The organism is Embleya sp. AB8 (assembly GCF_049739465.1).
Classification (GTDB): domain Bacteria; phylum Actinomycetota; class Actinomycetes; order Streptomycetales; family Streptomycetaceae; genus Embleya.
Genome location: NZ_JBMHHY010000011.1, coordinates 57672 through 172161, shown reverse-complemented (window position 1 = coordinate 172161; position 114490 = coordinate 57672). Strand labels below are relative to the sequence as shown.

99 protein-coding genes and 3 pseudogenes (2 of these 102 only partly in view) are annotated in these 114490 nt (G+C 71.5%); 55 read left to right on the top strand and 47 right to left on the bottom strand.

All coding sequences use genetic code 11. The annotated features are described in order from the left end of the window. The 3 genes from ABIA38_RS17710 to ABIA38_RS17700 form a co-directional block, all read right to left on the bottom strand. A protein-coding gene (locus ABIA38_RS17710; RefSeq protein WP_424639624.1) for an SDR family NAD(P)-dependent oxidoreductase crosses the window boundary here: on the bottom strand, nucleotides 1–352 show its beginning. It extends 512 nt beyond the left edge of the window; only the first 352 of its 864 coding nucleotides appear in the window; it begins with the start codon at nucleotides 350–352; its stop codon lies beyond the left edge, outside the window. A 125-nt stretch (nucleotides 353–477) separates the two neighbouring features. Then, complete coding sequence (locus ABIA38_RS17705; protein ID WP_424639623.1) at nucleotides 478–2631, bottom strand: DUF2264 domain-containing protein; 2154 nt, start codon at nucleotides 2629–2631, stop codon at nucleotides 478–480. Between the two features lie 266 nt (nucleotides 2632–2897). Then, the gene (locus ABIA38_RS17700; RefSeq protein ID WP_424639622.1) at nucleotides 2898–3518 is read right to left on the bottom strand and encodes a hypothetical protein; all 621 of its coding nucleotides are present in this window, start codon (nucleotides 3516–3518) and stop codon (nucleotides 2898–2900) included. A gap of 214 nt (nucleotides 3519–3732) precedes the next feature. On the opposite strand from ABIA38_RS17700, the gene ABIA38_RS17695 reads away from it, so the two are divergent. Continuing rightward, a complete protein-coding gene (locus ABIA38_RS17695) occupies nucleotides 3733–4971 on the top strand; it encodes a trypsin-like serine peptidase (protein ID WP_424639621.1) in 1239 nt (412 codons plus the stop codon). A gap of 341 nt (nucleotides 4972–5312) precedes the next feature. After that, the gene (locus ABIA38_RS17690; RefSeq protein ID WP_424639754.1) at nucleotides 5313–7622 is read left to right on the top strand and encodes an FdhF/YdeP family oxidoreductase; all 2310 of its coding nucleotides are present in this window, start codon (nucleotides 5313–5315) and stop codon (nucleotides 7620–7622) included. A gap of 130 nt (nucleotides 7623–7752) precedes the next feature. Here ABIA38_RS17690 and ABIA38_RS17685 read toward each other — a convergent pair whose 3' ends face one another. Next, the gene (locus ABIA38_RS17685; protein ID WP_424639620.1) at nucleotides 7753–8229 is read right to left on the bottom strand and encodes a hypothetical protein; all 477 of its coding nucleotides are present in this window, start codon (nucleotides 8227–8229) and stop codon (nucleotides 7753–7755) included. A gap of 182 nt (nucleotides 8230–8411) precedes the next feature. On the opposite strand from ABIA38_RS17685, the gene ABIA38_RS17680 reads away from it, so the two are divergent. Further along, nucleotides 8412–9686, top strand: coding sequence for an alpha/beta hydrolase family protein (locus ABIA38_RS17680; protein ID WP_424639619.1), 1275 nt, complete (start codon nucleotides 8412–8414; stop codon nucleotides 9684–9686). A 350-nt stretch (nucleotides 9687–10036) separates the two neighbouring features. Further along, entirely contained in the window at nucleotides 10037–11881 is a 1845-nt protein-coding gene (gene uppS, locus ABIA38_RS17675) for a polyprenyl diphosphate synthase (protein ID WP_424639618.1), read from the top strand. Between the two features lie 113 nt (nucleotides 11882–11994). Here uppS and ABIA38_RS17670 read toward each other — a convergent pair whose 3' ends face one another. Further along, nucleotides 11995–12249 (bottom strand): hypothetical protein, encoded by a 255-nt coding sequence (locus tag ABIA38_RS17670; protein WP_424639617.1) that lies wholly within the window; start codon nucleotides 12247–12249, stop codon nucleotides 11995–11997. 251 nt (nucleotides 12250–12500) lie between these two features. Between ABIA38_RS17670 and ABIA38_RS17665 the strand changes: the two genes are divergently transcribed. Continuing rightward, nucleotides 12501–14063 (top strand): phytoene desaturase family protein, encoded by a 1563-nt coding sequence (locus tag ABIA38_RS17665; protein ID WP_424639616.1) that lies wholly within the window; start codon nucleotides 12501–12503, stop codon nucleotides 14061–14063. A gap of 142 nt (nucleotides 14064–14205) precedes the next feature. Here ABIA38_RS17665 and ABIA38_RS17660 read toward each other — a convergent pair whose 3' ends face one another. Continuing rightward, a complete protein-coding gene (locus ABIA38_RS17660) occupies nucleotides 14206–14511 on the bottom strand; it encodes a hypothetical protein (protein ID WP_424639615.1) in 306 nt (101 codons plus the stop codon). A gap of 185 nt (nucleotides 14512–14696) precedes the next feature. Further along, nucleotides 14697–15490 (bottom strand): IS5 family transposase gene (locus ABIA38_RS17655; protein WP_424639753.1). Its coding sequence is split into 2 segments (ribosomal slippage): nucleotides 14697–15158 and nucleotides 15161–15490, totalling 792 coding nucleotides; the frame shifts between segments, so codons are not numbered across the junction. Nucleotides 15491–15793: 303 nt separating this feature from the next. Here ABIA38_RS17655 and ABIA38_RS17650 point away from each other — a divergent pair. Further along, a complete protein-coding gene (locus tag ABIA38_RS17650) occupies nucleotides 15794–17161 on the top strand; it encodes a S10 family serine carboxypeptidase-like protein (RefSeq protein WP_424639614.1) in 1368 nt (455 codons plus the stop codon). Here ABIA38_RS17650 and ABIA38_RS17645 read toward each other — a convergent pair. Beyond that, the gene (locus ABIA38_RS17645) at nucleotides 17137–17586 is read right to left on the bottom strand and encodes a hypothetical protein (RefSeq protein ID WP_424639758.1); all 450 of its coding nucleotides are present in this window, start codon (nucleotides 17584–17586) and stop codon (nucleotides 17137–17139) included. The genes ABIA38_RS17650 and ABIA38_RS17645 overlap by 25 nt on opposite strands. A 169-nt stretch (nucleotides 17587–17755) precedes the next feature. Continuing rightward, nucleotides 17756–18361, bottom strand: a pseudogene (locus ABIA38_RS17640) (AlkA N-terminal domain-containing protein); the annotation flags it as partial. On the opposite strand from ABIA38_RS17640, the gene ABIA38_RS17635 reads away from it, so the two are divergent. Further along, nucleotides 18350–19180, top strand: coding sequence for an MFS transporter (locus tag ABIA38_RS17635; RefSeq protein WP_424639613.1), 831 nt, complete (start codon nucleotides 18350–18352; stop codon nucleotides 19178–19180). The pseudogene ABIA38_RS17640 and the gene ABIA38_RS17635 overlap by 12 nt on opposite strands. A gap of 30 nt (nucleotides 19181–19210) precedes the next feature. On the opposite strand, the gene ABIA38_RS17630 is transcribed toward ABIA38_RS17635, so the two are convergent. The 4 genes from ABIA38_RS17630 to ABIA38_RS17615 form a co-directional block, all read right to left on the bottom strand. Next, on the bottom strand, nucleotides 19211–19759 hold the full coding sequence (locus tag ABIA38_RS17630; RefSeq protein WP_424639612.1) for a GNAT family N-acetyltransferase: 549 nt from the start codon (nucleotides 19757–19759) through the stop codon (nucleotides 19211–19213). A gap of 473 nt (nucleotides 19760–20232) precedes the next feature. After that, nucleotides 20233–20406 (bottom strand): hypothetical protein, encoded by a 174-nt coding sequence (locus ABIA38_RS17625; RefSeq protein ID WP_424639611.1) that lies wholly within the window; start codon nucleotides 20404–20406, stop codon nucleotides 20233–20235. Nucleotides 20407–20415: 9 nt separating this feature from the next. Further along, a complete protein-coding gene (locus ABIA38_RS17620) occupies nucleotides 20416–21030 on the bottom strand; it encodes a hypothetical protein (protein WP_424639610.1) in 615 nt (204 codons plus the stop codon). A gap of 486 nt (nucleotides 21031–21516) precedes the next feature. Beyond that, nucleotides 21517–22875 carry a hydrolytic protein gene (locus ABIA38_RS17615; protein WP_424639609.1) on the bottom strand — a complete coding sequence of 453 codons (1359 nt, stop codon included), beginning with the start codon at nucleotides 22873–22875 and terminating at the stop codon, nucleotides 21517–21519. A 200-nt stretch (nucleotides 22876–23075) separates the two neighbouring features. Here ABIA38_RS17615 and ABIA38_RS17610 point away from each other — a divergent pair, with 200 nt between their 5' ends. From ABIA38_RS17610 to ABIA38_RS17520, 19 genes and pseudogenes are all read left to right on the top strand, one after another. Further along, nucleotides 23076–23798, top strand: coding sequence for a LuxR C-terminal-related transcriptional regulator (locus ABIA38_RS17610; RefSeq protein ID WP_424639608.1), 723 nt, complete (start codon nucleotides 23076–23078; stop codon nucleotides 23796–23798). Nucleotides 23799–23959: 161 nt separating this feature from the next. Further along, nucleotides 23960–27187: a hypothetical protein gene (locus ABIA38_RS17605; RefSeq protein ID WP_424639607.1), complete on the top strand. Its 3228-nt coding sequence runs from the start codon at nucleotides 23960–23962 to the stop codon at nucleotides 27185–27187. Beyond that, nucleotides 27184–27951 (top strand): DUF4255 domain-containing protein, encoded by a 768-nt coding sequence (locus tag ABIA38_RS17600; RefSeq protein WP_424639606.1) that lies wholly within the window; start codon nucleotides 27184–27186, stop codon nucleotides 27949–27951. The genes ABIA38_RS17605 and ABIA38_RS17600 overlap by 4 nt, the downstream gene beginning before the upstream one ends. Then, complete coding sequence (locus ABIA38_RS17595) at nucleotides 27948–30086, top strand: ATP-binding protein (protein ID WP_424639605.1); 2139 nt, start codon at nucleotides 27948–27950, stop codon at nucleotides 30084–30086. The genes ABIA38_RS17600 and ABIA38_RS17595 overlap by 4 nt, the downstream gene beginning before the upstream one ends. A 126-nt stretch (nucleotides 30087–30212) precedes the next feature. Then, on the top strand, nucleotides 30213–31739 hold the full coding sequence (locus ABIA38_RS17590; RefSeq protein ID WP_424639604.1) for a phage tail sheath family protein: 1527 nt from the start codon (nucleotides 30213–30215) through the stop codon (nucleotides 31737–31739). An 85-nt stretch (nucleotides 31740–31824) separates the two neighbouring features. Then, nucleotides 31825–32265 (top strand): phage tail protein, encoded by a 441-nt coding sequence (locus ABIA38_RS17585; RefSeq protein ID WP_424639603.1) that lies wholly within the window; start codon nucleotides 31825–31827, stop codon nucleotides 32263–32265. Next, nucleotides 32262–32741: a hypothetical protein gene (locus ABIA38_RS17580; protein WP_424639602.1), complete on the top strand. Its 480-nt coding sequence runs from the start codon at nucleotides 32262–32264 to the stop codon at nucleotides 32739–32741. The genes ABIA38_RS17585 and ABIA38_RS17580 overlap by 4 nt, the downstream gene beginning before the upstream one ends. After that, nucleotides 32738–32896 carry a DUF6760 family protein gene (locus tag ABIA38_RS17575; protein WP_424639601.1) on the top strand — a complete coding sequence of 53 codons (159 nt, stop codon included), beginning with the start codon at nucleotides 32738–32740 and terminating at the stop codon, nucleotides 32894–32896. The genes ABIA38_RS17580 and ABIA38_RS17575 overlap by 4 nt, the downstream gene beginning before the upstream one ends. Nucleotides 32897–35948: 3052 nt before the next feature. Continuing rightward, on the top strand, nucleotides 35949–36215 hold the full coding sequence (locus ABIA38_RS17570) for a hypothetical protein (RefSeq protein WP_424639600.1): 267 nt from the start codon (nucleotides 35949–35951) through the stop codon (nucleotides 36213–36215). A 48-nt stretch (nucleotides 36216–36263) separates the two neighbouring features. After that, on the top strand, nucleotides 36264–36692 hold the full coding sequence (locus ABIA38_RS17565) for a phage tail protein (protein ID WP_424639599.1): 429 nt from the start codon (nucleotides 36264–36266) through the stop codon (nucleotides 36690–36692). A gap of 103 nt (nucleotides 36693–36795) precedes the next feature. After that, nucleotides 36796–37470 carry a LysM peptidoglycan-binding domain-containing protein gene (locus tag ABIA38_RS17560; protein ID WP_424639752.1) on the top strand — a complete coding sequence of 225 codons (675 nt, stop codon included), beginning with the start codon at nucleotides 36796–36798 and terminating at the stop codon, nucleotides 37468–37470. Beyond that, complete coding sequence (locus ABIA38_RS17555) at nucleotides 37467–39245, top strand: VgrG-related protein (RefSeq protein WP_424639598.1); 1779 nt, start codon at nucleotides 37467–37469, stop codon at nucleotides 39243–39245. The genes ABIA38_RS17560 and ABIA38_RS17555 overlap by 4 nt, the downstream gene beginning before the upstream one ends. Before the next feature lie 51 nt (nucleotides 39246–39296). Then, nucleotides 39297–39611, top strand: a complete 315-nt coding sequence (locus tag ABIA38_RS17550; protein WP_424639597.1) for a PAAR domain-containing protein — start codon at nucleotides 39297–39299, stop codon at nucleotides 39609–39611. Further along, a complete protein-coding gene (locus ABIA38_RS17545) occupies nucleotides 39608–40030 on the top strand; it encodes a GPW/gp25 family protein (RefSeq protein ID WP_424639596.1) in 423 nt (140 codons plus the stop codon). The genes ABIA38_RS17550 and ABIA38_RS17545 overlap by 4 nt, the downstream gene beginning before the upstream one ends. Then, nucleotides 40030–41994 carry a putative baseplate assembly protein gene (locus ABIA38_RS17540; protein ID WP_424639595.1) on the top strand — a complete coding sequence of 655 codons (1965 nt, stop codon included), beginning with the start codon at nucleotides 40030–40032 and terminating at the stop codon, nucleotides 41992–41994. Before ABIA38_RS17545 ends, ABIA38_RS17540 begins: the two co-directional genes overlap by 1 nt. Further along, complete coding sequence (locus tag ABIA38_RS17535) at nucleotides 41991–42554, top strand: phage tail protein (protein ID WP_424639594.1); 564 nt, start codon at nucleotides 41991–41993, stop codon at nucleotides 42552–42554. Before ABIA38_RS17540 ends, ABIA38_RS17535 begins: the two co-directional genes overlap by 4 nt. Nucleotides 42555–42556: 2 nt before the next feature. Further along, nucleotides 42557–42619, top strand: a pseudogene (locus ABIA38_RS17530) (zinc ribbon domain-containing protein); the annotation flags it as partial. A gap of 639 nt (nucleotides 42620–43258) precedes the next feature. Then, nucleotides 43259–43990, top strand: a complete 732-nt coding sequence (locus tag ABIA38_RS17525; protein ID WP_424639751.1) for a zinc ribbon domain-containing protein — start codon at nucleotides 43259–43261, stop codon at nucleotides 43988–43990. A 106-nt stretch (nucleotides 43991–44096) separates the two neighbouring features. Beyond that, nucleotides 44097–44600 carry a carboxymuconolactone decarboxylase family protein gene (locus tag ABIA38_RS17520; RefSeq protein ID WP_424639593.1) on the top strand — a complete coding sequence of 168 codons (504 nt, stop codon included), beginning with the start codon at nucleotides 44097–44099 and terminating at the stop codon, nucleotides 44598–44600. Between the two features lie 36 nt (nucleotides 44601–44636). Here the strand turns inward: ABIA38_RS17520 and ABIA38_RS17515 are convergent, their stop codons facing one another. After that, complete coding sequence (locus ABIA38_RS17515) at nucleotides 44637–46730, bottom strand: SpoIIE family protein phosphatase (RefSeq protein WP_424639592.1); 2094 nt, start codon at nucleotides 46728–46730, stop codon at nucleotides 44637–44639. 121 nt (nucleotides 46731–46851) lie between these two features. After that, nucleotides 46852–48537 (bottom strand): PucR family transcriptional regulator, encoded by a 1686-nt coding sequence (locus ABIA38_RS17510; RefSeq protein ID WP_424639590.1) that lies wholly within the window; start codon nucleotides 48535–48537, stop codon nucleotides 46852–46854. A gap of 246 nt (nucleotides 48538–48783) precedes the next feature. Between ABIA38_RS17510 and ABIA38_RS17505 the strand changes: the two genes are divergently transcribed. Further along, the gene (locus ABIA38_RS17505) at nucleotides 48784–49107 is read left to right on the top strand and encodes a hypothetical protein (RefSeq protein WP_424639589.1); all 324 of its coding nucleotides are present in this window, start codon (nucleotides 48784–48786) and stop codon (nucleotides 49105–49107) included. A gap of 20 nt (nucleotides 49108–49127) precedes the next feature. Here the strand turns inward: ABIA38_RS17505 and ABIA38_RS17500 are convergent, their stop codons facing one another. After that, nucleotides 49128–50339, bottom strand: coding sequence for a serine hydrolase domain-containing protein (locus ABIA38_RS17500; protein ID WP_424639588.1), 1212 nt, complete (start codon nucleotides 50337–50339; stop codon nucleotides 49128–49130). Nucleotides 50340–50618: 279 nt separating this feature from the next. On the opposite strand from ABIA38_RS17500, the gene ABIA38_RS17495 reads away from it, so the two are divergent. Beyond that, nucleotides 50619–50978 (top strand): hypothetical protein, encoded by a 360-nt coding sequence (locus ABIA38_RS17495; protein WP_424639587.1) that lies wholly within the window; start codon nucleotides 50619–50621, stop codon nucleotides 50976–50978. 142 nt (nucleotides 50979–51120) lie between these two features. On the opposite strand, the gene ABIA38_RS17490 is transcribed toward ABIA38_RS17495, so the two are convergent. After that, nucleotides 51121–52194 (bottom strand): cytochrome P450, encoded by a 1074-nt coding sequence (locus tag ABIA38_RS17490; RefSeq protein ID WP_424639586.1) that lies wholly within the window; start codon nucleotides 52192–52194, stop codon nucleotides 51121–51123. A gap of 891 nt (nucleotides 52195–53085) precedes the next feature. Between ABIA38_RS17490 and pucD the strand changes: the two genes are divergently transcribed. Both pucD and ABIA38_RS17480 read left to right on the top strand, forming a co-directional pair. Then, nucleotides 53086–55416, top strand: a complete 2331-nt coding sequence (pucD, locus tag ABIA38_RS17485; protein WP_424639585.1) for a xanthine dehydrogenase subunit D — start codon at nucleotides 53086–53088, stop codon at nucleotides 55414–55416. A gap of 72 nt (nucleotides 55417–55488) precedes the next feature. After that, entirely contained in the window at nucleotides 55489–55995 is a 507-nt protein-coding gene (locus ABIA38_RS17480; protein WP_424639584.1) for a nucleoside deaminase, read from the top strand. 349 nt (nucleotides 55996–56344) lie between these two features. Here ABIA38_RS17480 and ABIA38_RS17475 read toward each other — a convergent pair whose 3' ends face one another. From ABIA38_RS17475 to ABIA38_RS17465, 3 genes are all read right to left on the bottom strand, one after another. Continuing rightward, nucleotides 56345–58924: an ABC transporter permease gene (locus tag ABIA38_RS17475; RefSeq protein ID WP_424639583.1), complete on the bottom strand. Its 2580-nt coding sequence runs from the start codon at nucleotides 58922–58924 to the stop codon at nucleotides 56345–56347. Beyond that, nucleotides 58912–59712, bottom strand: coding sequence for an ABC transporter ATP-binding protein (locus tag ABIA38_RS17470; RefSeq protein WP_424639582.1), 801 nt, complete (start codon nucleotides 59710–59712; stop codon nucleotides 58912–58914). The genes ABIA38_RS17475 and ABIA38_RS17470 overlap by 13 nt, the downstream gene beginning before the upstream one ends. A gap of 235 nt (nucleotides 59713–59947) precedes the next feature. Then, complete coding sequence (locus tag ABIA38_RS17465; RefSeq protein WP_424639581.1) at nucleotides 59948–60577, bottom strand: helix-turn-helix domain-containing protein; 630 nt, start codon at nucleotides 60575–60577, stop codon at nucleotides 59948–59950. Nucleotides 60578–60669: 92 nt separating this feature from the next. Here ABIA38_RS17465 and ABIA38_RS17460 point away from each other — a divergent pair, with 92 nt between their 5' ends. The 5 genes from ABIA38_RS17460 to ABIA38_RS17440 all read left to right on the top strand — a co-directional run bounded on the left by ABIA38_RS17460 (nucleotide 60670) and on the right by ABIA38_RS17440 (nucleotide 65466). Next, on the top strand, nucleotides 60670–61689 hold the full coding sequence (locus ABIA38_RS17460) for an NAD(P)/FAD-dependent oxidoreductase (RefSeq protein WP_424639580.1): 1020 nt from the start codon (nucleotides 60670–60672) through the stop codon (nucleotides 61687–61689). 41 nt (nucleotides 61690–61730) lie between these two features. Further along, nucleotides 61731–62072 (top strand): thioredoxin family protein, encoded by a 342-nt coding sequence (locus ABIA38_RS17455; protein ID WP_424639579.1) that lies wholly within the window; start codon nucleotides 61731–61733, stop codon nucleotides 62070–62072. 131 nt (nucleotides 62073–62203) lie between these two features. Continuing rightward, a complete protein-coding gene (locus tag ABIA38_RS17450; RefSeq protein ID WP_424639578.1) occupies nucleotides 62204–63823 on the top strand; it encodes a purple acid phosphatase family protein in 1620 nt (539 codons plus the stop codon). 103 nt (nucleotides 63824–63926) lie between these two features. Further along, the gene (locus tag ABIA38_RS17445) at nucleotides 63927–64616 is read left to right on the top strand and encodes a hemerythrin domain-containing protein (protein ID WP_424639577.1); all 690 of its coding nucleotides are present in this window, start codon (nucleotides 63927–63929) and stop codon (nucleotides 64614–64616) included. Nucleotides 64617–64743: 127 nt separating this feature from the next. After that, on the top strand, nucleotides 64744–65466 hold the full coding sequence (locus ABIA38_RS17440; RefSeq protein ID WP_424639576.1) for a hypothetical protein: 723 nt from the start codon (nucleotides 64744–64746) through the stop codon (nucleotides 65464–65466). A gap of 77 nt (nucleotides 65467–65543) precedes the next feature. Here the strand turns inward: ABIA38_RS17440 and ABIA38_RS17435 are convergent. From ABIA38_RS17435 to ABIA38_RS17420, 4 genes and pseudogenes are all read right to left on the bottom strand, one after another. Beyond that, nucleotides 65544–66377 (bottom strand): annotated as a pseudogene (locus ABIA38_RS17435) (ATP-binding cassette domain-containing protein); the annotation flags it as partial. A 158-nt stretch (nucleotides 66378–66535) separates the two neighbouring features. Continuing rightward, nucleotides 66536–67621, bottom strand: coding sequence for a MerR family transcriptional regulator (locus ABIA38_RS17430; protein WP_424639575.1), 1086 nt, complete (start codon nucleotides 67619–67621; stop codon nucleotides 66536–66538). 70 nt (nucleotides 67622–67691) lie between these two features. Continuing rightward, complete coding sequence (locus tag ABIA38_RS17425) at nucleotides 67692–68576, bottom strand: SDR family oxidoreductase (protein WP_424639574.1); 885 nt, start codon at nucleotides 68574–68576, stop codon at nucleotides 67692–67694. A 3-nt stretch (nucleotides 68577–68579) separates the two neighbouring features. Continuing rightward, nucleotides 68580–69530 carry an EamA family transporter gene (locus ABIA38_RS17420; protein ID WP_424639573.1) on the bottom strand — a complete coding sequence of 317 codons (951 nt, stop codon included), beginning with the start codon at nucleotides 69528–69530 and terminating at the stop codon, nucleotides 68580–68582. A gap of 114 nt (nucleotides 69531–69644) precedes the next feature. Here ABIA38_RS17420 and ABIA38_RS17415 point away from each other — a divergent pair, with 114 nt between their 5' ends. After that, on the top strand, nucleotides 69645–70226 hold the full coding sequence (locus tag ABIA38_RS17415; RefSeq protein WP_424639572.1) for a MarR family winged helix-turn-helix transcriptional regulator: 582 nt from the start codon (nucleotides 69645–69647) through the stop codon (nucleotides 70224–70226). A gap of 72 nt (nucleotides 70227–70298) precedes the next feature. On the opposite strand, the gene ABIA38_RS17410 is transcribed toward ABIA38_RS17415, so the two are convergent. After that, on the bottom strand, nucleotides 70299–71798 hold the full coding sequence (locus ABIA38_RS17410; protein WP_424639571.1) for a carboxylesterase/lipase family protein: 1500 nt from the start codon (nucleotides 71796–71798) through the stop codon (nucleotides 70299–70301). A gap of 21 nt (nucleotides 71799–71819) precedes the next feature. Next, complete coding sequence (locus tag ABIA38_RS17405; RefSeq protein ID WP_424639570.1) at nucleotides 71820–72821, bottom strand: MBL fold metallo-hydrolase; 1002 nt, start codon at nucleotides 72819–72821, stop codon at nucleotides 71820–71822. A 171-nt stretch (nucleotides 72822–72992) separates the two neighbouring features. On the opposite strand from ABIA38_RS17405, the gene ABIA38_RS17400 reads away from it, so the two are divergent. After that, nucleotides 72993–75782 carry an AAA family ATPase gene (locus tag ABIA38_RS17400; protein ID WP_424639569.1) on the top strand — a complete coding sequence of 930 codons (2790 nt, stop codon included), beginning with the start codon at nucleotides 72993–72995 and terminating at the stop codon, nucleotides 75780–75782. A gap of 230 nt (nucleotides 75783–76012) precedes the next feature. On the opposite strand, the gene ABIA38_RS17395 is transcribed toward ABIA38_RS17400, so the two are convergent. Genes ABIA38_RS17395 through ABIA38_RS17385 form a run of 3 tightly spaced genes read right to left on the bottom strand, consistent with a single transcriptional unit; the run spans nucleotide 76013 to nucleotide 79215 of the window. Then, complete coding sequence (locus ABIA38_RS17395; RefSeq protein WP_424639568.1) at nucleotides 76013–77125, bottom strand: hypothetical protein; 1113 nt, start codon at nucleotides 77123–77125, stop codon at nucleotides 76013–76015. Between the two features lie 60 nt (nucleotides 77126–77185). Then, nucleotides 77186–78556 (bottom strand): sensor histidine kinase, encoded by a 1371-nt coding sequence (locus ABIA38_RS17390; protein ID WP_424639567.1) that lies wholly within the window; start codon nucleotides 78554–78556, stop codon nucleotides 77186–77188. Beyond that, nucleotides 78553–79215 carry a response regulator transcription factor gene (locus ABIA38_RS17385; protein ID WP_424639566.1) on the bottom strand — a complete coding sequence of 221 codons (663 nt, stop codon included), beginning with the start codon at nucleotides 79213–79215 and terminating at the stop codon, nucleotides 78553–78555. Before ABIA38_RS17385 ends, ABIA38_RS17390 begins: the two co-directional genes overlap by 4 nt. 228 nt (nucleotides 79216–79443) lie before the next feature. Here ABIA38_RS17385 and ABIA38_RS17380 point away from each other — a divergent pair, with 228 nt between their 5' ends. Then, nucleotides 79444–80391: an endo alpha-1,4 polygalactosaminidase gene (locus ABIA38_RS17380; protein ID WP_424639565.1), complete on the top strand. Its 948-nt coding sequence runs from the start codon at nucleotides 79444–79446 to the stop codon at nucleotides 80389–80391. 104 nt (nucleotides 80392–80495) lie between these two features. Here the strand turns inward: ABIA38_RS17380 and ABIA38_RS17375 are convergent, their stop codons facing one another. The 3 genes from ABIA38_RS17375 to ABIA38_RS17365 form a co-directional block, all read right to left on the bottom strand. Next, nucleotides 80496–80702 (bottom strand): hypothetical protein, encoded by a 207-nt coding sequence (locus ABIA38_RS17375; RefSeq protein ID WP_424639564.1) that lies wholly within the window; start codon nucleotides 80700–80702, stop codon nucleotides 80496–80498. Nucleotides 80703–80913: 211 nt separating this feature from the next. Further along, nucleotides 80914–81525 carry a helix-turn-helix transcriptional regulator gene (locus ABIA38_RS17370; protein WP_424639563.1) on the bottom strand — a complete coding sequence of 204 codons (612 nt, stop codon included), beginning with the start codon at nucleotides 81523–81525 and terminating at the stop codon, nucleotides 80914–80916. A 130-nt stretch (nucleotides 81526–81655) separates the two neighbouring features. After that, nucleotides 81656–82594 (bottom strand): LysR family transcriptional regulator, encoded by a 939-nt coding sequence (locus ABIA38_RS17365; RefSeq protein WP_424639562.1) that lies wholly within the window; start codon nucleotides 82592–82594, stop codon nucleotides 81656–81658. A 95-nt stretch (nucleotides 82595–82689) separates the two neighbouring features. Here ABIA38_RS17365 and ABIA38_RS17360 point away from each other — a divergent pair, with 95 nt between their 5' ends. Beyond that, entirely contained in the window at nucleotides 82690–83850 is a 1161-nt protein-coding gene (locus ABIA38_RS17360; RefSeq protein ID WP_424639561.1) for a nuclear transport factor 2 family protein, read from the top strand. 254 nt (nucleotides 83851–84104) lie between these two features. Next, the gene (locus tag ABIA38_RS17355) at nucleotides 84105–84512 is read left to right on the top strand and encodes a RidA family protein (protein ID WP_424639560.1); all 408 of its coding nucleotides are present in this window, start codon (nucleotides 84105–84107) and stop codon (nucleotides 84510–84512) included. Nucleotides 84513–84816: 304 nt separating this feature from the next. Here ABIA38_RS17355 and ABIA38_RS17350 read toward each other — a convergent pair whose 3' ends face one another. Then, on the bottom strand, nucleotides 84817–86226 hold the full coding sequence (locus ABIA38_RS17350; protein WP_424639559.1) for a serine hydrolase domain-containing protein: 1410 nt from the start codon (nucleotides 86224–86226) through the stop codon (nucleotides 84817–84819). 111 nt (nucleotides 86227–86337) lie between these two features. After that, entirely contained in the window at nucleotides 86338–86877 is a 540-nt protein-coding gene (locus ABIA38_RS17345) for a hypothetical protein (RefSeq protein ID WP_424639558.1), read from the bottom strand. 959 nt (nucleotides 86878–87836) lie between these two features. On the opposite strand from ABIA38_RS17345, the gene gyrB reads away from it, so the two are divergent. After that, the gene (gene gyrB, locus ABIA38_RS17340; protein WP_424639750.1) at nucleotides 87837–89855 is read left to right on the top strand and encodes a DNA topoisomerase (ATP-hydrolyzing) subunit B; all 2019 of its coding nucleotides are present in this window, start codon (nucleotides 87837–87839) and stop codon (nucleotides 89853–89855) included. A 26-nt stretch (nucleotides 89856–89881) separates the two neighbouring features. Here gyrB and ABIA38_RS17335 read toward each other — a convergent pair whose 3' ends face one another. From ABIA38_RS17335 to ABIA38_RS17320, 4 genes are all read right to left on the bottom strand, one after another. Then, nucleotides 89882–90085 (bottom strand): hypothetical protein, encoded by a 204-nt coding sequence (locus ABIA38_RS17335; protein ID WP_424639557.1) that lies wholly within the window; start codon nucleotides 90083–90085, stop codon nucleotides 89882–89884. A gap of 261 nt (nucleotides 90086–90346) precedes the next feature. Then, complete coding sequence (locus tag ABIA38_RS17330) at nucleotides 90347–91000, bottom strand: class I SAM-dependent methyltransferase (RefSeq protein ID WP_424639556.1); 654 nt, start codon at nucleotides 90998–91000, stop codon at nucleotides 90347–90349. Beyond that, entirely contained in the window at nucleotides 90997–91545 is a 549-nt protein-coding gene (locus tag ABIA38_RS17325; RefSeq protein ID WP_424639555.1) for a hypothetical protein, read from the bottom strand. The genes ABIA38_RS17330 and ABIA38_RS17325 overlap by 4 nt, the downstream gene beginning before the upstream one ends. Nucleotides 91546–91684: 139 nt before the next feature. After that, nucleotides 91685–92293 (bottom strand): TetR/AcrR family transcriptional regulator, encoded by a 609-nt coding sequence (locus ABIA38_RS17320; protein ID WP_424639554.1) that lies wholly within the window; start codon nucleotides 92291–92293, stop codon nucleotides 91685–91687. Nucleotides 92294–92573: 280 nt separating this feature from the next. Here ABIA38_RS17320 and ABIA38_RS17315 point away from each other — a divergent pair, with 280 nt between their 5' ends. Further along, nucleotides 92574–93755 (top strand): HEAT repeat domain-containing protein, encoded by a 1182-nt coding sequence (locus ABIA38_RS17315; protein WP_424639553.1) that lies wholly within the window; start codon nucleotides 92574–92576, stop codon nucleotides 93753–93755. Here the strand turns inward: ABIA38_RS17315 and ABIA38_RS17310 are convergent. Further along, entirely contained in the window at nucleotides 93726–94625 is a 900-nt protein-coding gene (locus ABIA38_RS17310; RefSeq protein WP_424639552.1) for an aminoglycoside phosphotransferase family protein, read from the bottom strand. The genes ABIA38_RS17315 and ABIA38_RS17310 overlap by 30 nt on opposite strands. A gap of 236 nt (nucleotides 94626–94861) precedes the next feature. On the opposite strand from ABIA38_RS17310, the gene ABIA38_RS17305 reads away from it, so the two are divergent. Then, a complete protein-coding gene (locus ABIA38_RS17305; protein WP_424639551.1) occupies nucleotides 94862–95362 on the top strand; it encodes a GNAT family N-acetyltransferase in 501 nt (166 codons plus the stop codon). 145 nt (nucleotides 95363–95507) lie between these two features. Here the strand turns inward: ABIA38_RS17305 and ABIA38_RS17300 are convergent, their stop codons facing one another. The 3 genes from ABIA38_RS17300 to ABIA38_RS17290 form a co-directional block, all read right to left on the bottom strand. Further along, on the bottom strand, nucleotides 95508–96914 hold the full coding sequence (locus tag ABIA38_RS17300) for an MFS transporter (protein ID WP_424639550.1): 1407 nt from the start codon (nucleotides 96912–96914) through the stop codon (nucleotides 95508–95510). A 116-nt stretch (nucleotides 96915–97030) separates the two neighbouring features. Then, nucleotides 97031–97387 carry an ArsR/SmtB family transcription factor gene (locus tag ABIA38_RS17295; RefSeq protein ID WP_424639549.1) on the bottom strand — a complete coding sequence of 119 codons (357 nt, stop codon included), beginning with the start codon at nucleotides 97385–97387 and terminating at the stop codon, nucleotides 97031–97033. A gap of 60 nt (nucleotides 97388–97447) precedes the next feature. Then, complete coding sequence (locus ABIA38_RS17290; RefSeq protein WP_424639548.1) at nucleotides 97448–98404, bottom strand: 3-oxoacyl-[acyl-carrier-protein] synthase III C-terminal domain-containing protein; 957 nt, start codon at nucleotides 98402–98404, stop codon at nucleotides 97448–97450. A 759-nt stretch (nucleotides 98405–99163) separates the two neighbouring features. On the opposite strand from ABIA38_RS17290, the gene ABIA38_RS17285 reads away from it, so the two are divergent. Next, nucleotides 99164–100009: an SDR family NAD(P)-dependent oxidoreductase gene (locus ABIA38_RS17285; protein ID WP_424639547.1), complete on the top strand. Its 846-nt coding sequence runs from the start codon at nucleotides 99164–99166 to the stop codon at nucleotides 100007–100009. A gap of 260 nt (nucleotides 100010–100269) precedes the next feature. Here ABIA38_RS17285 and ABIA38_RS17280 read toward each other — a convergent pair whose 3' ends face one another. Next, nucleotides 100270–100563, bottom strand: coding sequence for a hypothetical protein (locus ABIA38_RS17280; protein WP_424639546.1), 294 nt, complete (start codon nucleotides 100561–100563; stop codon nucleotides 100270–100272). Nucleotides 100564–100565: 2 nt separating this feature from the next. On the opposite strand from ABIA38_RS17280, the gene kdpF reads away from it, so the two are divergent. Genes kdpF through ABIA38_RS17260 form a run of 4 tightly spaced genes read left to right on the top strand, consistent with a single transcriptional unit; the run spans nucleotide 100566 to nucleotide 105239 of the window. Continuing rightward, a complete protein-coding gene (gene kdpF / locus ABIA38_RS17275) occupies nucleotides 100566–100655 on the top strand; it encodes a K(+)-transporting ATPase subunit F (protein ID WP_424639545.1) in 90 nt (29 codons plus the stop codon). Beyond that, a complete protein-coding gene (gene kdpA / locus ABIA38_RS17270) occupies nucleotides 100656–102320 on the top strand; it encodes a potassium-transporting ATPase subunit KdpA (RefSeq protein WP_424639544.1) in 1665 nt (554 codons plus the stop codon). 55 nt (nucleotides 102321–102375) lie between these two features. Further along, nucleotides 102376–104493 (top strand): potassium-transporting ATPase subunit KdpB, encoded by a 2118-nt coding sequence (gene kdpB / locus ABIA38_RS17265; protein WP_424639543.1) that lies wholly within the window; start codon nucleotides 102376–102378, stop codon nucleotides 104491–104493. A 5-nt stretch (nucleotides 104494–104498) separates the two neighbouring features. Continuing rightward, nucleotides 104499–105239 carry a potassium-transporting ATPase subunit C gene (locus ABIA38_RS17260; protein WP_424639542.1) on the top strand — a complete coding sequence of 247 codons (741 nt, stop codon included), beginning with the start codon at nucleotides 104499–104501 and terminating at the stop codon, nucleotides 105237–105239. A gap of 127 nt (nucleotides 105240–105366) precedes the next feature. On the opposite strand, the gene ABIA38_RS17255 is transcribed toward ABIA38_RS17260, so the two are convergent. Beyond that, the gene (locus ABIA38_RS17255) at nucleotides 105367–106308 is read right to left on the bottom strand and encodes an alpha/beta fold hydrolase (protein WP_424639541.1); all 942 of its coding nucleotides are present in this window, start codon (nucleotides 106306–106308) and stop codon (nucleotides 105367–105369) included. Between the two features lie 105 nt (nucleotides 106309–106413). Between ABIA38_RS17255 and ABIA38_RS17250 the strand changes: the two genes are divergently transcribed. The 3 genes from ABIA38_RS17250 to ABIA38_RS17240 all read left to right on the top strand — a co-directional run bounded on the left by ABIA38_RS17250 (nucleotide 106414) and on the right by ABIA38_RS17240 (nucleotide 108944). Beyond that, nucleotides 106414–106950, top strand: a complete 537-nt coding sequence (locus ABIA38_RS17250; protein ID WP_424639540.1) for a helix-turn-helix domain-containing protein — start codon at nucleotides 106414–106416, stop codon at nucleotides 106948–106950. Nucleotides 106951–107124: 174 nt separating this feature from the next. Continuing rightward, the gene (locus tag ABIA38_RS17245) at nucleotides 107125–107736 is read left to right on the top strand and encodes a DUF6461 domain-containing protein (RefSeq protein ID WP_424639539.1); all 612 of its coding nucleotides are present in this window, start codon (nucleotides 107125–107127) and stop codon (nucleotides 107734–107736) included. A 239-nt stretch (nucleotides 107737–107975) separates the two neighbouring features. After that, on the top strand, nucleotides 107976–108944 hold the full coding sequence (locus tag ABIA38_RS17240; protein WP_424639538.1) for a metallophosphoesterase: 969 nt from the start codon (nucleotides 107976–107978) through the stop codon (nucleotides 108942–108944). Nucleotides 108945–109005: 61 nt separating this feature from the next. Here ABIA38_RS17240 and arsM read toward each other — a convergent pair whose 3' ends face one another. Continuing rightward, nucleotides 109006–109830, bottom strand: coding sequence for an arsenite methyltransferase (gene arsM / locus ABIA38_RS17235; RefSeq protein ID WP_424639537.1), 825 nt, complete (start codon nucleotides 109828–109830; stop codon nucleotides 109006–109008). Nucleotides 109831–109950: 120 nt separating this feature from the next. Between arsM and ABIA38_RS17230 the strand changes: the two genes are divergently transcribed. From ABIA38_RS17230 to ABIA38_RS17215, 4 genes are all read left to right on the top strand, one after another. Continuing rightward, nucleotides 109951–110355 (top strand): ArsR/SmtB family transcription factor, encoded by a 405-nt coding sequence (locus ABIA38_RS17230; protein ID WP_424639536.1) that lies wholly within the window; start codon nucleotides 109951–109953, stop codon nucleotides 110353–110355. Continuing rightward, the gene (gene arsB / locus ABIA38_RS17225) at nucleotides 110352–111479 is read left to right on the top strand and encodes an ACR3 family arsenite efflux transporter (protein WP_424639535.1); all 1128 of its coding nucleotides are present in this window, start codon (nucleotides 110352–110354) and stop codon (nucleotides 111477–111479) included. The genes ABIA38_RS17230 and arsB overlap by 4 nt, the downstream gene beginning before the upstream one ends. A 67-nt stretch (nucleotides 111480–111546) precedes the next feature. After that, entirely contained in the window at nucleotides 111547–111939 is a 393-nt protein-coding gene (locus ABIA38_RS17220) for an arsenate reductase ArsC (RefSeq protein WP_424639749.1), read from the top strand. 145 nt (nucleotides 111940–112084) lie between these two features. Continuing rightward, nucleotides 112085–113356 carry an APC family permease gene (locus ABIA38_RS17215; RefSeq protein ID WP_424639534.1) on the top strand — a complete coding sequence of 424 codons (1272 nt, stop codon included), beginning with the start codon at nucleotides 112085–112087 and terminating at the stop codon, nucleotides 113354–113356. A gap of 129 nt (nucleotides 113357–113485) precedes the next feature. Here the strand turns inward: ABIA38_RS17215 and ABIA38_RS17210 are convergent, their stop codons facing one another. Continuing rightward, nucleotides 113486–113857, bottom strand: a complete 372-nt coding sequence (locus tag ABIA38_RS17210) for a hypothetical protein (protein WP_424639533.1) — start codon at nucleotides 113855–113857, stop codon at nucleotides 113486–113488. A 179-nt stretch (nucleotides 113858–114036) separates the two neighbouring features. After that, nucleotides 114037–114490, bottom strand: partial view of a cytochrome P450 gene (locus ABIA38_RS17205; RefSeq protein ID WP_424639532.1) — the 3' end only. It continues 899 nt past the right edge of the window; 454 of the gene's 1353 nt are visible here — the last part of the coding sequence; the start codon falls outside the window, past its right edge; the stop codon is at nucleotides 114037–114039.

Sequence of the window (114490 nt, the reverse complement as noted above, 5' to 3'; positions counted from 1 at the left end):
CCAGGAAGGTGGCCGCGCAGTTGACCACGGAACGGACCGGGCCGCCCACGTCCTCGGCGGCCCGCCGGACCGCCTGGCAGTCGGCCGCGCGGGAGATGTCGCCCGGTACGGCGGTGACCGCGCCGGCGAACTCCTTCGTGGTGCGCCGCAACAGCTCGACGTCGCGGTCCACGAGCAGCACATGCGCGCCCTCGGCGGCGAACGCATGCGCCGTGGCGCGGCCGATGCCGGACGCGGCGCCGGTGACCACACACACGGTGTCGGCGAGGCCGGGCCCCGGGGCGGGCGGCGGGATTTCGGGTGCGGGGTCGAACTCGGCGGATCGGGCCATGTCCGTCCTCTCCGCCGTCACCGGCAGTGCGTACGGCCTGTCGATCGGCGGGTGGCGCACCCGATCTGTGGTCAGTATCCGGTGACACTCGTTGCGTACGGGACGCGTATTGCGGACACATTGCCACCGGCTAAAACGGAATCAACTCACCCATTTCCGGCCGGAATGTGTGGCTCCCGCCACGGCAGCACCAGGCGTACCACCCGGTCCGGCAGGCCCACGCCGCCGAGCAGGACGTCCGACCCCTCCACACGCACCGTCACACCCATCGCGGCCTGCTCGGCGTGCGCGTCGACCGGCCCGCCGGCCAGGAACACCGCGCTCACCAGGACCGTGAAGACCGCCGCCGGCCGGTTTCCGGCCCCCGCCCCCGGCACCGGGTCGGTCGCGGGCCGGCGCAGCAGCGGCACGGCCGAGTGCCGGCCGAACGCGTTGGCCCCGGAGGTGAATCGCACGTCCGCCTCGGTCCAGCCGTACAGTCCCAGCACGACGCACGTCGGGCCGGCCCCGGTTCGGACGATCGCGGCCGGTCGCGGCGTCACCTCCCCGGTCACCGGGTTGCCGGGACCATCCGCCGCCGGTGCGTAACCGCCCTCGCGTACGCCCCACCCGGCCGGCAGGTACACCCCGTGTGTCCGCACCTCCCATGCCCCGTACAGCACCGACACGCTGACCACCGGCGCCAGGCCCGGATCCGCCATCCCCGCTGCCGCCCCTGCTGCCGCCCCCTCCGGCGGCAACGGGCGGTGCCACGACGCGGCCCAACGATCGGTCAGGCCGAGCGGGTGGATACGCTCCCGGCGGGTGGGCTCGCCGTCGGGGGTCAGCAGCGCAAGGTGGTTGTCCAGGCGCAGCGCCGCCGCCTGCGGGCCGGTTTGCGGGGCGACGCAGGTGGCGTAGGCGAACTTCGCGTAGTGGGGGTCGTCGCGTTCCCGGCCCGGGGGCGCGGCCAGGTAGCAGGACCCGTGGTTGAGCACTCGCACCACCCCGTCGGAGCCGGTGCGGTGGACCAGCCAACCGGGCGCGGGCAATGCGGTCACACCGTCCGTGCCCTCGTCGGGCAGCCGTTCCTCGGGCGTGCTCCACACGGCGTGCTGCGCTGGGAGCAGCAGGCCCAGGAAGCCCTGCGCGGCGAGGTAGGGCGAGCCGGGCGAGCTGTAGATCTGCGTGCCCGGTTCGAATCGCCGATACCAGCCGAGCGGCAACAGCCCCGCCGCGTCCGGCACTCCGCGTCCGGCGAAGTGGGCGAGCACGCCGGAGGCCAGTCGCCGGGTCTGCCCCGGGCGCAGCGGCGTCGCGTCGTCGAGCGCGCCGAGCCAGTACGGGGCCAGGCAGGCGAACCGGTAGCTGAGCGAACGGCCCTGGTGCAGCGGCGCGCCGTCGCGGCCGAAGAGGTGGACGTACTGGCCCAGGAAGGTGTGCAGTCGGGCCCGGTACACGCGGGCGCGCTCCTGCCCGGCGGCGCCGGCGATCCGCGCCCACAGCAGCGGGTACAGGTGCAGGCCCCACGCGTTGTAGTGGTCGAAGCGGCGCCCGGCGTCGTAGCCGGCGGCCGGGTCGGCGGCGAACTCGACCCGGTCGCCCACCCGATGGTCGAGGCGGAGCTGCGGCCCGTCGGTGTACCAGCCGTCGCCCGTGTACCAGGCGTCCACCCGGTCCAGTCCGGCGTCGATCTCGGCCCGGTCGTGGCCGGCGCCGACCGAGGCCAGGAACTCCTCGGCGACCACCTGGAAGAGCACGTGGTTGTTGTCGCGGGGCCGCCGTCCCACGATGCCGCCGAGCCACCCGATCACCCGCTCACGGCCGTCGGCGCCGATCCGATCCCAGACCCACGGCCGGCACTCGTGCAGCGCGATCGTGAGGTTCGCCGCCTCGACCATCTCCTGGGACCCGTCGGTGATCTCCGGCCACGCCTCGGGCCCGCCCCGATCCGTACCGGCGAGCAGACCGCGCGCGAACCGCTCGGCAAGCCGTGCCGGGTCCGTGCCCGGCGCCTCGGGGAGGGTCGAACGCCCTTTCCCGGGCGAGGGGTTGGTCGGGTCGGCAGCCGCCAACCGAAACGCGGCGAGGAGGAACGCACGGGCGAACCCCTCCAAGCCGTCGGTGGCCGATCCCGACCAGCTCCCCCGGCCCGGCGGGCAAATTCGCGCTCCGAGCGGACTGGTGTGCGGTTGCAGCCCGATCAACAGTCGGTCGGCCGTGGCGATCCAGTGCTCCCGGGTCCAGCCGGTGACCGGTGCCGAGGCACGATCCTCGGCGGGGAGATAGGACGGGGGGGCAAGTCGACGGCGATTGTGCATCCGGCCCTCCGACGGTGAACTTGCGGGTATGGGCGATGGGCGATGGGCGCCGAGAGTGAAGCAAAGCGGACGCATCGCAGTCAACCGGACGGTCGATATCCAGACTCGCGCGTCCCGAACCGGCCGGACAGCACGCCCACTTCCGCGTCCGGGTCGACACCTGCGTCTACGCCTACGCCCACGGGAAGGACGCCGCGCCCGTCACCCCGAGCACCCGCCGCCACCTCCGCCGCGTCAATCTCCACGACCCGGCCCCGACCCCGGACCTACGGTAGGCCGACGATCCCCCAGCCGCGGCGGGCGCATTCGGTGACCACCTCGCCCCAGCCGCGCACCATCGCCTCGAACTCCTCGAAGTTCTCGATCCAGCGCCCCGGTGCGTCGATGTGTGCCGCGAAGGGTTCGCGGAGTGTGTCGAGCTGCGGTTCGGCGACGGTCCACGCCGCGGCCAGTGGGAGTACGGCCCGTGGGGGCACGGCGAAATGCAGGTGTGGGCGGTAGGGGTCGAGGCCGTCGGGGACGATTCCGGGGTGAATGTGCAGCGCCTCGCCGTCGAGTCCGTTCCAGACCAGCCCGGACAACAATGTGTCGAGCGCGGCGCGCACCGCCGGGGACACGAACTCCCGTACTACCTCCCATGCCTCGCCGGTCCAGAAGTGCGGCTTGTAGGAGCCGCCGCCGAGCCGGAAGACATACTCGGCATACCAGTCGGCATCCGGCGCGGTCGACGGCAACCACCCCTCGCCCGACGGCAGGTCTTCCCACCAGTCTGCGTCGTCCGGGACATTGGCATAGGCAGCGTCCTGGAGCAGTTCCAGTCGCCGTGCCACCGGGGTCGCCTCGACGCGCGCCCAGTCGACGACGAGCACCGTGATGTCCGTTCCCATGACCGGTGATCATATGCGCCGGCCCTCGACGAAACACCGCACCCCGGCCGGCACTCGATCGTTGCGGTCGGCACGTCGGCCGGACCCGCCCGCCGCGAACCGCGCACCTTGGCGCGTTCCACGGTCAAACCACTTGGTGGCCTTGACAGTTGCACCCCATACCAACACCTTGTGACCGGCCGACCGACCGGTCGGCAAGGATTCCAGTGTTTCCATGCGAGAGGAAGTGGACCGCTCCATGCGCATGTCCACGCACATTCAACGGACGTTACGCCGCAGGATCGCCACGGTGGTGGGTGTACTCGGCCTGACCGCCGCCGCACTGACCGTGGCACCGACCGCGCACGCCGACAACAGCGCCCCGGTCGAACTGCCCCGGATGGTGGCCGCCGACCCCGTCAACCACGCGGCGACGCTACAGACCGAGGTCACGTGGTGGAACGTGGCCCGGATCGCCGAGTACGGCCTCAACTCCGACGGCGCCGACGCGTTCCCGCCGCCCGGCGGCTGGGACGATCTGAGCAAGCCGTGGACCGGACAGGGTTCGGTCTCGCGTACGGCCGGCAAGCTCCTGATGGTGTACCGCAACTCCGTCAACGGCCAGTACGTGCCCGCCGCGTGCTCGGCGAACGTCATCACCGCCGCCAACCAGAGCACCATCGTCGCCGCGGGCCACTGCTTCAAGGTGACGGCCAACATCCGCGGCGCGCTCGGCGACGACGTGGTCGTCAACGCGGCGTTCATCCCCGGCTTCAACGGCGCCAACGTACCCCGCTTCGCCGGTGGCGACGACAGCACCGCGCCCGCCCCCGGCACCGACATCGCGCCCTACGGCGTGTGGGGCATCACCCGCGCCTGGATCACCCCGACCTGGGACGGGGACAGCACCTTCCGCTCCGGCGGCGACGTCGCGATGGCGACCGTCGAACGACCCGGCGACCCCACCCCGATCCAACAGCTCACCGGCGGCCAGAACATCGCCTTCAACGTGGCCACCAACCCGCTCTCGCTCTACCAGTTCGGCTACCCGACCGACAACACCCGCAACTGGTACTGGAAGCGCAACAACGACGGCACCACGTCCGCCAACTTCGGCGTCGACCCCTCACTTCGACGCGGCTTCGACGGCCGGACCCTGATGTACGCGCACAGCGGCAACACCATCGGTGACTCGACCGTCGGCATCGCCCACGACATGGTCTCGGCAATGTCCCCCGGCTCCAGCGGCGGCCCGTGGCTGATGAACTTCGACCCCGCCACCGGTACCGGCACCCAGATCGCCGTCACCTCCCGCTTCACCAACACCACGGGCGACTCCCCGTGGTGGGACGCGGCCTGGGCAATCATCAACGGCAGCACCCCCAACTGGGCCTACGGCCCCTACCTGATGTCCAACGGCTTCGGGGACCTGACCAAGACGATGTACGACGTAGTCCAAAACACCACCCGCTGACCCACAACCCCAAGCCCACAGCGCGCCCCCGCCACTCCGGGGGCGCGCCGGCATGCATGCTTCCGGCCACGATCCGGAGGCGCGCGGCGGACACGCGTGCGTACGGGACTGGGCCGACAGTGCGGCGGACGCGTGAGAATCACCTTCGAACCGGCCTGTGTCAGGTCCGAATCGGCTCGGCCATCCGGGTCCACCGCGCCCCCGTCCCGCGCGTCGCCGGGCATCGGTCGGGTGGTGGACGTAGCCTCGGCGCGGTTGCCGAGTGCCGACCCACGCCCCGACGGTGGAAGGTGACAGTCGTGAACGCCCCCCAGGATCCGCAGGACCAGGAGCAGGAGCAGATCCGCGGCCGGGACCCGGGCCGGGGCGAACCCGAGGTGGGGCCCACGCCGGAGGAGCCCGCGCAGTTCAGGCCCTACCACCACCCGGCCGCGGGCTGGGGTGCCGCGAAGAGCGTGACGAAGTTCCTGCTGCGCGAGCGGTCCGTGGTCGACGGATCCCGCGCCATCATGCGGATGAACCACGAGAACCGCGGCTTCGACTGCCCCGGGTGCGCGTGGCCGGACGACATCAAGGGCCTGCACCTGGACATCTGCGAGAACGGCATCAAGCACGTCACCTGGGAGATGACCCGCAAGCGGGTCGGTCGCGAGTTCTTCGCGGCGCACAGCGTGACCGAACTGGCCCAGTGGAGCGACTTCGCGCTGGAGAACCAGGGTCGGCTGACCGAGCCGATGGTCTACGACGCGGCGTCGGACCACTACGTACCCATCGGCTGGCAGGACGCCTTCGAGGTGCTCGGCCGTACCCTGCGCGAGTTGCCCGACCCGAATCAGGCCGCCTTCTACACGTCCGGCCGGCTCGGCAACGAGGCCACGTTCCTCTACCAGTTGCTGGCCCGCGAGCTCGGTACCAACAACCTGCCCGACTGTTCCAACATGTGCCACGAGGCCAGCGGCCGGGCCCTGAAGGCCTCGCTTGGCACCGGCAAGGGGACGGTGGACCTCAAGGACTGGGAGAGTACGGACGCCCTGTTCGTGCTGGGCGTCAACGCCGCCTCCAACGCGCCCCGGATGCTCACCGCGCTCGCCGACGCGCACCGCCGCGGCGCGCAGATCGTGCATATCAACCCGCTCGTGGAGGCCGCCGCCACCCGGACCATCGTCCCGCACGAGTTCGTCGACATGGCCCTGGTCAAGTCGACCAGGACCAGCACGCTCAATCTGCAACCGCGCATCGGGGGCGACATGGCCCTGCTGCGCGGCATGGCCAAGGCCGTCCTGGAGCAGGCGCCGGCCGATCCCAAGGCGCTGGACCGGGAGTTCATCGACCGCCACACCACCGGTTTCGACGCCTACCGGAGCCTGTGCGAGAGCACCCCGTGGGACGAGATCGAGCGCCAGAGCGGGTTGGAGCGCGCCGAGATCCTCGAGGCGGCGCGCGTCTACCGCGAGGCCGATCGCAGCATCTTCACCTGGTGTCTGGGCCTCACCCAGCACGAGCACGGGGTCGACACCGTCCGGGAGATCGTCAACCTGTTGCTGCTGCGCGGGAATCTGGGCCGCGAGGGCGCCGGGCCCTCGCCGGTACGCGGGCACAGCAACGTCCAGGGCAACCGCACCTGCGGCATCGACCACCGGCCCACCGACGCCTTCCTGGACCGCCTCGCCGAGGTCTGCCACATCCGGCCGCCGCGCGAACACGGTCTGGACACGGTCGCCACGATCGAGGCGATGCATCGCGGCCGGGTAAAGGTATTCGTCGGCATGGGCGGCAACTTCGCCCGCGCCGCACCGGACACCCCGTACACCCAAGCCGGTCTGCGGGCCTGCGAACTCACCGTGCACGTGAGCACCAAACTCAACCGCAGCCACATCGTGCACGGCCGGCGGGCGCTCATCCTGCCGTGCCTGGGCCGGACCGAGAAGGACCACCAGCGGCACGGCATCCAGAGCACCTCGGTCGAGGACTCGATGAGCATGGTCCACCTGTCCGTCGGCATGAAGAAGCCCGCCTCGCCACACCTGCTCTCCGAGCCCGCCATCGTCGCGGGCATCGCCCGCGCCGCGCTCCCCGGGAGCGAAACACCCTGGGCGTGGTACGTCGAGGACTACGACCGCATCCGCGACACCATGTCCCAAGCCCTCGACGGCTTCGAGGACTTCAACCGCCGGGTACGCCTGCCGCTGGGGTTCCGGATCAAGCAGCCCGCCCGCGAACTGATCTTCCTGACCCCGTCGGGCCGCGCCGAGTTCTCCACCGCCACGCTCCCCGACGTCGTCCCCGCCGCCGGCACGTTGGCCCTGGGCACGATGCGCTCGCACGACCAGTGGAACACCACGATCTACTCCGACAACGACCGCTACCGAGGCGTCAAGAACCTACGCACGCTGGTCTTCATGAACCGGGCCGACATGCGCGAACGCGGCCTGGGCGAGTTCGACCCGGTCGACATCACCAGCACGGCCAAGGACGGCACCACCCGCACGGTCAACGGCTACCTCGCCATCCCGTACGACATCCCACGCGGCTGCGCGGCGGGCTACATGCCCGAATTGAACGTCCTCTGCGCCATCGGCGACTACAGCACCCAGAGCGCCCAACCGATCATGAAACACGTACGCGTCACCATCACCGCGACCGAGGGCTGACCGGGCAATCGCACCGATCCGGCTTCGCCGCGCGGACGAAACGAATTGAGCCGCGAGGACGGGTGCGGCCCGCAACCGAACCGGGATGGCGCGGGCGGGATCGTCGCCTTCGACGACGGTCGGCGTGGGGCTATGCCGAGGTGCCGAGTTCGACGGGTCGCGGCGCCTCGCCGGCGATCGTGCCGCCGGCTCCCGGGCGTCGGACCAGCAGGCACGCGGCGGCGCCGATCGCGATCACCGCGATGGGCAACACCAGGGTCAGGCGCATGGCATGAACGACGCCGTGGTCGAACGCGGATGTAGCCGCGTGTGCGAATCGGTCCGCGAGGTCCGGGGGTGTTCCCGTCGGCGCGTGCACCGACGTGCCGTTTCGTCCCGCGCCGACCTCGCGACCGCCGGCGGCGGCGTCGTGAAGGGCGGTCAGGAACGAACCCCGGACGTCGTCCGGGAGTTCGCCGGCCCGCGTGCTCGCTTCGTCGTGGATGGACGCGGCCAGGCGGTTTTGCACAATCGCCCCGATCGCGGCGCTGCCGAAGACCGTGCCGATCTGCCGGATCGTGTTGAGCACGCCGGACGCGGCGCCGGCAGCGCCATCTGGTGAGCCCATCGCCCGGGGATCGGCGGTGAGTTCGGCGACGAGGTCACGGCGCAGCGCGCGTCCCGGACCTCGCCTACCGATCGGGAGCGGAATGTCGTTGTCCGGTTCTCCATATTCGGGCGCTTCGGATGGGTCGGTTCGTCGATGTGTGCTCGCGGGAGCGCTGTCAGCATGACGTCCACCCATCGTCGATGGAGGGGATCACCGAAGTGTTCGCATTGCACAAGCGCGCATCGACACTGCTCGCCGGCCTGGTCGCGGCGACCACCCTGCTGGTGGCGCCCGCCCAGGCCGCCCCCGAGGCGACCGGTGCCGGCACCGGTACGCGCATCACCCTGCCGCCACTCAGCGGCCGGCACCCGATCGGTACGACCGACCTGCATCTGGTGGACTCCCGCCCCGACCCGTGGCGGCCCACCGACCGGCGGGAGTTGATGGTCACGCTGACCTACCCGACCCGGCACGACGGCGAGCGCGCCGCGTGGATGGCACCGAACGTGGCGGACGTGGTGGACCGGGTCGGCGCGCAACTGCTGGGGCTGCCGGCGGACACGATCGACTACGCCGCGACCAAGCGATACGCCCGTACCTCGGCCGCGGTGGATCGTCCGCGCGGCGGCTGGCCGGTCGTACTGTTCTCGCCCGGTTTCGGCTCGGCGCGGGAACTCAACACGGTGCTTACCGACGACCTGACCAGCCACGGCTACGTGGTGGCGGCCATCTCCCATCCGTACGACGCGGCCGTGGTCGCGTTCCCCGACGGGCGGGTCGTCACCGGCACGGTCGACGCGACCGACCCGCGGCAGTTGCAGACCGCGCTCGATACCCGGGTCGCGGACACCCGGTTCGTCCTCGACCAGCTGACCCGCCTCGATCGCGGCGAGAACCCGGACGCCGAACACCGGGCCCTGCCGAAGGGGCTGGCCGGCGCCCTGGATCTGTCGAGGGTGGGCATGTTCGGCCACTCGCTGGGCGGTTACGCGGCCGGCGAGTCGATGTACCACGACCGGCGCATCGCCGCCGGGATCAACCTCGACGGCCAGATGGCCTTCGGCCAAGCCGGTGAGATCGTGCAACACGGCGTGGACCGGCCGTTCATGCTGGTGGGTTCGGATCCCGTGGATCCCAAGACGGGCCGCCAGTACCGGCACACCCACCTGGACACCGACCTCGATCCGTCGTGGGCCGAGTTCTGGACCAACCAGCCGGGTTGGAAGCGGGATCTGCACTTCGACGGCGCCGGGCACAACAGCTTCTCCGACCTCCAGGTCCTGGTCCCGCAGGTGTCCCGGCTGATGACGCCGGACCGGCGCAGGCAATTGATCGGCACCATCGACCCGACGCGCTCGGTGCGCGCCCAACACGACTACGTCGCGGCGTACTTCGACCTGCACCTGAGGGGTCGCGACCGCGGCATGTTCGACCGGAACGACCCGTGCCACCCGGACACGCGGTTCATCGTCTGAATCCGACGCGCGTGTGTTGTGCCCACTCGGTTCGGGCCCGATCGAGGCCGCCGGGTGGGCACATTGGCGCTCCACCACGCCGCCATGCCACCATGCCGCTACACCCTCATCACCCGTTCGGCCCTGTGAAATCACCCCTGTGAGGCATCTTTGGGCCATTCGCGTGACACGGCCCACCGGCAGCCGGTTGTCTCCCCCTGTGCCCAGGTTGTTCACCAACACCCGGTCGCGGTAGGGGCGTTGTCGACGTCGTGCGGGCTCCGCGCGGTTTCGGCGGGCCGGAGCGTACCTCCTCCGGCACGGATGTGCCCACCGCGACGCGGGTCCGTCGCGTCCGGCCGAGGAGTGCCATGCCCCGTCCCCGTTCCGTCTACCGCGCGGCGCGGATCGCCGAACCCGACCTGGTCGAGGGCTACGAGGCGTGCCGGCGGGCGGTCCGCCGGGCGGGTGGTACGGAATACGCCACGGCCCAGCTGATGCCGCCGGCGTTACGCCCGGCGCTGTGGGCGATCTACGCGGCCGGCCGGGTGGTGGACGACCTCGCCGACACCGGCGATCCCACCCGGCGGGAGGCCCGCTGCGACGCCTGGATCGGCGCCTTCACCGAGGATCTGCGGCGCGGCGCCGGCTCGGATCCGGTCCGCCGAGCCCTGGTACACACGGTGCGGACGTGGGACCTGCCGACCGACGGCCTCCAAGCGGCGTTCGCCGCGACGCGCGCGGACATCGGCGGCCGTACCCACCCCACCTGGCAGGCCTGGAGCGCCTACGCCCAGCTGGTCGGCACGTCGTTCTTCGCCCAGGGCGCGGTACTGCTGGCCGCCGCCGGAGTGTACCTGCCACTGCGCCTGCGCTATCTGGACGCGGCCCGGCAGTGGGTGGACGCACTCGGCGTCATCGACAACCTCGAGGACCTCGCCGAGGACACCGCGCAGGGTCGGATCACCCTGCCGCTCGAGGTACTCGCCGCGCACGGCCTCAGCGCGGCGGACCTGATCACGGGCGGCGCCGCGAACGGGCAAGTCGCCGCGCTGGTCGAGACGTTGGCCGCGCAGGCGCGTACCTGGCTGGACCAGCCCGAGTTGTTCGAGGCACTGCCCCCGGCGCTCGCGGTGGTGGCGCGCGCGGTGACCGACGTCGGCCGGCTGCGCCTGGCCCGCATCGAGCGGGCCGGGCCCGAACTGCTCTGCGGGAAGCCCCGGTTGCCCCGCATCGCCGCCGAGCGCATCCTCCTGCCCGCGCGGCTCGAGGCCTACGTGGCATGGAAGTTCCTCACCCCGATCGGCCCCGCGCAGTCCCCGTCCGCCCGCGCGACCGGCCGGCCGCCGAGGGTGGACCGCCTGCTGCCGGCCCCACGTTCCGAGACACCGAGACCGCCTCGCCCACACCCCTCCGGCGCCCGCCCGCCGCGCCGGCCGGCAGAACGACTGCCCCGGCATGTGGCCGTGGTGATGGACGGCAACGGCCGCTGGGCCACCGACCGGGGCCTCCCCCGTACCGAGGGTCATCGGGCGGGCGGGAAGTCGATGCAGGACGTGGTGCACGGCGCCCTGGAGATCGGCCTGCGCCACCTCACCCTGTACGCGTTTTCCACGGAGAACTGGCGCCGGCAACCCGAGGAGATCGACGGGCTGCTCACCCTGGTGCGGGAGAGTGTGCTCGAGGAGGGCATCCTCGACCACGACGTCCGCTTCCGCTGGGCGGGTTCGGCCGAGGGGTTGCCTCAGGACGTCCTGGCCGACCTGGTCCGGCTGGAACACGACACGGGCAACCGCGGCGCGTTGACCCTGACGCTGTGCATCAACTACGGCGGCCGGATCGAACTCACCCAGGCCGCCGCCTCGTTGGCCCGGGCCGCCGCCGCGGGCCGGCTCGACCCGGCACACATCAGCGAGCGCACGTTCGCCGCCCACCTCGCGCTCCCCGACCTGCCGGACGTCGACCTGCTGTGGCGCACCGGCGGCGAACAGCGCACCTCGAACCTGCTGCCGTGGCACGCCGCGTACGCCGAACTGCACTTCTCCGACACCCGCTGGCCGGACGTCGACCGCCGCGACCTGTGGCACGCGATGGACGCGTACGCACACCGCACCCGCAACTTCGGCACGTCCCCCGAGAGCGGATCGGGCCCGCCGGTGGCCGATCCGGTGCGGCCGACGGCGGAGCGTCCGGCTCGGGACGCGCCGGGGCGGTGACGCCGCTTTCGGGCGGGTTTCCGGCGGGCGGCGCCCGTTCCCGACGGCCGGGATCCGAACGGCAGGTCGCCGTTCGGATCGCGGGTGGGTCCGTGGATCAGCGGGTCCGTGGGTCAGCGGACCCGGGTCCCCCGGTAGCCGACCGGCCCCTCGCCCGGGAACTGGGCGGTCCCCTCGAACTTGCTGCCGTTGTCGAAGAAGGTGACGCTGCCCTTGCCCTCGTCACCCGACCAGGTGACGGAGGTGCCGGTTGCGGGCGCACCGTCTCCGGGAACGACATCCGAACGATTGGCCAGGGACAGCGTGAGGGGCTGGTCCGGCTGCCAGCCTCCGCCACCCGTGTGGATCTCGGTCTCGTACGTGGCCATCTCTTCCCCTTTGCTTCACTGCTCGGCGGCACGCGCAACTCCGCGACTGCGGGCGCGACTTCGCATATCCAGCGTGACCCGTCCGAGCGCCCGGCGGCGGGGTCCACGGCGCGAAACCACCCGTTCGGTTGAATCGTGCAGTGATGTCGATCCGCGCCCACCCACGCCGGGTGTGTCGGGTGGGGCCTCGGATGCCTACGCTGCCTGTGTGAGTGCCGGGTGTACCAAGCTCGCGAAGGCCGGAGGCGGAAATGGTTCGTGACGGTGGCAGGTTCGACGTCGTCGTGGTCGGGGGCGGGCACAACGGCCTGGTCGCGGCGGCGTATCTGGCGCAGGCCGGTCGGTCGGTGGTCGTCCTGGAGCGGCTCGACGAGGTCGGTGGTGCGGCGGTGTCGTGTCGCCCGTTCCCCGGGGTCGATGTGCGGCTGTCCCGCTACTCGTACCTGGTGAGCCTGCTGCCCCGGAAGATCGTGGAAGACCTGCGGCTGCCCCTGGAGTTGCGGCGCCGGCGGATCGGGTCGTACACCCCGGTCGGCAGCGGCGGCTTCCTCGTCGACGCCGCGGATCCGGAGCGTACGCGCGCCGAGTTGACCCGGTTCGCCGGTGCCCGCGAGGCCGACGCATGGGAGCGGTTCGGCGCGGCCACGGCACGGCTGGCCGAGCGGGTGTTTCCCACGCTCACCGAACCGCTGCGCTCCGCCGCCGAGTTCCGCCGCCTGGTGGACGACGAGCGGGTGTGGGACACGTTGTTCGCGCAACCGTTGTCCGGGGTGCTGGAGGCGGAATTCGCCGACGACACGGTACGCGGAGTGGTGGCGACGGATGCGCTGATCGGTACGTTCGCGCCGTTGGACGATGCCGCGCTGCGGCAGAACCGGTGCTTCCTGTACCACGTGGTCGGCGGCGGGACGGGCGACTGGGACGTGCCGGTGGGCGGCATGGGCGCCGTCACGGCGGGCCTGGCCGACGCGGCCCGCGCAGGCGGGGCGCGGTTGCGTACCGGGGCGGCGGTCACCGGCGTGGATCCGGACGGCGAGGTGCGATACACGATCGGCGACGAGGAGTACCGCGTCACCGGCGGCCACGTCCTCGCCGCCGTCGCGCCCGCGACGCTGGATCGGCTCCTGGGCAACGCGCCGGTCGGCGCGGCGCCGGAGGGGTCGCAGCTCAAGGTCAACATGGTGCTCTCGCGCCTGCCGCGCCTGCGCGATCCGGCCGCGGATCCGGGTCGGGCCTTCGCGGGCACGTTCCACGTCAACGAGGGATACGCGCAACTCGCGGCGGCATACGCAGGCGCCGCGGCCGGGGAGGTACCGGTACTGCCACCGGGTGAGATGTACTGCCACACCCTCACCGACCCCTCCATCCTCGGCCCGGACCTGCGGACCGCAGGCGTGCACACCCTCACACTCTTCGGCCTGCACATGCCCGCGCGGCTGTTCGTCGACGACCACGACGGTGCCCGGGCGAGGGCGCTGCGCGCGATGCTCGACTCCGTGGACGGCGTGCTCGCGGAACCGATCGAGGACTGCCTGCTGCGCGACGCCGACGGCAACCCGTGCCTGGAGGTCCACACGCCCCTGGACCTGGAACACGAACTCGGCCTCCCCGCCGGCCACATCTTCCACCGCGACCTGTCCTGGCCATACGCGACCGACCCGGAGACCGCCGGCACGTGGGGCGTCGAGACACCCCACCCCCGAATCCTCCTGTGCGGAGCCGGCGCCCAACGCGGCGGCGGCGTCAGCGGCATCCCCGGCCACAACGCGGCAATGGCAATCCTGCAAGGGAGTTCACCACGACAGGGACACTGATCGGCAATCGGGCACGCGCGAGAGGGCGCCGGCAGTACCGTGGAGACATGTCCCCGCCAACTCCGTGGCCGAACCACAGACCGGCCCGGTCGAGCCGGGGTAGGCACGGGCCGGCCGGGGGTGTGTCGCCGAGCCGGCAGCGTCAGCCGAACGGTGCCGTCAACGGTCCCTCCTCCTCGGGCGACCGCACCGGGTTGCCCAGGCCGTCCGTCACCCCCGTGTAGTCACCAGCCTTGATCCGGGCCAGATCCTCCTCGGACTCCTCGTGGGCCTCCGGCGGCAGCGCCCAACCGAGGATCGCGCGTCGTGCGAGGTGTTCGAGCGGTGTCGAGTACATTTCCTCGTCGAACGCCGCACGCCGGTCCTCGGGCAACGCGGCACGGATCCCACCGAGGGTCCCGGGCAGGACGACGGCCTCTCCTCGCACTACATGGGTCCAGTCAGACATAGGACCAGCATCGCACCGGATACATGGTGATCGGCACGAGACCGCCGAAAACGCCGAACGGATTTCGGCCGCCCGGATTGGACCGACGCTCGGCCGGGATTTCCCCGGCCGAGCGTCCTGCATGGACTGTCGTTGGGTGCTGGGTGCTGAGCCTGCTGCGCGTCGGGAACTGGTAAGAAGTCGTCTCATTTGGTGTATCGGCGGTAGCAGATGAGTGCGGCGGCGAGGCTGACGAAGGCGCCGAAGTGCGTGGCCTTGACCTCGTATCGGCGGTGGAGTCGGCGGAAGGCGTTGAGCCACGCCACCGTTCTTTCCACGACCCACCGGTGTCGTCCAAGGCGTTGTGAGGACTCGATGCCGCGTCGTGCGATGCGGTGTGTGATGCGACGTTTCCGCAGGTAGGCGCGGATGAAGCGGTGGTCGTAAGCCTTGTCACCGTGGAGTTTCGCCGGTCTGCGGCGGCGTGGTCCGCGGCGGGAGCGGATCGGCGGGATGTTCTCGACCAGGGGGATCAACGCCTGGCTGTCGTGGGTGTTCGCCCCGGAGATGCCGATCGACAGCGGTAGACCGCCCCGATCGACCAACAGGTGGATCTTCGACCCGTACTTGCCCCGATCCACAGGATTCGGACCCGTCAACTCCCCCTTTTCAGGGCCCGCATGTTCACCGAGTCCACCGCACACCGCGACCAGTCCAGCGAGCCACGCGCGCCGAGTTCGTCAAGCAGGACCCTATGCAGTTTCGCCCACACGCGGGCGCGACTCCACTCGGTGAACCGCCGGTGGATCGTCTGCCAGGACGCCCCGAACACCGGCGGGAGTTGGCGCCACGTGCAACCCGACGTTGCCACGAACACGATGCCCGCCAACACCTCGCGATCCCCGTACCGCCGTCGGCCACCACCCTGCGGCCGGGTCGGCTTCGAGGGCGCCACCCGCTCGAACAGCTCCCACAACTCGTCCGGCACCAACCGCTCCACAAGCGTCGTCACACACGCCAGAATAGCGAACACGCCAAATGAGACGACTTCTAAGTGGCCCGTGTCGCTGGGCCGTTCGGGTGATCGCTCTTGTGTTTCGCGCGGCTGCCCAACCAGTCTGGAGGAGGCCGATTCCCGCCGCTGCAACCTTTGCCGGGCCAACGCATCGACGTCCTCGGGCAACTGCGAAGGACGGCCGGGCTGTTCGCCGGTTCCCGTCACCCCCGATCCCGGCGCCGCCGCCCCTCGCGCCTCGCGCCTCGCGCCCCGACGAATCCGCCGTCGTCGAACGGATGGTGAAGCATGTCCGCAGATCTCGTCGGGTCGATTCCGGCGAACATCCCCAACACCATGAGTATCGACTTCTACACCAAGGACACCAAGAAGGTTCGCTCCTACGCCGGTTACGCGCACGTCGACAGCACGGAGCACCCGAACGCCGAGAACCACCTGTTCTACTGGTTCTTCGAGAGCCAGACCTGCAACCCCAATGTCGCGGTGTCCGATCAGCAGGAGCTGATCAGCCGAACCCCGTTGCTGATCTGGCTCAACGGCGGGCCCGGCGCGTCCTCGCTGTTGGGGCTGTTCCTGGAGAACGGGCCACTGTCCATCGGCCTCGACGCCGCCGGGACGGTGTCGGCGGACCCGGACAGCTGGAATCAGGAGGCGCATGTCGTCTTCTGGGACCAGCCGATCGGCACCGGATACAGCTACTCCGACGCCGGGGAGTACGTACGCGACGAGCAGACCCTTGCCCGGATGTTCCGGGAGGCTCTGGAGAAGTTCTTCGCCGCCCACCCGGAGTATGCGAAGTGTCCGCTGTATGTCTGCGGCGAAAGCTACGCGGGCAAGTATGTACCGGCGATCGCCCTGGAGATCGACGCGCACAACCGTGCCGACCCCGATGGGGCGCACATCGATCTGCGGGGCGTCTCCGTCGGCAACGGCTGGATCAGGCCCGAGCTTTCGCTCCGGGTGCTGATCGACTACGCCTATACGACCGGGTTCCTCGGCCTGGCCCAGCAGGAGTCCCTGTACCGGTCGTACGCCGTCTACCAAGCCGCCCTTGCCGCAGGCGAGTTCGCGAAGGCCACCGAGCTCGGCAACAAGCTGGTCGCCGCGGTCCTGGCCTTTGGCGGGAACTTCGACTTCTACGACGTGCGGCGCTGGGGCGACCTGTCCATGGGGGCGCTGCGCGCCTACCTGAACAGCGCGGACGTCAAGCAGGCGCTCCATGTGCCGACCGAGGTGACCTGGCAGTTCGCCGACAACGAGGGTCCGGTGGCCGACGCGCTGGTGCTGGACAACATGGTGGACTGCTCCGGGCTGTACGCCGAGATCCTCGACAAGGGCTACAAGACGCTCCTCTACACCGGGAACTTCGACACCGCGTGCGGGTTCCGCAGCACCGAGGAGATCCTGGACGACCTGATGCGGCGCAGGGGCGAGCCGGCATATCGGCAGTGGCACGACGCGCCGCGGCGGATCTGGATGCAGGCGCAGGGGAACCCGAAGGGGTTCGTCCGCCGGCACGGGAATCTGACGCAGGTGGGGATTCCCGATTCCGGGCACCAGGTGCCGGCTTTCCAGCCGCGGATCGCCCGGGAGATGCTCTACAACTGGCTGTTCGATCGCCCTTTCCCGGGCTACGAGCCGCACCCGGTCGGCTGAGTGCGATCGGGCCGAGTACGACCGACACGAAGGCGACCGGCCTGTGGGGAGGCGTCTTCCGGCGGGCCGTCGGCCAGGGCCCACAGGTGGTGGGTGGCGTACGACCGCCAGGGCCGCCAGTGTTCGGCGCGGGCCGCGATGTCCTGCCGGTCATCGGCCGGGCCGAGCCCGCGCAGGCCGTCGCGCAGTGCTCGGTCGACGATCAGTACGTCCGGGTCGGCGAGCGCGCGCATCCGGATCCGGGTGATCGTCGTCGGGTCGAGGCCGGGCAGCTCGGCGAGTTGCCGTGCGGCGTGGGCGCGGTCGGCGCCGGGGCCCAGGTCGAGGGTGCCGTCGGCCAGGGCCCGGGCGAGGGCGGCGAGGGTGGGGTGCGGGTCGGCGGACAGCGCCTGTACGTCCGGGAAGGTGTGCGTGATCGCGCCCACCGGGGCGGCCGAGGGCCGGCCGTACCGGCGGACCAGGGCGGCGGCGCGGGCGCGCGGTGTCGGGGTCGGTGCCCGCGCCGAGTACGGCCCGGATCGCCGACTCCGCCGCGTCCACCATGCCCGGCACCCGGCGGCCCGGGGATCGCTCGATCAGCTGCTGCAGCAGCGGGTCGCGCGCCAGGTGCGCCGCGACGGCCCGTTGGTCGGCGTCCAGATCGAGCAGCCGGCGGCAGCGGTGCACGGCCGAGGTGAGGTCGCGCAGGTCGGTCAGGCGTACCTCGCACTCCAGGTGTGGGCTACCGGGGGCATCGCGCAGTGCAACCATGCCGGTCCCGTGCGGCAGGGTCAGGGAGCGTCGGTAGGTGCCGTCGGCGTATTCCTCGACGCCGGGGACCGCGTACGCCCCGAGGAAGTCGAGCAGCGCGGCCACGTCGTGCGGCGGCCGATAGGCGAGCTTGAGTGCGATCGCCCCGGGGGCGGCTGCCGGGGGTGGTGCGTCATCGGCCCCGCTCGTCCCGCCCGTCCCACCTGCCACACCCATCGCCCCCACCGCACCCGCCGCGCGCAGCCGGGTCGGGGTGGTCGCGAACAGGCTCCGGATGGTGTCGTTGAACTGCCGGATGCCGGCGAACCCGGCGGCGAACGCCAGCTCGCCGAACGGCAGTTCGGTGGTCTCGAGGAGGATGCGGGCGGTCTGCGCACGTTGCGCGCGGGCCGGCGCCTGGGGCCCGGCGCCGACCTCGGCGATCAGCTGGTCTGGCTGGTGCTGTCGCACTCCGGCGGGCTCGGTCGGCTCGGGTTGCTCACGGTGTGTTTCACCCTGCCGGTGTTTCTCGGCGGGCTGCTGGTCGGGCCGCTGCTCGACCGCTTCGACAAGCGGTACGTGCTGGCCGCGGACAGTGTGCTGCGCGGCGCGGCGGTGGCCTCGATCCCGGTCGCGGCGGTGCTCGGTCGGGTACCCACCGCGCTGCCGTTCGTGGTGGCCGCGACGTACGGGCTGCTGAAGATGGTGCCGCTGGCGGGCTTCCCCGCCGCGATTCCGGACCTGGTGCGCGCCGAGCGGCTGGACGCGGCCAATGCGCTGGAGTCGCTGGGCTTCGGCCTGGCCGGGATGATCGGCCCGGCACTGGCCGGCCTGCTGCTCGCGGTGGTGGGTGCGGAGACCGTGTTGGTCTTCGACGCGGCGAGCCACGCGCTGTTCGCCTGGACGGCGCTCGCGGTACGCCGGCCGCTGGGCCCGGATCGGCCGAGTGCCGCCGACCGGGTCGAGCCCGGTGCGGCGCGGGCGGGCCTGGCGGGGTTGTTGCGCGACCGCGTACTGGTCACCACCACCGTGGCGTTCATGGCCTTCAACATCGCCGAGGGCATGTCGATGGTCACCGGTCCGTGGCTGGCCCGGACCGAACTGCCGGGCGGGCCGCGCTCCCTCGGCCTGCTGCTCGCCGCGCTCTCGGTCGGCGAACTGGTCGGCGCCGCCGCGTCGGGCGCGTTGTCGCCCGGGGCGCACCGGATCCGGGCGATGGCTCCCGGCCTGGCCCTGCTCGTCGGCACGACGGGCGTCCGACGCGCCGCTCCGGGGCGAGCCGTCGGCTGATCCGCACGCCGCCGGCAACGTCCTTACCCGCTAAGCCGGTTCGCGCTTCACCCAGGTGTGCAGGACGACCCGTCGCCCGGGTCGTTCGCGGACCACCGGCGCCGCGTCGGTCCGCCGAAACCCGGCGGACCGCGCGACCGCCTCGCTCGCGGCATTCTCCGGCGCGATCCGCAGGATCACCGCGTCGGCGCCCAGGTCCCGCAGCGCGTACTCGGTCATCAACCGCACCGAGCGCGCCGCGAGCCCCTGGCGACGATGCCGAGCACCGATCACGTAGGCGATCTCCCCGACCAGGGTCGGCGCCGGCTCCGACACCGCGTCGTCCGAGCCCAGATCGACGGGGGCACCGTCGTCGGCCCGAAACAGCAGCACCTCGCCACACGCTTCACCGCCGTCGACGGTGACCGCCAACTGCGCGCCCCGATGCAGCGCGCGAAAGTCCCTGGCCCGCTTCAGATATTCGCGCGCGGCGTCGGCATCGAACGGCGACACGAGCGGAGTCCACCGCACGACCCGCTCCTCGTCGAACAGGTCGACCATCACCGGCACATCGTCGTCGACCCACTCACGCAACCACACCCCATGCCCTTGCACGTGTATCTCGGCCGGCAGCACGAACCCGGAAAAAATGAAGTCATGAATCCGATCCTGCCCCACGCCGCACCCGCCCCACCCCCCGCGCGCGGGTCGGGAGGGTCTGGGCACCGATTCGGCGGATCTTGATCGTGTGGCGGTCGGTGTCGTAACCACATCCCCGCCGCCCACGGGTCGTGGTTCGTCGTGCCACCCGGTGTGGTCGGGTGCCGCCGGTCGAGGCCGGTGCCGGCACTCGCCCACGGCCGCCCGCGTCGGGCACGTGAGCCTTACGCGCAGGCAGGTGTCGGCGCCGGCGTCGGCGTCCCGCGTCGCCGCGGTCCCTGTTGCCCCGGCTCGTTCGGGGTGGCGTCGCGAGCCGGCCGTACGTCTCGTTGCCGCCCTCGGCGGCAAGGCACGGTGGCCGGGCATCGTGAAGTTGCTCGGCCCCGCGCGGTAGGCCCACCGATCTCGCGTGATCAGTGGCGCTGCTTGTTGTTCCTCACCGGGCGGCGGAGTACGTCCCTGATCCGCCGCCACAGCTTGCGGGCGCGTGGGGTCTCGGCGGAGTAGTTGTTGCCGAGCGGGATGTCGTCCGCGCTGCGACCCAACGGTGTGCCCTCGGGCGAGTACTTCGTGGGTGGTTCGGCCATGCGCCTCTCCTACGGATTCGGCGACCTTGTCCCGCATCCCTTGCGCAGGTCGTTGTTGGAGCGGGTCTTCGGGCCCCAGCCGATGCCACTGGCGTAGCCCTGCATCACAGGGTAGTAGGTGTAGGTGCCGCCGCCGTCGTGGCAGTCCGTCGACCACCCGTAGTCGATGAAGCTGTTCGTGGTCCGCTTCGAGCTGTGCCAATTGTTGTAGCCGCGTGGTCCGCTCCACGAGCTGCGCCACATCTGCGTCTGGAGACTCTGCGAGCCGAACGACCCGCTACAGGCCTGCGAGGTCTCCCACTGGAACCACGCACCGGCGCCGGCGCCATGGAACGAGACGTCCGAGATGTACACCGAACAACTCGCCGACGCGACGGGTGCGGCGGGCTTGGCCTTGCCGGCCTCGTAGGTGAAGGAGAACAGCTCGCCGTCCTTCGTCTTGCCCCACTCCCCGATCGTGCTCCCGGCCACCACACGGTGCCCATCCACCATCACGTGCCCGGCCGCCGGGTTCGAGTTGCCCGAGGCGGCCGGCACCGCCACCGAGACCGATGTGCCGAATCCCAGAACGGCGGCTGTCGTCAGGCCAACCCCCACTACGAACAGGGGCCTTGTGGTACGCATAGCTATCCTCCGGTTGGTTGTTGCTGTCGGTCGGTCGAACCGGCGGTGATGCGAAACCGGTTCGGTTTCGCCGGGCCGGCCGACCGCCCGCGGCGCCACCAATCGCCCACGGATCGCTCCGTGTTCCGATGGCGCCGGCGCGGCTTCGCCGATTCACCCCACTTTTGCCCAACTTCCACACGTGACAAAAGGGCAGTTGGAGCACACGACCGCCGGGCGGCGCGCACGCCGCTCGCGCTCCCGCGCCCCCGGTGAGTGGGTGGCGCCGGCGGGTGTACAGGGCCGGCGGAGCACCCTTTCGGGCAGACCCGGTTGCCCTTTCGGTCCCATTCGGCGGCGTGGCCGGCCGAAATGCGTAGGGTCGACCGTCCGGGGGGAATGCCACACCCCGAAGCATCGCTCGACGGGTCGATCGGGGTCGGCCCGCCGATTGCCGTTCTTCTCGTGTGTGTCGAAGGAGGATGAAACCGTCGGGTGTCGCTGTTGTTACGGTTCGGTCTTGCTCAACACACCGCTGACATTGAGGATTTCGTGGCACCCGGCGGCCTGCTTCCCGGTGGCCGGAGTGCCGGGCTTCGCGCAGGTCACGGATGCGGTGACGGTCGCGTTCGCGGGGATCCGGATGGGGGTGACCCAGTGGTAGTCCTGGTTGCGGAACGTCTCCAACGCGATGGTGGTGACCTTCTGTTCGCCGAACGCGATGGTGATCAGTCCCTCGTCGCCCTGGAAGTTGGCGACCACGATGTCCGTGATGGCAAAGACGTTTCCGTCCGGGACGCGGTAGGTGCCCACCTTGTCGGCGCCGGCGTCCGTCTGGACATCGATGGTGGCCGAACTCTGCCCACCGCCCCCGCCCCCGCCGCCACCCGGGCCGGTGCCGGTGCCCGATCCGCCCGTCGCCCCGGGCTTCGCGGTGCCGGTGCCGGTGCCGGGAGCCGGGGACGCCCCCTGGCCGGCCTGCGGCGCCGCACCCTGGGGACTCGCGAGTTTGTCCTGCTGCTGCTTGGCGTCCTTGGCCGCCTGCTGCTCGGCGGCCTTCGTACCGGCCTGCTTCGCGGTACTGCGGACCGACGGCCGGACCAGGGCGAACCAGGCGATCAGCAAGGCGAGGAGCGCGGCAAGCAGGATCAGCAGCCACTTGGGCAGGATCGGCAGTTGCACGAACTCGCCCGGCAGCGCCGGGGGTTGTCCGAGCGCCTGGTCCCGGGCCGCGCTCTCCTCGGTCGCGGCGCCCGCGGCCGGATCGCCGACCCTGGTCTCCACCTCGAACGGCCGGGTCACCGATTCGCCGAACCAGATCGGCTTGCGGGTCCGGATCCGCAGCCGCGCGTCGGCGGACTCGCCCGGGGCCAGGCGCAGTTGGCCCGGAGTGAAGGCGAATCGCAGTTCCTCGCCGGGCTGGGTGCCCGCGAGCCCGACGTCGACCGGGGTGTTCCCCAGGTTCTGCACCGCGACGCGATAGCCGGCCCCGAGTCGGCGGCGCCGGCGCCGCGGTTCCAGTTCGGTGCGCAGTTCACGAAACGCCTCGACGCACACGGTGGTCTCGGGCACCACCACCAGTTCGGGATGCTCGGCGGGCAACACCCGTACGCCCATCGGGATTTCCCCGGCCCGGACCTCGGGCGAGCGCGGCGGGGCGAGCCGGATGGTGACCTGCTCGGCGGTGCCGGGATAGAGCGAGACGCGCGCCGGTTCGACGGTGCTCCACGCGGCACAGTCGCCGACCACTTCGAGTGTGTAGGCCTCGACGATGTCGCTGTCGTTGCGCACGGTCAGGGTCGTCGTCGCGACACCGCCGGGCGCCACCGTCACCGCGGGAATTTCGACTTCGGCAGGTGTGGTCACGATCCGACGCTAGGCCGCCGAACCGGCGCCGCCGCAGAGGCGGGAGGGCAACGGGCGGGCAGCCGCACTGCCCCCGGCGCACCCGGTCGCCTTCCCCTTACCGGCGCCGCCCGCGCGCGCGACCCGTGATCGGCGTCGGTTCGACCAGGCGCGGCAGGTCCCCAACCGGTGGCGGTACCCGAGGGAACGGACACTGAGCGATGACAATACAAACGACGGCGTACGAGCCGAAGGCTCCCCGGCCGCACCAGCGGCCGACCACCTCCACGCACAGCACGCAGCCCGCTCCGACGGACGCGCCCGGCCGGATATCGGTGGCCGTGTACGCGGAGGACCTGATCCTGCACACCGGCGTCGTGCAACAGCTGCGCCAGCGGCCGGAGATCGAGTTGCTCGCGAACACCGACGCGGATCGCGCGCAGACGTCCCTGGTGGTGGTGGATACGGTGAACGAGCCCACGGTGCAGCTGTTGCGCCGGCTCCAGCGCAATACCGCCACCCGCGCCGGGCTGGTCGTCGGTGTCTTCGAGACGGGCGCGTTGCAGACCATGATCGAGTGCGGGGTGGCCGCGGTGTTACGGCGCGCGGAGGCCGATCAGGACCGCCTGGTCCGGCTGGTGACGGCGCTGGCCAACGGCGAAGGGGTGTTGCCGGGCGACCTGTTGGGCAAACTCCTCGACTACGTCGGCAGCCTCCAGCGCACCGTGCTCGATCCCCGGGGGCTGACCCTGTCCGCGCTGACCACCCGGGAGGCGGACATGCTCAGGCTGGTGTCGGAGGGCTTCGACACCGCCGAGATCGCCCGCAAGACCTCCTACTCCGAACGCACCGTCAAAAACGTCCTGCACGAGGTGTCCACGCGCCTGCAACTGCGCAACCGCGCCCATGCCGTCGGCTACGCGATGCGCAACGGGCTGATCTGAGACCGCCGCGGTGGGCTGATCCCGGGGCGGGTGCCGCCCGGAAAGGGCAGTGGTACTTCCCCCGTCCCGGGTACTCCCGGCCTGTCTTTCGCCGCGCGCGGCGGTGACGCTGGCCGGTGGAGAGCCCGATGGCCGTCCCGGCCCGGACTGTGAGGTGGAGCGTGATCGGCACCGTTCGCCCGGCCGCCGGGCGTGGCCGGCCGGGCCGATCGACCGGCATCGCGGCGCTGTTGGTCGCGCTCGTGCTGCTGGGTTCGGCGTCCGTACTGCTGGTCCGGGTCTCCGACGCCAGGTCGCCGGGCCGGCCCCGGGCACTCGGGGACACGCCGAGCGCGGCTGTGGTGGGCACCGGGCGGATCGTCTTCGCCGGTACCGAACACCGCAGCATGGGCCGGGTGTCGAGCACCGAGTCCAGCGTCCCACTGTTCGGCCCGGGGCCCGCACATTTCGATCAACACTCGTCCGCGCGCGGCGAGTTGCTGGTCTTCACCAGTCTGCGGGACGAGCCCCGGCCGCAGGTGTACGTGCGCGACGCGGGCGGCGGGGTGCGCAGGTTGACCACCGGGCGCGACGCGGCGCACCCCCAACTGGCCCCGGACGGGCGGTCCGTGGTGTTCGACTCGGCGGAGCCGGTCGGCCCCGGCGGGAAAATCCAGCGGGAATTGTGGTCGGTCGGCATCGACGGATCGGGGCTGCGCCGACTCACCGACACGGCGGCCGACGAGGCCTCGCCGACGTTCTCCCCCGACGGCTCCCGGCTCGCCTATGCGAGCGACGCCGATCCCGCGCTGGGGCGGCAGATCTACACCCGGGCCGTGGCCGGCGGTCCGCAGACCCGGATCAGTCACGCGCCGGCGGGCGATGCGACCGAGCCGGCCTGGAATCCGGTGAACGACGACGCCCATCGTGACCTGGTCGCGTTCACTCTGGACACCGGCGCGCCGACCGGGCCGCGCCTGTGGGTCACCGACGGCCGCGGCGGCGATCGGCAGTTGCTGGCCGGCGCCGCGGCCGGTTGGCGGACCACCTCCGCCGCGTGGTTGCCGGACGGGAGCGGGCTGCTCTTCCTCAGCCCCGATCAGAACTGTGGTTGCGACCCCTACGCCAACGTCTACCGGGTCGAGTTCCGCCCGGACGCCGCCCCGCAGTTGGTGCTGCGGGAGAACCGGGGCGTCGACTCGCCGACCTGGCTCGGCTCCCCGGCGGGCGGAGGCGTCGTGGTCACCCGAACCAGCGCGCCGGCGTCGCACGAGGCGACCCTGCAGGACGCCCGGCCCGACGGCTCGGACCCGCGCGACCTGGGCGTGACCATCCTCAAGGAGGACCCCGAGGCGGACACGAACACCAATCCGGCGGTGGATCCGCTGTTCGTGCCGAGGCCGGGCTTCGATCCCTGGACCGAACGGCAGAACTACACGCCGGACGGCAGGCGGATCGTGGTCACCCGGTTCGAGGGCCCCGCGGAGCAGCGGATCGAACGGATCTGGTTGGTCGACGCGGACGGTACCAACCCGGCCGTGCTGCCCCTGGCCGAACGTGGTCCCGCCGACTGGGACACCGACCCCACCTTCTCGCCGGACGGCACTCTGCTCGCGTTCACCCGGACCTCTCCGGGGGGTGTCGGGACGAAGTCCGGGCCGGGCCGGATCCTGGTGGCGAGCGTGGCCACCGGGGCGATCGTGGCCCGGATCGACCCGCCACCCGGGCAACCGACCGGCGCCGACGCGCAGCCGACCTGGTCCTCGGACGGCACCTCGATCGCCTTCACCCGTACCGCGGTGATCAACGGCAACGGCGGCAACAAACACATCTGGACCGTGCCGGTGGGTGCGTTGGACCGGCAACGGGACCTGAGTTCGGCGATCTGCCCCACCGGCTGCGAGGTGATCGACGACAGTCCCGCATTCTCCCCCGACGGCCGCTCGATCGCGTTCAACCGCAAGGACGGCGGCGCGCGGGTCAACGAACGGGCGGGCGTGGTGGTCACCTCGCCGACCGGGGACGACTGCCGGGTGGTACTGCCGGCCGGGTTGCGCGACGACGCCGGGGCCTGCGGTCGACTGCTGCCGGACACCTCCACCACCGGACCGTTCCAGCCGCGCGATGTCGCCTGGTCCTCGGACGCGAGCCAACTCCTGCTCAGTTCGCGCCGGGCACTCGCGCCGAACTCGCCCGAGGACCTGTCCACGCTGGACCTGACCTCGGGTGCCCTGACCTCGCTCACCCGCGATCTGCCCGGCCGGCAGAAGGAGCCGGGCTATCAGCAGTCCGTCGACCTGACGCTGACCGCGCCGGCGATCGCCCCGCCGGTCGAGGTCGGCGCCTCGATACCCGTGACGGTCACCGTGACCAACCACGGCCCGGCGGCCTCACCCGGGACCCGGTTCACCGCGGATGTCCCGCCGGGGCTCCGGCTCGACGGGCTCACCCCGACGGCCGGTTCGTGCCCCGACGGCTCCCCGCAGTGCGATCTGGGCGTGCTGGCGCCCGGGGCGAGCGTCCGGGTGACCGCGCGGCTGACCGGAGTGGCCGAGGGCGAGCAGGAAGTCGGCTGGTCCGTCGCCGGCGCGGTGGTCGACCCGAACCCCGGGGACAACGCCGCCCGTACGGTCGTCCCGGTCCGGACCGTACAGACACCCCCGCCCACCTCTCCGCCGCCCACGACGCCCCCACCCACCTCTGCGCCACCCACCTCGCCGGCGCCCCCACCGCCACCACCCCCGCCGCCCCCGACCACCCCGCGCTCGGCCGGTCCCGCCCTGGCCATCGCGGCGCAGCCCAACCCGGGCTTCGTCGGCGGCCGGGTCGTGGTCACCTACACCGTGCGCAACCGAGGCAACGCGCTGGCCACCGGGCTGCGCCTGCAACTCGGACTGCCCGCCGAGATCCCGGCCGGTCCGCTGCCGGCCGGCTGCCAGGGCGGGGTCTGCGCGCTGGGCGACCTGACCCCGGGCACGTCCGAGGTGGTCCGCGTGGTGCTGGCCCCGGACCGGGCCCTGCACACCAGGATCGACGCGCTGCTGACCACGACCGGCACCGACGCCGACCCCGGCGACAACGCCGCGGGTACCCCGCTGGACATCCTCCAGCCGCGCATCGTCGCGGTACCCGACATCGGCAAGCCGGGATTCGTCACCTCCGTCCGGGGCCTGGACTTCCCGCCCGGCGCGCCGGTGACGCTGACCTGGACGCCCGGGATCACCGCGGCCGCCACCCCCACGATCCCCCGCTCGGACCGTACGTTCATCGCCCAATTGCTCATCCTGGCCAAGGACTCGACCGGCCCGCGCACGATCACCGCGCGCGGGCCCGGCTTCTCCCCGGTCACCACGCCATTCCTCGTGGTCACCGGCAGCATCGGGCCGCCGGACGAGGTGGAGCGTCGGTGATCCACGAAGTCGACGAGGGGCTGAGGCTGTTGCTGGTCGAGGCGGGCCTGCGGGAGAACGGTGTGGAGCTGGTCTTCGACGCGCCCACCACGGACTGGGCGGCGCGGCGCAACGCCCCGACGATCAGCGTGTTCCTGTACGACATCCACGAGGACGTCGCCCGACGCCAGACCGGGGCGATCGAGGAGCACGACGCGGACGGTGTGGTGATCGGGTGGCGGACCCCGCCGCGCTGGTTCGAGCTGACCTACCTGGTCACCGCCTGGACCAACCGCCCACAGGACGAACACCGCCTGCTCTCCGAGGTGCTCCGCTGTCTGATCCGCTCCGATGTACTACCCGCCCGACTCCACACCGGCTCGCTGGCCGAACTCGACCTCGCCATCGGGCTCGACGCGGCGCTCCGAAGCACAGGCGGGCCGTCGGCCTCGGACCTGTGGTCGGCCCTCGGCGGCCAGCTGAAGGCCTCGATCGACCTGCGGGTACTGGCGCCGCTGGCCGGCGAACGAACCGGCGCCGGGCCTCCGGTCACCGAGGGCCTGCTGGTACGCGGCGCACCCGCGCAAGCGCACGCCGATCCGGGACCCGGGCGGCGGCTGCGCTACCAGGGTGTGGGTGACCCCGGCCCCGAGGGCTTCACCGCCGAACGCGAACGTCGACTGCCGGCCGCCCGCCGACGCCGTGGCGGAATCGGCGAGGACCCCGGAGGCAACGGAAGCAGCGGAAGCAGCGGAAGCAGCGGAAGCAGCGGGAACAAACGATGACGCATGGCGTCCGGACCCGACCCGATGCCGCCGATCCCGCCGATCCCGCCAAGGCCGCCGAGGCCACCGAGGCCGGGCTCCGGGACCTGTGGGAGCGGCTGGCCCGGGTCGAACAGCGCGTCAAACACGCCGTCGCCGCGCGCCACGCCGTCGACCCGGAGCCGGACGACCCCTACCGGGGGCAATATCTGACGCCCGAGTCGGTAGAGCGCATCCTGGCCGGCCCGTCCGCGTTCTTCCCCACCCCCACCGAAGGCATCCACTCGCCCGCGCCACTGCCCACGGACGGCCGACTCGGGCGTTTGGCAGCGGACTTCACGCTCGGCCCGCTGGACCTCGAGTTGCTCCTGGTGGCGCTGGCACCGGACGTCGACCCGCGGTTCGAGCGACTGTACGGCTACCTCAACGACGATCTGACCCGCCGCCGGCCGACCATCGGCCTGGCCCTCGAACTGTGCGGGCTCCCGGTCGCGGGGCCGGGCCGGTTCCGCCTCGCGCCGTCCGCGCCGCTGGTCGGCGGCGGGCTCCTGGAGCTCGCCGAAGCCGACGCGCCGCTGCTGTCCCGGGTGTTGCGGGTCCCCGATCGGGTCACCGCGCATCTCCTCGGCGACGACGAGCTCGACGGCCGACTGCTCGGCCTGGTCCGGGTTGGTGGCGGGCAGCCGGAGGCCGACCGGGAGCAGGCCGCGCGGGTGGCCGGGGCCGTACGTACCGGGAACGGGCTGGTGTTCCTCCTGGATCGGGGCGGCGATCCGGGCCGCCTGGCGGTCGAGGCGCTCGTCGCGGCCGGGCGGCGCCCCCTGGTGGTCGACCCGGTCGCGCTGATCGCCCATCCCGAACCGGCCCACCTCGCCCGCGTCCTGGCCGTGGAGGCCCGACTGAGCGGCGCCGGCATCGGGCTCGGCCCGCTGGAGGCACTGGGCCCGGAACGGCCCGAGCGGGCCCGGCTGGTGCGCGACCTGTGCGCGGCGTCCGCCGGTACGCCGCTGATCATCCACGGGTCCAAGGGGTGGGACCCGCTGTGGTCGCGGGAGAGCCCGGTGTCGTTCACCGTGGCCCCGCCCCCACCCGCACGCCGAGCCGAACAGTGGCGACGGGCCCTCGCGGAAGCCACCGGGTCGGTGGGCACCTCCAACCGGCCCGATCTGCCGGACGCCGAACTCGCCGAGGCGGTGGCCTCGTTCCGCCTGACCGCGGATCAGGTACGCAAGGCCGCCGCCGTGGCCGCCCGGATGGCCGCCCTGGAGCAACGAACGATCCGCGCGGCCGACCTGCGCGCCGCGGTCCGCGCGCAGAACGGCGCCGGACTGGCCCGCCTGGCGCGCCGCATCGAACCCGCCGTCGGCTGGGACGACCTGGTACTGCCCGAGGCGACCCGCCGCCAACTGGACGAACTGGCCCTGCGCGCCCGCCATCGCGAACAGGTGCTCGGGCAATGGCGGATGCGCCCGGGCGGCGGTCGCGGCCGAGGGGTGATCGCGCTGTTCGCGGGCGAGTCCGGGACCGGGAAGACCATGTCGGCCGAGGTGGTCGCCGCCGCACTCGGCATGGAGCTGTACGTGGTGGACCTGTCCACGGTCGTGGACAAGTACATCGGGGAAACCGAGAAGAACCTGGAACGCATCTTCGTCGAGGCCGCCGAGGTGAACGGTGTCCTGCTCTTCGACGAGGCGGACGCCATCTTCGGCAAACGCTCCCAGGTCAAGGACGCGCACGATCGGCACGCCAACGTCGAATCGGCCTACCTGTTGCAGCGCATGGAGTCCTTCGACGGGATCGCGGTGCTCACCACCAATCTGCGGGCCAATCTCGACGAGGCGTTCACCCGACGGCTGGACGTGGTCGCCGAGTTCCCGATGCCCGACGCGCGGCAACGGCTCGCCCTGTGGGATCGCTGCCTGGGCGCGGAGTTGCCCCGCGCGGGAGACCTGGATCTGGACTTCTGCGCCCGGCGGTTCGAGCTGACGGGAGGTTCGATCCGGGCGTGCGCGGTGACCTCGGCCTATCTGGCGGCGGAGACCGGCCGTCCGCTCGGGATGGCGCAGGTGGTCTCGGCGATCCTGCGCGAATACCGCAAACTCGGCCGGCTGGTGCTGGCGAGCGAGTTCGGGCCCTGGCTCACCGACGAACGGTGAGCGCCGGCCGAAGTGCCCGGAAAGGCAGTCTCGTTGCCCCCGGCGCGGGACCCTGGGACCTACGCCCACCGCGACCTCGAGGGCAAGACTCGGCGGTGACCGAGTTGGCCGGCCGAAGGAGCGAGCATGCCGTCGTACCTCACCCCGGGTGTGTACGTGGAGGAGGTGCAGTCCGGAGCACGGCCCATCGAGGGGGTCGGCACCGCGGTCGCCGCCTTCGTCGGCTTCGCCGAGTCCGGCCCCTTTCACCAGCCGACCCTGGTGACGAACTGGGACCAGTACGTACAGAACTTCGGCAGCTTCACCGCGAACACCTACCTGGCACACGCCGTCTACGGCTACTTCGCCAACGGCGGCGGCACCGCCTACGTGGTCCGGATCGGCGGCCCCGCCCAGGGCACCGAGCCGGCGGCCATCGCGCCTGCCCCCGTGCCCACCGCGATCGGCGGATTCCTGGTGGCGGCCCGGCCCGGCTCGGGCCCCGATGTCTCCGTCGAGGTCGCCGACGCGGAGGGCGAGAATCCGCCGGAGGACCGGTTCCGGCTGCTGGTCCGGCAGGGTGGCGCGGTGGTGGAGACGTACGAGGCGTCCACTCGCCGAAACGTCAAGGGCTACCTGCTCAACCAGGTACGCGACTCCCGCCTCGTCGAGATCACCGAACAGCCGGGCGCCGCCCAGACCCGCCCGGAGCGGCAGACCGTACGACTGGCCGCAGCGCCGGCTCCGGCGGCCGGTGTGGCGCGCCTGGACGCGGCCGAGTACGTCGGCGACGCGGCGGCCCGGACCGGATTCGCCGGCCTCGAGGCGATCGACGAGATCACCATGGTCGCCGTGCCCGACCTGATGAGCGCGCATCGGCGCGGCGACCTGGACGCCGAGGGGGTCAAGACCGTTCAGCTCGCGGTGATTTCGCACTGCGAGCAGATGGGTGACCGGGTCGCGATCCTGGACCCGCCGCCGGCGCTGAACGCCCAGCGGGTGCGCACCTGGCGCAACGACGACGCCGGCTTCGACTCGCGCTACGCCACCGTGTACTACCCCTGGATCAAGGTCTTCGACCCGGCCACCGGCCGAAACACGCTGGTCCCGCCGAGCGGCCACGTCGCCGGCGTGTGGGCGCGCAGCGACGGCGAACGCGGGGTGCACAAGGCCCCGGCCAACGAGGTCATCCGCGGCGCGGTGGACCTGGAGATCCGACTGGCCAAGGGCGAACAGGACCTGCTCAATCCGATCGGCGTCAACTGCATTCGGGCCTTCCCCGGGCGCGGCATCCGGATCTGGGGCGCGCGGACCCTGTCCTCGGACCCGGCCTGGCGCTACCTGAACGTCCGCAGGTTGTTCAACTACCTGGAGGAGTCGATCCTGCTCGGCACCCAGTGGGTGGTGTTCGAGCCGAACGACGACCGGTTGTGGTCGAGCATCCGGCGCAACGTCACCGCGTTCCTCACCGAGGAGTGGCGCCGGGGCGCGCTGTTCGGCCGCACGGCGGAGGAAGCGTTCTACGTCAGGTGCGACCGGCAGAACAACCCGCAGGAGTCGATCGACCTCGGCCGGGTGGTCTGCGAGATCGGCGTCGCGCCGGTGAAACCGGCCGAGTTCGTGGTGTTCCGGCTCGCCCAGTTCTCCGACAGCACGAGCCTCGTCGACGAGTGACCCGCAGGATCCCGACCCGACCCCGACCCGACCGAACCGTCTGATCCGTCCGAACCGTCCGACCCGGAAAAGGTGACACATAGTCATGGCAGAGGGCGACGCTCTTTCCACCCACGTCTTCGGCGTGCAACTGGGCGGCTATCTCGTCGAATCCATCCAGGAGATCAGCGGGATGACCGTCGAGGAGGAGGTCGTCGAGGTCCGCCAGGTGACCTCGGACGGCAAGCAGATCATCCGCAAGCAGCCGGGCGCCCGACAGGCGGGCGAGGTGACGATCACGCGCGGTCTCGACAAGAGCAGCGAATTCACCACGTGGATCAAGGAGACGCTGAACAAGGGCGCCGTCGACACCGCGCGACAGAACCTCACCATCGAGATCAAGGACTCCAAGGGCGAGACGGTCCGCCGCATCCAGTTGATGCAGGGCTGGGCCAGCAAGTGGGAGGGCCCGTCGCTCAAGGCCGGCGAATCCAGCGCCGCCACCGAAACGGTGACCATCACGTTCGAAGAGATCGTGGTCGAGTGAGGCGCAGAACGGTCACGGCGGGTGGCTTCGACGAGGCTCTCGACGCCGCCGCGCCCGGGGTGGGTGAGGGCGCGCCGGGGGCGCCGCCGGCGCCCCAACGGCAGGAGTTGCGGACCGAGTTCGAGTTCGAGCTGCCGCGCGGCTACGTCGACGACGAGGGCACCCTGCACCGGCGCGGCTCGATGCGGCTGGCCACCGCGCGGGACGAGTTGCGCCCGCAGATCGACCTGCGGGTGAAGGAGAACCCGGCGTACCTGAGCGTGGTGCTGCTGAGCCAGGTGATCACCCGACTGGGCACCGTCACCGACGTACACGCGGGGGTGGTCGAGCGGATGTATGCCACGGATGTGGCCTTCCTTCAGGACTTCTATCGGCGGATCAACAGCGAAGGGCACACGCACGCGGCGGTGACCTGCCCGCTGTGCCACGGCTCGTTCGAGGTGGATCTCTCGGGTGGGCGCCTGGGGGAATCGTGACGTACGCGCTTCCCCGGCTGCGGGAGGAGATCGCGTACGTCGCCTACCACTTCCATTGGCAGCGGGACCACATTCTCGACCTCACCCACGCCGAACGCCGGGAGTGGGTACGGGAGATCGCGCGGATCAACACCCGCGTCAACGAAGGCGGGTGATCGTGTGGGGTTCGGCGACCTGTTCCGGCGCAAAGCACGCACGGCGCGCACAGCGCGCACAGCGCTGCGCGCGGAGGTGGCGGCCCCGGGTCCGGCTTCGGCTTCGGCTTCGGCCTCCGTGTCCCCGGAGCGGGCCGAGGCGTCCGGTGCCGACGACTGGGACGGTGGCTGGCGGCGGGTCGCCCCGCCGGTGGTGACCGTGGCCCGCTCGTCGATCGCGGTGAGCGACGGGTTGCGCTTCCGCTCGGGCCTCGCCGCGTGGCAGAACCCGTCGTTCGGCGGCGAATTGGGCCATGCGGTATTGCCGTCGGCGCCGGTGGGCGTGCTCCACGGGGTGGCCCGGCCGACCGCGCCGACGGAGTCGACCGGGTCGACGTCGGCTGGTGGTCCGCTGCTGCTGCCGGTGGTCCGGCCGGAGGCGGAGCCGGGGTGGGCCGACACGGACACGCGAGGTGCGGGGTCGGGTGGGCCGGGAGCACGTACGGCTGCGTCCGGGGCGGGATCGCCACCACGGAGCGGCCCGACCTCGCGCGGGTCGGGATCGCCGGTACAGCGCAGGACGGGTAGGCGCGCACCGGGTTCGGGTGGGAGGACGGGCTCGGCCGGATCCGGGGCCGGAACGCCGGTGCGGCGCCGGAGCGGTACGGGCACACCGACGACCGGCACGGCCGAGCCCGGGACCGGGACCGGAACGCCCCTACAGCGCAGGCCCGGTACGGGCACCCCAATCTCGCGAGGGTCGGGCGAGGCTACGGACTCGGCCGAGACCGGGTCCGGAACGCCCGTACAACGCACGCCCGCTACGGGCACCCCAACCTCGCGAGGGTCGGGCGAGGCTACGGACTCGGCCGAGACCGGGACCGGAACGCCCCTACAGCGCAGGCCGGATACGGACACGCCGACGGTCTCGCGAGGGTCGGGTGGGACTGCCGGTTCGGCCGCGCCCGGGACCGGAATGCCCGTACGGCGCGCTACCAGTACGGACGCGCCCATGGCGTCGCCAGGGTCGAGTGGGGCAACCGGCGCGGGCGGGCCCGGGGCCGGGATGCCGGTGCAGCGCCGGACCACTACGGGCACGCCAAAAGGCTCGCGGGGATCGGATGGGACGACCGGCACGGCACGGCACGGCCCGGGAACGCCCGTGCGGCGCGAGCCGGTCACAGGCGCGCGGGGATCGGCCGGTGGAGCCTCGCGAGGGGCGACCGGAACGACCGGGCCCGGCACTGGATCGCCGGTGCAGCGACAGATCCGTCGGGACGCGCCGGGGTCGGGTGCTGGGACTTCGACGCGGTCGGGTGGAGGCGCCGATGGGCCTGTTCGGCCCCGAACCGGCATGGGTGTGCCGGGATCGCATGCCGGGGCCCCGCGCGGATCGGATGGGCCCGCTGGGCCCGCTGGGCAATCTCCCAGGCAACCCCGCACCGACACGGACCCGACGGGGGCCGCCGGCGCGGCTGTCCTCGGCACCGAACCGCCACCGGTGCAGCGGCTTCTCGGCGACGCGGTGACGCCACCGACGACGATCGGGGCGGCGGACGCGGACCCGCCGGGCACACAACTCGCCGCCGTACGTCCGCATCGGGTTCGGCCGACGCTGGTCGTCGCGCGGCGACCCACGATGGTCCTGCGGCGATTGGCGGCTGTGCCGGCGCCGGCAGGCAACACCCCTGTGGCCGAGGCGGCAACGAGCCCTTCGGGGACTCCGGACGGTGGACCGGCCACACCCGGAAGCGCCGACAACAGGCATCGCGCGCCCCGCCCACCGGAGCGCGACACGGCGCAACGACCCGAGACGGTACGACCGGCCCTGGGCGAACCACTACGCGAACTGCCCGCTGATGCCTCGCCGTTGCATCCCACGGTGGCACCGATCGGTCCCGGTTCGAACGGGACCGTGATGCCCGTCGTGCAGCGCCAGGTGTCCCCCGAGGCCCCGTCGCCGATGCAGCATTCCCGTCAGTTGCCACCAAGACCGGAGGCAGTAGCATCGGGGCCGCCGCCGATGCCCGCCTCACCTGCCCACACGGACGGCCGGGGGGACGTACCCCGGCCCCGGCCCCGGATCCGCAAGGGAATCGGCGCTCCGCTCCCCGCACTTCCGGCCTCGGCCATCCCCGGGCCCACTCCGCTCCCGGGCACCGACCGCCCCGTCCAGGGCCCGGTGGCGGCGGAGCAAGCACGAGCTGCCGTACCGAAATCGGCACCGACCCAGGCGAGCGCGCCACCCCCGATGCCCGTCGTACGCGCAACCGCCACCCCGTCGTCCCCGACCGGCCGGCGCACCGCGTCGATCGGACCAACAGGCCCGGACGCGTCGGCCGGAGGCAACCTCACGGCTTCATCCGCCCCGCCACGACTCGCCACGGCGGTCGCCCGCCGGATCCCCTCGCCGCACCGATCCACCTCGCCGGTCGCCATCCAGCGCTCCCGGTCACTGCTGGCCGGCCGCCCCCTGAGCATCAACACCGGTTCAGGCGAAGGCTTTTCGGCCCCACTCCCGGCTCCCGATTCGGCCCGGCCCGTGGTACCGGTCGTGTGGCGGCGCGACGCCGACAGCGTACGTACCGCCGTCGAACCGACACCGGAGCCGCGACAAAACGACGAGGCCACGAAGGCAATTCCCAGCGCAGCCCCCCTGCGCCGAAGCCTGACGCCACGGACGCCCGCCATGCCATCGACCAAGAGCGCATCGGCCACCACCAGCCCCCAGCGCACGACAACCACCGGCCCGGCAACGCCACCTCGCCCGGTCCAACGCGCCACCAACACGGCCACGACCAAGATGAGTTCGCCGCGCCCCCGCACGCCGGCAGCCCACACCCCCGTCCCCGTCGTCCGCCCCCACCCACCAGCCTCCACACCCCCGGCGGCCCCCGCCGCCTCGATCCAACGCTCCCCCATGCCGATAGCCCGCGACGTCGCCCCGCCACTCGCGGCCGGCCCATCGGCACCCCCGATCACCGAGCCCCGACACCTACCGGTCCGCGTCACCCAACGCGCCCCCTCCCCCAACACCCCACCCCCACCGCCACCGCCAACCACCCCCACACCCGTGCAACGGCGAGCCGCCACCCTCGGCCCCACCAACACCCCGCCAACCCCATCCCCCGCCCAACCCCCGGCCGCGCCGGCCAAGCCCGCCCCGAACAGCACCAAGTCCGCCGCGCAACCCGCGACCCCCCACGCGCCGACCCCGCCCCCCGAACTCGACATCGAGGATCTGGCCAGGCGGCTGCTCGACCCGGTGAGTCGACTGCTGCGTGCCGATCTGCGCCGGGGCCGGGAGCGCGCCGGCCGCCCCTACGACGGCCGACGCTGACCGTGGGCCCGCAAGGAAAGCGAGCGGAAAGGCAATGGAGAGCAACGGATGACGACCACCAACATCTTCGCGACCAGCGTGTTCTTCAAGCTCGTCATCGGCGGCAACGACCTGGGGGCGTTCCATACCTGCTCGGGTCTGGGCGCCGAGGTGGAGCTGGAGCAGTACGCCGAGGGCGGCAACAACGGCTTCGCGTGGCAGTTGCCCGGCCGGATCACCTGGACCAACATCACGCTGACCCGACCGGTCACCGCCGACACGAGCAAGATCGCCCGCTGGCTCAACGAGATCATCCAGCGGGTGGAGCCCAAGGACGGCGAGATCGTCGCCCTGCGGCCGGATCTGGGTCGCATCATCGGCTGGCAGGTGCAGGGCATCGTGCCGGTCCGCTGGCAGGGGCCGTCCTTCGATCCGGCCAACTCGGAGGCGGCCGTCGAGACGTTGGAGATCGCCCACGCGGGCCTGCTCCCGTCCTGAGCGCCGGCGACATCCCGACCCACTCGACAACGAACACCCCGGAGGGAGGGAACCCGTGTCATCCGTCGCCCGTACCAGCCGGGCCCGCGCCCAGCTGACCATCATGGAGCCGCCGGCGTCGGTCGGTGCCCGGCCGGGCGGCCGGATCGCCCAGGTCACGTTGCAGTTCAATCCCGCCCGGCTGTCCCTGACCAAGAGCACCGAGTGGCGGCGCACCCCGTCCCGGATGGCCGAGCAGTCCGCGCTGCCGGAGTTCGTCGGCAGCGGGCCGCGTTCGTTGTCCCTGGAGGTGTTCCTGGACGGGACGGCCAACCACGACGATTCGGTGGAGAAGGCGGTGGAGCAGCTGATGTTGGCCTGTGTGCCGACGCCGAGCAGTCTGGCGGCCAAGCGGCCCGCGAGTCCGTGGGTGCGGTTCGACTGGGGTACGGCGAAGACCACGTCGTTCGACGGGGTGTTGTCCAATTTTGCGGTGTCGTACACGCTGTTCGACGTCGACGGCAAGCCGTTGCGGGCCACCTGCTCGTTGTCCATCGAGGAGGCCGGTGCCGAACCGGCCGGGCAGAATCCCACCTCGGGTTCGCGCGAGGCGCGCCGAACCCATCGGGTGGTGGCCGGGGACAGTCTGGCGCTGCTCGCCTGGCGTGAGTACGGCGATGCCACGTCGTGGCGCACGATCGCGGAGGCCAACGACATCGACGATCCGATGGTGCTCGCTCCGGGTACGGAACTGATCGTGCCCGCCGTGGGCGAGTCGGCGCGTGGGGAGGTCGGATGAGCGGCTACGACGGCGGGGGCCGGTCGTTCGCGGCCGATCCGATCGTGGAGGCGCCGGGCGAGTTGCCGCCCGCGTGGGTGGCGCAGTTGGTGGGTTGTGTGGTCGACGAGAGTGTCAATCTGCCGGACAGTGCGGTGTTGACCTACCGCGATCCGAATCACGAGTTGCTCACCGCGACCGGGATCGGCATCGGCACGCCGCTGAAGATCTCGGTGGTGACGGTACGCGGGCATACCCGCGAGCGGTTGTTCACCGGCGAGGTGACCGCCGTCGAGTTGGACACCGACACGACGGGTTCCTTCACCGTGTTGCGCGCGTATTCGAAGGCACATCGCCTGCAACGCGGGCGGCGGGTGGTGGCGTTCCGCAACATGCGGACGGCGGACATCGTGCGCAAGGTGGCCGCCGGGGCCGGGTTGACCTGCGGGCGGATCGAGGCACCCTCGATCACATACCGGCAGTTGACCCAGGCCAATGTCTCGGACTGGGAGTTTCTGCAGTACCTCGCGGGTGAGAGCGGCGCATTGGTGCGAGTGGACGACCAGGGACAGTTGGAGTTCGTCCCGGCCAAGCCCGCCGCGTCGGCGCCGCCGCCGTCCACGTCGGCCGATCGTAGTCCGGTGGTGTTGGAATACGGTCGTAATCTGCTGGCTCTGCGGGCCGTGTTGACCGGGGCGGACGCGGCGGGCACGGTCGAGGTGCGCGGCTGGAATGTCACCACCAAGTCCCCACTGGTGGCCCGGAGTCCGTCCGTGACGAGCAGGACGGTGGTGCCGGGGATGAGTCCGCAGGTGGTCGGGCGGGTGTTCGGCGCGGCCACCCGAAAGACGATCGCGGACACCCCGTACCGCACCCAGGCGGAGACCAGGGCGGTGGCGAGCGCGGCGGCGGCGTCGGTGAGTTCGGGCTTCGGGGAGATCGAGGCGGTCGCCGAGGGCAATCCCAAGTTGCGCGCCGGGGAGCCGGTGACGCTGGGCAATGTCGGTCCCGCGTTCTCCGGGCGCTACACGGCGACCGCGGCCCAGCATGTCCTGGAGCCGCACGGCGGCTACCGGACGACGGTCGTGGTCAGTGCGGCCTCGGATCGTTCGCTCGCGGGTCTCGCCGCCGGGGGCAATGCGCCGGCGCGTGGTCCGCGAATGCCGGGGCTGGCCATCGGCATCGTCACCGACGTGCGCGAGGAGGGCCGGTCGCAACGCGGTTGGGTGCGGCTGAAGTTCCCGTGGTTGGACGACACCTATGTCAGCGATTGGGTGCGTACCGTGCAGTGGGGTGGTCGCGGTGGTGGTGGGGTATTCGGTCCCGAAGTCAACGACGAGGTGCTGGTCGGGTTCGAACAGGGGCTGCTGGACTGCCCGTACGTGCTGGGCGGGTTGTACAACGGGGTCGATCAGCCCTCGCCGCACGATGTGCCGCTGATCGACAAGACCAGCGGGAAGGTCAACCGCCGTTCGTTGGTGTCGCGTTCGGGGCATCGGCTGGAACTGCTGGATACCGCGCGCGGTTTGTCCGGGGTGCGGCTGGCCAGTGGTGATCGGCGGTTGGAGGTGCGGTTGAACGAGCGGGCGAACCGGATCGAGTTGCGGGTGTACCAGGCGGCCGGTGCCGGTGTGGCGAGTTCCGTGACGTTGTCCCCCACCGGGATCACCCTCGACGCGGGCACCGGTGACGTGACCATCAAGGGCCGTTCGGTCAACGTCAGCGGGACGACGGACGTCACCGTCGACGGCGGCCTGCTCGGCGTGTTGAAGGCCCGGCTGATCCGGATCAACTGACCGGAGTGCCAAGGCAGTTGTCCCCTTCCATCGAGTCAAGGAGCAGCGACGATGCCTCCCGCAGCCCGTACCGGCGACGCCACCGAACACGGCGGCCTGCTGGGCACCCCGCCACCGGGTGCCGCGGTCGCCGTCGCCACCGTGTTGATCGGCGCCCGGCCGGCCGCGGTCACCGGAAGCCTGCATGTGTGCCCGGCGCACCCGGAGTTGGGGCCGGCCAACGTGGTGCTGCCGAGCCCGGGCGCGGTGGCGGCCGGCGTGGTGCTGATCGGCGGGCTGCCCGCGGCGCGGGTGGGCGACAACACCGCGTGTGGTGCGAAGGTCGTGCTCGGCGCGCCGAACGTGCTGATCGGGGGGCTGCTGTGAGTGGGCGCTTCATCGGGCGTGGTTGGGGGTTCCCGTTGCGGGTGGGTCCGACAGGTGGGATCGGCATGGTCGAGCGGGATCGGGAGATCGAGGAGGCGATCCGGCTGGTACTCGGCACCGCGCCGGGTGAGCGGCCGATGCGGCCGGAGTTCGGCTGCGGGATCCACGACTACGTCTTCGCGACGGGCGACGGGGCCACCGCCGGGCGGATCGCGCACGAGACGCGGGTCGCGCTGGAGCGCTGGGAGCCGCGGATCGAGGTGACCGATGTGCTGATCGCGCTGGACTCGATCGACGAGGGCACGCTCTACATCGACGTGCGCTACCTGGTGCGGGCCACCAACGATGTACGCAACCTGGTCTTCCCGTTCTATACGATCCCGTCCGCGGCGGGTTCCCGGGACGCAGGAGTGAGCTGATGGCACTGCCCTCGCCCAATCTCGACGACCGGCGCTTCCAACAACTCGTCGACGAGGCCAAGCGCTACGTCCAGCAGCGTGCGCCGGAGTGGACCGACCACAACGTGTCGGATCCGGGGGTCACCCTGATCGAGACGTTCGCGTACATGATCGACCAGCTGCTGTATCGGCTGAATCGGGTGCCGGAGAAGAACTACGCGGCGTTCCTGGACCTGCTCGGGATCACCCTGTTCCCGCCGGCCGCGGCGACCGCCGAGGTCGATTTCTGGTTGTCCGCACCGCAACCGGAGACGGTGTTCCTGGGCGCGGGCACCGAGGTGGCCACCGCCGGCAGCGAGACGCGCGAGGCGGTGGTGTTCTCGACCGTCGCGGATCTGCCGATCGTGCCCAGTGCGTTGGTCCGGCTGGTGACGGCGCCGATGTCGGGGGGTCAGAGCGATCGCACCGCGTTGCTCGCCGCCGGTACGGACATCCCGTGCTTCCAGGCTCGGCCGGTCCCCGGGGACGCGATGTTGTTCGGGCTGCCGACCGCCGTACCTCGGTGCATCGTCGCGGTGCGCCTGGACAGTCGGGTGGAGGGTGTGGGGGTGGATCCTCGGCAACCACCGCTGGTGTGGGAGGCGTGGGACGGGGCGCGGTGGTTGGACTGCGAGGTGGGCACGGACAGTACGGGTGGGCTGAACCGGCCCGGCGAGGTGATCGTGTTCGTGCCGGGCGGGCATACCGCGTCGGTGGTCGCCGGTACGCGGGCCGGGTGGTTGCGCTGTCGGGTGGTCGCGCCGGTGGCGGGGCAGCCGTTCTACGCCGAGTCGCCGACCATCCGCGAGGCGGAGGTGTTCACCGTCGGTGCCACCGCGACGGTCGAGCACGCCGAGGCGGTGTCGGATGTGCTGCTCGGTGTCTCCGAAGGGGTCGCCGGGCAGCGCTTCGTGGTGAGCCGGGCGCCGTTGTTGCTCGACGGTGAGCCGCCGGTGGTCGAGGAGTCGTCGGCGGAGGGGTGGCGGACCTGGACGGCAGTGGAGCACTTCGGCGCGTCCTCGCCGGTGGACCGGCATGTCCGCGTCGACGCCACCTCCGGCGAGTTCGCCTTCCCGCCGGCGGTCCGGGAGCCGGACGGGACGATGCGCAACTACGGCGCGGTACCGGCCAAGGGCGCGCATCTGCGCGTCCCGCGCTACCGCACCGGTGGCGGCACGGCCGGGAACGTCGCGCGCGGGACGATCCGGGTGTTGCGCAGTTCGGTGCCGTACGTGGCCGACGTGGACAACCGCGAGGCGGCGCACGGCGGGGTGGACGGCGAGACGGTGGACAACGCCAAGCTGCGGGCGCCGAATGTGCTGCGCGTACAGGAACGGGCGGTCACCGCCGAGGACTACGAGATCATCGCGCGCCAGGCCGCGCCGTCGGTACGGCGGGTGCGGTGCCTGCCGATGGTGGCCGGCGAAGGTGGCGCGGTCCGGGTCCTGGTGGTGCCGGACGCGGTGGCGGACGAGGGGGATCGGCTGCGCTTCGAGCAGTTGATCCCCTCCGATCGAGTCCTGGCCGCGATCGCCGAGCGGCTGGACGAGCGCCGCCTGGTGGGCACCCGGCTGGTCGTGGAACCACCGGCGTATCAGGGCGTCACGGTGGTCGCCCGGCTGGTCGCGACGACGGCCGGCGAGGTGGACCGGGTGCGCGAGGACGCGCTCGACGCGCTGTACCGCCGGGTGAATCCGCTGCGCGGTGGGGTCGACGGCACGGGGTGGCCGTTCGGGCGGCCCGTGCAGTACGGGGAGGTGTTCGCCGTATTGCAGGCGGTGGTGGGCGCCGGACTGGTCGAGGAGGTGCGGTTGTTCCCGGCGGATCCGATCACCGGGCGGCGCGGCGCACCGGTCGAGCGGATCGAGGTGGCGCGCAACGCGCTGGTGTTCTCCTACCGGCACCAGGTGGTGGTCACCGCGCGCGACGGGGACGGTGCCGGATGAGCCGGGCCGCCGTACCGGGGCTTGCCACCCGCCACCCGATCGGCGAACTGCTGCCCGCGCTGTACGCGGACGACGACCTGGCCCAGCGGTTCACCGCAGGTCTCGACACCGTCCTTGCCCCGGTGTTCGCCACGCTGGACAACCTGCCGGCCTACTTCGACCCGGCGCTCGCCCCGGTGGACTTCCTGCCCTGGTTGTCGTCCTGGGTGGGGATCGAGTTCGCCGCCGGGTGGCCCGACGAGCTGCGCCGGGTCGTGCTGGCCCGGGCGATCGACCTGCACCGGCGCCGCGGCACACGACGTGGGCTGATCGAGCGTCTGTGGTTGTGCTGTGGCGTACACGCCGACATCGCCGACGGAGGCGGTGCGACGTGGTCGGCCGCGCCGAACACCGAGCTGCCGGCCGCGCCGTCCGGCGAACTGTACGTCCGGGTCTGGCCGGTGCGCACGCCGGACGTGGACGAGGAACGGGTGCTCGACGTGGTCCGGTCCTCGTGTCCGGTCCACCTCACCTGCCGGGTCGAGATCCTGCCCGGACCGCCCGACGAGAGAGGGGGGTGACCATGCGCTCGTGTCCGGCGTGCGGGGCCGCGAACGCGGAGGACGACGACTTCTGCGGGAACTGCGGGTCGTATCTGGGCTGGTCGCAGGAGGCAGCTGGTGGGGCGCCGGCGCCGAGAGGCGGCGAGGCTGGGGGGCCGGCGGGACGGACGCCCCCGGCCCCGGCGACGCCCCCGGCCCCGGCGACGCCTCCTCCTCCGACGACGCCGGCGACCGGGGGCGCGGCGGACGGTGCGAGCGGGGCGGGCGGTGGGCGCGGGGCCGGCGCGGCGGGCGGTGCGGGCGCGGCCGGCGGCGCGGGCCCGACCGGCGCGGCAGGCGGTACGGGAACTGCCGGCGGTACGGGCCCGGTTGGCGGCGCGGGCCCAGCAAGTGGCGCAGGCGCAGCAGGCGCGTCAGGCAGTACGGGCCCGGCCGGCCCGGCAGGCGGTGCGGGCGCGGCGCCGGCTCGGCCGGTGGCCCCGCCGCCGGAGCCCGCCCGGGAGGCGGCGACTCGGCAGGCGGAACCGGTGCGGTCGGAGCACCCGGCACTGCCGCCGTCGGCACCGCCACCGGTACCGCCGCCCGTACCCCCGATGCCCCCGCGCACGCCGCAGGCACCGGCACCACCACCGCCACCGCCGACCCCCCAAGTACCCCCACCCGCCCCGGAGATCGCCCCCGTGATGCCGGTCCGACCCGCGAGACCGGTGGCGCCGCGGCCCGTGGTGCGACCGGTCGAGGTGAACAACCCGCAGGACGGCCCGCCGTGTCCCGTGTGTGGCACCCCGAACCGGCCGGAGCGCCAGTTCTGTCGCCGCTGTGCGGCCCGGCTGCGGCCGGCCGCATCGGTGGCGCCGCTGCCGTGGTGGCGGACCATCTGGCCGTTTCGCCGTCGGGTGCGTGTCGGGTCCGGTCGGTGGCCGGCGCGGATCGTCGCGGTGCTGGTCGTACTGGCCCTGGTGCTCGCGGCGTTCCTGCTCGTCCCGGTGGCCCGCTCGTTGTTCGAGGACACGAAGGACAAACTCGGGAGCGCGAACCAGGTGACCCCGGCGAACGTCACCGCCAGTGCCGAGGCCCCCGGACATCCGGCGGCTGCGGCGACCGACGGCCTGACCAACGTGTACTGGGGTGCGCCCGCCATCGGGGATTCGCTGATCTGCACATTCGCCACCCCGTTTCGTCTGGTGGGGGTCGTCGTACACACCGGCGTCTCGACCGAGCCGCAGGAGTTCAACCGCGGCGCCCGTCCCACCCTGGCCGATCTGCAGATCACCTCGTCGACCGGCCGGGTGGACACCCGAACCTTGACCTTCGCCGACAAACCGGGCCCACAAACCTTCCGGATGGGTATCAGTGACGTGCTCTCGGTCCGGCTGATCATCCGCGCGGCGGCCGGTCCGGTCGGGGAACAGCCCATCGCGCTCGGCGAGATCGAGTTCTTCAAACGCACCTGAGGGCCGCCGCCGGGACTCCGCCGGGACGCCCCCGGCGGCCACCCGCCCGGACCGCCGGTGATGATAGGACGTGCGCGCAGAGCGCGCGCACGACGAGGGAGTTCACGTGACACAGGCGGCGGCAGTGGCGGCGACCGGCAAACGCGTCTACATCGACAAGCAAAGCCCCGACGCGTACAAGGCGTTGCTCGCGACCGGCGAGGCCGTTCGGGAGGTGGCCGCCGATGCGGGTCTGGAGCGGGCGCTGGTCGAGTTGATCGACATCCGGGTGTCCCAGCTCAACGGCTGCGCGTTCTGCCTGGACCTGCACACTCGGGCCGCCCTGCACGCGGGCGAGACGGCGCAGCGGCTGGGCGTGTTGCCCGCGTGGCGGGACACCGAGTTGTTCACCGCCCGGGAGCGGTCGGCGCTCGCGCTGGCCGAGGCCACCACACATCCGGCGGATGCGGGTGCGCAGGAGCGCGCGTACGCGGGGGCGCGGGCGGTGTTGTCGGAGGCCGAGATTTCGGCGGTGATCTGGGTGGCGATCGCGATGAATGCCTTCAATCGGGTGTCCATCCTGAGCAAGCACCCCGTGCGGCACGTCGTCGCCGCGAGGCCTTCGACCTGATCCGCGGGTGCGGATCACCCGGTGCGGGCGGCACGGTTACCCCAGGTCCCAGGCGTCCGGGTCCGGGGAGGTCTCCTGTTCGGCCCAGATCGTCTTGCCGCTGTGTTCGTACCGGCTTCCCCAGCGTCGGGTGAGTTGGGCGACCAGGAACAGGCCCCGGCCGCCTTCGTCGGTGGTGCGGGCGCGGCGTAGCCGGGGTTGGGTGTTGCCGGGGTCGGAGACCTCGCAGATCAGCACGTCCGGGCCGCGGATCAGGCGCACCGTGACGGGGCCGTGTTCGCCGTAGCGGATGGCGTTGGTGACCAGTTCGCTGACGATGAGTTCGGTGGTGAACACGAGGTGTTCCAGGCCCCAGGCGGCGAGTTGCCCGCTGCTGAGTTCGCGGGCGTGGGCCACGTGTGCCGGGTCGGCGGGCAACTCCCAGCGCACGCTGTCCTGCTCGGGCAGTGGGCGGACCCGGGCCAGGAGGAGTGTGGTGTCGTCGTCGCGCGGTCCGGTCGTGGCGGTGTCGAGCAGTTCGCGGCCGATCTTGTCCAGGTCGCGGTGTGCGGTGTCGGTCTGTTCGAGGCGGGCGAGGAGGTGTCGCAGGCCGGCTTCGAGGTCGTGGTCGGGTCCGGCGACCAGGCCGTCGCTGTAGAGGAGCAGGACGCTGCCGGGCGCGAGGTCGACCTCGGCGATCTCGAAGGGCATGCCGCCGACCCCGAGGGGTGGTCCGGCCTCCAGTTCGACGAACCGGGCGTGTCCGTCGGGTCCGACCACGGCGGGCGGCGGGTGCCCGGCGGAGGCCATTCGGCAGCGGCCGGTGACCGGGTCGTATTCGGCGTACAGGCAGGTCGCGCCGATCGCGGCGGCGGTGCCGCCGGAGCGGTTGGGGAAACGTTGGACCAGGTCGTCCACGTGGGTCAGCAGTTCGTCCGGCGGCAGGTCCATGTCGGCGAGGGCTTGGACGGCGGTGCGCAGTCGGCCCATCGTCGCGCTGGCCTGGAGGCCGTGGCCGGTGACGTCGCCGACGACGAAGGCCAGGCGGAGCGAGGACAGCGGGATCAGGTCGTACCAGTCGCCGCCGATGCCGGCCGAGGAGGCCGTCGGCAGGTAGGCCGCGAAGGTCTCGGCGGCGGGTTCGTCGTTGCCGGCCTCGGGGAGCAGGCTGTGTTGCAGGGCGAGTGCGACCTTACGTTCGCGGGTGTAGCGGCGGGCGTTGTCCACGCTCAGTGCGGCGCGCGAGACGATCTCCTCGACCAGGCGGGCGTCGTTCTCGTCGAAGGGGTCGGGCCGCTCGGTGCGCCACAGTTGCACGCTGCCGAGTACGTGGCCGCGCGCGAACAGCGGTACGGCCAGCAGGCTGTGCGCGTTTTCCGGCACGGTGGCGTCGGCGGGGAGCGGGTCGAGGTGGGGGATCAGCAGGGTGGCGCCGGTCTCCATGGCCCGGACCGAGGGGAGGTCGGGTGGGACGGGCGGCCGTTCGCCGACCTGGATCAGTGCCTCGGGCCAGGCGTCGCCGGTGTGGGCGACTCCGGCGCGGATGTCGGGGGTGTAGCCGGTGGCGGGGTCGGTCGCGGGTTCGTCGCCGGCCAGGACCGCCTCGGCGAGGTGTACGGCGACCAGGTCGGCCAGTCGTGGGGCGAGCAGGTCGGCGAGTTGTTGTGCGGTCTCGGCGACGTCGAGGGAGGCGCCGATGGTCTCGGCGGCTTCGCGGACGACCTCGAAGCGGGATTCGGCGCGGACCAGTTCGGTGGTGTCGGTCACGGTGACGAGCAGGCCGAGGGCGGGTCCGGTGCGGGGTTCGACGCGCAGGATGCCGAGGGTGAGGTGTAGCAGGGTGCCGTCGGCGGCGCGGGCGGGGACCAGGGGCCATCTGCGCAGTGGGGGTTGCGTCGGGGACAGTGCGCGGCCGAGGGCGGGCACCAGGTGGTCGAGGCCGAGGCCGGTGAAGACGGCGGCCAGGTCGTCGCCTCGGTCGATCGGGGTGCGCGGGAAGTGTTCGGCGGTCGCGTTGGTGGCGATGACCCGCAGGTCGGGGTCCACGGCCGCGAGCAGTACCGCCTCCTGGTGGAAGACGGCGTGTGCGAGTGGCCCCGTCCACTCCGCGGGCAGCTCGAAGGCGGGGGCACCGGGACCGTCTTCCGCCACGCTTGGATCCTTCCGGGACCGTCGGGTCGATTTGCCCAGTATCTCCCATTAGGCGCGACATTCGGCGGTGAAATCGCCGGTCGGTCCGACGAGGTTCGCGACGGTGGCTCGAGGACACGCCCTACGGCGCGGACCGGGTCGCGCCGGGTTCCGCGCTCGGCGCATCCCGGGTCGGCGCGCCGGACTGGGGGTTCATCAACCGCAGTTGCAACGTGATCGCGAACCGCGCCGCCGGGTCCTGGAGGTCGATCCGGCCGACCTCGGCCATCCGCCGCATCCGGTAGCGGAACGTGTTGGCGTGCACGAACATGCTCGCCGACGCGGAGGCTACGTCGCCGAAGGCGTCCAGCCAGGCCCGCAGCGTCTCGACCAGGTTGGTGTTGTGCTTGGTGTCGTAGGCGACCAGGCGGGCGAGCGGTCCGGCGAATTCGTCGCCGTTGGCCGCGGCGAGGTCGCGGATCTCCAGGAGCAGGGCGTCGATGTAGACGTCGGCGATCGCGGCGACCCGTCGATTCGCCTGGCCGCTCGACAGTACGCGCAGCGCGCGGTCCGCGTTCGTCCGCGAGCGGCGCAGCGCGGCGGGTTCGTGCGCGATCGAGCCGATGCCGATCAGCGCCTTGACCCGATCGCCGGTACGTTCCAGGAAGTTCGTGGCGATCTGTACCGCGCGCTCGCAGCCTGCGGTCGGGTCGCCCGGCGCGGGCAGGACGGCGTAGGCGATGTCGCCGAGGAGGGCGACGGCCGAGCGCGGTTGCACGGCGTTGAGGTGGATCGCGAACGCCGCGGTCAACCGTTGGTGTTCGGCGGTGAGTTGGGTGTGGTCCGCACCGGGCGCCGGGGCCAGGCCCAGGGCGAGGACCACCGTGGGCTCGCGCACCAGGCCCAGCCGGGCGAGCGCGTCGGCCGTACCGGGGCCACCCTCCAGCACGGTGGTGACCAGGTCCGCACGCAGCCGGTGCTCGGCGTCGGCGCCGGCCCGGTGGCGCAGCAGGTGGAGCGCCACCAGCTTCGACGCCTCGCGGAAGGCCTCGGTGCGTTCCGGGCTGAGCGGTTGTGCCACGGCGGCCCAGATCGAGCCGAGGATCTCGTCGCCGGCCCGGACCACGATCGCCACGCGCGCAAGCGCCGTCTCGCCCTCGTCGAGGGTCGCGGGGGCGATGAACACCGGCTCCCGGCTGCGGTACAACTCCTTGAAGACGCCGCGGCCTTCGAGGATGCGCAGGTATGCGTCGGGGACGCGGCGGGCCAGGATGGTGGCCACCCGGGAGGGGTCGGCCTCGTCCTGTCGGCCGGAGAAGGCGAGGATGTGCGAGCGCCGGTCCTCGATGGTGATCGGTGCGTCGAGGAGGGTGGCCACGGCGTTGGCGAGGGCGAACAGGTCGCCCGAGGGCACCCCGCCCAGGGTCTGCGTCCCGGCGTCACCGATGTCGCCTTCGGTGAGCAACGTGCGCAACATGGCCGCGAGTTGGGCCCAGGAGGCGCCCCGGGTCAGGGCAAACAGCGCCACCCCGGTCCGGGCGGCGATGCTCGCCACGTCCGGGTCGGGCTCGACGGGTCCGCGGACGATCAGCGCGGCGGCGTCGTGGCCGCCGAGGGTGTGCAGCAGCCGGCCGATCTCGGCGGGACCGTGTACGGCGGGGCCGAGCACCACGGCGTGCGGCGGGTAGTGCGGTTCGTCGTGCGGATCGTGGATGACCACGCCGCCGATCTCCTCGGCGGTGTCCGCGTCGCCGTGGATCAGGTCGAGGAGGGTGGGGCCGAAGTCCTCGAGTACCCGGCCCAGGCTGCGGCGGGGGTGGGTCGTCACGTGGGGGTCACCTCTGTGCGGCGGAACCGACTCGGTCCTCCCGAGTTCGTACGCGAGGGACCAGAATAGGCACAGGCGCGGCAACCCGGGTCGCGGTCTCGACGGCGACGGTCCGTCGGACCGCCGGGTGCCGCCGCCGATCGGATCTGTCGCCTATCGACGAGGAGTGTGTCGCCATGCGTTGGCGAATCCGGCCGCCCGCCCGGAGAGTCCGGGAGCCCGGGCGGCGGTTCCGAGAGGAACGAGATGTCGCGTACGGACCGGACCAAGCCGTTGTGGGTGCGCTCCGCCGAGCATGACCCCCGGCCGGTCCACGACCACCGCCACGGGGAGTGCGACCTGCCGCCGCGCCCGACGGGCGAGGAGCCGGACACCCGGTGCCGGTGGGCGCACCCCGGCCTGCTGCTGTTCGGCCACACCTGCTGCTCGGGCTGCACGGTGCGCTCGTGTGCCGGGGAACGCCGGGGGGCGGCCCGGGTCGCCAACCGCAAGGAGCGTTACGCCGCCCGTCGCGAGGCGCGTCGTGCGCGCTTCGCCGACCGGGTCGCCGTCGGGGCGGACGGCGACTGATCCGGCGGTCGCGCCGCCGCTCAGTGCGGCGCGGTCGAGGGGTTGAGCACGGCCTGGAGCAGGCGGCCGGACATCGCGGTGGGTCGGCCCCAGTCCAGGGTGGTGTTGGAGACCGAGAAGACGCCGCGGACGGAGAGGTCGCGGGTGGCGAAGACGCCGCTCGCGTACCCCTCGTCGTGGCCGCTCTTGCCCCACAACACCCGGCCGTCGGGCAGCGGGGTGGACATCAGGCCGGCGGCGTAGCAGGCCGGGCCGGGCTTGCCGGTGACGTTGCAGCCGGCGGGGTTGGTGTAGGGGACGACGTTGCCGGCGGCGTCCCGGGGCAGGGTGAACATCTCCTCCAGTTGGGCGGCGGGCAGCAGTCGGCCGCGGAACAGGGCGGTGATGAAGCGGTCCAGGTCGGCCGGGGTGGAGATGATGTTGGACGGGTCGCCGCCCTGCTCGCTGACGTCGACCAACTCGCCCTCGCCGTCGGTGAGATAGCCGTGCAGGTAGGGGCGCGGCATCCTCGGGTCGTCCTCGGGCACCGAGGTCTGGTTCAGCCGCAGCGGGTCCAGGATGCGGTCGGTGACCTCGTACTTCACCGAGTGTCCGGTGGTCTTCTCGATCAGTTTGCCGCCGATCCGGAAGCCGAGCGAGTTGTACTCCTGCCTGGTGCCGGGGGCGAAGTGCGGTCCGGGCCACGGGCGATCGGCCGGCCGCAGGGTGCCCTCGACGATCTGGTCGAAGGTGCGGTATCGGTAGCGGTCGGCGATCCGTTCGTCGACGGAGCGCGCGGGCGCGCCCTCGTCGACGTCCGGGAGGCCGCTGGTGTAGTTGATCAACTGCCGTACGGTGATCGGTTGGAAGGTGTCGGGCAGCAGGCCCGGCAGGTAGTCCTGGACGGTCCGGTCCAGGTCGAGCCGGCCCTCGGCGACCAGTTGCAGGATGACGGTCGTCTCGAAGGCCTTGGCGATGCTGCCGGCGTGGAAGTGGGCGTTCTTCGGGATCTGCCGGCCGGTCTTGGCGTCGACGGTGGAGCCCTGCCACAACCGGCCGGGCTCGCCGACCCGGGCGATCGCGCCGGCGGAGCCGTCGCCGGCCTGGGTCTCGATGGCGGCCTGTAGGGCGTCCGGGTCCAGTGCCGGGAAGGCGGGGGCGGCGGGGGCGGCCGTGCCGGAGGCCGCGGTGAGGGCCAGCAGGGCACCGCCGACCAGGCCCAGGGTCGCGATGCGGCGGACGAGCGAGTTCATTCGATTCTTCTCCGATGAGCGGTCGAGGGGTCGAGCGGTCGAGCGGTCGACGCAAGCGACGGTCGATGACCCGACCACCCTCCTCGGCCGACGCCCCGGCGGCTATCGGGAACAACCCTGAGCAACCCCCGGCGCTCCCCTGACGGAGCCTCAGGGGAACCCCGACGGAGCCCGAACGGCCTTGGTTACCGGGCGGTTTCAGGCACAGCCGAAACAGCCGGCCGACCCGCGAGGCGCCGAACATGCTGGTGTCCACACCCCAGGAGCGAAGGGATCCCGATGCTCACCACAACCCTGCGGCGCGCCGCATCCGCGGCCGTCGCAGTGGCCGCCGCGACCACCCTGTCCACCCTGACGGCCGCACCGGCACACGCGGACGTCCGCAGCAACTGCCGGGACACCATCTGCTTCGCGGCCGACATCTACGGCCGGAACGTCAAGGACGCCACGGTGTCGACCAACGACGGCCGCCCGGCGAGCCTGCACATCTTCGTCGCGGGCAGGGATTGGCGGAGCCCCGGTCCCGCGACGAGCTTCAGGACGAACATCAACGAGTCCTTCAGTTGGGGCGTCTGGGTCTGCGGCGAAGGCTGGTCCGCCGACGGCCACCTGATCGGCCGCTCCTGCGTCCAGATCTGACGCGCACACACCCACCCCCCGCGATATACCCAAACCCGGGTCGGTGACCACCCGCACCACCCTCGGACCAGGGCCGGGCCGCACCCCATCCGGGGAGGCGCCCGGCCCTGTCCATGCCCCCCGGACTCCCGGCAGGCCGATCTCACCCTCCGATCGGGCGGGTTCGGGTGATGTGGATTCGGGTGACGGTCAGGAGCGGGCCGAGCGGGATCGTGGTGGTGGTCTGGTGTGGGCTCACCGCCAGGGAGTCGGCGCGGATGCGGTCGAGGAGGTGTTCGGCCAGGGGCAGGATCAGGTGTCGGCCGCGGCAGCGTTCGGTGGCGTGCCCGAAGGGGAAGTAGCCCGGGTGGTTGTCCGGGTCCAGGTCGTGCCAGCGCTCGGGGTGGAAGTCGGCCGGGGCGGGCCACAGTTCGGGGTCGCGGTGGCTGAGCAGCGGGAGCACCAGCACGTCGTCGCCCGGCCCGATCCGGCGGTCCAGGGTCGGGAATTCGGGGGATGCCACGCGCATGATGTTCCACGACGGGGGCAGCAGGCGCAGCGTCTCGAGCAGGATGTGCCGGTTCGACGCGTCGGCGTCGAAGGGCGAGCCGAGCCACAGGGCATTGGCGACCAGCGCCGAGGCGCCCAGGCACACCGGCGCCGCGACCCGTCGGTAAAGGCCCAGCGCGTGGCGCCGGTTGGCGGGATCCGCGGCGGCCGACGCGGCGGTCAGCGTCGCCAGGTGGGACACCCCCGCGCGGGGAGTGCGCCCGACCGGGAATATCGCGCTCGTCCGAACCGCGGCCGGGACCAGCGCGGGGGGCGATTCGAGTCGACGATGAGTGAGCAGGCGAAGGCGCCGGGGATCCGCGCCGAATAGCAGCGCACGAAGCCGGGCATGGCCGACGCGCGGCCAACTCCCGGAAAGGTCGACCGAATCGGGGAGCGGATCGCGCAATGCGGCCCGGACGTCCCGCGAGACCGCCTGGAGCGCCTCGGTCGCCTCGGATCGTTCGATGGACCTTCCGTGCAGCGGCTTGAAAGTCGGCCGCTCGAATTCATGGGCGGGTCTGCTGCCGAGCAGTTTGTCGATCAGTTGCGGATCGGCGACCGCGACGGTATCGCCGTCCACCCGAAATACCCGCGCGCCGCCGTCGCGACGATCGCGCAGGAGTTCGTCGATCTGCGGCGCGAAGATCGTCACCCGGGCGCGTCCGGCCGTATCGGAACGACTCATCGATGCCCTCCACGTGACTCCACATGACGTGCGTCCCGCGCCCGGCGGGGCCGAGGTACGGCGGGCTCCACCGGACGCGGGTCCGGACGGTGTCGAGCCGACGCCACCGCGCCGGCTCGACGATCAACCGTTGCCCGAACGTGTGTGGATCAGCTGTACCAGACGTGCCAGGTCGCGGATTTCACGGTCTTCTCGGTCCGGAACCTCTTGGTGAACGCGTTCACGATCTTCGTCACGACAACCTCCTGGTGACTGCGAACGGGTCGGGGCGATAATCCACCGCTACGGAATCCGAAGGTCCGATTCTCGTCGCCAGGAAAGTGAATCGCCGACCGGAAAGAAACGTCAATGTGACGTGGATCACAGATCAACAATTCCACATATCCGCTCCCCCGGACCCGCCCATCCTTTTCCAGCCACCCTTTTATTGCCCCACTTCGCAAGTTACCCACCCGAAACATAAAACCGAAACACAAAAACAACCGTTTGCCGGCCCGGTTCACCGACCGGGCCGGCGGCGCGGCGTGCTCGCTCAGCCGGTGTGCAGGATTCGGAAACGATCGGGGTTCGCCGGATCCCGGTCGACGAGCTGCACCGGCGGCCAGGCCCATGCCATGCCGTGCCGTGCCGTGCCGTGCGAACGCAGCGCACCGGCCCTCGTAAGAGTCTACGAACAGATGGTCCCGGTCCGGCGACGCTTTCATGTCTTCCGCCCCTGACCGACCCCACTCGGTTGGCTGTGTACTCCTCACACGGGTGGCAACCACGACCGGCTGGAGCGCACATCCGGGATCAACCCTTCCCACGAGTTGCGGAGCATCGGCAAACCGCCTGCCGAGCAGGCGAATTCGACCCACTCCGTCCGACCGTCCAGACAGTGGAGGCTTCCCGATGGCCAATCAGACTTCCCCCGCCCGCACCCCGCAGGACCTCGACGAGTCGATCACCGGCGGGATCGGCGACAGTCCGCTGCGCCCGGACGGAACGCTCAAGGTACGCGGGGAGTACGCCTACTCCTCGGACCTGTGGGCCGAGGACATGCTCTGGGGCGCGACCCTGCGCAGCCCGCACCCCTACGCACGCATCGCCTCGATCGACATCGGCCCCGCCCTCGCGCACCCCGGCGTGTACTCCGTGCTGACCCACCGGGACGTCCCCGGCGAGAACATCTACGGCCTCAAGATCGCCGATACGCCGGTGCTCGCCGAGGACGTCGTGCGCTACCAGGGCGAACCGGTCGCCCTCGTCGCCGCCGATCACCCGGAGACGGCCCGGCGCGCGCTGGAGCGGATCGTGGTCGACTACCGGGTGCTCGACCCGATCACCGACCCGGAGCAGGCCGCGCACGACGACACGCTGCCCAGGTTGCACCCCGGGGGCAACGTGGTGCGCCATCAACCGATCATCCGGGGCGATCCGCAGGCCCGGGCCGACGTCGTGGTGTCCGACGTGTACACCCTGGGCATGCAGGACCAGGCGTTCCTCGGGCCGGAATCCGGCTTGGCCATCCCGGCCGAGGACGGTGGCGTCGACCTGTACCTCGCCACCCAGTGGCTGCACGTGGACCAGCGGCAGACGGCGCGGGCGCTCGGACTCCCGGTCGAGAAGGCGCGCTTCACCATGTCCGGTGTCGGCGGCGCCTTCGGTGGCCGCGAGGACCTGTCCATGCAGATCCACTCCTGCATGCTGGCGCTGCGCACCGGCCGGCCGGTGAAGATGGTCTACAACCGCGAGGAGTCCTTCCACGGCCACGTACACCGGCACCCGGCGAAGATGTACTACGAGCACGGTGCGACCAGGGACGGCAAGCTCGTCTACGTCCGGGCGAGGATGTACTTCGACGGCGGCGCGTACGCCTCGAAGACCCCGGTCGTGGTCGGCAACGCCACGTCGTTGGGCGTCGGGCCGTACCAGGTACCCAACGTCCGAATCGAGGGTTGGGGTCTGTACACGAACAACCCGCCGTGCGGCGCGATGCGTGGCCTGGGCGCCGTACAGCCCGCGTTCGCCTACGAGTTGCAGATGGACAAACTCGCCCGGGCGTTGGACATGGACCCGGTGCGGCTGCGCCGGCTCAACGCCATCGCCGAGGGCTCGACCATGCCCACCGGGCAGGTGCTGGACTATCCCGCGCCGGTCGACGAGCTGTTGGAACGGCTCGAAGGCATCCCGTTGCCCCCAGCGGATCGGGCCGAACCACCGGACATCCGGGGCCTGCCGGGTGGTCTGTCCAACACCACGCACGGCGAGGGGGTGGTGCGGGGCGTCGGCTACAGCGTGATCATCAAGAACATCTCCTACGCGGAAGGCGCCGACGACTACTCCACGGCGCGGGTGCGGCTACAGGTCATCGGCGGCGAACCGGTGGCGATGGTGCACACCGCGGCGGCCGAGGTCGGGCAGGGCCTGGTCACCGTGCAGCAGCAGATCGCCCGCAGCGAACTCGGCGTGGCGCGGGTGAACATCCACCCGAACGACACCAACGTCGGTGACGCGGGGTCGAGTTCGGCATCCCGACAGACCTACATCACCGGCGGTGCGGTCCGGAACGCGTGTGCGGCCGTCCGCGAGGTGCTCTTCGACCTGGCCGCCCGGCGGTTCGGCGAGAACCCCGCGGATCTGTCGCTCGCCGGCGGCAAGGTGGTGTCGGCGGCCGGCGGTGTGCTCGGCGATCTCGTCGACATACTCGGCGAGGACGTGATCGAGGAGACCAGGGAGTACCACCACCTGCGGACCTACGAAATGAACCCGGTGAACGGACAAAGCCCGCGGGTGCACGTGCAACACGCCTTCTCCGCACACCGGGCGGTGGTGGACGTGGACACCGAGTTGGGCCTGGTCAAGGTCGTCCGGCTGGACTGCGTGCAGGACGTCGGCAAGGCGATCAACCCGGACGCCGTCGTCGGCCAGATCCACGGTGGTTCCGCCCAGGGGCTCGGCCTTGCCGTGATGGAGGAGATCCAGGTACAGGATGGCCGGATCCGCAACCCGTCGTTCACCGACTACCTGATTCCGACCATCATGGACATGCCGCCGATGGTGGTGGACGTGATCGAACGGGCCGACCCGAACTCGCCGTACGGGGTACGTGGCGTCGGCGAACCGCCCACCATCTCCGCGACCCCGGCGATCGTGAACGCGATCCGCAACGCGACGGGTCTGAACCTCACCCACACCCCGGTTTCACCGGAACACATCTGCGGCGGCGTAGAGCCGCGATGACCCCAAGGCGGCGCCCGTGGGCCCGACTTGACGTCCGCGTCGTCTCCGAACCCTCTCCAAGGGGAGTAACCCATGATCGCGAACACCCAAGAAACGAACAACCTCCAGGAGCTCGAACGCGCCTGGATGCAACAGGCGATCAGGTTGGCCACGGACAGCGTGACGAACGGCGGCGGTCCCTTCGGCGCACTCGTCGCCAAGGCCGGCGAGATCGTCGCGATCGGGCACAACCGGGTCACCGCGACCCTGGACCCGACGGCGCACGCCGAGGTGAGCGCGATGCGGGCCGCCTGCAAGGAACTCGACACCTTCTCGCTCGACGGCTGCGTGCTGATCACCTCGTGCGAGCCGTGTCCGATGTGCCTGTCGTCCGCGCTGTGGGCACGCGTCGACCGGATCGTCTACGCGGCCGATCGACACGATGCCGCGGTGGCCGGTTTCGACGACCGCAAGTTCTACGACCTGTTCGAGCAAAAGCCCAGGTCGATGTGGCCGACGGCGGTCGGCCGACTGGACCTGCCGAACCGTACGGCACCGTTCGACGCATGGCTGGCCAAATCCGACCGTATCGACTACTGACCATCCGATTCAACATCGACCTCACCGTCGCGCACCCAGACCGCGAGGAGACCACCGTCAGCTCTCAGCTCTCCGGTCGACACCCATCGGCCTGGAAGCGGACGGGCAACCCCCGCCGGGTCGGCCACGGCGGGGGTTGCCCGAGTCCCGGCGTCACACGGTGAGCATCACGTTGATCGCGACGGCCACCACGACGAGGGCCAGGACGACCCAGGGCCAGAGCGGGCGTTCCTTCGGGGGCTGCCATTCGGGGCGGTCGTTCATCGGTACTTGCCTTTCTTCGGTGGGTGGATATCCGTGGGTGAATATCGATCGGTGGAATCGGTGGTACCGGTGCGCCGAGCGACCGTCAGCTGCGGGCCTTGATCGCGTCGATCGGGCGGTGGCGCAGGGTGATTCGGGCGGGGATGACCAGGGCGGCGACGCCGATCGTGGCGGCGGTGCCGATGATGGTCAGGTACAGGAGCGGCGGGGCCGCGGGGATCGCCGAGCCGGTCAGGCCGTAGGCGATCGTGGTCAGCGGCAGCAGGGGGACGAGGGTGCCGATGGCGATCGCCGTGCCGACCACGACCCCGGTTTCCACCGCCACCATGCGCAACACCTGGCGGCGGGTCGCGCCGACCAGGCGCAGCAGCGCGAACTCCCGTACCCGGCCGTTGATCGTGTCCACCAGGGTGTTGGTGACCGCGATCGCGAGATAGCCGAAGACCAGGACGAGTGGCAGCGCGCCGGTGAACAGCGCGAGGGTGAAGTGCGCCCGGCTCGCCGCGCCGTACCGGTCGCCGGAAGTGACCCGCACGTCGACATGCGCGGCGGCGATGCGATCCAGCGCCTTGCGTACCGTCTTGGCGTTCGCGCCCGGCGCCGTGCGGACCAGGACCCGTTCGGTGCTCCCGGCGGTGGTGTGCGCGGTGACCACGTCGTGCGGCAGCACGACGTCCCCGAAGCCCAGGCCGCGGTCGTACACGGCGACCACACGCGGGCGGATCGCCGTACCGTCGCCGAGCCGGATCGGGACCCGGTCGCCGACGCCGACGCGCAGTGTGCCGGCGGCGGTTCGGCCGAGCGCGACCGTGTCCTGGGTCAGCTGGTCCAGGTCACCGGAGCGGGTGCCCAGGTCGATCGTGTCGGTCAGCCGCGCGGGATCCAGGCCGAGGGCCGGGTAGTCGAACACCTGCGGGTCGCCCAGGAGCTTGACCGAGGCGTAGACCCGGGTCGTGGTGAGCCGGGTGACCGTACGCACGCCCGGGACCTTCCCGACCTGGTCGATCGCCGTCGCCGGAACTCCCGTGGCGCCGGCCGTGATCGCGTAGTCGGCCCGGATCCCGGCCTCGACGTCGCGCCCTCCCCCGGCGGCCATCGTCGCCGGGATGAACATCTGCACGCAGGAGAAGCCGACCGCCAGGAACAGCGGCCCGATCGCGGTCGCGAGGCGGCGCGAGCCCGCCAGCGCGTTGGCCGCCGCGAGGTAACCTTCCGCGCCGAGGAACCGGCGCAGCGGAATGGCGAGCAGCCGGGCCGCGACCCGCACGATGGACGGGCTGAGCACCACGGCGGCGACCACCATCAGCAGCCCGCCGGTGCCGGCGATCGCGACCGGCAGGATCCCGTCGAGAAACAGCGGCAGTGCGGCCCCGGCCGCGCCGATGACCAGGAGCGCGCCGCCGAGTACCGCTCGCCCGTAGCCGAGTCGGGCCTCCCCGTCGGCCGCTGCGGTCAGGGCCGCGACCGGCCGGACCCGGTTGGTCTCCCGGCGGCCGAACCACGCGGCGATCTGGGCCAGCAGCAGGCAGCCGGCGAAGGCGACCAGCGGGGGCAGTGGGCCGACGGTGAACGCGTAGTCCTGCGGGATCACGCCGACCCAGCCGAGTACTGCCTTGAGCGCGAACGCCAGTGGGATGCCCAGCGGTGCGCCGAGCGCGCCGGCGAGGGCCGATACGACGAGCGTCTCGCCGGCGACGATTCGGGCGATCTGGCGCGGGGTGGCCGCCACGGCCCGGAGCAGGGCGAATTCGCGGCGCCGGGCGTGCAGGCTCGCCGCCAGTGTGCTGGCCACGACCAGGATGGCGACCAGGACGGCGGCGGCGCCGAGGGCGCCCGCGAGTTCCTGGAGGTCGCCGCGGGCCCGGCGGACGTCGGGGAACTCGACCCGGCCCCGGTCGTCGCCGGTGTATACGACCGCACCGGTGCCGGCGAGCGCGCGTCGCAGTCGGGTGTCCAGGCCCGAAGCGGCCTTGCCGCCGTCCGCGACGACGCCGATCGCCTTGACCCGGCCGGGTGTCGGGCTCAGCCGCTCGGCCTGCGCGTCGGTGAAGAACAGGGCCGCCTCGCGCGGGAGTTCCGCGGTCGCGGCGGGGTGCACGATGCCCACGAGGCGGTACGGCGCGTCGCTCACGGATGTCGCGACCCGGATCGTGTCGCCCGGTTGCAGTCGGGCCCGGCGGGCGAATTCGGCGTCGACCGCCACCTCGTCGGCCCCGGTGGGGGCCCGGCCGACCCCGATCGTGAACGGCGTCAGCGCCGCCGAGGACCAGCCGTGGCCGAACGCGGGCCGCCCGTCCCGATCGGAGGCCAGGACGCCGTCCGGGCCGACGACGGTCGTCGCGAACGCCCGGTCGGCGACCACCGCCCGGACCCCGGGTACGGATCCGATGCGGTCGACGAGCGCCGCCGGCACGCCCGCTTCCTCGGTGGTCGGTTTGGTTCGGGTCTTGCCGCCGCCGGGGATGTCCCGGATGTCGATGTCGGTCTTCGCGCCGACGACCGCGCTCGTCCCGGCGTACCGCTGCGGCGCGACGCCGGCGGCAAGGCCGGAGCCGAGCACGATCCCGAACGCGGTGATCAGCGCACACGCGCCGAGCAGTGCGACGAACGGCGCGACCAGGCCGCCGGTGTGGGCGCGCAGGGTGCGGCGGATCAGGTACCACACGCGCGTCCCTCCCCGAGTCGGTTCATCCGCTCGGCGATCTCCTGCGCCGACGGGCCGAACGCCTCACCGGTGACCCGGCCGTCGGCCAGGAACACCACGCGGCTCGCGTAGGTCGCCGCCGCGGCGTCGTGGGTGACCATCACCACGGTCTGGCCGTGTGTGTCGACGACCTCCCGCAGCAGGGCGAGTACTTGCCGGCCGGTGTGCAGGTCGAGCGCGCCGGTGGGCTCGTCGGCGAAGACCACGTCGGGCCGGGTGATCAGTGCGCGGGCGATCGCGACGCGCTGTTGTTGGCCGCCGGACAGGTGCGCGGGTCGGGCGTCCAGGCGTCCGGTCAGGCCGACCCGGGCGGCCACCTCGCGTACCCACGCCGGGTCGATCGGCGCGGCGCCCAGGCGCAGCGGCAGGGTGATGTTGTCGGCCACGTTCAGCGCCGGGATCAGGTTGTACGCCTGGAAGACGAAGCCGACCCGCTCGCGGCGCAGTGCGGTGGCGGCGGCTTCGTCGAGGGCGCCGACCTCGACGTCGCCGATCCGAATCGAGCCGGAGGTGGGGCGGTCCAGGCCGGCCGCGCAGTGCAGCAGGGTGCTCTTGCCGGATCCGGAGGGGCCCATCACGGCGGTGAAGGTGCCGGTGCCGAAGCCGATGCTGGTCTCGTGCAGTGCGGTGACGGCGCCGCCGCCGGGGGTGGGGTAGGTCTTGGTGACCGCGTTCAGCGCGACGGCGTGCCGGGCGGTGCCGGGGTTCGGGTGGTCGAGGTGGGGTGTGGGATTGGGGTGGTGGTTCACGCGTACTCCGGGCATCGCGTCGTCGAGTCCGAGGGGTGACGGGCGGCGGGCCCGTCGGTCCTCTCGAATCTAGATTTCGCCACCGGGCGCGGCCCATCCCGCGCACGGGCGTCCCCGCACTCGCCCGGGCGGGTGCGCGGATGGTGGTGCCTGCACCACCACGGCGCGCCGGAATGACCCGGTCCCGGGCACGGTGGTACGCCGATGCGGCTCGCGCCGACACGGGTCGCGGGCCTCAGTCCGTGCGGTCGGCGTCCGTGCGGGTGTTGGGTCTGGCGCGGATGTGGATACGTTCGCCCTGGCGGCCGAAGAGGCTGAGGATTTCGACGGGGCCCTCGCCCGTGCTGCCGAACCAGTGCGGGATGCGGGTGTCGAACTCCGCGGCCTCGCCAGCGGTCAGGATCAGGTCGTGGCCGTGGTGTTGGTCGGGGCCGTGTTCGCCGAGGATCAGCCGCAGGCGGCCGGCCAGCACGTAGAGCCATTCGTAGCCCTCGTGGGTGCAGGTCTGCGGGGTGCTCTTGGCCGCGGGGACGATCTGTTTGAAGGCCTGGAGCGGGCCCGGGTAGCGGGTCAGCGGCAGCACCGTGCCGCCGTTGACCCGCCTGGGGGTGAGCCGCACGCGGGGGTCGCCGATCTCGGGTGCGCCGATGAGTTCGTCGAGCGGGACCTGGTGGGCCTGGGCGATGGGCAGCAGGAGTTCCAGGCTGGGGCGGCGTCCGCCCGATTCCAGGCGGGACAGGGTGCTCTTGGAGATCCCGGTCGCCTCGGCGAGGGCGGCGAGGGTGACGCCGCGTTCGGTGCGCACCCGCTTGAGGCGGGGGCCGACCTCGGCGAGGGTTCGGGTGATGTCGGGTGAGGACTCCATGACCACCATTTCACCGCACGCATCCCGGAAACGGCAACAAACGTTGCCGGCTCCGCATCGCGGATCGCAGGCTGCGGGCGGAGGTGATCGCAATGAGCGATGTGCACGACTTGGATACGAACGACACCGTGGCCCCCGCCGGCGACCACGTATACGACGTGGTCGTGATCGGTGCCGGAGCCGCCGGGCTCAATGCCGCGGTGGTCCTGGGTCGGGCCCGGCGTCGGGTGGCGGTGGTGGACGACGGCCGGCCGCGCAACGCGCCGGCCGCACACGTGCGGGGTTTCCTGTCCCGGGACGGGATGTCTCCGGCGGCCCTGCTGGCGGTGGGCCGGGCCGAGGCGGCCGAGTACGGGGCGGTGTTCGTCGACGGCCGGGTGGAGCACGTGGACTCGGGTTTCTTCGTCCGCCTGGTCGGCGGCCCGGTGTTGCGGGCTCGGCGCCTGCTGGTGACCACCGGGTTGCGCGACGAGTTGCCCGAGATCCCGGGCGTGCGGGAGCGGTGGGGGCGCGATGTGCTGCACTGCCCGTACTGCCACGCCCACGAGGTCCGCGACCGGCCGCTCGGGGTGCTCGGTACGCACCCGGGCGCCGTGCACCACGCCCTGCTGTTGCGCCAATGGTCGGACGACGTCGTCTTCTTCCCGCACGAGCTCGACCTGGCCTCGGCCGACCGCGAACGGCTCGCCGCGCGTGGGGTGCGGATCGCCGACGGCCCGGTCAAGCACCTGGTCGTGGACGACGACAGGTTGCGCGCGGTCGAGTTGGTCGAGGGCCATGTGGTGCCGCGCGCGGCGGTGTTCGTGTTCCCGCACCTGGTGCCGAACGACCGGCTGCTCGGCGATCTGGGCTGCGCGCGGGACGCCGACGGACGGGTGGTCACCGATCGCGCCGGGCGTACCGACGTGTTCGGCGTCTGGGCGGCCGGCAACGTCGTCGACCCGCGTGCCCAGGTGGTGACCGCCGCGGGCATGGGTTCCGCCGCCGCGATCGCGCTCAACCACGACCTGCTCGAGGAGGACGTCGAACGTGCCGTCGAGGAGTACCGCGCCGCCGACCCGGCAGCACGGCCCGTACCACGCCTGATCCCGGCCCACCCCGAATCCGCGTAGCAACCCCTCCCCCAACTCCCATCTCCCAAGGACAAGCCACCATGCCCCACTCCTCCGCAGGCTCGGTCGACAGCGTCACCGAGCGCACCTTCCCCACCCGCGTACTCCAGGCCACGAAACCCGTGCTGATCCAGTTCTGGGCGCCGTGGTGCGGACCGTGCATCAGGGTCACCCCGATCGTGGAACAACTGGCCGCCGAGCACGCCGACACCCTGGATGTGGTCAAGGTCCACGTCGACGAGGAACCGGAGTTGGCCATCCGCCACCGGATCACCTCGATCCCGGCCTTCGTGGTCTACGCCGACGGCGCGCCCGTACAGTCCTGGACCGGCGCCGCCCCCAAGTCCGTACTGGCCCACAACCTCGCCCCCTACCTGGGCTGATCGCGAGCGGTAGGGCCTGCCGTACCGATCCCCGGGTCTCGTTTCGACCCGGCTGGGGGTCGTGTGCGGCGGCCCTTCCTCGATACCGTGCGCGCGACCGACCGATATCCCGTGTGGCGAAAGGGAGTTCGATGGCGATCGCGCGCAGGTCCGTACTCAAGGGTTCCACCGCGGCGGGCGCCGCCCTGGTGGTCGCCCGCCCCGGCACCGCGTCCGCCGCGGCGACGCCGGCGGCGAGCCCGCTGCTGCTGTCGAGGCCGCATCGGCTCGGGGCGCCGAGTGTGACCGGGCTGCATCTGCAATTCGGTACGGACCCGGCGAGCGAGATGACCGTGTCGTGGCTCACCCCGCAGTCCGTGCGGCGTCCCCAGGTCCGGCTCGGCTCCCCGGACGGCGATCTCGGCCGAGTCGTGGACGCCGAGACGCGCACCTATCGGGACGGGCTGTCGAAGGAGGAGGTCTACGTCCATCACGCCCGGCTCGGCGGACTGCGGCCGGCGACCACCTACCTGTACACGGCCGGCCACGACGGCGCGACGCCGGAGACGGGGTCGTTCACGACCGCGCCGCGTGGTCGCGCCGCCTTCACGTTCACCAGTTTCGGCGACCAGGCGACCCCCAATCTCCGGCGGGCGATCAAGCTGCCGGACGGGGTTCCGTCGCCGACCGGCCGATTCCCGCTGTACACCAGCAGTCAGATCGGCACCGCCGCCTCGGCCGACATCGTGGCGGCGGTGGAGCGGGTGGGTCCGCTGTTCAATCTTGTCAACGGGGACCTGTGCTACGCGGCGGTCGGCGGCGCGTACGGGCAGAGTCGGGTCGCGACGTGGGCGGACTGGTTCATCAACAACAGCCGTTCGGCGCGCCTGCGCCCGTGGATGCCATGCGCGGGCAACCACGAGAACGAGAAGGACAACGGCCCCATCGGCACGTCCGGCTACCAGACCTACTTCACCCTGCCCGAGTCCGCCGCCTCCGCCGACCCCGAAACGCGGGGATTGTGGTACGCCTTCACCGTCGGCGCGGTCCGCTTCATCAGTCTGGCCAACGACGACGTGGCGATCCAGGACGCCGGTGACACCTATGTCCGCGGCTACTCGGGCGACGGGCAACGCCGCTGGCTGGCACGGGAGTTGCGCGCGGCGCGGGGGGATCGTGGGATCGACTGGATCGTGGTGTGCATGCACCAGCCGATGATCTCCAGCGCCAAGTCGGGCAGCGGCAGCGACCTGGGCGTACGCGCGGCCTGGGGGCCGCTGTTCGACACGTACGGGGTGGATCTGGTGGTCAGCGGCCACGAGCACCACTACGAGCGCTCGCACCCGGTTCGCGGCACGCTCCCCAACGACACCCGCACCCCGATCCCGGTCTCGACCCGCACCGATCCGATCGACACGGGCGCGGGCACCGTGCACATGATCATCGGCGGCGGCGGCAACTTCGCCACGTCCCAGGACGACCTGTTCGAGCAACCCCTGGGCCGAGTCATCGTCGACCTCCGCAGGGACTCGAACCTGGCCCCGCCCGGGCACCGCACCCCGATCTGGGTCACCGAGAACGCCCCCTGGGCCGCCGTCCAGGACCGCCACAACACCCACGGCTTCGCCGCCTTCGACGTCGACCCCGGCGACCCACGCGGCGGCCGCACCCGCATGCACGTCACCTACTACACCTTCGACGGCCCGCACGGCGACCTGACCCCGGTGGACACCTTCACCCTGGAACGCCCGCGCTCGGACTGCCGCCGCTGAGCGGGTCGCCGGCAACGACACCGCCACCTCCGGCCCCTTCGCCTCCGGCCCCTTGCAAGTCGACTGCAAGTGTGTTGCGAGCGGGGTTCGCAGACTCGGTGACATGAGTTCGAGCACCAATGCAGATGCAGATGCAGATGTCGTCGCCGCCCACCCCTACACCCGAGAAATGGTGATGATCCACCGGATCTTTCGCCGCGAGTCGCGCCTGACGGCCGAGTTGGTGCGGGAGGTCCGGCCGGGGGACGGTCGACGCGCGGCCGTGTTGGCCGGGGCCTGGGCGACCTACAGCTTCGGCGTACACCTGCATCACGCCGGCGAGGACGAGCTGATCTGGCCGTTGCTGATGGCCCGGGTCGACCTCGACGCCGAGCAGGTACTGCGGATGCAGCTCCAGCACGCGGAGTTGCACGCGAGCCTGGACCGGGTCGCCCGGCTGATGGACCGCTGGTCGGCGGATCCGGCGGAGGCCACGCGCGACGACCTGGCCCGGACGCTGGACGAGCACCACCGGATGTTGTGCGACCACCTGGACGAGGAGGAGCGCCAGGTGATGCCGCTGGTGATCGGGCACCTGACCGCGGACGAGTGGCGCGTGGTCGGTGAGCGCGGCCTGGCCGAGACGCCGCGCAACCGACGGCTGCTCGCGTTGGGCGCGATCCTGGAGGACGCCTCCCCCGACGAGCGCGCCGAGTTCCTCGGCCGCCTCCCGGCCCCGGCCCGGCTGGTGTGGCGCGTGGTGGGTCGTCGCCGGTACGCCCGCGAGGTGCGGCGGATCCGCGGGGTCGGCTGAACCCGACCGGCCCGCGCCCGCGCCCGCGCGTACGCCATGTCCCCACGAGCTCCGCCGACGCGCCGTTTCGGCAAGCCCACAGGCAAGAACACCACCATCACCACAAGTCGTTGGAGACACACACAGCATGCGTTCGATCCCCACCACCTCGTCCCGCCGCGCCCGGATCGCGATCACCATCGCGGTGATCGGCCTCGGGGCAACCTCCACCGCATGCCAGTTCTCGACGGGCGACGGCGACAAGGCGGGCAAGACCGCGTCGAACGGCATCGCACCGGCGGCGCCGGCCGCCCCGGCCGCCGACCCGACGCAGACGGCACCGCCGGCCGCACCGCAGCAGACCGCCGAGGCGCCGTCCGCGCCCGCGAAGACCGGCGGCAATGCGAACACCTCGGGCACCGGCGGCAGCGGCGACAGCGGCGGTGACAAGAAGGGCTACGGCCAGGTGTGCAGCGCCACCGACCTGACCTTCAAGACGTCGTTGCAGACTCAGGCCGGCGGCTACATCCTGATCGCCGCGACCGTCAAGTCCGGCATCACGTGCGCGATGCCCGGCGCGCTGCCGACCGTCACATTCGGCTCCAAGGGCATCCAGGCGAGCAACGCCGAACAGGTCGCCGGCGAGCAGATCACCCTCTCCGGCGGAGCCACGATCTACGCGGGCGTCAACCCGAAGACCACCAACAACGAGAGCGGTACACACTTCACGTCGATGGGTGTCGGCGTCGGCCGGAGCGACCCGAACCCGGCCTCGCTCACCGTCGCGGACGTCACCGTCGACAAGCCGATCGTGACCAACTGGCACACCAAGGCCGCCGACGCCGTCCCCGGCGACGGCACCGACGGGTAACGGGCAGGCCCGGCAGGGGAGTTCGAGCCTGGTTCGGGTCCGGCTCGGGTCCGGCTCGGGTCCGGCTCCGGTCCGGTTCAAGCCCCGACGTAGGCCGCCAGATGCTCCCCGGTGAGCGTGGCACGGGCGGCGCCCAGGTCGGCGGGGGTGCCCTCGAAGACGATCCGGCCGCCGTCGTGCCCGGCGCCGGGTCCGAGGTCGATGATCCAGTCGGCATGCGCCATGACCGCCTGATGGTGTTCGACGACGATGACCGACTTGCCGGCGTCCACGAGCCGGTCGAACAGGCCGAGCAACTGTTCGACGTCGGCGAGGTGGAGGCCGGCGGTCGGCTCGTCGAGAACGTAGACACCGCCCTTCTCGGCCATGTGGGTGGCCAACTTGAGCCGCTGCCGCTCACCGCCGGACAGGGTGGTGAGCGGCCGGCCCAGGCTCAGCTAGCCGAGCCCGACATCGGCGAGCCGGCCGAGGATGGTGTGTGCGGCCGGCGATTGGGGCAGGCGCCCGCGGAGTTGGCACTGAACAGCGCCGGCTTCACCCCGTTGGCCTTCGCGAACGCCTTGCGAATCGGCTCGAGCAGCCCGGTATACGTCGCCGGATTGCTCCGCCGCGACCCGCGGATCGCACCCTGGTCGACCGACACGACGCCCACGCCCACGCCCACAGCCCCTGAACCGTTGACCAGCGACCCGTGTACGAGTGAACTCTTGCCCGAGCCGGCCACCCCGGTCACCACCACGAGCACCCCGAGCGGGACATCCACGTCGACGTCCCGCAGATTGTGCGTGGTCACCCCCCCGGATCTGCAACACCCCATCGGCCGTCCGCACCTGCTCCTGCTCCTTCACGGCCGCCCGGTCGTCGAAGCGCCGCCCGGTGACCGTGCCACCCTTGCGCAACCCCTCGACGGTGATCGCACCACTCGCGTGCACCGAGGGGACATTGAACGAGTACGCGTTGGGCGACCCGATGTGCGGCCGGCCGAGTCGGCTGAACAGGATCCGCAACATCGCATTGACGTCGGCGAACCCGGTGTCTGCCCAGGCACGCTACGGCCCTGCTCTCGCGCCTACTGCCGTTGCTCCGTCACGTCGGCGACCACGCAGGTGATGTTGTCCGGGCCGCCGGCGCGGTTGGCCAGCGTCACGAGGCGGCGGACCGCGTATTCGGGGTCGGGGGTGCTGGACATCGCCTGGCACATGGTGTCGGTCGGTACGACCGTGGACAGGCCGTCGGAGCACAGCAGGTAGCGGTCTCCGCTTCGAACGTCGTGCAGACGGATGTCCGGAGCGACATCGGCACCGGCACCGCCGACCAACGCGCGCAGCAGCAACGATCGTTGGGGGTGGGTCGTGGCTTCCTCCGGGGTGATGCGTCCTTCGTCGAGCATCGACTGCACGAAAGTGTGGTCGTGGGTGATCCGGAAGAGCTCGCCGTCGCGCAGGAGGTAGGCCCGCGAGTCGCCGATGTGCACGAGAGCCAGTCGGGATCCGGTCCACACCATCGCGGTGAGCGTCGTGCCGACTTCGTGTGGCGAGGGTTCGGCGCCGGCGATGTCGCGTACCGCTCGATCGGCCTGCCGGATCGTGTCCTCGAGGATGTTGAGGAGATTGCCCGCCGGGATGCCGTCCGTGTCGAGACGCTTCAGCGTGTCGATGGCGGCGGCGCCGGCGGACGCGCCGGCCGTTCCGAAACCGTCCGCCACGGCGAGCAGGTGGGAACCGGCGTAGACCGCGTCCTGGTTGCTCTCCTGGACCAGCCCGGTGTCGGACAGCGCGGCGTAGCGGATGGCCAGGGGCGTGCCGGTGTCGGTCATGGTGGTGTCCTTTCGGCAGAGGTGGTCGACGAGGAAGGCGGCCAGGTCCCGTCGGGTCGCGGTGTCTGCCTCGAGTCGAGCCCAGAACGTGCGGACCTTCTGCGCTGCCGCCGGCCCATCCAGCTCGCACACGTCCCGGATGTGGGCGAGCGGCATGCCGATCCGGCGCAACCAGGCCACGAGTCGGGCTCGTTCCAGTTGCGCCGGGTCGTAGTACCGGTAGCCGGTCGTCGGGTCGACGCGGACGGGCCGCAACAGCCCGAGTTCGTCGTAGAGGCGCAACGCTTTCGGCGACAGTCGGGATGCTCTCGCGAACTCCCCGATGGTCATCGTCCCCATGCCCGTTCCTCCTCACGCCGGGCCCTCGGCCCGGTTCCCTCCGATGGTGTGGCTTCCCCCGGGGACAGGGTCAACCGGACCTGAACGCGGCGGCGTGGTCGCGGGCGAAGTCGCCTATGTCGCGCGGCGGGCGGCCGAGGAGTTCGGCGGCCGTTTCGGTGGTCAGGTTGTTGCTCCAGCCGGCGGCGTAGGCCCGGGCGTATTCCTCGAGCATGTCGACGATCCAGGCCGGGACGCCGTAGCCGAGCAGGGTGTTGCGTTTGGCTTCGTCGTCGACCGGCACGTAGGTGATGGGTCTGCCGAGGGCGCGGCTCATCCGCTCGGCCACCTCGTCGAAGGTCACCGCGCGTGGGCCGGTGAGGGTGTAGGTGCGGCCGTGGTGGTGGTCGGGGGTGTCCAGGAGTACGCGGGCGGCGCATTCGGCGATGTCGCGGGCGTCGATCATGCCGATCCGGGCCGAGGCCAGGTTGAGGGAGAACGTGTCGCCGGCGGCGATGTCGCCGGCCTCGTTCAGCAGGTTCTGCATGAACCAGTGCGGACGCAGGATCGTCCAGCGCAGGCCGGATTGTTCGGTCTCGCGGTCGGAGAGCGCATGCAGCCTGCCGCTGCGGTTCGGCGCGTCGTGTGCCGCGCCGACGACGGACAGGCGCACGATACGCTCGGCGCCGGCCTGGCGGGCGGCCCAGACCGCGTTCATGTTGTGCTCGGGCGCGCGTGGGCCGTTGGGGGTGAGCAGCCACACGTCCTGTACGCCGGCGAAGGCGGCCGGCAGCGACCGGGCGTCGTCGAGGTCGCCGACCACGACCTCGGCGCCGTAGGCACGCGGGCCGGCCGCGGTGGACTCGTCGCGGACCAGGGCGCGCAAGCGCACGTCGGCCCCTTGCAGTGCGTGCATCAGTGCGGTGGAGACGGTTCCGGTGGCTCCGGTGATCAGTACGGTGCGTGGCATGGTCATTGGTCATTCTCCCTTGGTGGTGCCGGCGGGGATGCGGAGCAGGTTGCGGGCGACCTCGGGGGTCAGTTGCGCGGCGGCGACGGCGGCCAGCGCGAGGGCGAAGCCGACGCCCTGCCATGGCGTCAGGGATTCGCCGAGGAACAGCCCGCCGAGGATGGTGGCGACCACGGGCGAGAGCAGGGACAGGAACGACACGGCGACCACGGGCAGTTTGCCGATGCCGTTGAACCAGACCAGGAAGGAGAGCAGCGCGCCCACCACGGACAACCACGCGTAGCCGCCGAGGGCGCGCAGGTCCAGTCCGGAGGGGAGTCCCTCGAACACGAGGGCGAGCGGGACGAGTACCAGGCCGCCGGCGGTGAGTTGCCAGCCGGCGATGGTCGCCGCGCCGACGCCCGCCGGGCGTCCCCAACGTTTGGTCAGTACGATCCCGCCGGCCATCACCCCGGCGGCGCCGATGCCGGCCAGGATGCCGAGCAGATCGAAGGTCAGCCCGCCGCGCAGCACGATCAATCCGACGCCCAGCACGCCGACCAGCCCCCAGCCGAGCCGCCATCGGGTGGGCTTCTCACCCAGCAGCAGGAACGCCAGGCCGACGACGAACAGCGGCTGGACGGCGGTGAGGGTCCCCGCGATGCCGCCCGGCAGGCGGTAGGCGGCGACGAAGAGCAGCGCGAACAGCGCGCCGATGTTGAGCGTGCCGAGCACCAACGAGCGCCACAGCCACTCGCCGTGCGGCAGCTTGCGCGTGACGGCGAGCAGGATCAGCCCCGCCGGCAGTGCGCGGATCACCCCGGACACCAGCGGGTAGCCGGCCGGGAGGAACTCGGTGGTGACCAGGTATGTGGTGCCCCAACTGATCGGCGCGGTCGCGGTCAGCGCGGTCAGTCCCAGGGTGCCGCCGGGCGGGGCGGTACCGCTGCCCGCCCGCGACCGGCTCAGGGCCTGCGTCATCAGAACTCCTTAACGTTGAACTGTTCAACGTTGGTGAATGTAGTCACCTGTTAGGATCAACGTCAAACAGTTTCACGTTGAGATGTTCTGCGATGCTCTGGAGGCGACGGACCCGTGGCGGACGAGGCGGACGTAGCGAACGTGGCGAACGTGGCGGACAACGTCGACTGGCGGATGGACCAGTGGCGGCGGGAGCGACCCGACATCGACCCCTCGCCGATGGGCGTGGTGGCCCGGATCCAACGCGCCTGCCGACTGCTCGAACGTGAGCTGCGCGACCAGTTCGCCACGCACGACCTACAGCTGTGGGAGTTCGACATCCTCGGGACGCTGCGCCGGTCCGGGCACCCCTATCAGCTCACCGCGAAGCAGCTGGTCGAGTCGGCGATGGTGACCTCCGGCGCGATCACCAACCGGATCGACCGGCTCGTCGCCCGGGAGTTGGTGACCCGCGAGGTCGACCCGCTCAACCGGCGCAGCGTGCTCATCACGCTGAACGACCGCGGCCGAGAGCTGATCGACGGCGTCGTCGTCGACCACGTCGACCTGGAGGCCAGGCTCCTCGCCAAGCTGAGCGGCGACGAGCGGGAGCAACTCGCCGGACTCCTCCGCAAGTTGCTCACCACTCTCGGCGACCACTCCCCCGGCAACCCACTGAGTCCGCAACCAGCCGGCCCGAAACCCCCCGGCCCGTAACCCACCAGTCCGTAACCCACCAGCCCGCCGCCCCACCAGAGAGCCGACTGCCACGACCGCACGCGGCCCGCGTCAGGCCCAGGCCCGGCGTTCCTCGCCGCGCGGGTCGTCGACCTCCGTCCACTCGGCGTCGATCCGCATCGTGGTCCGGCGCCGGTCGTCGTACGGCCGCCACCCCGGATCCCCGGTCCCGGCGAACCGGATCCACGTCTCGTGCATCCGCGCGGCGAGGTCGGCGGGCGGTTCGGTCGGGCCCAGGAGCGCGTTGGGGCCGCGCAGCCCGGGCAGTCGTACGAGGTCGAAGACGAACGGCACCTCCACCGCGTGCGCGGCCCCCAGCTCACCGTCCAAGGCGCCCGAGCGCCACGCGAACTCGTAGGCGAACGTGGCCGATTCGCGATGCGCGGCATGCGCGCCCGCCAGCGCCCAGGTGCCCGCCCCGAACAACGCGTCACCCATCACCGCCGACCGCAACTCGCCGAACGACGCCTCGGGCCGCGCCTTGCGATACGTCTCGACGAGCCGCCCCGGATCCGGGTGCGCCCGCGCCGCCGCCGCGTCCACGTCCCCGGCGGTCGACGTGGCGTATTGGCCAACCGGGGCCAGGTACAGGTTGCCCTCCTCGGTGTTGGTCCCGATCAGCAGGTCGACGTCCGCCCCGAGGCCGCCCGCGACGGCTTCGGCGGGCTGCGTGTCGAGCACCAGGCCGAACGGGCTCAGCCCGATCAGCGGGTCACGATGCGTCGCGGTACGCAGCTCGATGCCGCCCAACCGCGCGGCGGTCTCCACCAGGCGCTCGTCGGAGACCCCCGCGAAGCCGTCGAGATCGGGCGTGACGCCCAGCTCCTCGGCCGCCGCCCTGGTCACCCGCGCGGCCTGTGCGGTCGTGAACGCCCCCAGGCCGCTGCCACTTTGCACGATCGCCCGCCGAAACAACCCGCCCGCCTCGGCAGTTGCCAACACGCCGCCCACGATCGTCGCCCCGGCCGACTGCCCGAACAGCGTGACGTTGTCCGGATCACCGCCGAACGCACCGATGTTCGCCCGCACCCAGCGCAGCGCGGCGACGACGTCGAGCAGGCCGCGGTTGGCCGGCGCGCCCGGGATGTCCAGGAACCCCGCGATGCCGAGCCGATAGTTCACGGTGACCAGCACCACGCCGTCCCGCGCGAAGGCGGACCCGTCGTACAGCGTGGACCGCGTCGAACCGGCGACGAACCCGCCGCCGTGCACGAACACCATCACGGGCCGGCCGCCGGCCGCCGCCTCGGGCGTGCGGACGTCGACGGTCAGATAGTCGTCCCCGCGACTCCACCCGGCGCCGAAGTACGGCGACATGTCCATGCTGCCCAGCCGGCGCTCGCCCTGCGGCGCGTTGGGCCCCGGCTCGGTGCCGTCGCGTACGCCGGCCCAGGGCGCGTGCGGCCGCGGCGCCGCGAATCGGCCCGCGCCGAGGGGCGGCGCCGCGTACGGGATGTTCCGATACACCTCGATACCACCCCGGCGCAGGCCGCGGACCGCCCCCTGCGCGGTGGTCACGATGGGGTCGGGGTGGTGCTGGTCCGTCGTCACGGTCATACCTTTCGGCGGGCCTCAGCCCTGGTCGGCGGCGGCGGAGGAGGTGTCCGGGGTACGGGAGGTGTCCGGAGTACCCGAGGCATCCGAGGCATCCGAGGCATCCGAGGCGTCCGGGGTGAACGGGGTGAACGGCGCCCAGCCCTTGATCGCGAACTTGCCTCCCTCGCGCCCCACTTCGGCCGCGGCGTGGCCGCCCAGGTGCGCGGGAACCAGCAGGGCGTTGTGGTCGGCCGCCCAGCCCAACACCTTCCGCCGGGTGGCCCGGGAGGCCGCCGGATCCTCGCAGAAGCAGCTGTTGGCGTCCGGTTCGAGGATCTGTACCGGGCTGTGCAACATGTCGCCGACGAACACCGCCCGATCCGTTCCGGACGTGAGGGTCAGCACACTGGAGCCGGGGGTGTGCCCGGGCGCGGCGTCCAGGCGCAGGTCCGCGTCGATGTGGTGGCTGTCCTCCCACAACAAGGTTTGGCCGGCCTCGTGTACCGGGGCCACGCTGTCCTCGAAGACGTTCTGATTACCGCGACCGAACACCGACGGGTGGCCGTTCGCGGGATTCCAGAAATCGAAGTCGGCCTTCGCCATGAGATAGGTGGCATTGGGAAAGGTGGGCACCCAATTCCGCCCGTCCAAGCGGGTGTTCCAGCCGACGTGGTCGACGTGGAGATGCGTGTTGACCACGATGTCCACGTCCTCCGGGCGGACCCCGGCCCGGGCCAGGTTGGCCAGGAAATCGGTGTCGAGCCGGCTCCAGACCTGCGCGTACGGGCGTTCCTTGTGGTTGCCGACCCCGGTGTCGATCAGGATGGTCTTGCCCTCGCTGCGCAACAACCAGGTCTGGACCGCGGAATGCACGATATTGGTCTCGTAATCCAGGAAATGCGGCGACAGCCAGGATTCACCGGCTTCCCACACCTCCTTCGGGCTTTCCGGCACGAAGGCTTCGGGGGTAATCCCCACCGGGCCGTAGAATTCCCGGATGCGCGTGACGGTGACATTTCCGAGGACGATCTGATCCATGGCCGCCTGTCCTTGAGAAGAATTCGGAGAAGCAATTTCCTGAACGGTACGGGCGGCCCGCACCCGCGCGGTATCCGTCAGGTGACTGCACCCGCGCGGGCCCCGCCGGGCCTAATCTGGGCAGGACATCGCGAGACGGCGGCTCCGGACGAATCGACGAATCGAGGACGGATGATTCCTGGCGGCGACACCGTGGCCGATCACGCGGGGAACCCGGGCGCCGACGTGCCGATCGTCGGCCGGGACGCGGAGTCGGCCCGCCTGTGGCGTGCCGTGGACGCGGCCTCCGGCGACCCGGTGGTGGTCCTCGTCGGCGAGGCCGGCACCGGCAAGTCCGTGCTCCTCGACGCCGCCGCGCGGCGGGCCCGGGCGCGCGGCGCTCGCGTACTGCGGGCCGACGGCAGCGCGTCGGAGGCCGGCCTCGCCTTCGCCGCGCTGCACCGGCTACTGCGCCCGGTACGCCCCGAGCTGGCCGCGCTGCCACAACGCCAACGCACCACGCTGTACGACGCGTTCGGCACCGGACCCGGCACCGGCCCAGCCACAGCGCCCGGCCCGACGCCCGACCCGATGGCGGTCGGGATCGCCGTGCTGGGCCTGTTCTCCGCCCTGGGCGATCAGGGCCGGGTGGTCGTCGTACTGGACGACGCGCAGTGGTTCGACCGGGCGTCCCTGGACGCGCTGTCCTTCGCCGCCGCACGGCTGGCCGACGACCCCGTCACGCTGCTGGTCGGCGCGCGCGACCGGCTTCCCGGCTTCGACCGGCACGTCCCGACGCTCACCCTCGGACCGCTCGACGCCGCCTCGGCCGATCGGCTGCTCGACCTGCAACCGACCACCCGGCCCACCGGCCAGACCCGGGCTCGGATTCTGGACCAGGCCGCCGGCAACCCCCTCGCACTGGCCGAACTCGCCCGGGCGGCGGCCGCACCCGACGCCGCCGGGGAGTTGCCGGCCGCAGGTCCGCTCCCGCTGACCGACCGCCTGGAACGCCTCTACGCCGCGCGCCTGGACGACCTCCCGGCCGCCACCACGCGGGCCCTGCTGCTCCTGGCCGCGATGGACACGGTCGACTCGGCGCTCGCCGTCTCGGCCGGGCTGCCGGGCGCGGCGGACGACGCATGGCGGCCGGCCGAGTGGGCCGGGCTGATCCGGCGCAACGATCGCGACGTACGGTTCCGCCATCCGCTCGTGCGCTCCGCCCTCTACCACGCGGCCTCGTTCGACGCGCGCCGCGCGGCCCACCTCACACTCGCCGAACTGTTGCGGGACGAGCCGGATCGGCGCGCCTGGCACCTGGCCGCCGCCGCGTCGGGTCCGGACCCGGCGGTGGCGGCCGAGTTGGCCCGAACCGCCGACCGGGCGCGGCGCCGGGGTGGGTACGCGGCGGCGGCCGGCGCCCTGCAGCGCGCCGCCGAACTGACCCCGGACCGCGCGGAATCCGCCCGGTTCCTGGTGGCGGCTGCCGAGGCGGCCGTGTTCACCGGTGACCTGGCCTGGGTCGAGGAACTGGCCGACGCGGCCCGTGCGCGGACCGACGACGCGGCGCTGTTGGCCGGCGCCGCCGTGCAGGTCGGGCGGCTCGCGGCGTTGACCGTGCGCCACTCCGTGGTCTTCTCCCGACTCGTCGACGCCGCCGAGCAGTCGGCGACCTCCCGGCCGGACACCGCGCTCGACCTGTTGGCCGGCGCCGCCGTGGCGGGCTTCTACTCCGGGGACGCGGGTCAACGGCGGTGCATCCGGGACGTGTTGGCGCGGGTGCCCGAGCAGGCGTCGCACGCGTGGTTGCGGGTGTGGGTACGGGCGGTGTCGGATCCCTTCCACGACCGGGCCGAACTGGTCGCCCTGCTCCCCGAGTTGGCCGCCGAGGCCGGGCGCCGGCCGGAGCGGCTCAGCACGCTGGCGATCATGGCCTGGCTGCTCGACGAGACCCCGTTGGCGGTGCGGGCGTACGACGAGGCCACCGATCGTTGGCGGTTGCAGGGGCCGCTGCCGGAGGGGCTGGGCGGTGCGGCGGCCTGGGCCTATGTCGAGCAGGGCCGGTGGGAACAGGCCCGGGTGGGCTGCGCCCGTACCGTCGCGGTCGGCTCCCGGGTCGGTCTGGACCACGCGGTGGCGTGCGCCGCCGTGGTGGATGCCATCGTGCTCGCCTTCCAGGGTGCCGCGCCGGCGGCTCGGGCCCGGGCCGAGGAGGCACTGGGGCTGATCGATCCGGCGGAGAGCCGCTCGGTGGCGGTGTACGCGCGACGTGCGCTCGGCGCGGCGGCGGTCGCGGAGGGCGCGTACGAGACGGCGTACGGCCAACTCCGGATGGCCTTCACGGCGGATGGTGATCCGGTGCACTACCACGCGTCGTACCCGGCGATCGCGGACCTGGCCGCCGCAGCGGTGCGGTGTGGCCGCCGCGCGGAGGCCGCCGCGCTCGTCGAACGTTCGGCCCGCACGCTCGGCGACAACGCGTCACCGCGGTTGCGCGCGCTGCTCGATCGGGCACGCGGGCTGCTGGCGGACGGCGCGGCGGCCGAGGCCCACTTCCGGGCCGCGCTGGCCGACCCCGAACTGGACCGCTGGCCGTTCGAACGTGCCCAGACCCGACTGGACTTCGCCGAATGGCTGCGCCGCCGCCGACGCATCGCCGAGGCCCGAGCACCACTCACCGACGCCCTCGAAACTTTCCGCCGCCTGGGCGCCCGCCCCTGGATCGAGCGTGCCCGCAGCGAAGCTCGCGCCGCCGGCCTGGACGTGGCGCACTCGACCCCCGACGCCCTGGCCGAACTCTCCCCGCAGCAGCAGCAGATCATCCGCCTCGCCGCCCGAGGCCTGACCAACCGCGAAATCGCCGAACGGCTCTTCCTGTCCCCGCGCACGGTCGGCTCCCACCTCTACCGCAGCTTCCCCAAACTGGGCATCACCGCCCGCGCCCAACTGCGCGACCTGATCGAGGAAGCCTTCGCGACATGAGGCGCGCGAGGTCGTGGGCCGGGCGGCGGCGGTCGGTTGCCGTTCCGGAGGATGATCTCGTCGATCGCCTCGGCGTGTGCGGAGGTGACCCGGTCCAGGGCGTCCTGGTCGGTGGATGGCCCGACGGGGCCACGAACCCGCGCGCCGCGCCTGCCGCGCCGTCCTGACGCACCACAAACAACCGTTCGCCGGCCGCAATTTGTCGCCCCCGCCGGGGCCGGCCGCAGGGGTTACGCCGGGGCCGGGATTCGCCACAGGGAGGTCGGGGCGTCCGCGGCGCCCGGGTGGGATTCGAAGGCGATCCATTTGCCGTCGGGGGACCAGCTCGGCGCGCCGTCGTAGCCGGTGTCGTTGTGGGTCACCCGCTTCACGTCGCCGGTGTCCGCGTTCGCGACGAAGACCTGGGGGATCTCCAGGCCGCCCGCCGTCGAGGAGAAGACCAGCGAGCGGCCGTCCGGTGACCAGGTCGCGTCGGTGTGTTCGCCCACGTCGTGGGTCACCCGGCGCAGCCCCGTCCCGTCGGAGTTCAGCACATACAGCGCCCACGACTGGGCGTTCTTCGCGCGGCGTTGGAAGACCACACGATCGCCCTTCGGGGACCAGTTGGGCTGGCGGTTGTCGGTGGCGGTGGCCGGGCCGTCGAGCAGGCGGACCAGGCCGGTGCCGTCGGGGCGGACCTTCCACAGGGAGCCCAGTTCGCCGCCGTCCGGCAGCGGCTTGGCCTCGACCGCCGGGGTGGCCTCCTGGAAGACGATCCAGTCGCCGGCGGGCGAGAAGCTCGGCTCCAGGTAGGTCGACGGGCCGCTGTGCCGGGTCACCCGTACCGGTTCGCCGCCGTCGGGCTTGACCACCCAGATCTCCTCCGGGGCGCCCGCCCGGTCGGAGGCGAACGTGATCCCGCCCGTGGCATGCCAGCTGGTGCCCGGCAGGTTCACCGCGGCCTTGTCGGGTTCGTCGAGCAGCGTCCGGGCCGGCCCGCCGCCCGCCGGCAGCACCCGCAGCGCCGCACCGCCCGCGTTGTAGCCGCTGTGGAAGACGGTGAACACCATCGACGCGCCGTCCGGGGAGAAGGCCGGATTCTGCGCGCTGTTCGTGCCGTCGCGGTCGACCAGCAACTCGGCCCCGTCCGGGCGCTTGACCCCCGGCGCGCCGGGAGTGCCCGACGGCGGCACGGCCTTGGCGACCGGTTCGCCGTCGCGCCCGTCGACGGTCCGGGCGGCCGAGCACCCGGTGAGCACGGTCGTGGTCAGCGCGACCGCCGAACCGACCAGGACGAGTCTGCGGACACCTCGGACGATCCGGACCGTCGAAACGGTCCTCGGGACGGGCGGACGGACGTTCATCGGGGGCTCCCTTGCCACGGCGCATCGCGGACCGCCCCGCGCGGCACGCGTACGGGGCAGTCACATCGTCCGGGCCCGCCCATGAGGAATTCGTGAGCGCACGCGCCCGCGCACCCGCTCCCCGGGCGCCAGGCGCAGTACGAACACCGCCCCACCGCCGGGCCGTTGCTCGACCCGGATGTCCCCGCCGTGCGCGTCCGCGACCCACTGGGTCAGCGACAGGCCGATCCCGGTACTGCCACCCGGCGACTGGAAACGCTCGAACACCCTGGGTACGTCCGCCGCCGCCACGCCCGGCCCACGATCGGCGACGGTAACCACCGGGCCGCGTACCGAGACGGTGATCTCCGCGTCGCCCGCCCCCGGCGTGCCAGCGCCGTGCCGTACCGCGTTGTCCAGCAGGTTGCGTACCGCCGCGCGGACCAGGCCCGCGTCCGCCGAGACCACCGAGTCGGCCAGGTCCAGCTGTACCCGGTGGGCGCCGGGCGGCAGTTCCGCGCAGACGGTTTCCACGAGTTGGTCCAGGCGCAGGGCCTCGAGTCGGGGTTGGTGTACGCCCGCCTGGAGTCGGGCCCGGGTCAGCAGGTGCTCGACCACGTCGGCGAGGCGGTGGGAGGCGGTACCGATCCGGGGCAGGTGTTCGGCCAGCGCGCCCGGGGCGTCGTTGGCCAGGTCCACCGCGCCGCGGATCACCGCGACCGGGGTACGCAACTCGTGGGCGGCATCGGCCAGGAGCCGCTCCTGCTGCTCCTGCGCCTGCCAGGCCGGTCGCATGCTCCGCCGGGCCAGCAGATAACCGAGCGCCGCGCCCGCCGCGGTCAGCGCCGCACACCCGACGAGCAACGCGGCCACCAGCCGGCGGTGCGCGGCGGCCCCCCGCGCGGGGTCGCCGACCGCCGCGACCACGCCGACCTGGTGCGTGGTGCCGTCCTGGTAGAACGGCGCGGCCAGGAAGTACCGCGCCCGCCCGGCGTCGTCCCGCCCCTCGGCGGTGGCCACATCGTCACTGCCCAGCGCGTCGTCCGCGACCGCGCGCAGCCGGGCCGGCGCGACGCCCGGGTGTCCGGCCGTGAACAGCGGACGCAGCGTGCCGTCCGGCTGGGTGGCCAGCACCAGGACCGGCAGACCGCCGTCGGTCGCGTCGTCGTCCGCGAGCCCGTCGAGCCGAAGCCGCCCGTCCTCGTAGTAGATGAGCGACCGGACGACCGCCACCCGCCGCTGCAACGCCTCGAATTCGCCGGTTCGGCGCGAGTCGGCGTCGGTCTTGATCGCCACCGCCGACAACACGGCGAGCCCGACGACGGTGATCAGGGTGTACGCGATCGTCAGCCGGATCCGCAGCCGGGCCAGCGCCTTGCGCGCGGGCGACGCGGGTGACGCGGGTGACGCGGCCGGTCGGCGCTTCCTGGCTCCCCATATCCGGCCCCTCACGGCGCGCTCATCCGAAAGCCCTGCCCCCAGACGGTGTGCACCAGCGGCGGACTGCCGAGCTTGCGGCGCAGTCCGGCCACCACGGCGTCGACGACATTGGATACCGGGTCGGCCAGATCGTCCCAGCACTGCTTGAACAGGTCGCCCTTGCCGACCACTTCGTTCTGCCGCACGAGCAGGACGTGCAGTACGGCGAACTCCTTCGGCGAGAGCGACAGCAGGATCCCGTCGCGGCGTACCTCGCGTCGGGACAGGTCGAGTTCGAGGTCGGCGCAGCGCAGGAAGACCGGCAGCCGCTCGCCGGCGCGGCGGGCGAGGCTGCGTACCCGCAGTACGAGTTCGGCCATCGCGAAGGGCTTGGCCAGGTAGTCGTCCGCGCCGTGTTCCAACCCGGCGATCCGATCCGGCAGCGTATGCAGCGCGCTGAGGAAGAGCACCGGCGTCGACCAGCCCGCGCGGCGCTTGGCGCGCAGCTCGTACATGGCGTCGCCGAACGGCAGCAGCCGGTCGAGCACCACGCAGTCGTAGTCGGTACGCGCGACCAGCTCGTCCGCCTCGGGCCAGTCGGCGACGGCGTCCACCACGAATCCGCCCGCGCGCAGCCCGGATTCGATCACCGCCCGCAGATCGGGTTCGTCCTCGACCAGCAACACACGCATGACCCACCCCCGGGGACCGCCGGTCCCCCCGACGGGGTCCGTTCCGGAGCAGAGCCTACGACCGGACGCCCACCTGCCGCGCTCACGAGTTCCTCACGACGGGCGGGAGAGGATGGGACGCGTTCCGCGCACTGCGCTGCGCACCGTCGTTTCCCGAGCCCTCTCCCGAAGACCTGAAGACCGAAGACCTGAAGACCTGAAGACCAAGAACCGAAAACCGAAGGAACCATGAACATCCGTCACACCTCGGCCCGCCGCGGCCGCAAGCTCGTCCTCGCCGGCGTGGGGATGTTGCTGACGGCCGTGCTGGCGGGCTGCGGGTCGAGCGGCGGCGGGACCGATGCAGGTACCGGTGGCGGCACCGAGGCCCGCGCCGAGGCCACTGCCACCGCCACCGCCGGTGCCGATGCCACGCCGGGTTCGGCGGCGCCCGCTCCCGTTCCCGCGTCCCCTCCCGGCAACGTCGTCCGACCCGAGCCGCACACCCGCTTCGACTACCAACTCGGCGGCCCGTACGCCCCGCCGTCCGGCGTCCGCGCCATCTCCCGCGACCGCACCGCGCGTCCCGAGCTGGGCCTGTACAACATCTGCTACCTCAACGGCTTCCAGGCCCAGCCCGACGCGCTCGACTGGTGGCAGCGCGAACACCCGGACCTGCTGCTGCGCGACGGCCACGGCGTGGTGATGGACACGGAGTGGAACGAGGCCGTACTCGACATCTCCACGGAGGCCAAACGCACCGCCCTCGCCGCGATCATCGGCGAGTGGATCGACGGCTGCGCCCGCGCGGGCTTCCAGGCCGTTGACCCGGACAACTACGAGTCGTACAGCCGCTCCCACAACCTCCTGAAGCCGGCCGACGACGTCGCCTTCGCCCGCCTGCTCGCCGTCCGCGCACACGCCGACGGCCTCGCGATCGCCCAGAAGAACGGCGCCGAACTGCTCGACCGCAGCACCTACGTCGGCTTCGACTTCGCGATCTCGGAACAGTGCGGCCAGTACGACGAATGCGGCGCCTTCGCGAAGGCCTACGAAAACCGGGTCTTCGTCATCGAATACACAAAGCCCTACTTCACGGCGTCCTGCCGGGCCTGGGGCAACAACCTCTCGATCATCCTCCGCGACCGCAACCTGACCCCAACGGGAAACCCGAGCCACATATACGAGACTTGCTGACTTGCCGCCGCCGTGGGTTCAGCGGGCAACGAACGTGGCTCGCGTCTTCGCATCCATCGCCCGCACCTCGGCCTGCGGTGGATCGGTGTACTCGATCCGGTACATCAGAACTCTGCCACCCGGCCGGACCACCCCTCGGCCTCGTCGCCGACCGGGTCGGCCGGGCGAGTTTCCAGTGTGCCCGCGTCCGCGGCGCGCAGATCGGCGATCACCTGCGGGTCGTGCCCGAGGGCGGCGATACCCCACCACAGGAAGAGTAGGTTCTCCACCGCATCCAGTTCCGCGTCCGCGAGTTCGTTCTCGAACTCCACAAGCTGCTCCGCGTCCAACGCGCGACGAACCCGGCGGATCGTCCGCGGCGGCAGCTGCTCCGGTCGAGCACTCGTGTCGTCCCCTCACGACTCGGGATCGGCGAGACACCTCCCGGCCCAAACTACCGGCCGCGCCAAGCGCGGTAACCGGCTCACGAGGACGTACCGGCGCACACCGACCCCCAAGAACGAGCCCCGCCCGAACCGCGCGTCAGGATCGGCCTCCCCTCCGTCGCATGGCGATCCCTGATGCAGCACCCGATCGGTCAGGACGGGATGGTTGTGCGGGCGGCGTTGGCGTAGCGGGTGGCGAGGTGGGCGAAGGCGGCGTTGAGTTCGGGTGGGCCGATGACTTCGACGTCCGGTCGAAGCCGCCGATGGCGGCTGCCAGGCCGGTCCATGACCAGGAGCCGAGGACGACTTCGCCTCGGCAGGGCCAGTCGGTGGTGATGTCGTCCGAGCCGCGGAATCGGCTGGTGATGAACGCGGGCACGTCGCCTCCGGGCAGTTCGCGCAGGGTGAAGCGGGGTCCGGTCGATATGCGCGGGTGTATGCGGTCGACGCGGAAGGTTCGCCAGTCGTCGCGGTCGAGGTCCCAGGCCAGGAGGTACCAGTGGCCGCGCCAGGCGACCAGGTGGTGGGGCTGCACCCGGCGGCGCTGCTGCCCGGCTGCGGTTGCGGCCTTCCGGTCCTGCACGTAGTCGAAACGGAGTTCCGCACGGGCGTGGATGGTGGTGCTCAGGTCCGTGAAGACCTGCGTGTCGACCGGTGGGGCGTCGCCGTTCTCGGGTGGGTGGACGGCGGTGATGCGCAGCAGGTCCATCCGGTGGCGCAGGTGGGACGGCATGACCTCGACAGGAGACCGCCGCCGGGACGCGGCGGTCCGGTGGCGAGACGCGAAGGATGCGGGTCGCCGTGCGAGCGCGACAGTTGGGGCGGGGGCGGACCGCGGGTCAGGGTCGCCCTCCCCCGTCGTCGGCGGCCCGCCTCGTCCGCACGCCACCGGGCGCCGAGTCGAAGGCCGTTGCGAGTTCTTCGAGTAGGGGGGCCGCGCTCGGGTGTGGGTCGCGGCGTGGGGTGAGCGTGTAGATGCCGCGGGTCGGGGGATCGACGAGGGCCACCGTGGTGACGTCGGCGCGCAGTGCGCTCGCGAGCACGCCCGGAACCAGCGCGATCGCGTGACCGGTTGCCACCAACGCCACCTTCCCGACCAGGTCGGCCGCGGTGAGGTCGATCCGGGCGGTGACTCCGGCGCGGGCGGCGTGTTGGCGCAGCAGCGCCGCCGAGCCGTCGTTGTCCTCGACCCAGGTCTCCCCGGCCAGTGCCCGAATGCGTACCGGGCCGTTCCCGGCCAGCGGATGGCCGATGGGTAGTACAACGACCATGTCGTCCATCCCCAGGAACCATCGTTCGACCCGCGGGTCGGTGGGCAGCCCGGGTGGTGCGTCCGTGACAACCGCGACGTCGAGATCACCGGCGATCACCCGGTCGTGCAGTCGGGTGCTCAGTCCGGGCAACAGGCTCCATGGGATGGGTCCGGCCGCGTCCAGCAGGCGGCGGATCGCCGCCGGCACGATCCCGGCGGCCAGGGACGGCGTCGCACCGACCGCCAGCGGCCGACCGAGCGATCCGTCACGGGCATCGCGTACGGCACGGACGGCGCGGTCGGCCTCGTCGAGTGCGAGCAGGGCGTGCCGACGGAACACCTCGCCGGCCGGCGTCGGCCGCACGCCGCGCGCATGGCGCTCCAGCAACGGCACGCCGAGCTCGCGCTCCAGTCCGGCGATCTGCCGGGATACCGCCGACTGCGTATGCCCGAGCTCGTCGGCCGCCGCCGACAACGACCCGAGCCGGCACACCGTCACGAACGCCCGCCACACGGTCAGTTCCATGGTGCAAGTATGGGCCCCAGCCATGCGAATCTCGCAATACTCCTCTGCGAGATATGCGCTTGTCGCAGTCATTGGGATCCCCCACTCTGGAACACATGACCACTTCGCACACCGTCGCCGTCCTCGGCCTGGGCCGCATGGGCGCCGCGATCGCGACCCGACTCGCCGACCTCGATTGGGACGTCGTCGCCTGGACCCGCTCCGGGCGACGCGCGGCGGGCACCGTCGACACGGCCGACGACCCGAACCACGCCGTCGCGAAGGCCGACATCGTGCTCCTGGCGCTGTTCGACGGCCCGGCCTGCCAACAGGTCGTCGACCGGATCCACGACTCGCTGCGCCCGGACGCCATCGTGCTGAACACCGGCACCATCGCCCCCGCCGAAGCAGCGCAGTTGGCTCGCCGACTCGGCCCGTCCTACGTGCACGCGCCCGTACTCGGTTCCGTGCCGGCTGTCGCCGCCGGCACCCTGCGGATTCTCGCCGCCGCCGACCAGGGCGCGTTCGACCGGGCCCGCCCGGTGTTGGAAGTGCTCGGCACCGTACGGCGCGTGGACGACGCCGCCACCGCCGCCGCGCTCAAGTTGGTTGCCAACAGCAGCCTCGCCGGCGCCGTCCTCGCACTGCGCGACTCACTCCGGCAGGCCGACGCCCTGGGCCTGCCCCGCGCCCAGGTGTTGGACATCCTCGAACTGGGCCTACTCGGCGGACTCGTCGCCCGAAAGCGAAGCCTCCTCGCCGGCCAACCGACCACCGGCCCCGCCGACTTCACGATCGGCGCACTGGCCAAGGACCTCGCGCTGCTGGCCGCCGCGTCGGACACGCCCCTGCCCAGCGCGGCCGAACTGGCCGACACACCCGCAGCCCCCGAGGCCGACATCGCGGTAGCCGCCACGGTCCCCGCCGTGGGTGACGCCGTACTCGAACCGCTGCGCGCCTACATCCGCGGACACGCCACCGGCGAACCCGCCCACTTCCGCGACGCGTTCCTGCCCGGCGCGCACATCGAAGGGATCCGGGACGGCGCATTCGTCTCGTGGCCCCTGGACGATTACTGCGCGCTCTTCCCCGGTCGGCCGGCCCCGGACGAGGCGACCCGCTCCCGCCGGATCGACACCGTCGACGTCCACGGCACCGTCGCGACCGCGACCATGACCCTCCGGCACGGCCCGGACACCTTCACCGACGTTTTCCTGCTGGTCCACGTCGACGAGGGCTGGCGCATCGCCAACAAGGCCTACCACCGACGTTCCTGAGCCGACGGAGGACAAGCACACTTCCGCGTGGTCACCGGGAGGTTCCCCAGTCACCGAAAAGTGCGTTCTTCCACGTCAGCCGCCACTCTCCTACGGTTACCGAGTAACCACCGGGACCGGCGAGGACCGCCGCCACGGACCACCACGGAACGCGGCGGACCGCGACAGCCTCTCGGTCGGTCGGTCGAAGCGAGCCCACGGGCTCCCGGACCTCGAAACCACTCGACACCACTGGAAACAAGGAGGCGGACACCATGGCCATCACCCTGGTAGACCCCAACGGACTGCCGAAGATCGATGCATACCGGCAGGTGTCGATCGGGACCGGGTCGAAGCTGGTCTTCCTCGCCGGGCAGGTCGCCTGGGATGCCGACGGCGTCACCGTCGGCGCAGGCGACCTCGCCGCCCAGGTCGAGCAGTGCTACCTCAACGTCGGCACCGCCCTGGCCGCGGTCGGCGCCTCCTTCGACGACGTGGCGAAGCTGACCGTCTACGTCGTCGACTGGACGCCGGACAAGTTGCCCCTGTTCCTGGAGGGGGTCGCTCGGGCCGCCGCGAAGTTGGGCGGCACCCCGGTACCGCCGGCTTCGCTCCTGGGAGTCGCGGCACTGCACGCGCCGGATCACCTCGTCGAGGTCGAGGCCACCGCCGTACTCGACTGAGGAAATCGCCGCCGAATCGGCACGGAGCACTCAGTTCAGTTTACCAACCGACTCCGGGCGAGACGCCGCCACCCACCCCGCCGAAGCATCCGACACCGGGACGTAGCATCCGTCCACTGCCGCGCTGGCAGAGGCAGGCGGCCGAATAAGTAGTGTGCCGCTCGTATGGGCGGCCTTCGGGGCAGGATCGCCCCGAAGGCCACCCGGGGAACCGGGGAGGCCGAATACCAAACTCCGCTCCCCGAACCCCGGGACCGGACCCGGCTGTTCGGGTGTTCGGCTATTCGGCTATTCGGCTGTTCGGCTATTCGGCAGGCATGGAAACCCGGCCGAACAACCGCCCGGCGAGGTCGATCCCGGTGACCGCACCGCGGTCGTCGCGGCCGAAGAAGCCGCGCTGCCCGTTCAGCCCGCCGCCGGTGACGATGTACTCGTCCGCGTCACCGGGCAACCGGCCGAGTTCGGCCGGCGGCAGATCCGGCGGCAGTTCGCCGTCGGCCGCCGCCCGGACCTCCGGTTTGATCGCACAGGCAATCGTCAACCCGGCTCCGGCCCCGCCCTCATCACCGGCAACAGCGACGGTGAGCGTCATGATCTCGTTGGCATAGGTCCCGGCGACCTCCCCGGCCCACACCGCGTCGTACGGAAGCGGCTCCGAGTCCTTGTCGACCACTCCCAGGTAGTGTTCGAGCGCCCACCGGACGACCGCCTGATTGACCGCGAGGCCGCTGTCCGGGCCGGCATTGGACAATACGACGACGGCGAAATCGCGTTCGGGCACGATGAGCAGCTCGGCGAACTGGCCGTCGGCCGACCCGCCGTGCCCGACCGTACGCACGCCCTCCACATCACGCAGGAACCAACAGATCCCGAACGCGTCGCCGAGTGCCCCGCCCGGCAGCTCGACCGTCTGCTCCCGCATCCGATGCAGGGCCTCGGCGGGCAACACCCGGGTGCCGTCCGGCGCACGACCGTCGCCGAGATGGAACCGGGCCCAGCGAAGCTGGTCCGCCACCGAGGATGCGCCGCCCCCGCCCGGGTTGTTGGCGCGGGTGCCCTTCCATTTCCGCACGACGGCGGGCGCCCCGTCCGCACCGGGTTTGTGTCCCACCGCAAACCGTCGAGTCATCACGTCATTGGCAGCGAAGAGGGTGTGCGACAGCCCGAGCGGCTCGAACAGCAGGGAGGTGATGGCCTGTTCATAGGTCAGACCGGTGACCTTCTCGATGATCCGCCCGGCCAGGTTGTACCCCATCTGACTGTAGGAGGCCCGGGCACCGGGCGGCGCGATCGACTCCGACTCGGCCATCTTCGCCACGTACTCGGTCAGCGCGTCGTCCCCCTCGCCGGTGTCGACGCCCATCCGCCAGTCCAGCCCGGAGGTGTGGTTGAGCAACTGCGACACGGTGATCTCCGCCGCGGCCCGCTCATCGGGAAGCACCAACTCGGGCACATACCGCCGTACCGGCGCGTCCAGTTCCACGCGCCCTTCCGCGACCAGGCGCATCAGCGCGGTCGCTGTGAAGGACTTCGTGATCGAGCCCAGTACATACAGGGTGTCCCGGTCCACAGGCAGCGGATTGTCGACGCTGGTCACGCCATGGCACGCGTAGACCTCCCGCCCATCCGCCCACACCCCGACCGCGACACCGGGAACCTCGAACCCCGTGGCCGTCTTCTCCACAAACTCCGACAACAACGCGTCCCGCGACATCCCACTCCCCTTCCGCCGGCCATCCACACGGCACCGGCGCCCTCGCCCGTCACGGCAACACACCGCACTCCACCGGACCCTAAACCGCCCCCACGGCGCACCCACAGCCACCTATTGGATCCAGCGTCGTCCGTCCGGATCGCCGAACCACACATGTTGCGTCGTCGTCCCGTCACCACACACCGCGGCCGTGAGCCCGAATCCTTCGGCTTCCGGCCGCCCATGCCGACGCCACCACCACACCGCGTCCAGGAACTCGGCGGCGAGGTCGTCGGGCCCGCGAGCCGCGGTCGTGGTCACCAAGTCGTCGCCGCCGAAGCCGATCCGCGCACAGGAGAGCCCACCGGCCCCCTCCCGATACGGGTACAACCACCTGCCATCGCGGGGCGTGCCGGGCACCGCGTCCTCGACGGTCTTGACGACCTTCGGAAGCAGAAAGCCGATGACGGGCGCGCCGAACCCGGTCGACACCCCCTCGATCCACGCCGCGGACATCGGCGACGTGCCGTGCCGCGTGTCGTCGTACTCCCACCACCGGTCCGGCACTTTCGGCCAAACGGTGCGCTGGTCACGCGCCTTCATATACGACAGGCCGTCCGCGAACCGCCCGCCGGCCCTACCGTCGGCGCCGACGGTCAACCCGACAAGCAAGTCGTGACTTTCGCGCCCCCGGCCCCACCGCCCTCGTCCGCAGTAGCCACAACCGATCGCCTCACTTGTCCTTGTCCTTGCGACGCGTACCGGAGTCCCCGCCGCCGATCGTGTCGGACTTACCGTCCACGTCATCCGGCGGCCCCTGAGGCGGGTGCACCGGGCGCGATACCCATCCACGTTAGGGATCACAGCGCGCCCGGCGCAGGCGACTTCCACGACTGTCACCCTCGGGCGCGCGCGGGGGGGGCGGGTCGTACGCATCGAGGGACGTCGCGGCACCGCGCCGCCGGGTCGAGTAAATGGGTCGGCGGGGAGGCGGGTTCGCCTTCGTCGGGGTGCCGTCCGGGGTCGGCTCGTCCGTGTTCTCCGCGCGTCTCCGCGACCTGCCGCGACCGGCGGGCCCTTCACCCTCCGAGGTCGGCGCGGTGGCTCGCAGGGCCCCTCGGAGGGTCGGGAAGGGGGGACGTGGGTCGGCTTGACGGGGTCTTCGAGTCTCGCACAGCGAAGCTCTGTGAGCCGCTCTACGGGCATCAGAGCCTTTCCGTGTGGGGATCCTTGTCGACCTGACTTCTGGAGCATCTGAGCCGGCTTCAGTTGGCATTCAAGCCCACATTCAAGCCTCGCGACCGATAGACTGAGGCTCGTTCTTACATCGAGAACGCGGCCCGTGGAGGGCCTGGTTCGGCCTGCCCGCGCGCGGCCGGCGCCGCCTGAAGACACGACCACTCCCGCCGTCCGGCGGGAGTGCGGCTTGTAATGCCAGAAATGAGTGCCCTGTGACCGATCCCGGCATCCGATCCGACCGCTCCGCCCCCGACGTCCCCTCCGCCCCCACCACCCTCCCCACGCTCGCCGCGTCCGATGCCGACGGCCCTCCCGGTCCCTCGGCGGCTCCCGCCCACCGCAACGGTCACCACGGGGCCGGGGCCGGGTCCTACGACGCCGGTGCGATCACCGTGCTGGAGGGGCTGGACGCGGTGCGCAAGCGGCCCGGGATGTACGTCGGTTCGACCGGCGAGCGCGGCCTGCACCACCTCGTACAAGAGATCGTCGACAACTCCGTTGACGAGGCTCTGGCCGGTGTCGCCGACCGGATCGACGTGACGCTCCTCGCCGACGGCGGGGTCCGCGTCGTGGACAACGGGCGCGGCATTCCCGTGGGTCTCCATCCGGTGGAGCAGCGGCCCGCCGTCGAAGTCGTGCTGACCGTGCTGCACGCGGGCGCCAAGTTCGGCGGTGCCGGGTACGCCGTCTCCGGGGGGCTGCACGGCGTGGGCCTGTCCGTGGTCAACGCCCTGTCCACGCGCCTGGCGGTGGAGGTCCGCACCGACGGACACCGATGGCGCCAGACCTACCGAACCGGCCTGCCCACCGCCCCGCTTGCCCGCCACGAGACGGTGACCGGCACCGGCACCTCGATCACCTTCTGGGCGGACCCGGACATCTTCGAGACCGTCGACTACTCCTTCGAGACCCTGGCCCGCCGCCTCCAGGAAATGGCCTTCCTCAACGAGGGCCTGACCCTGACCCTGACCGACGAACGCACAGCCGTCGGGACGGACACCAAGGACGGCGAGGAAGGCGATGAAGGCGATGAAGGCGATGAAGGCAAGGAAGGCAAGGAGGGCGATAAGAGCAAGGGAAGCGAGGAAGGCGGGGCGGGCGAAGCCGGAGCGATCCGCTCGGTCGAGTACCACTACCGAGGCGGCATCGTCGACTTCGTGACGCACCTCAACTCCGGCAAGGGCGAACCGGTACACCCGACGGTGATCGCCATCCGGACCGAGGACCCGCAACAAACCCTGTCCGTCGACGTCGCGATGCAGTGGAACACCCGGTTCAGCGAGGGCGTGTACTCCTTCGCCAACGCCATCCACACCCACGAGGGCGGCACCCACGAGGAAGGATTCCGTACCGCCCTGACCGGTGTGGTCAACCGCTACGCCCGGGAGCGGAAGTTGCTCCGCGACCGGGACGACAACCTCTCCGGCGAGGACGTCCGCGAGGGGCTGACCGCGATCGTCTCGGTGAAACTGGGCGAGCCGCAGTTCGAGGGCCAGACCAAGACCAAGCTCGGCAACACCCAGGCCCGAACCTTCGTGCACAAGGTCGTCCACGAGCACCTGACGGACTGGTTCGACCGCCACCCCGGCGACGCGGTCGACATCGTCCGCAAGGCCATCGCGGCCCGAACCGCCCGGGTCGCCGCTCGCAAGGCACGCGATCTCACCCGCCGCAAGAGCGTCTTGGAATCCGCCGCGCTACCGGGAAAACTCGCCGACTGCCGATCCACCGACCCGGCGGGCTGTGAAATCTTCATCGTCGAGGGCGACTCGGCCGGCGGCTCGGCCAAGTCCGGCCGTGATCCGCGATATCAGGCGATCCTGCCGATCCGCGGCAAGATCCTCAACGTCGAGAAGGCCCGGCTCGACAAGATCCTGCACAACCAGGAAATCCAGGCGCTCATCTCGGCGTTCGGCACCGGCGTCCACGACGACTTCGACCTCGGCAGGCTCCGCTACCACAAGGTGATCCTGATGGCGGACGCCGATGTCGACGGCCAGCACATCAACACCCTGCTGCTGACCTTCCTGTTCCGCTTCATGCGGCCCCTGATCGAAGCGGGACACGTCTACCTGTCCCGGCCCCCGCTGTACAAGCTCAAGTGGAGCCGCGAGGACAGCGAGTACGCCTACAGCGACCGCGAACGCGACGCCCTCGTCGAACGCGGCCGAGGCGGCGGCAAGCGTCTGCGCGACGACACGATCCAGCGCTTCAAGGGACTCGGCGAGATGAACGCCGAGGAACTACGCATCACCACGATGGACCCGGACCACCGCATCCTGGGCCAGGTCACCCTCGACGACGCCGCGCAGGCGGACCTCCTGTTCTCCGTCCTGATGGGCGAAGACGTGGAGGCCCGACGCACGTTCATCCAACACAACGCGAGGGATGTCCGCTTCCTCGACATCTGACCCGCGACGCACCGGGCTCGGCGCGATCAGCCCACGCCGCCACCACCGCCGCGCATCCACGCGGTCCCGCCGAGCGCCCGCCGACCGGCCTCGGCCCGATCCGTCTCGCCCGGCGCCCCGACCCGCAGCAGGCCCGAACCGGCAGCCGCATCGTTGTCCCGCCGGCCGAACGAGAGCACGACCAAGCCCACGATCATCCCGAGCAGCACTACCGAAACCGAGATGAGCATCAGAGCTTCCATGTCAATCCCCCGTCGTCGCAAGGCAGTTCGCCCACACGGTCGATCACTGTGGATCACTGTCGATCTTCCACAGCACCACGCCCGGCGAACCACCCACCAGTTTGAACAGCCGATAACGATGACGTCACCCGGCGACCCGCTTCCGGCGAGCGGCGGCGCCCGGAAGGTGAACAGCCGGCATGACGCCGACGCCGACGCCGACGCTGGCAACCCGGACCCACCACCCTCGGAAGTGCCCGGGCGGGATCGTCAGATCCGGGCGATCAGCACGTAGCGCTCGTCGGTGACCGGACCACCCCACAAAGCGGCATCGGCGGTGAGGGATTCGACGCGCACCTCGCGGACGAGCGGGCGCACGGCGTCCGCCAGGTCGGCGGCGCCGATCCCCCGGTGCCAGGGCAGGGTGTCCGCACCGGCCACGTAGGCCGCTTCGTCCGACCCGGCTGCGGACCAGCGTCCCTCGACCAGCACGAGGACACCGCCCGGACGGATGCGGTCGACCCACGTACCGAGGGCGGCTCGTGGGTCGGGCAGGGTCCACACCAGGTGGCGCGAGAGCACGACGTCGAATCGGGCCTCGCCGGTGGGCGGTACGGCGGCGTCACCGACGAGAAAGCGGCCGTCGAGTCCGGCAGCCGCCAGTTTGGCCCTGGCCCGCTCGATCATGAGCGGCGCGAGGTCGACTCCGGTGACCCGGTGTCCGGCCTGTGCCATCAGCTCGGCGAGCGAGCCGGTGCCGCAGCCCACGTCCAGCACGTCCGCCGGGCCGGACGGCAACCATCCGGCCAGGAGCCCGGCCCACGCGGCGCGGGTCTCCGCCGCCCGCAGGCCGTGGTCCGGTTCGTCGTCGAAATCGACGGCGGCAGCATCCCAGTACGCGGTGATGGCAGCCGAGTTCGTCATCCCTGGATCCGCTCGGCCGGCACCGACCCGAACAGCGCGTCGTACGGCTCGTCCTCCGCCGTGAGGATCAACGTGAACCCCTCGTCCGCCCCGGTGACGACCGCACGCAGTCGGCTCAGCACGTCGGCCTCGGCCGGCAGGTCGAGACCCAGCGCGCCGGCCACCCGGTCCCGGTGCGCGGCCAGGTCGGGCATGTCCGCCAGATATTCGGCCGCCAGTTCGCCGCTCTCCGCCACGGTGAACGCCCGGCAGTCGCGCCACCAGGGCACCACCAGGACCAGCCGTACGAGCTCCGGCAGACCGATCGCGATCAGCGCCGCGCCGCCCTCGGAGTCCGCGTACAGGATCGGGCGCTCCTCGCCGCCGTCGCCGCAGAAGAAGTACGTACCACCGGCCCCGTCGCCCGCGAAGCCCTCGAGGGCCGCGCCCGAGGCGAGTCGTACGTCCTCGACATGGTCACCCCGGTCGAGGTCGAAGTCGCCCGGCCAGGCCAGAAATCGGGCCGCATCGTCGTGTTCCCGGATGGCGGTGATCAGCGATCGCATGCGTCGCACCCTAATAGCCCGGAGCGCCGATCACCCACGAGACGCACGAGAGGCACGAGAAGCGCCAGAGGCACGAGAAGCACGAGAAGCACGAGAAGCTACAGGGGCACCAGAGGCACCAGAGGCACCACAAGGCCACTCAAGAGACCGCCACCCACACCGTCCGCGCCACGCTCGGCGCGAACTCGTCGACCGGCGTCACCACTTCCGGCCCCGAGAAGTGCAGGAAGAACGCCCGCTGGAAACACGCCCCGAGGAGCAGCGCCGCAGCCGCGTCCGGATCCGCGTCGGCCCGGATCCGGCCGCGCTCGCGGTCCTCGCGAAGACAATCGGCCAGCGCGTAGAGGATGACGTGCGGCCCCTTCCCCAACTGCCGAATCCCCGCACGATGCCGCTCGAGCAGCGCCGGCGCGGCAAACAGCGAGCCGGCCATCGGCATGCCGTCGGCATAGAACTCCGAGGCGTATCGGGCGATGTCGGTGAGGTGCTCCTCCACGCTCCGCCCTTCGCCCGCACCGGGGGTGAGCTCGCGCATCAGGGCCGCGGCGCTCGGGGAGCGCTCGGTCAGCACCCGGACGAACAGTTCTTCCTTGTTGGTGAAGTACTTGTACAGCGCGGCCTCGCTGCACCCCGCCTCCCGGGCGATCGCCTTGGTGGTGGCGCCGGCCAGTCCGGTGGTGCGCATCAACTTCTCGGCCGCGTCCAGCAGACGCTGCGGAGTGGGCCGCCTTGACTCGGGGGTGGGCATTCAGCCACTCTAGATCAAACAACAAATTGAGCGAATACTCACTTACCCCTGCCGTTTTGCGCGCCCACCCACTTCGGACCACACCCTGCCGCGCGCGATGGGAGCGATCGGGCAGGGCGCCATGGCATGTACCCGCTCCCTCAGCTCCCGGGCGGCACGGTTCACCTGGTGACGCCGGCCCGTGAGAGGGGACTCGACCCGGCCGGCTACTCTCGTCCTCGATCCCGAGGTGTGACGGATCGAAGGCGCGGTATGTCCGAAGCGGACGGGAGATGCGGGCGTGGAGTCGCTCATAGCCGCAGTGCGGAGCGGGGACGAAAGGCTGACGGCCACGTTGTTGGACGCGGGAGCCGATCCCGACGCCGTCGACGAGCACGGCACCCCTGTGTTGTGCCTGGCGGTGGACGCCTTCGATCTCCCGGTGGTCGACCTCCTGGTCTCGTGCGCCCGGCTGGACCGCATCGCGCCCGACGGCCGCACCCCGCTGTTGCGAGCGATCGACCGAGGCGCCTGTGAGATCACGGACAGACTCGTCGGGCACGGCGCGAAACTGTGGATCGCGGACGCCGAGGGGCGTGACGCCCTGGCACTCGCCCGGTACTGGCACGAGACCGGCGTCGAGACGGAGTTGCACCGCAGAAGTGGGCCGGGTCCGCTCGAGCGCGGAACCATCCGACGGTCGGAGTCCGGCACCATCTGCGAGGAGTTGTCGTCGGGAGACCTGACGATCAGGAACGGACACACCGCCATCCTCACCGCGCTGGAGCCGCGGTACGGCATCCATCCGCCTTTCGACGAGTTGTTGTCGCGCGCCCTGGCCGAACAGGACGTCGACCACGAGGTGTGGTGGGCAACGACGTACGCGCTCCAGCAGCGTCACGATCGCACCGTCCGGGACGCCGCCGCCGCCCTGCGCGACCGGTCGGACCCGCTGGAGCGGTACTTCGGCGCGGAAGTGCTCCACCTGATGAACCTCTTCGACGAGGACGAGGACGAGGACGCACCACACGACCGGCCACTCGTCGATCTGTTCCTGCCCTGGGTGGCACGCGAGCCCGATCCTCGCGTGGCCCGGGTACTCACCGCCGGGTTGGCCGACGCCAAGGATCCACGCGCCCGCGAAGCGCTTCCCGCGCTCACGCGCCACCTCGACGCCGAGGTCCGGCAGCGTGCGGTCGCCGGACTGGGCTCCGCGATCGAGACAGCAAGCCCCGAGGCGCTGGTCGCCGTGACGGAGCGCATCGGTGACGTGAACGCAGCGGTCCGCCAAGCAGCCTGCCGGGCCCTCGCCTTCGCCCCGCCGGACACCGCGGACATCTCGGACCTGCGGACGAGAGGAAGAGGGCCGACGGGCGTTTTCCTACGTGAGGTACCGCCCGCTGCTTCGCGATCCGCACCGGTACCGGGCGTTATCCGGCCTTGGCTGGGCGGCTCAGAGGCGGCGCAACGTCGCTTCGAGTAGATCTTCGACGCGGGATGTCATGCCCACGACATCGACGGCGGTGCGGCCGGCGACCTGGATCGGGATGAGCCGGCGCCACTCGTCGCTATACGCGGTAACTGCGTACAGGTCCCACCAGGGATCGATGGCGCGGCCGGCCTCGGCCTCATAGGCCAGGCGGAGCCGCTCGGCCCAGTCCGCCCCGAACAGGACGGCCAGATTGAGCCGGGCATGCCCGACATCGAAGCCGGCCGGGCCGGTGCAGGATCCGGCCCAGTCCACGACGCCGGTCAGCCGGCCGCGCCGCCAGAGCAGGTTGAAGTGCTGGAAGTCGCGGTGGATGAAGCAGGTGGCGGACTCGGGCGCCCGTTGCCGCAGGATGCCGAAGGCAGCCGCCCAGATCGCCGGGCGGGTCGCCGAGGAGGGGATTGTCGGGGCGGCTGCATCGATCCGGGTCCGGAAAGGTCCTGCCGCGACCTGCACATCGTGGATCCGCACGGCCATGGCGGCGATCCGGCGCAGCCAGTCCTCCGGGTCGGCCGGCGCGACATCCAACCGGCCGGGCAGACGCGTCATGAGGATGGCCGGGTACCCGCCGGCTTCCCGGCCGTCCGCGTCGGCGGCGATCGGCTCGGGTGCCGGAAGTCCGGCATCGTGCACGGCACGAAGCACCGCGGCCTCGTGCCGGACCAGCGCCGCCGTGCCGCGCTCTGCCTGCTCGTACCGGCGCAGGACCAGCACGTCCCGGTGGCTGCCGTGGTCGATCGTCAGCCGGTGAACGGCAGAAGTGATGCCACCGGTCATCCTGCGCCAGTCCACAACCCTGGCCCCGGTGACGCGCTCGACCCAGTCGAGGGTCTGCGATGACGGGCGTCGGCGGCGGAAGTCCACAGTCCGTCACCTTGGCATGGCGGCGTTCGGATGGCCAAGCCGATTTACCGGCTCGGGGGGGGTGCGGTCGTGCATGTGATGGGAGAGTCCGGCCGGGGTTCCGGGGCGGCGCTTGGAGCGTGGCGGCGCCGTCCGGCTGTTGGATGCAACGATCAGACCCTGCCGCAGTCTTGGGGTTGTCTGCCGCCGGCGGAAACTCGGGTGGCCTCGGCGCACCAGCTGGGTAGGGTTGGCCGGTGCCCGAGCTGAAGCGGCTGCATTCCGGCCATGCCCCGGCGGTGTTGGCCTTCGAACTGGCGAACCGCGCCTACTTCGCTGCCTCGGTCTCCGACCGAGGCGACGAGTTCTACGACCGGTTCGCCGACCGGTACAGCGCCCTGCTGGTTGAGCAGGAGGCCGGTATCAGCGCCTTCTACGTGCTCGTCGCCGAGGACGGCTCGGTGCTGGGCCGGTTCAACCTGTACGACATCGCGGACGGCACCGCCGAACTCGGCTACCGGGTCGCGCAGCACGTCGCCGGCCGCGGCGTGGCGACCGCGACCGTCCGGGAGTTGTGCCGACTGGCGGCGGCGCGGCACGGGCTGCGCACCCTGCGGGCAGGCACCTCCCGGGCCAATGCCGCGTCCCAGCGGGTACTGACCAAGGCCGGGTTCGTCCCGGTCGGCCCGGCCGACCCGGCCGCTCTCGGCGGTAAGCCGGGCACCTGGTATCAGCGCGACCTGGTACTCCAGCGGTAGACCGCGATCCTGCCGATGGCTGCGGGGAAGGCTGCGGCCACCGTTGAGTCCCTGTGAGTCCCTGTGGGTCCCTGTGGGTCCCTGTGGGTCCCTGTGGGTCCCTGTGGGTCCCTGTGGGTCTCATGATTGTCGCAACTCCCTTCCCTCATCCCCCCGTTCCCATCGGCGCGCGGAGCCGGCGTGGGCGGCGTGGGCGGCGGGTCGTCGATGCCTCCTCCGGCCAGCGGTGGTGGTGGCGGTCGATGACGTAGTGGTGGTCGTGGCGCGGGCCGGCTGCGGAGTGGACCGCGTCGGTGAGGTGGGGGTGGTCTGCGGGGAGGTCCGCGTGGACGTGGGCGAGCCGCAGCGGATCGTGGGTGGGCCAGGTCGTGGCGGCGACCGTGCCGGCGGCCGAGGCGACCACCGCCAGGACGATGGCGGTGACCGGCAACCCGGCGGCCGTGGCAAGTCGCCCGGCGAGTGGGTAGGTCAGCAGCCAGCAGCCGTGGGACAGGGAGAACTGGGCGGCGAACGCGGCGGGCAGGTCCGGGTCGGCGGCGGAGCGGCGAAGCACCCGGCCGCCGGGGGTGAGGACCGCCGAGCTCGCCGCGCCGATGGCCGCCCAGGCCGACAGGAGCAGGCTCCAGGTCCAGGCCCCCGGCGCGGTGGCGGTGAGCCCGGCGACGCAGGCCAGGATCACCGGCAGGGCGAGCGCCGCCGCCAACATCACGGCACGATCGGCGAATCGGCGCAGGAGTCGGGGCAGGAGCAGCGCGGCCGACATGGATCCGGCGCCGTAGGCCCCCAGGGCCAGGGAGACGGCGCTCGCGGGCCGGTCGAAGTGGTCGTGTACCACCACGACGGTGTCCACGAAGACGATCGCCCCGGCGGCGGCGACCGCCAGGTCCAGGGCGAGCAGGGCTCGTAGTCGGGGGGTGGCCCGGAACAGACGTGTCCCGAAGGCCGCCTTGGCGTAGACGCCGCCGGTGCGTTCGACGGGAACGGGCTTGGGCAGGACGGTCGATGCCACCAGCGCCGCCGACGCGGCGAATCCGACGGTGGTGCCGACGAACAGCCGGTCGTAGGAGACCAGGGCGAGCAGCCCGGCGGCCAGTGCCGGGCTGAACAGGCTCTCCAGGTCGTAGGCGAGCCGGGACATCGACAGCGCCTGTGTGTAGTCGCGTTCGGCGGGCAACACCTGGGGGATGGTGGCCTGGAAGGTGGGGGTGAAGGCCGCCGACGCGGTCTGGAGCAGGAAGATCAGGACGTAGATCTGCCAGATCTGGGTGACGAAGGGCAGGGTGAGTGCGACGCCCGCGCGGGTCAGGTCCAGTGCGACGAGCAGTGCTCGACGCGGGATCCGGTCGGCGACCGCGCCGACGATCGGGGCGATGGCGATGTAGGCGACCATCTTGATGGCCAGCGCCGTTCCCAGGACCGCCGCGGCGGCGTCCCCGGCGAGGTCGTATGCGAGCAGGCTCAGCGCGACGGTGGCCAATCCGGTGCCGACCAGCGCGATGACCTGAGCGGCGAACAGGTGGCGATAGGTGCGGTTGCGCAGTGCGGCCGGCATGGGTCCCCGTCCCGGTCGATGGCGTCGAAGGGCCGCACCATCATAGTCATCACGTGCATACGTGTGCACATGTTGGCTCCAGGAAATCCGCCGAACCCCCGCTTCGGGTCCGATGATCAGTCGTGGGGTGGCAGCGCGCCGATTTGGTGGTCGGCGACGTGCAGCGCCTCGTCCACCAGGCGCCGCAGGTGTCCGTGTCGCAGCGAATACACCACCCGCCGGCCGTCCTTGCGGGTGCCGACCAGGCCGGCCAGGCGCAGTTTGGCCAGGTGTTGGCTGACCGACGTGCGGGGTGCCGCGCAGGCCTCGGTCAGGGTGGTCACGTCCGCCTCGCCCCGACCGAGTCGATCCAGCAGGGCCAGCCGGGTGCGGTCGGCGAGCAGGGCCAGGATCGACGCGGCGGCATCGAGCCGTTCGCCCTCGTCTCGTTGCTGCGCATCGGATGCACCTGCGAGATGTTCGCCCACGCTCATCCGTACATCGTAGGCCGACCGGCCCTCGGCTTCGGTCGCCGCGCACGTGGGGCGGTGTCGTCAGACCTCCAGGACGGCGGCGGACCAGGTTCCGTGCACGGCGAGTGAGGTCAGGAGTACGCGGGTGCCGGGTTCCGGGTCGGCGTCCAGGACGTGTTTGAGGGCGATCAGCAGGGCGGCCGAGGCGAGTCGGCCGGATTCCGGGCCGATGTCGGTGATCCGATGGCGCCGCAGCCGGAAGTGTCGGCGAAAGCGCTCGCTCATGTCGTTGGCGGCGGTGTGCAGGACGATGTGGTCGATCGTCTCCCATGGGGTTCGTGCCTCGCGCAGTGCCTTGCCGACGAGGGAGCAGACCAGGGTCAGCGGGCGGTCCTTGAGGTCGCGGTGGTGTCCGGCGTGCGATTCGAGCCAGGCGGGGCGTTCCAGGAGCGCGGTCGGCATCCGTCGGGCGGGCTGCGGGGCGGCGCTCGGCGGTGCCGTCGGGGGCCGGGTGTACGCCGGGTCGGCACGCGGGGCCACATCGCGGGTCACGATCGAGCGCAACCGGTTGTGCGGCCAGCCGCGTTCGGCCAACACCGCGGCTGCGGTGCCGCCGCGGTGGCGGCGATCGTGGTCCGCGAGGGGCGAGTACGGCTGCGCGGGCGCGAGCAGGATCCCTCTCCGTCCGGTGCGGTCCTCGCGCAGCCTGCCGGCCAACTCGCCCAGGAGCGGCAGCGCGTCGTCGGCGCCCGGACTCGGCGGGTGCGCATGGGCGCGGCCCGCACCGAGGCGATCGAGGACACGACGTCCGACCGGTGGCGGCGGCTCGTCGTCCCACGGGTCGCGTACGTCGCAGACGACCAGGTGCGGCTCACCGAGCTCGGCGGGCGTCAGACCCGCCCGGCCCAGCGCGTCGCGGGCCGCGGCCTCGGTCAGCGCGAGGGCCGTGTCCACGGGGCTGCCCCACGGTGGTGCGTCCGACCCGCACCGCACGGTCGAGCCGCCCACGGCTCGTATGCCGATATCGGCGAACCTCATGAACCACCCCTCGACGACGCCCGATCCGCGTGCGACACGCCTACCTGCTCCTGCGCGAGTACCTGCTCTTGCGCGAGGCTAAATCGGCCCGGCGCGCGGTCCGGTGGGCGTTCACGCCATCCTGACGCCGCCCTGACGCAACCTTGGCGCGGTGGGGCGGTCGGCCGCCGAACTGCCACCCTCCGGGCGCGTGTCCGGCGATGGCCGAGTCGTCGTCGGCGTAAGGATCGTGTGAGTGACCGGTGTTCGGACTTGCCCTCGGGTGCGGGTTCGCGCTGTGCTCGTGGGGTGAAGGGCGCCGGCACCTCGACGAGTGGCGCGCGGACCGAGTGGGCGAGTCCCACCGGTGCCGTGCGGACGTCGCGCTGCGCGCCCGTGCTCTCCGGTCGGATCGGCGTACGTCACGAGGACGAACCGCCTGATCCCGAGACCGCGCGCTGAGCCGACCGCCGTTCCCGAGCGGCCCCAACCGGCCCAACCGGCCCTACCGGCCCGACGGGCCGTAGCGGCGTCGCGGGCTGACCCGGCACACGCCGCAAGTCGCCCATACCGCAGCGGTGTTCGTCCCACGGCCGGAGCGTCGCCGCACGTCGACGACGCCTCGATCGCAACTCGCGGACCCGCCGGCACCACGGTGACGCGGCGTACGCCCGTCGGCAAGGCCCTCCCCCGCCGGCCCGACCGCCGGCGGCCGGTAACCCGCGCAGGCGTCGACCCGAAATCTCCCACTCCAATTACCTTTTACCTTCTGGAAGAAGCATGTCCGAATTCAGCAACTCTGCCCCGACTCCCGCCCCCGTCGCGCCCCGAACCGCCCTGGTCACCGGTGCCGAATCCGGCATCGGGTACGAGACGGCCCGCCTTCTCGCGGTGGCCGGCCTCTCGGTGATCGTGCACGCCCGTACCGGGTTCGGCGCCAAGGAGACGGTCGATCGGCTGGTCGAGGACGGCGCGGACCCGTTGCGTCTGGACACCGCCGTCGCCGACTTCGCCTTCCTCGACGACGTCAACGACATGGCCCACGAGGTGCTGATGAAGCACCCGACCCTGGATGTCCTGGTCAACAACGCCGCCCTGGTCGGTCCCGAGGGTCGAACCCTGACCGACGAGGGGAACGAGATCTCCTTCCAGGTCAACTACCTCGCACACTTCCTGCTGACCCGGCTCCTGGAACCGGCGTTCGCCGCGGCGTCGGCACCTCGGGTGGTCAATGTGTCGTCGACGCTGCACCGCACCGGCAACATCAACTGGACCGACCTGACCCGCTCGCGCCGCTACTCGCGCGTCGCCGCGTACGCGCAGTCCAAGCTCGCGCTCACCATCTTCGCCCGCGCCTACGGGCAGTACGCGCAAGGCGCCGCCACCTCGGTGAGCATCCACCCCGGTGTCGTCTCCACGCGGCTCCTCCCCTACTACGGCACGATCGGCCGCCCCGCCGCCGAGGGCGCGGCCACCGTCACCCACCTGTGCTCGACCGCGACCGAGCTCGAACCGGGCGCCTACTACGACCGGCTCGCCGAGGGTCGACCCAACCCGAGCGTCGACGAGGCCCGCACGATGCAGCGCCTGTGGAAACTCAGCACGCATCTGACCGGCCAGGAATAGCCCGCCGGCCGACCCAGAACGACCCCGAACGACCCGACCCCCGCCGCACGAACCGATGCCATCCCGACCATCGGAACAACGGCGGGGGTCGTCGGCGTCCGGGTCCGGGATGCGGGTTCGGGATGCGGGTCCTGCCGCACCGCCAAAGGGGTGTCAAGACTCGGCCGGACGGCTGAAGAGCGAGGAATTTGGGACTCACCCGTTCCGCATCCGAGCACGAACCGCACGAGTGTCACCACTACCCGTCACCACCGGATGCGTCATACGCTCGCGACGACCCCGAAGTGGTCCCGCGTACCGGTCCCTTGCCGCGTAAGGAGTCGAATCGTGGCCGATGTGCTGTTCGTGCTCGCCACCGTCGCCTTCTTCGCCATCGTGACCATGATCGCCCGGGGAGTCGCGAAGTTGTAACACCGGTGACCCCCCCGCCTGCCGACCGACTTGCCCAACGTGCTCAACGTGCCCAACTCGCCTAACTCGCCCAACTCGTCCGACTCGCGCAACCCACCCACGTCGTCCACGTCGTCCACGTCGTCCCGAATCGGGGGTCGCACCCATGAGCGTCGAAAGTATCGCCGGGTTGTCCATCGCCATCGGCCTGCTCGGCTACCTGGTGTTCGCGCTGCTCTTTCCCGAGAAGTTCTGAATGGGTACGACGCTCGCAGGCATCCTGCAACTGAGCCTGCTGATCGTCGTGCTCGCGGCGGTGCATCGGCCCTTCGGCGACTACATGGCGCATGCCTACAGCAGCCCGAGGCACCTGCGCGGCGAGCGCTGGATCTACCGGCTGATCGGCGTCAAACCGGACGCCGAACAGCACTGGGGGATGTATCTCCGCAGCATCCTGGCATTCTCGCTGTTCTCGGTGCTGGGTCTGTACGGGCTGCTGCGCCTCCAGGAACATCTGCCGCTGAACCTGGGCATGCAGGCGATGCCCGCCGATCAGGCGTTCAACACCGCGACGTCGTTCACCACCAATACGAACTGGCAGTCGTACTCGGGCGAGACGGCGCTGGGCCATCTCGCCCAGATGGCCGGGCTGACCGTACAGAACTTCGTCTCGGCCGCCGTGGGCATGTCGGTCGCGATCGCCCTGGTCCGCGGGTTCGCCAGAACCCGCTCGGGCGAGCTCGGCAACTTCTGGGTGGACCTGGTGCGGGGCACCGTACGCATCCTGCTGCCGATCGCGGTGATCGGCACGATCGTGCTGGTCGCGTCGGGCACCATGCAGAACCTGTCCGACCCGCACACGGTGCAGACGCTCTCCGGCGCGTCGCAGACGATCCCCGGCGGTCCGGTCGCCTCGCAGGAGGTGATCAAGGAACTCGGCACCAACGGCGGCGGCTTCTTCAACGCGAACTCGGCCCACCCGTTCGAGAACCCCAACGCGTTCACCAACCTGTTCGAGATCTTCCTGATCCTGGTCATCCCCTTCTCCATGCCGCGTGCCTTCGGCAAACTGGTGGGGAACGTCAAGCAGGGCTACGCGATCCTCGCCGCGATGTTCGTGATCTGGTTCCTCGCGGTGTGCCTGATGTGGTGGACGGAGGCACATGGCCACGGCACCGCACCGCAACTCGCGGGCGGCTCGATGGAGGGCAAGGAGCAACGATTCGGCATCCCCGGCTCGTCGCTCTTCGCCGTCTCCGCGACGGTGACCTCCACGGGGGCCGTCGACTCCTTCCACTCGTCCTACACCGGACTGGGCGGCGGGATCGCGATGTTGGGCATGATGCTGGGCGAGATCACGCCGGGTGGGGTGGGTTCGGGTCTGTACGGGATCCTGATCATGGCGATCCTGGCGGTGTTCGTGGCGGGCCTGATGGTCGGCCGGACACCGGAGTACCTAGGCAAGAAGATCGGCGCCGGCGAGATGAAGCTGGTCGCGATGTACATCCTGGTCGTGCCCGCCACCATCCTGACCTTCACCGGCGTCGCCATCGCACTGCCCGGTGAGCAGGCGTCGATCCTCAACTCCGATTCGCCGCACGGCCTTTCGGAGGTGTTGTACGCGTTCACCTCGGGCGCGAACAACAACGGCAGCGCGTTCGCCGGGCTCAATGCGAACACCGAGTTCTACAACGTGAGCATCGGGTTCGCGATGTTGATCGGCCGGTTCGTGCCGATGGCCCTCGCCCTGGCCCTGGCCGGAAAACTGGCCGCGCAGGGCGCCGTGCCGGAATCGGTCGGCACCTTGAAGACACATCGGCCGCTGTTCGTGGGCACGCTCGTGGGGGTGATCCTGATCGTCGCGGGCCTGACCTTCTTCCCCGCGCTGTCGCTGGGCCCGCTCGCAGAGGGCCTGACATGAGCCGGCCGCCGGGCACGTACCGGCCCTGCCGCGGGCCCGAGGGGGGTCGCCGCCCATGTCGTCCGTGATCGACAACCCCCAGTCCGCAGGCCCCCCTTCGGACGTCGGCTCGGCGCGCGTGGCCGCCGGCCTGTTCGAGCCGAAAGCCCTGTTGAAGTCGCTGCCGGACGCGGTGCGCAAGCTGGACCCGCGCTTCATGCTGCGTTCGCCGGTGATGTTCGTGGTCGAGATCGGCTCGGTGCTGACCACGGCCCTGGCGATCAAGGACCCGTCCGTGTTCGCGTGGGTGGTCACCGTATGGTTGTGGCTGACCGTGGTGTTCGCCAACCTGGCCGAGGCGGTCGCCGAGGGCCGCGGGAAGGCGCAGGCCGACACGCTGCGCGCGGCCAAGAGCGACACGGTCGCGCGGCGACTGGCCGCCGACGGCACCGAGGAGGCCGTACCCGGCGCGAAGTTGACGGTCGGCGATCTGGTGGTGTGCGAGGCCGGCGACATCATTCCCGGTGACGGGGATGTCGTGGACGGTGTCGCGAGTGTGGACGAGTCGGCGATCACGGGTGAGTCCGCGCCGGTGATCCGCGAGTCCGGCGGTGACCGCTCGGCGGTGACCGGCGGTACGAAGGTGTTGTCCGACCGGATCGTGGTCAAGATCACCACCGAGCCCGGCAAGACGTTCATCGACCGGATGATCGCGCTCGTCGAGGGCGCGGCCCGGCAGAAGACGCCGAACGAGATCGCGCTCAACATCCTGCTCGCGTCGCTGACCATCATCTTCCTGTTCGCGGTGGTCACCCTCCAGCCGCTGGCCGACTACTCGCACGCCCAGCAGACCCTGGTGGTGCTCACCGCACTGCTGGTCTGTCTGATCCCCACCACGATCGGCGCGTTGTTGTCGGCGATCGGTATCGCGGGCATGGACCGGCTGGTGCAACGCAACGTGTTGGCCATGTCGGGGCGCGCGGTCGAGGCCGCGGGCGACGTGTCCACGCTGCTCCTGGACAAGACCGGCACGATCACCCTGGGCAACCGACAGGCGTCCGAGTTCGTCCCGGTGGACGGCGTCGAGGAGGCCGAACTGGCCGACGCCGCGCAGTTGTCCTCACTCGCGGACGAGACGCCCGAGGGGCGCTCGATCGTGGTGCTGGCCAAGGAACGCTACGGACTGCGCGAGCGACACCAGGGCGAACTCGCCCACGCCGAATGGATCGCCTTCACCGCGCAGACCCGGATGTCGGGCGTGGACCTCACGGAGGACGGCGTCGCCCGGCGCGTCCGCAAAGGGGCCGCCGCAGCGATCAACGCGTGGGTGTCCGACCTCGGCGGCGCCGTCCCCGCCGACTCCGTAGCGGCCGTCGACGCCATCTCGGCGGCCGGTGGTACGCCGCTCCTGGTCGCCGTCGAGGACGTGGCCGGCGCCCGGCTCCTGGGCGTGATCCACCTCAAGGACGTGGTCAAGGAGGGCATGCGGGAGCGCTTCGACGAGCTGCGCCGGATGGGCATCCGGACCGTGATGATCACCGGCGACAACCCGCTGACCGCCAAGGCGATCGCGGACGAGGCCGGCGTCGACGACTTCCTCGCCGAAGCCACCCCGGAAGACAAGATGGCCCTCATCCGGCGCGAGCAGGCGGGCGGCAAGCTGGTCGCGATGACCGGCGACGGCACCAACGACGCCCCCGCGCTGGCCCAGGCGGACGTCGGCGTGGCGATGAACACCGGCACCTCGGCCGCCAAAGAGGCCGGGAACATGGTCGACCTCGACTCCAACCCGACCAAGCTGATCGAGATCGTCGAGATCGGCAAGCAACTGCTGATCACCCGGGGCGCGCTGACCACCTTCTCGATCGCCAACGACGTCGCGAAGTACTTCGCGATCATCCCGGCGATGTTCGCCGCCGGTGGTGGGCCGCATGCGCTGCACGGGCTGAACAAGCTCAACATCATGCACCTGGGCACGCCCGAGTCGGCGATCGTCTCGGCGGTGATCTTCAACGCCCTGATCATCGTCGCGCTGATCCCGCTGGCCCTGCGCGGCGTGCGCTATCGGCCGATGTCGGCCGACAAGCTGCTCGGCCGCAACCTGCGGATCTACGGCCTCGGCGGCCTGATCGCCCCGTTCGTCGGGATCAAACTCATCGACCTGCTCGTCTCGCTCATCCCCGGAATCGGGTGAACCGGATGCCGACCATCCTCACCACACGCGTACGGGTCCTGCTCGCCGGGCTCCGGGCCCTGCTCGTGTTCACCGTGTTGTGCGGACTCGCCTACCCGTTCGTGATGACCGGGATCGCTCGGGGGCTGTTTCCGGATCAGGCCGACGGGTCGAGGGTGAACCACCGGGGCCGGGAGGTGGGTTCGACCCTGATCGGCCAGTCTTTCGACCTGGTCGACGCGCACGGCAACGCGCGCAGGTTCGACGCGGACGGCAGGGAGGTGCTCGCCGGCGCCGACGGCAAGGGCTACACCTACCTCCAGGGCGGCGGCACGCTCACCGCCGAGCAGGCCGCCGGCGTGACCGGCGCACCGGATCCGACCTGGTTCCAACCCCGTCCCTCCGCCGGCGGCTACGACGCGCTCGCCTCGGGCGCGTCCAACTACGGCCCGGAGAACCCGACCCTGATCCAGGCGATCAAGGACCGCCGGGCCCGGGTCGCCGCCTTCAACGGCGTCGCGCCGGACCGGGTCCCGGTGGACGCGCTCGCCGCGAGCGGCTCGGGCCTGGACCCACACATCTCCAAGACGTACGCCCTGCTCCAGGTCGACCGTGTCGCCCACGCGCGCGGCCTCGACCCGGCCGTGGTGCGCAGCCTGGTCGAGCGCAAGACCCAGGCGCCGATCATCGAAGTACTGGGCAGCGAACGGGTCAACGTACTCGACCTCAACCTCGCCCTGGCACAGGTCACCGAACGCCGGGGGTGAGCGCCGGGGCCGTCGAACGGGCCCGGCGCGTGCCGCTCGCCGGCTCGCCTCTCAACCGACTCAGAGCCGATCCGATCCGATCGAACTCACGCCCCAACGCCCCTCGTTCACCTTCGGCGGGGTTCCCTCAGCACCTGTCGAGGAGGTCCCGGATCGCCGTCAGCACGGCGTCGGGCCGGCGCCAGTGCATGGTGACGTGTCCGGCGCCGTCGACAAGGCGCTGCTCGCCGCGCGTGACCGATGCGGCCAACTTCGTGTAGAGCCGGGTCTTCCCGTCGATCTCCGCGCGCAGGAGCGACTCGTCCTCGCCCACCGACACCGCCGTCTTGAACGCGTCGACGCCCGTGCTCGTGAGGACGATCAGCGGCACGTCGGGCAGCGGTCCCGCCTGCCGCAGCTCGTCGTGGAGCCGCTCCACATTGCTCGTCTCCCGGAAGCCGACCCGCAACCAGTCCGGACCGACGTGCCGGTCGACGAGCGGCTCGCGGATCCGCTCCGGCCAGTCGGCGAGCTCCGCCGCGAACAACCCTCGGTACAGCCGGACCAGTTCGTCCGGCAACTCGTCGGGCAGCGCCTGATCGGGGTCCCACGCCGCCCACTGGTCGACCAGTTCCCGGGGCATGTGCGCAAGGTAGTCCTCGTGCGCCGGATCCAGCAGGAGCAGTGCGGCCACCTCGTCGGGAAAACGCGTCGCGTAGTGGCGGGCATAGAGGCCACCGAGGGAGTGGCCGACCAGCAGGTAGGGGGCGGGCACACCGGCGATCCGCAGCAGTTCGCGCAGCTCGTCGGTGACCTCGGCGGACGTACGCGGCAGTTCGATCGGATCGCTCCACCCCGTTCCGGCGCGGTCGTAGAGCACGCTCGTGGTGAGTTCGGCCGCGCGCTCCCGGACATTCCAGTAGTCCAGGCCGACCGCGCCGCCTCCGGGCAGGAACACCACCGACGGCCCCCCGTCGCCCGAGCGATGCACCAGCAACCGCCGCCCGTTCACCTCGTACCGGCGCCCCAGCGGTGCACTCGCTTCGGTAGTGCTCCCGTCGGGACGAACCTCGAACGTCCGATCCGGCATCGCCGACTCCCTCATATCCATCGCACCCTCGCGTGCCTCGCATGCCCCGCGAAGACGATCCATTCCCATTTTTGGGAACGGTATCAGATGTGGGAGTGTGGGCGCATGGACACGCTTGAACTGCTCCTGCATCCGGTGCGGGTGCGCATCGTGCACGCCATGTCCGGCGGGCGTACGCGCACCACCGCCGATCTGTGCGCGAGCCTGCCCGACGTACCCAAGACCACCCTGTACCGGCACGTGGGCCTACTGGCCGAGGCTGGGCTGCTGGAGGTCGTCGACGAACAACGGGTACGCGGCGCCGTCGAACGCAGCTACCGACTGCACCGGGGCCGGGCCACGATCGACGCCGACACCGCCGCATCGATGTCCCTGGACGACCACCGCCACGGCTTCACCGCGGCCCTGGCCGCCCTGCACGCCGAGTTCAACGCCTACCTCGACCGCGACCACGCCGACCCGACCGCCGACTCGGTGGGCTACCTCCAAATCCCGCTCTGGCTCAGCCCGGACGAACTCGCCGAGTTCGTCGACGAGGTACGCAACGCCATCGTGTCCCGAACCAACAACGAACCCACCCCCGAACGCCGCCTACACCTGATCAGCCCGATCCTGTTCCCCATCGAACCGGGACCGAGGTAACCGGCAAAGGAAGACCACCGCCGGCCGACCCACAACTCCCAGGCCGGTCCGGGCCGATCGCCCCGCCCACGGATCTGCCACCCAGCACAACCGATTCGGACGAATCCCCGTGTCCGTCGGCTTGGCCAGGGTCCCGACTCACCACAACGGCTGACTACTAAACGGAGCACAACGATGAGCGGCAGCAGTGACGGGGTCGAGTGGCTGGAGGAGTCGACCTTTGATGTCGGCTACTGCGTGACGTTCGCGCGCGGGCTGTCGGCGGTGGAGTTGTTGCGGCGTATGGGCTGTGATGTGGCCACCGCAGCCATGAAGAGCCCCATCGATGCGAACCATTGGATCGAGGACATCGCCGACGAACTCGGCCACCAGGCAGTCGCGGACAGGGAATGGGTAATCCGGGCCGGGGAGGCCGACGGCTGGGCATTCGCGGTGGAGGACGGCGGGGTGCGGGGCATCGACAGCGAGGTGCTCGCCGCAGTCTCCGCGGGCACAGTGGCCATGAGCACCTACCGCAGCATCAACGCGGAGAATTTGTTCATCTATGCGGAGTTCGGGAGCCTGCTGTGCGGGTTCGACACGCCGCTCGATCGTTGGGGCGACGAACCCGATCGGCTGGTACCGCAGTTGATTCAGGCGGGCCTCCTGTTGCCCGATGGGGCGGATCCCGACCGTGGGATCGGCGAGGAACAGCGGCTTACCCAGCGCATGATGCACACCGAATTCGGCGTGACACTCCCGCGCGCGGACGTCGAGCACGGCGAACTCCTGACCGCCATGTACTGAGGCGGACATGCCCGGCCATTGCGGCGCACCGGCGGTGATTAGGGCGGCGGCCCGGTCCGGCGGTCGGGGCGCGGTGCCGTCGGCGGCGTCGGCGGCGTCGATGGCGAGCCCCCGGACGGCAAGGCGGTGCTCGGCGGGTGTTTGTATTGCTGTCATGTGGCAGTTGTGTCACTTCTCTACCTTGGGTGGCGTCCGACTCCCTGGACTCGTCGTGAACTTTCCCCACCAAGCGAGGGCGCATGAAGCAATACACCGATCCCGCCGTTCCGGACCCCCTGGCGGCCATCGGCCTTGTCCAGGTGTCGGATCTGCACTTTCGGGACTCGCCCGGGGCTCGCGGGTTCGCTCGCCACGAACCCGACGACGGGCTCGCGGCGGTGCTGGCCGATGCGGCGGGGGCGGTCGCGGCGGCCACGTTGGTGGTCGCCACCGGGGATCTGGCGGATCTCGGCGAGCCGGGTGCGTACGAGCGGATGGGCGAGGTCCTGGACGCGCTCCCCGTCCCGGTCTATTGCCTCGCGGGCAACCACGACCGGCAGGACGCACTCCAGGCCTGTCTCCCGCGCCCCAACGTGCACCTGGAGCCGGCCGTCCGGGTCGGTAACTGGCTGATGCTGTTCCTGGACAGCAACGCGCACGGCCTCGAACCCGACGGCGACGGCACGTACCGCGACCGCGACGACCGGGTCCATGCCGCCGCCCAACCGGGCCTCACCCCGATCGAGGAGCGCCGCGCCCGGGCGATCCTGGCCGGCACTCGCGCGGACCACGTCTTCGTCTGGTTGCACCAACCGCCGCTCCCGCAAACCGCCCCCGACGCCCAGGGCGACAGCGAACTCGCCAGGCTGATCCGCGACTTCCCCAAGATCCGGGCGATCGGCGCCGGCCATCTGCACGGCGACCTCTCCGGCGAGTTCGAGGGACGACCGGTCTACGTATGCCCGTCGACCTTCTTCGGCATCGACCACACGAACCAGGCCCTCGACGGCCCCGGCTACCGCACCTACACCCTGCACCCCGATGGCCGCGTGGACACCGAAGTCCGGATCGTCCCCGGCGAGATCACCGACACGATGCGGGCCGCGCCCCTCCCCGGCTACCTCGCCGACCTGATGGCGGGCCGGATCACCAGCGAGGAACTCCGCTCCCTGAGCGACACCGAGTTCGAGGACCGCTTCGGCGAACCCCGCCCGATGCGCCGACCCTGAACCCACGGGCCTCCCCCGGACACGGACACCTCGACAGCCGCGCGAAGGCCCGGTCGCCTGCTCAGTGGTGGGCGCAACACGCGGCCGGGGCGCCGGTGACGTGTCCCGTCGCGCCGGTTCCCGCGACGGACGGCTTGGCCGCCCGGACGATGGCCGCGTGCATCCCGTCCGCGACGAGGTGGGTGGGGGTGATCTCGATGCGGGTGAAGCCGGCCGCTTCGAGGCCGCGCCGGTACTCCGTGAAGGAGAGGGCGCCCGCGATGCAGCCGACGTAGTCGCCGCGTTCGGCCCGCCGGGCGGGGGTGAGGGCGTCCTCGGCGACGACGTCGGAGATGCCGATCCGGCCCCCGGGCCCGAGGACGCGGAAGGTCTCGGCGAAGACGGCCGCCTTGTCGGTGGACAGGTTGATCACGCAGTTGGAGATCACCACGTCGATCGTCGCGGCGGGCAGCGGGATCGCCTCGATGGTGCCCTTGAGGAACTCGACGTTCGTCGCGCCGGCCTTCCTCTGGTTGGCCAGGGCCAGGGCGAGCATCTCCTCGGTCATGTCGAGTCCGTACACCTTGCCGGCCGGGCCGACCCGGCGAGCGGACAGGAGTACGTCGATACCGCCGCCGGAGCCGAGGTCGAGCACCCGGTCGCCTTCGCGAAGGTCGGCGACGGCGGTGGGGTTCCCGCAGCCGAGGGACGCGGCGACGGCGCCGGCGGGCAGTTCGTCGCGCTCGCCGTCGGTGTAGCGGGCGGAGCCGAAGATGTCGTCGATCCCGATCCCGAGCCCGATCGCGGCCGGGCCGCAGCAGGTGGTGCCGCCCTCGGTGACCTGGACCGCGGCTGCGGCGTAGCGTCGGCGTACGGTCTCGCGCAGGTCGGGTTTCTGCTCGGGCATGGCCTTCACTCCTCGCCGACCGGATCTGTGCGGGTCCTGGCCTGGCGGCCCGGACCTGGTTGCATTCATGTTCTTCGATTCAAGCTTGCGCCCTGTATCGAAGAACGTCAACATAGAAGCATGTCGAAACAAGAGTTTGTGGTGCTCGGCCGGGACGACGCCGACGGCTGCTGCCCGACCCTGCTGACCGCTCCACTGGACGAGGAGTCGGCGGCCGACCTGGCTCGGGTCTTCAAGGCTCTGGGCGACCCTGTTCGACTGCGGCTCCTGTCGATGATCGCCGCGCGCGCGGGCGGCGAGATGGGCGGGGAGATCTGCGTCTGCGACCTGACCCCGGCCTTCGAACTGTCCCAGCCGACCATCTCCCACCACCTGAAGCTGCTCAAGCAGGCCGGCCTGATCGACTCCGAGCGGCGCGGAACATGGGTGTATTACCGGCTGGTTCCCGGTACGACCGACAAGCTGGCAGCCGTCCTCACCCGCCCCGGCGCCCCGGTCGCCGAACCCGCCGCAGCAGCCCGGTGAGCGGGACGACCGATACGCCGACGGGATCGCCCACCGCCCGACTGTCGTTCCTGGACCGCTTCCTCGCCGTGTGGATCCTGCTCGCGATGACCATCGGCCTGGGACTCGGCCGCGTTGTGCCCGGCCTGGGGGACGCGCTCGCGAGGGTCACGGTCGCCGGCGTCTCGTTGCCGATCGCGCTCGGCCTGTTCGTGATGATGTACCCGGTCCTCGCGAAGGTTCGCTTCGACCGTCTGGACGCCGTCACCCGAGACCGACGTCTACTCGTCCCATCCCTGGTGCTGAACTGGATCGTCGGTCCGGCCCTGATGTTCGCCCTCGCCTGGGTCTTCCTGCCCGACCTGCCCGAGTACCGCACCGGCCTGATCATCGTCGGCCTCGCCCGCTGCATCGCCATGGTCGCCATCTGGAACGACCTCGCCGGCGGTGACCGCGAAGCCGCCGCCGTCCTCGTCGCCCTCAACTCCGTGTTCCAGGTGCTCGCGTTCGCCGCACTCGGCTGGTTCTACCTGAACGCGCTGCCCGGCCGGCTCGGCCTGGAACAGACCGCGCTCGACATATCCGGGTGGGAAATCGCCCGCTCCGTCCTCGTCTTCCTCGGCATCCCCCTGCTCGCCGGGTTCCTCACCCGCCGCCTGGGCGAGAGGGCCAAGGGCCGCGTCTGGTACGAGACGAGGCTGATCCCCCGCATCGGCCCGTTCGCCCTGTACGGGCTGTTGTTCACCATCGTCGTGCTGTTCGCCCTCCAGGGCGACGCCGTCACCGCCAAGCCCCTGGACGTCCTACGGATCGCGCTACCCCTACTCGCGTACTTCGTGTTGATGTGGGCCGGGTCCATGGCCGTCGGCCGCGCGGTCGGGCTGGACTACCCGCGGGCGACGACGTTGGCGTTCACCGCTGCCGGCAACAACTTCGAACTCGCCATCGCCGTCACCATCGCCACCTTCGGCGCCGCCGGCGGCCAGGCGCTCGCCGGGGTGGTCGGCCCGCTCATCGAGGTTCCGGTCCTCATCGCACTCGTGTACGTCGCCCTCCGGGCGCGCCGCTTCTTCCCGCAGCCCACTTCGCCGGCCACACCGGCCGTCTCCCCGGAAGGTTCCGCCAGTGTCCGAAGCCAAGTCTGAATCCGAGTCCCAGTCCCAGTCCGAATCTGAATCCAAGTCCGAGTCCGAGTCCGGCGCAAAGCCGTCGGTGCTGTTCGTGTGTGTCCACAACGCCGGCCGCTCGCAGATGGCCGCCGCCTTCCTCGCCCATCTCTCCCAGGGCCGGGTCGAGGTCCGCTCCGCCGGGTCCGCGCCGGCCGAGACGGTGAACCCGGCCGCCGTGCGGGCGATGGCGGAGGTCGGCATCGACATGTCCGCCGAGACGCCGAAGGTGCTGACCGTCGAGGCCGTGCAGGCATCCGACGTGGTGATCACCATGGGCTGCGGCGACACCTGCCCCGTCTTCCCCGGCAAGAGCTACCTCGACTGGAAACTCGACGACCCGGCCGGGCAGGGCATCGAGGCGGTCCGGTCGATCCGGGACGAGATCGAACAGCGTGTCCGCGACCTTCTCGCCGAACTCCCGCCCGCGCGCGCCTGATCTCCCCTCGACGTCCTCGACGCCCTCGATGTCCTCGATGGCATCCAGGGGAGATTGCTCGGCCGCACGTTTCCGATACCGTGCACCGATATCGGAGTCCGTATCCGTAACAGCCGTGCGACCGCACTCGATCGAGGAGTAAGCGATGGGTACGTCGGCCGCAGCTGCCGAACCGCGCGAGCTGAAGCGGCACTTGGGCGTGTTCGACGCGGTGGTGATCGGGCTCGGGTCGATGATCGGCGCGGGGATCTTCGCCGCGCTCGCGCCGGCGGCCGGCTCGGCGGGGTCGGGGTCGGGGTTGTTGGCGGGGCTCGCCCTGGCCGCCGTGGTGGCGTACTGCAACGCCACCTCCTCCGCCCGACTGGCCGCGCGTTACCCGCAGTCCGGTGGCACGTACGTCTACGGCCGCGAACGGCTCGGGGACTTCTGGGGCTATCTGGCCGGCTGGGGCTTCGTGGTCGGCAAGACCGCCTCCTGCGCGGCGATGGCCCTCACCGTCGGCGCGTACGTGTGGCCGGACCAGGCGCATGCCGTGGCGGTCGCCGCGGTGCTGGCGCTGACCGCGGTGAACTACGTCGGCGTACAGAAGTCCGCGTGGCTGACGCGCGGGATCGTCGCGGTCGTCCTGACGGTGCTCGCCGCGGTGGTCACCGCCTGCCTGACCGACGGCACGGCACAGGCCGCGCGTCTCGACCTCGGGACGGATGCCACGTTCGGCGGCGTACTCCGGGCGGCCGGGCTGCTGTTCTTCGCCTTCGCCGGCTACGCCCGCATCGCCACCCTCGGCGAGGAGGTCCGCGATCCCGGGCGAACCATCCCGCGCGCCATCCCCCTCGCGCTCGGCATCACCCTGGTCGTCTACGCGGCGGTCGCCGTCGCCGTACTCGCGGTACTCGGACCCGACCGGCTCGCCCGCACCGCCGACCCGCTCGCCGAGGCCGTACGCGCCGCCGGCGTCCCGAGCCTGGCGCCGGTGGTGCGCATCGGAGCAGCCGTCGCGGCGATCGGCTCGCTGCTGGCCCTGATCCTCGGCGTCTCGCGCACCACCCTGGCGATGGCCCGCGACCGGCACCTGCCCCACGCGCTGGCCGCCGTCCATCCTCGGTTCAAGGTGCCGCACCGCGCCGAACTCGCGGTCGGCGCGGTGGTCGCCGTCCTGGCCGCCGGCACGGACGTACGCGGCGCGATCGGCTTCTCCTCCTTCGGCGTACTGGCCTACTACGCCATCGCCAACGCCTGCGCCTGGACGCTCACCCCTGCCGAGGGCCGCCCCGCACGAATCGTCCCGATCGTCGGCACCGCAGGCTGCCTGACCCTGGCCTTCGCCCTGCCGGCGGCCTCGGTGTCGTGGGGAGCCGCAGTAATCGCGGCGGGCGCCGCCGGCTACGCCCTGCGCAGGGCCACCACCCACACCTGAGCAACGGCCACGAGCGGGACCGGCCCACACCGGGCAACACGTGGCGGGCCGGCTCCCCGGGCGCCCACCGGTCCTCGGCTGATCGCGATCGACTCCCAACCGGTCCCCCTGACGTCTGCCGAGCCGAAGTCATCGGTGTCGGGGCCGGATCGGCCACCGCCGGCCCGTGTCGGGGTCTCCCGTCCAGACGAATTGTTCGTCGTCGGGGGTGACGGTCAGGCCGTGGTCGTACAGGCCGATCGCGCCGTCTGCGGTCCACGCGTCCCAGGCGGCTTCGAGTTCGTCGACCAGGAGACGCGGGCCGCCCTGGGAGGCGATGGTGCGGCCGTCGGGCAGGGCGGAGATCGCCGCCCAGGAGTGGGCGCCGTCGTGGAGTCGAGCGTTCACGCCGTCCGCATCCACCGTGGTGTCGAACAGTACGTCGGGCAAGGCCAGGCGCAGCGCCCACAGCAGGTGGGCGTTCTCGTGCAGTGGCCGCAGGTCACGGACGTGATCGGCCACAACCCGCACCCTTCGACGTAGTAACCATGCGCAGAAGAATGATCACGCGGGTCGACCCACGACGGGAAGGTCTCGAATCCAAGCGCGGCATCACGCCGGCGCACGCGCCCGGCGCGGAGCCGGCCCGCAGCCTGTGCCCGGGAGCGGAACTGCCCTGCCCGCACCCTGCGGTCGCCGGCTCAGCGGCGGGCGATCACCTCCATCGGCAGTGTCCGCGGGGACAACACCGCGCGTGCCGCGGCGCGGATCGTGGTGCCCGGGATCGGGCGCAGGCGCCAGCGGGTGGCGAGCGAGGCCAGCGTCAGGGAGGCCATGGTCAGGGCGAACGTGTCGCCGACGCACCTGTTGGGTCCGACGCCGAACGGGACGAATGTGGCGGGCGGGATCGGGCAGCGTCCCGTCTGGGCGTCCACCTCCCAGCGCTCGGGGCGGAACTCGTCGGGGGCGTCGAACAGGTCGGCTCGTCGGTGCAGGAGGTACGGGCTGACCAACACCGTGCCACCGGCGGCCAGTTGTCGGCCGGCGAGTTCGGTGTCCCGGGTGGCGGTGCGAATCAGGGCCCAGGCCGGCGGGTACAGGCGCAACGTCTCCTTGACCACCCTGCCCGTGTGCTCCAGGCGCGGCAGCTCCGCC

Bases quoted from the DNA above. Each gene is read 5' to 3' on its own strand.
- ABIA38_RS17705 (WP_424639623.1), bottom strand. From the start codon at position 2,631: ATGCACAATCGCCGTCGACTTGCCCCCCCGTCCTATCTCCCCGCCGAG.
- ABIA38_RS17700 (WP_424639622.1), bottom strand. From the start codon at position 3,518: ATGGGAACGGACATCACGGTGCTCGTCGTCGACTGGGCGCGCGTCGAG.
- ABIA38_RS17695 (WP_424639621.1), top strand. From the start codon at position 3,733: ATGCGAGAGGAAGTGGACCGCTCCATGCGCATGTCCACGCACATTCAA.
- ABIA38_RS17685 (WP_424639620.1), bottom strand. From the start codon at position 8,229: ATGGGCTCACCAGATGGCGCTGCCGGCGCCGCGTCCGGCGTGCTCAAC.
- ABIA38_RS17680 (WP_424639619.1), top strand. From the start codon at position 8,412: ATGGAGGGGATCACCGAAGTGTTCGCATTGCACAAGCGCGCATCGACA.
- uppS (WP_424639618.1), top strand. From the start codon at position 10,037: ATGCCCCGTCCCCGTTCCGTCTACCGCGCGGCGCGGATCGCCGAACCC.
- ABIA38_RS17670 (WP_424639617.1), bottom strand. From the start codon at position 12,249: ATGGCCACGTACGAGACCGAGATCCACACGGGTGGCGGAGGCTGGCAG.
- ABIA38_RS17665 (WP_424639616.1), top strand. From the start codon at position 12,501: ATGGTTCGTGACGGTGGCAGGTTCGACGTCGTCGTGGTCGGGGGCGGG.
- ABIA38_RS17660 (WP_424639615.1), bottom strand. From the start codon at position 14,511: ATGTCTGACTGGACCCATGTAGTGCGAGGAGAGGCCGTCGTCCTGCCC.
- ABIA38_RS17650 (WP_424639614.1), top strand. From the start codon at position 15,794: ATGTCCGCAGATCTCGTCGGGTCGATTCCGGCGAACATCCCCAACACC.
- ABIA38_RS17625 (WP_424639611.1), bottom strand. From the start codon at position 20,406: ATGGCCGAACCACCCACGAAGTACTCGCCCGAGGGCACACCGTTGGGT.
- ABIA38_RS17620 (WP_424639610.1), bottom strand. From the start codon at position 21,030: ATGCGTACCACAAGGCCCCTGTTCGTAGTGGGGGTTGGCCTGACGACA.
- ABIA38_RS17610 (WP_424639608.1), top strand. From the start codon at position 23,076: ATGACAATACAAACGACGGCGTACGAGCCGAAGGCTCCCCGGCCGCAC.
- ABIA38_RS17595 (WP_424639605.1), top strand. From the start codon at position 27,948: ATGACGCATGGCGTCCGGACCCGACCCGATGCCGCCGATCCCGCCGAT.
- ABIA38_RS17590 (WP_424639604.1), top strand. From the start codon at position 30,213: ATGCCGTCGTACCTCACCCCGGGTGTGTACGTGGAGGAGGTGCAGTCC.
- ABIA38_RS17585 (WP_424639603.1), top strand. From the start codon at position 31,825: ATGGCAGAGGGCGACGCTCTTTCCACCCACGTCTTCGGCGTGCAACTG.
- ABIA38_RS17565 (WP_424639599.1), top strand. From the start codon at position 36,264: ATGACGACCACCAACATCTTCGCGACCAGCGTGTTCTTCAAGCTCGTC.
- ABIA38_RS17560 (WP_424639752.1), top strand. From the start codon at position 36,796: ATGGAGCCGCCGGCGTCGGTCGGTGCCCGGCCGGGCGGCCGGATCGCC.
- ABIA38_RS17555 (WP_424639598.1), top strand. From the start codon at position 37,467: ATGAGCGGCTACGACGGCGGGGGCCGGTCGTTCGCGGCCGATCCGATC.
- ABIA38_RS17550 (WP_424639597.1), top strand. From the start codon at position 39,297: ATGCCTCCCGCAGCCCGTACCGGCGACGCCACCGAACACGGCGGCCTG.
- ABIA38_RS17540 (WP_424639595.1), top strand. From the start codon at position 40,030: ATGGCACTGCCCTCGCCCAATCTCGACGACCGGCGCTTCCAACAACTC.
- ABIA38_RS17535 (WP_424639594.1), top strand. From the start codon at position 41,991: ATGAGCCGGGCCGCCGTACCGGGGCTTGCCACCCGCCACCCGATCGGC.
- ABIA38_RS17505 (WP_424639589.1), top strand. From the start codon at position 48,784: ATGTCGCGTACGGACCGGACCAAGCCGTTGTGGGTGCGCTCCGCCGAG.
- ABIA38_RS17500 (WP_424639588.1), bottom strand. From the start codon at position 50,339: ATGAACTCGCTCGTCCGCCGCATCGCGACCCTGGGCCTGGTCGGCGGT.
- ABIA38_RS17495 (WP_424639587.1), top strand. From the start codon at position 50,619: ATGCTCACCACAACCCTGCGGCGCGCCGCATCCGCGGCCGTCGCAGTG.
- ABIA38_RS17490 (WP_424639586.1), bottom strand. From the start codon at position 52,194: ATGAGTCGTTCCGATACGGCCGGACGCGCCCGGGTGACGATCTTCGCG.
- pucD (WP_424639585.1), top strand. From the start codon at position 53,086: ATGGCCAATCAGACTTCCCCCGCCCGCACCCCGCAGGACCTCGACGAG.
- ABIA38_RS17480 (WP_424639584.1), top strand. From the start codon at position 55,489: ATGATCGCGAACACCCAAGAAACGAACAACCTCCAGGAGCTCGAACGC.
- ABIA38_RS17465 (WP_424639581.1), bottom strand. From the start codon at position 60,577: ATGGAGTCCTCACCCGACATCACCCGAACCCTCGCCGAGGTCGGCCCC.
- ABIA38_RS17460 (WP_424639580.1), top strand. From the start codon at position 60,670: ATGAGCGATGTGCACGACTTGGATACGAACGACACCGTGGCCCCCGCC.
- ABIA38_RS17455 (WP_424639579.1), top strand. From the start codon at position 61,731: ATGCCCCACTCCTCCGCAGGCTCGGTCGACAGCGTCACCGAGCGCACC.
- ABIA38_RS17450 (WP_424639578.1), top strand. From the start codon at position 62,204: ATGGCGATCGCGCGCAGGTCCGTACTCAAGGGTTCCACCGCGGCGGGC.
- ABIA38_RS17445 (WP_424639577.1), top strand. From the start codon at position 63,927: ATGAGTTCGAGCACCAATGCAGATGCAGATGCAGATGTCGTCGCCGCC.
- ABIA38_RS17440 (WP_424639576.1), top strand. From the start codon at position 64,744: ATGCGTTCGATCCCCACCACCTCGTCCCGCCGCGCCCGGATCGCGATC.
- ABIA38_RS17430 (WP_424639575.1), bottom strand. From the start codon at position 67,621: ATGGGGACGATGACCATCGGGGAGTTCGCGAGAGCATCCCGACTGTCG.
- ABIA38_RS17425 (WP_424639574.1), bottom strand. From the start codon at position 68,576: ATGACCATGCCACGCACCGTACTGATCACCGGAGCCACCGGAACCGTC.
- ABIA38_RS17420 (WP_424639573.1), bottom strand. From the start codon at position 69,530: ATGACGCAGGCCCTGAGCCGGTCGCGGGCGGGCAGCGGTACCGCCCCG.
- ABIA38_RS17405 (WP_424639570.1), bottom strand. From the start codon at position 72,821: ATGGATCAGATCGTCCTCGGAAATGTCACCGTCACGCGCATCCGGGAA.
- ABIA38_RS17400 (WP_424639569.1), top strand. From the start codon at position 72,993: ATGATTCCTGGCGGCGACACCGTGGCCGATCACGCGGGGAACCCGGGC.
- ABIA38_RS17395 (WP_424639568.1), bottom strand. From the start codon at position 77,125: ATGAACGTCCGTCCGCCCGTCCCGAGGACCGTTTCGACGGTCCGGATC.
- ABIA38_RS17385 (WP_424639566.1), bottom strand. From the start codon at position 79,215: ATGCGTGTGTTGCTGGTCGAGGACGAACCCGATCTGCGGGCGGTGATC.
- ABIA38_RS17380 (WP_424639565.1), top strand. From the start codon at position 79,444: ATGAACATCCGTCACACCTCGGCCCGCCGCGGCCGCAAGCTCGTCCTC.
- ABIA38_RS17370 (WP_424639563.1), bottom strand. From the start codon at position 81,525: ATGGACCTGCTGCGCATCACCGCCGTCCACCCACCCGAGAACGGCGAC.
- ABIA38_RS17365 (WP_424639562.1), bottom strand. From the start codon at position 82,594: ATGGAACTGACCGTGTGGCGGGCGTTCGTGACGGTGTGCCGGCTCGGG.
- ABIA38_RS17360 (WP_424639561.1), top strand. From the start codon at position 82,690: ATGACCACTTCGCACACCGTCGCCGTCCTCGGCCTGGGCCGCATGGGC.
- ABIA38_RS17355 (WP_424639560.1), top strand. From the start codon at position 84,105: ATGGCCATCACCCTGGTAGACCCCAACGGACTGCCGAAGATCGATGCA.
- ABIA38_RS17350 (WP_424639559.1), bottom strand. From the start codon at position 86,226: ATGTCGCGGGACGCGTTGTTGTCGGAGTTTGTGGAGAAGACGGCCACG.
- ABIA38_RS17335 (WP_424639557.1), bottom strand. From the start codon at position 90,085: ATGCTCATCTCGGTTTCGGTAGTGCTGCTCGGGATGATCGTGGGCTTG.
- ABIA38_RS17330 (WP_424639556.1), bottom strand. From the start codon at position 91,000: ATGACGAACTCGGCTGCCATCACCGCGTACTGGGATGCTGCCGCCGTC.
- ABIA38_RS17325 (WP_424639555.1), bottom strand. From the start codon at position 91,545: ATGCGATCGCTGATCACCGCCATCCGGGAACACGACGATGCGGCCCGA.
- ABIA38_RS17320 (WP_424639554.1), bottom strand. From the start codon at position 92,293: ATGCCCACCCCCGAGTCAAGGCGGCCCACTCCGCAGCGTCTGCTGGAC.
- ABIA38_RS17300 (WP_424639550.1), bottom strand. From the start codon at position 96,914: ATGCCGGCCGCACTGCGCAACCGCACCTATCGCCACCTGTTCGCCGCT.
- ABIA38_RS17295 (WP_424639549.1), bottom strand. From the start codon at position 97,387: ATGAGCGTGGGCGAACATCTCGCAGGTGCATCCGATGCGCAGCAACGA.
- ABIA38_RS17290 (WP_424639548.1), bottom strand. From the start codon at position 98,404: ATGAGGTTCGCCGATATCGGCATACGAGCCGTGGGCGGCTCGACCGTG.
- ABIA38_RS17285 (WP_424639547.1), top strand. From the start codon at position 99,164: ATGTCCGAATTCAGCAACTCTGCCCCGACTCCCGCCCCCGTCGCGCCC.
- kdpF (WP_424639545.1), top strand. From the start codon at position 100,566: ATGAGCGTCGAAAGTATCGCCGGGTTGTCCATCGCCATCGGCCTGCTC.
- kdpA (WP_424639544.1), top strand. From the start codon at position 100,656: ATGGGTACGACGCTCGCAGGCATCCTGCAACTGAGCCTGCTGATCGTC.
- kdpB (WP_424639543.1), top strand. From the start codon at position 102,376: ATGTCGTCCGTGATCGACAACCCCCAGTCCGCAGGCCCCCCTTCGGAC.
- ABIA38_RS17260 (WP_424639542.1), top strand. From the start codon at position 104,499: ATGCCGACCATCCTCACCACACGCGTACGGGTCCTGCTCGCCGGGCTC.
- ABIA38_RS17255 (WP_424639541.1), bottom strand. From the start codon at position 106,308: ATGCCGGATCGGACGTTCGAGGTTCGTCCCGACGGGAGCACTACCGAA.
- ABIA38_RS17250 (WP_424639540.1), top strand. From the start codon at position 106,414: ATGGACACGCTTGAACTGCTCCTGCATCCGGTGCGGGTGCGCATCGTG.
- ABIA38_RS17245 (WP_424639539.1), top strand. From the start codon at position 107,125: ATGAGCGGCAGCAGTGACGGGGTCGAGTGGCTGGAGGAGTCGACCTTT.
- ABIA38_RS17240 (WP_424639538.1), top strand. From the start codon at position 107,976: ATGAAGCAATACACCGATCCCGCCGTTCCGGACCCCCTGGCGGCCATC.
- arsM (WP_424639537.1), bottom strand. From the start codon at position 109,830: ATGCCCGAGCAGAAACCCGACCTGCGCGAGACCGTACGCCGACGCTAC.
- ABIA38_RS17230 (WP_424639536.1), top strand. From the start codon at position 109,951: ATGTCGAAACAAGAGTTTGTGGTGCTCGGCCGGGACGACGCCGACGGC.
- ABIA38_RS17215 (WP_424639534.1), top strand. From the start codon at position 112,085: ATGGGTACGTCGGCCGCAGCTGCCGAACCGCGCGAGCTGAAGCGGCAC.